This is a genomic window from Rhodococcus sp. NPDC059968 (genome assembly GCF_042738615.1).
Classification (GTDB): Bacteria; Actinomycetota; Actinomycetes; order Mycobacteriales; family Mycobacteriaceae; genus Rhodococcus_F.
In genome coordinates this window covers 1-110,336 of record NZ_JBHWUE010000025.1, presented here as the reverse complement: position 1 = coordinate 110,336, position 110,336 = coordinate 1, and the positions used below count along the sequence as shown (strand labels likewise).

Here is a 110,336-nt window from a genome sequence, read left to right as displayed (position 1 = left end):
CTCGGCGAGAACAGCGTCACCGGCCTCGTGATCCGCGACACCGTCACCGGTGAGACGTCCACGCTGGACGTCACCGGCATGTTCGTCGCCATCGGCCACGACCCGCGCAGCGACCTCGTCAAGGGTCAGGTCGACCTCGACGACGCCGGCTACGTGCTCGTCAAGAACCCGTCCACCGCCACCTCCGTGGACGGAGTCTTCGCAGCCGGCGACCTGGTGGATCACACCTATCAGCAGGCGATCACCGCCGCCGGCACCGGATGTTCCGCGGCGATGGATGCCGAGCGCTGGCTGGCCGAGCGCGGCGACATCACCGCCAACACCGTCGACACCGCGGCCGCCGTCGCGGCGGCCGGGAACTAGAGAGAGCGCGTGATGAGTACACCGTCGGTGTTGTTCGTGTGTGTGAAGAACGGCGGCAAGTCCCAGATGGCCGCCGGGCTGATGCGCCAGGCCGCCGGGGATGCGGTCGAGGTGTATTCGGCGGGAACGAAACCCGGCACCGCCGTCAACGCGTTGTCCGCCGAATCCTTGCTGGAGGTGGGGGTCGACATCACCGGACAGACCCCGACGCTGATCGACCCGCAGCTGGTCCGGGATGTCGATCTGGTGGTCACCCTCGGCCGTGAGGCGCACGTCGACCCGGTGGAGGGCACCCGGTTCGAGAACTGGGACACCGATGAGCCGTCCGAGCGCGGCATCGACGGGATCGAGCGCATGCGCCTGGTCCGCGACGACATCGCCGCCCGGGTCCGCCTACTCGCCGACCAGCTGACCACCACCGAATCCTGACCAGCCTGAGGAGAAACCACTCATGCCCACTATCGAAATTTTCGAACCCGCCCTGTGCTGCAACACCGGCGTCTGCGGCGACGACGTCGACCAGGGACTGGTCACCTTCTCCGCCGACATGGACTGGGTTCGCTCCAAGGGCGGGAACATCGCCCGGTTCAACCTGGCCAGCGAGCCGCTCGCCTTCGCCGAGCGCGAACCGGTCACCGCGTTCCTGCAGGTGTCCGGATCCGAGGGCCTGCCGCTGGTGTTGGTGGATGGGGTGACCGCGCAGACCGGCCGCTACCCCGACCGCAGCCAGCTCGCCAAGTGGGCCGGCATCATCACCGACACCCCGGACACCGTCGCACCGGCCGGGATCACGATGCTCGGGCTCACCGACACCACCGACGCCGGATCCTGCTGTGCCCCCACCGACGACACCGGCACCAGCTGCTGCTGAAAGGCTTTGCCCGCAATGAAGTTTCTTCACACCCCGCCCCGCTTCCTGTTCTTCACCGGTAAGGGCGGGGTCGGGAAGACCTCGATCGCCTGCGCCGCAGCCATTCACCTGGCGCGGGCGGGCAAGCGAGTGCTGCTGGTGAGCACCGACCCCGCCTCGAACGTCGGGCAGGTCTTCGGGATCACCATCGGCAACACCATCACCGACGTCCTCACCGTGCCCGGGCTCTCGGCACTCGAAATCGATCCCGAGCAGGCCGCCGACGCCTACCGGGAACGGATCGTCGGACCGGTGCGGGGGTTGTTGCCGGAGAAGGAATTGGCGGCGATCACCGAGCAGCTGTCCGGGTCGTGCACCACCGAGATCGCCTCGTTCAACGAGTTCACCGCCCTGCTCACCGACCACGACACCGTCACCGACTTCGACCACGTGCTCTTCGACACCGCCCCGACCGGGCACACCATCCGGCTGCTGCAGCTGCCCGGGTCGTGGACCGACTTCCTCAGCGAGGGCAAGGGCGACGCCTCCTGCCTGGGCCCGCTGTCGGGGCTCGAGAAGCAGCGCAGCATCTACGCCGACGCGGTCGCCGCCCTCGCCGATCCGCAGCGCACCCGCCTGGTCCTGGTCACCCGGGCGCAGCGGGCCCCGCTCGCCGAGATCGACCGCACCCACACCGAACTCGCCGACATCGGCCTGAGCCACCAGCACGTCGTGATCAACGGTGTCCTCCCCGAACCGGAGGCCGGGGACGAGCTCGCCGCCGCGATCCATGACCGGGAACAGGCCGTCCTCGCCGCGCTTCCCGCAGCCCTGACCGGTCTGCCGCTCGACCAGGTACAGCTCAAGGCCACCAACATGGTCGGCATCGGCGCACTCGAGACCCTCTTCACCACCGACAGTGATGCGGCAACCGACGCCGTCATCGAGGGTGCGGCACCGTTGCCGGAGGCGCCGCTGTCCGCGCTGGTCGACGAACTCGCCGAAACCGATCACGGGCTGATCATGTGCATGGGCAAGGGCGGCGTCGGCAAGACCACCCTCGCCGCCGCGATCGCCGTCGCCCAGCGCGGCCACCAGGTGCACCTGACCACCACCGACCCGGCCGCCCATCTGACCGACACCCTCGCCGGACACCTCGACGGCCTGCAGGTGTCGCGGATCGACCCCGCCGTCGCCACAGCGCAGTACCGGGACCGGGTGCTGGCCACCAAGGGCGCCGCCCTCGACGAGCAGGGCCGGGCCACCCTCGCCGAGGACCTGGCCTCACCGTGCACCGAGGAAGTCGCTGTCTTCCAGGCGTTCTCCCGGGTCATCCACGAATCCCGGCGTAAGTTCGTCGTCGTCGACACCGCCCCCACCGGACACACCCTGCTGCTGCTCGACGCCACCGGGTCGTATCACCGGGAGATCGCCCGGCAGATGGGTGACAACACGAATTTCACGACTCCGTTGATGCGGTTGCAGAACCCGGAGGAGACGAAGGTTCTGCTGGTCACCCTCGCCGAAACCACCCCCCGGCTCGAGGCCGAAGGCCTGCAGGCCGACCTGCAGCGGGCCGGGATCACGCCGTGGGGATGGGTGGTCAACAACTCCCTCGCCGCCGCCCACCCGAGCTCCGACTTGCTCCGCCGGCGCGCCGCGGTCGAGCTCCCCGAGATCGATGCCGTCACCGCCGCACACCGCCGGGTGGCGATCGTGCCCATGCTGCCGGCCGAACCCGTCGGAGCGCCTGCACTGACCACGTTGACCGCCAGTGGGACCGCCCTCACCCACTGACCTCCACCGGGTTCCCGGCGGCGTTCATCGAACCTTCACTTGCCAGGGTGAATAGATACCCGCCAATGTTGAAGGGTGTCGAAACACACCGGTCCCGAGCACGGGGAACCCGCGTGCACCTCGCTGCTGGTCGGCGAGCCGCTGCAGGCGGCCCCGGCGGCGGAGTTGGCCCGCATGTTCCGCGCCCTCGGCGATCCGGTCCGGCTGCGGATCCTGAGCATCGTCGCCAACCACGCCCATGGTGAGGCGTGTGTGTGCGACATCTCCAGCACCTTCGACCTCACCCAACCCACCATCTCCCACCACCTCAAGGTGCTGCGCGAAGCCGGTCTGCTCGACAGTGAGCGCCGCGGAACCTGGGTGTACTACCGGGTGATTCCCGCTGCCGTGCACACTCTTTCGGCGGCACTCGGAGCGGATGCCGTGACCGGCGTCCTCGCCGATGCCGGGGTGAGCGCAGGCTCGCCGTGACCCGCCCGCCGCAGACAGTGCCGGCAATGCCGGCATTGCCGCCGTTGGCGCGCCGACTGCTCGCCGAATTCCTAGGGACCGCCCTGCTGGTGACGGTGGTCGTCGGGTCCGGGATCGCCGCGCAGCAGCTCTCCTCCACCGATACCGGGCTGCAGCTGCTGGAGAATTCGACGGCGACGGTGTTCGGTCTCGCCGTGCTGATCGTGATGCTCGGGCCGATCTCCGGAGCCCACTTCAATCCGGTGGTCTCGGCCGCGGATTGGCTGCTCGGCCGCCGCCGTGGCACCGGGATGACCGGATCCGCCGTCGGTGCCTATGCGCTTGCGCAGATTGCAGGCGGTATCGCCGGGGCGGTGCTGGCGAACGTGATGTTCGATCTGTCCGCCTTACAGATCTCCAGCAAGGAGCGGATCACGGCGGGGCACGTGGTGGGCGAGGTCGTCGCCACCGCGGGGCTGATCCTGCTGATCTTCGCGCTCGCGCGCACCGGCCGGGCCGCGCTGTCCGCCGCTGCGGTCGGCGCCTACATCGGGGCCGCATACTGGTTCACCAGCTCCACCTCGTTCGCCAACCCGGCGGTGACCATCGGCCGAATCTTCTCCGACACCTTCGCCGGCATCGCACCCTCCTCCGCGCCGCTGTTCGTGGCGGCACAATGCGTCGGGGGCCTGATCGGTCTCGCCCTGGTGGTGGTGCTCTATCCGGACGCCACGGCCACCGCCGACAACGCCGTCGTGCCGCACGGCCACCGCCCCGCCCGGCAGCCCGCGGGCCCGGCCCATCCCGGTGACCCGGACCCCCGCCGGGATCGCCCCGGACCCGGGTAAGCCCGGACCGCCCGGCCGCTCAACACCGAACGGGCACAGGTCAGTTGGTGACCTTCGTGTTCAACTCGTCGAGCTCGGACAACGCTGCCTCGAGCTGATCGTCGGTGAGCGGAATGAAGCCCGCCTCCTCGACGATCTTCGTGTTGGAGCGCAGGTAGAAGTCCGCGAAGGAAACGACCTGGGGCTTGGTGAGGGCGGCGTCGGAGACGTAGATGAACAGCTCCCGGGTGAGCGGGGTGTAGCTGCCGTCCCGGGCGCTCTCGGACGACGGCGCCACGCACCCACCGCCCCCGTCGATCTTCACCGCCTTGACCTTGTCGGGATTGGCCTCGACATCGGAGTAACCGAAGTACCCGAGCGCGCCCTTGGCTCCGGCCACTCCCTCCACGGTGACGTTGTCGTCCTCGGTCGCGGCGTAGTCGGTGCGGCTCGCCCCTTCCTGCCCGTTGACGGCCTGGGTGAAGTAGTCGAAGGTTCCCGAGTCCGTGCCCGCCCCGAACAGCGACAGTGGCTCGTTCGGGAACGACGGATCCACCTGATTCCAGTTGGTCACCGTCGACCCCGGCGCCCACATGGTGTTCAGCTGCGCGACCGTCAAACAGTCGGCCCAGTCGTTGTCGGGGTTGATGACCACGCTGAGTGCGTCGTTGGCGACCGTGAGCTGACTGAACGCGATCCCCTTCGCCTCGCACACGGCGGTCTCGTCGCCCTCGATCGGCCGGGACGCATCGGAGATGTCGGTCTCGCCCGCACAGAACTTCATGAACCCGCCGCCGGTGCCGGAAGTGCCAACCGTGACGTCGGTGTCGGGATGCTCGCCCATGAACAACTGCGCTGCTGCGAGCGCCAGGTGAGGATGCCGAAGGCGCGTTCGGAGGAGATGCCGTAGACGAGCATGAGTGCCCCCTTGGCCTGCTCGATCACCGCCCGCGATTTCTCGAGTTCGGCGACGGCTTCGTCGAGCGCCGCGTTGAATCCGCGGGGGTCGGTCTCCAACGTTTCGGTGACGTCGATGTAATACCCGGATGTCCCGATGACCTGGTCGTTCTCGTCGAGCATTCGGTCGCCGACCACGATGACGTGGTGGATCCGGCGATCGGTGCCGACGATGCGGTGCTTGCTGCTGAACGGCGCACCGGCGTGGATCATCTTGTCGAAGAGCGCAGCGACCTGCGCGTGGTCATCTGAATGCTTGTGCGAGAGCAGAAGCTCGGTGGTGGGGATGATTTCGCCCGGTCGGTAGCCGTGCATCCGCGCGACGGGATCCGACCATTCCCAGCGTTGGCCGGATCCGGGTGTCGGCGCACACCTGCTCGAGATGGGCGGAGGTGAAGTCGGCGCCGTGGTCGCTGTAGAGCACGTCCGGCAGCCCGCACACCGCCCACCGCGGGTCGGTCTTGCGCCAGATCGCCTGCCGCAGCGCCAACGAGGTCTGCAGCGCGGACGGGTCGCCGAGGAACACGGTGTATCCGGCGACCGCACGGCTGCGGTCGTCGAGGATCGTCGTCAGCCACGGCCGGACCGGTGTGCCGGCCGCGTCGAGGATCATCAGATCGAGTTCGGTGTGGTCGGCCTGCCAGACCTCGTTCGGGCGGGCCGCCTCGCGGCGATAGACCAGCTCGAATCGGTCCCGGTAGGCTGCCGCGCCCTGATGGGCCAGGGTGGCCAATCCCGGATCGAGCCCGCCGACGATCGTGCGCACGGTCTCGTAACTCGGTGCGGGCCAGCCCCGCTGGTCCGCGATCGTGGTGACGGTGCGGTGGATGTGCGCGGTCGACGGCTGCGGCCGGCGCAGCGCCAGTCCCTCGACCAGCTCGACGCACTCGCTGGGCAGCGTGCTGGTGCCGCGGTCCGCGCGCGGACGCCGGGCCAGCGCGGCCGGCCCACCCGCCCGGTAGGCGGCGAGCCAGCGGCGGGCGGTTCGGACCGACACCCCACCGGCAGCCGCCGCCCGCGTCAGCGGGACGCCGTGCTCGAGATGCGGGCGCAACACCGTCATCGGATCGGCCCGACCCCGGCCCGAGGTGCTCATCGAGCCGGGCCGGTAACAGCACCGCGCGCGCCGCCGGCGGAGACCGCCGCGCTCAGGTGCCGGTAGATGGTCGGACGGGTCACCCCGAACTCGGCGGCGATCTGCGCCACGGTGTATCTGCGTTTGCCGTCGTCGCCCGTCTCCTCGTACATCGCCCGCGCCAGGGCGACCTGACGGGGCCCGAGCTTCGGCTTCTGGCCACCGGTACGGCCGCGGGCGCGGGCCGCGGCCAACCCCTCGGCCGTTCTTTCCGAGAGCAAGGCATGCTCGAACTCCGAGATAGCCCCCAAGACTGAGAAGAACATCCGCCCCGCCGCCGTCGAGGTGTCGACCCCCTGATCGAGCACCACCAAATCGATCCCGCGCTCCTGAAGCATCGCGGACAACTCGATCAGGTTCGCCAACGACCGCCCCAACCGGTCGAGTCGGGTGATCACCAGTTGGTCGCCACGCCGGGCGACCACCAGTGCCTGGTCCAGGCCCGGGCGATGCGCGAGCACTCCGGAGGCGGTGTCGGTGAAGATTTGCTCGCAGGCGGCCGCGCGAAGCGCGTCCTGCTTCGCTTCGGGGTGTTGATCGCGGGTGGAGACCCGGGACAGGCCGATCCGCACCCGTTCAGCGTAAAACGAACCACCGAGCGCGTGCCATAGCCGCGGACACGGGAAACGTGACACCCGCGACCTGGGGAAACGGTCTCGGGTTCGGGGTGTCTCGCGAACCATCGTTTCCATGACATAGAGCCGGGGGACGGTTGAGTCTGAGGGGGTGCTCGGGTCAGGTCGCTTCGCTGTGGTCGGGTCCGATCACGGCCCGGGCGGTGGCGGCAACGGCGGGGTTCAGGCCGGTGAGCCGGCCGTGGTGAGTCTTTCCGGAGAGAAGTTCGAGGACGTCGAGCGTGGGGCTGGCGACGGCGACTCGGTCGGGGAACGGACTGCCCTGGACGCGCCAGCCAAGGCTCAGCAACAGGTTTCGGATCTCGCGCTTCCATTCCTCGGCCGCGATGCCGCTCCCGACGACGGCGAGTGCCAGCCAGCCCGCCTGTCGGTCGAACTCGGTCCGGCCCACCGGCAGTCGGGAAAGGATGTGCCGCCACAGTGCCAGTGGCTGGTCGCGGCACCGACCGGCGAGCGCGGTCGGCGCCAGTCGGCCTTTCCGCACACTCACCAGGCCGAGCGCTCGCGCGCTGTCGCGGAGCTGCGCGACCGGCCACGTGAGGTCCTCGCGGTTTGCCTTGCCGATCCACCATCCGGTGACGCCGGCCCGCTCGGCGAGCTGCTCGACCAGCGCCGGCGGAAGGTAGCCGGCGTTGGTCAGCCGAACCCCGTCGCCGATCAGGTCAAGCAGTGTGACGTACGGCTCGATCAGGCGTGCGGCGTCTGTCTCGCTCACCTCGACCGCGGTGCGGAACGCCGACCGTGCCAGCACCTGCGTGAGCGCCCGGTTGCCGCCCCGCTCCAGTTGCTCACGCAGTGCGGCCAGCTCCCCGGCCACCGGGGCCGGCGCGGCCACCGCCGCCGCGAGGGCAATGTTGGCCTCGTCGACGTCGAACCGGTCGGGGTGCCAGTCGAGCGGCAGCCAGTCGCGGGCGTGGCCGGCGTCCTCGAACGGGGGCGGGACGGACGACGGGTCGCACCCGCCCCGCACCCACGCCGCCAGCTCCGTGTAGTCCCAGATCCCACCGCAATCCTCGGGTGGGCAGGCCATCCGACCGGCGGTGCAGCGCGCCTCGGTGGGCGGCTCGTCGATGACCGCCTCCACTGCGAGCACGTGGTCCCAGCCGTCCCCGAAGTCGTAGTCGTACCAGAGGCGGTCACCCGTGCCCGTCAGCACCTGATCGAGCCGGACGCTGGCTTCGGGCACGCCGTCCTCGCCCTCCTCGACGTCGAACGGCGTGACGAAGTAGGGCGACCGGTGATCGCTGCCCGTGCGGAACCGGTGCAGGTGGCCGTCGAGCCATCCCATCGCGGCCTGGATCACCAGGTGCAGCTGGTCGAGGGGGAGATCGCCGGGCAGCTCGAGCCGCCGCCACACCGGCGGCTTGGCACCGACCAGGTCGAGCCGGACCCGAAAGCCGCGGATGCGGGTCGGCGCATCACCGACAGTGGGGTCCGGGACTCGCAGCGCACTCTCGACCGACGCCATCGAGCGATCCGCCCCGACCGCGGCCAGGAATGTCTGTTGCTGCTGCGGGGTCAACTCGGCGATGAGCTGCTCGGCGAGCCGTCGTAGGTCGTCGGAGGTCGGCACGACCCCAGTCAACCATCGACCGCGAACGGCCGTGCCCAGCCGATGCATGAACCACCCTGAATTGGAGCCACGACCTGCGCCAGCGAGGCATTGGTTTCCGGAACCTGGCCGACCCGATCCGGATTGGCTCGTCGAATCCGGATGATCCGCTGGGCCAGCTGGCGGTGGTGCTGCCGGCCCTGTTCGGGCAGATGGAACGCACCTACGCGGTCGAGAGGGCCGCGCCCGCACGGCCACCGAATAGGGTCCCCCCGTCGGCCGACCCAGCGTGGTCACCGACGCCCAACTCGCCCACGCCACCGTCGGGACCTCCCCCGCACGTGCCGATCTCCCCCACCCGTCTGGCTATCCGAGATCGCCGAGATGCTCGGCGTCGCATGCTCGGCCGTGTACCGCCGCCTGATGACACCGTGCCAAATAGCGTCGGCAAAAACGAGCCAGACAGCGCTGGGAGTCACATCGTAGCGGTTGTCGGATAACCAACTATTCTCGACAACACCTTCTGGATGAACGGAATGGGGCTGCGCCTGAAGACGGACGTGCACCCGTTCAGCGGCCCCCGCGGCAATGGAATGTCACCGGACGGCGATATCGGGTTCGCGCTGGTCAGCGGGTTTCGATCGCTGGCCTGGTCCGATTCCGGATCAGCAGGAGGGCACGGAGAACTGTACCGAGCTCTTGCCCTGCAGATGGGGTTGGATGAGTTCGGTGATGAGGCGTTGGTGTTCGGGCGAGGTCATGTACGCGGTGAGGGCATCGTGGTCGGTGAAGACACAAGAGACGGCGTAGTCCGCGTTTCCGGATCGAACCCGCAGGTCGGGGCCGTGCCGGTAGGATTCGATGCCGGCGGCCGCCGCCGACAGAGCGTCGAGGGATTCGCCGAGCGCCGTCAGTGTCTCGGCGGAGATGTCCGATGTGAAGGTGAAGGTGACGACATGACCGATGGGCATGGGAGGCTCCTTAGCCGGTTCGCAGTGCAGGGGTGGTCGCGGAATGCGGTTCTTCGGTCGAGTTCGGAGGTTCCGCCCCAGACCCCGTAACCTTCGCGGGTCGAGAGCGCATACTCTCGGCACTGGTCGAGCACCGGGCAGCGGAGACAGATGCGTTTCGCCTCCCGTTCGCGTCGGACCCGAGGGCCTTTCGGTTCGTCCTCGGGGGCGAAGAACAGGTAGGGGTCCATCGAGCGGCAGAGGGCGTGCAGGCGCCACGCCCATGTGTCGTGGACCGGTCGGACGGGATTCGATGCGCGGGTCATCACTATCTCCCAGGTCGTACAACGGCAACGAGCGTGTTGAAAGGTGCGGCCCGGGATTCGACCACCGAATCCCGGGCCGCACCGATTGGTCCGTGCCTGCGGGTGAAGAGGCGCTCCGGTCGCGGCACGGACCCGTTCTCGGTGGGCAGGGCGTATTTCGCACAGATCCCAGCCCCATCTATTTTTCATCGAAGGATCGTGTGTGCCGCTGCCGGAGGGTCACCCTTTCGTGGAGTGTGCTCCGGTCATCAGGGCCGCGAGGTCGTCGGGTTCGAGGAACGACGGCGGCGGCGGTGGTCCCCAGGCGTAGAGCCCTTGCAGGCCGTGGAGCACTTCCGGTGACCAGAGTTCGTCCTCGGGGACGGTGTCCATGTCGGAGTAGTACTCGGAGAAGTTCCCCGCCGGGTCCTTGAGGTACCAGAAGAAGTTCGCGCCCGCATAGTGCCGGCCGAGACCCCAGATGTGGCGTTCAGGGTTGTTTTCGAGCATGGCGTGGGCGCCGCGGCCGACTTCGTCGATGTCGTCGACCTGCCAGCTGGTGTGGTGCATGAAGTTCACCGGCGCCGCCATCACGAGCACGTTGTGGTGCTCGACGGAGCACCGCAGGAATGCGGCCTTGTCGCCCATGTAGTCGCTGACCTTGAAACCGAGACCCTCGGTGAAGAACCTCATGGTGGTCTCGAGGTCGGTGGACCCGATCACCGCGTGCCCGAGCTTACGGGGACGCACCGGTTCGGTGCGGGTGAGGAACGGGGCCCGTCCCCAGCGGTCGATGCGCCCGGGCCCGTTGTAGAGGGTGGCCGCGACCGGAGGGTCGATGATGATGCGGGGGCGGATCGCGACCCGCACCACGGTGCCGGTGACCGGTTCCACCGCCCGGACGGAGGTGCCGTCCTGTTCGACGGCCTGCCCGAGTGCGGACAGCCGCCGTGCGATGGTGGCGATGTCGTCGGGCTCGTCGGCGGCCACCGTCAACTCGACCAGCCGCCGGGTCGGTGCGTGCACGATCTCGAGTTGTTCGCCGCCGTTGCGGGTGGCGAACACCCCGTTCCCGCGGTGCTCGAGTCCGAATTCGGTGTAGTAGGCAATGGTGTCGTCGACGTTGGGAACACCGACGGTGACCTTGCCCAGCCCGTGCAGAGCCATGGTTCCTCCCTTACTTCGCTTCGGGGTCGGCGATGAAGCGCTGGTGCAGCTGACCGATGCCGTCGATCCAGCTGTCGAGCTTCTCGCCGGCCTGCAGGAAACGCTGCGGCTCGCGGCCGACCCCGACGCCGGCGGGGGTGCCGGTGAAGATCACATCGCCGGGGTAGAGGGTGACGGTGCGGGAGAGGGTGGCGATCAGCTTGGAGACCGGGAAGATCAGGTCCCGGGTGCGGCCCTTCTGCACTTGTTCGCCGTCGATGGTGCAGCCGAGTTCGAGGTCGTCGGGATTGGCGAACTCGTCCGGGGTGACCAGCCACGGACCCTGCGGGGAGAACCCTGCGAACGACTTCCCGAGACCGAATTGCGGTGCCGGGCCGCGGGTCTGGGTGATCCGTTCGGAGATGTCCTGGCCCGCGGTCAGACCGGCGACGTGCGCCCAGGCGTCGGCCTCGTCGATGTTGCGGGTCTCGCGTCCGATGACGGCGACGAGTTCGATCTCCCAGTCGACGTTGCCGCCGGCGGGGATGATCACGTCGGTGTCGGGGCCGGTGAAGCTGGAGGCGTACTTGGTGAACACCGGCGGAAGGTGGGTGGGGGATTCGAAGCCGGATTCGGCGGCGTGCGCGTGGTAGTTCAGCCCGACCGCGAACACCTGACGCGGTGTGGGGGACGGCGCGCCGAGGCGACTGCGCTCGATCGCGAAACTGTCGTCGGCCAGTGCCGAGAGGTCCTGGTCTGCGGCCCAGGCGGTGACGGCGCCCCAGGCTTCGTAGACAGCCTGCAGGCCTGGTCCGAAACGGCCACGGGAGCTGTGGGCGAGGTCGACGCCCCGCTCGGAACCCTCGTCTCCGATGACGAGTGCGGCGCGGTTGTCGATATTGGCGATACGCATGAAACGAGTTCTCCTGGAGTGAGTTAAACGGTTGTCGCTGCAGCGGCAGGACTGGCGGGGGACGAGATAATGCGGAGCCGGTCGCGGTAGTCACTGAGCAGAACCGTCAGTTCGGTGGTGTCGGTGACGGCGCCGAAGATGTAACGATCGGGTCGAATGAGCACGGCGCTGATGTCGTTTCCGTCGAACCACCGAACCCACTGCCCGGAGCTGTCATACAGGTCCGGTGCGCCGGCCTTTTCGACAGTCCTCAGCCGGACACCGGCGTGGTCGAGCAGTTGCGCCAGCGCCGGATCCAACCGCCCGGCCGCGGCCTCACTGCGCACCAGCAGAACGCTGCCATAGCCGGTGACCTCGTCGAAGAGCGTGCTGCCGTCGCCGCTCCGCACCGGAAATTGTGGTGCGAGAGTGCCCCGCAGTTCGGCGACGTCACCGGCATGCGCGGTGACCCCCTCGCCGAGGACGGGAAGGGCTGTGACGGGCAGGACCTTCGCGGGGTCGGCGCCGCCGGCGATCATCCGGGCGTCGCGTTCGGCGGCCTTCTCCTCGTCGAGGACGCAGATGACCCGTCCGAGTTCGACCGACATCGTGATCGCATGCTGGAGGTGCTCACCGCGCTCGGTGGTGTAGGAATCGAGCAACGAAAGGTCGGATTCTCCGCGCAGGACCCGATCGAGCTTCCACGACAGGTTCGCCGCATCGCGGATACCCGAGCACATGCCCTGGCCGGCGAAGGGCGGCATCTGGTGCGCGGCGTCACCGGCGATCGCGAGCCTGCCGGAATTCCACCGGTCCGCCCAGCGCGCGGCGAAGGTGTAGACGGCGTGCCGCTCGAGTTCGGTGTTCTCCGGGGTGCGGTCCCACGCTCGAAGTAACTCCCAGGCCTTGTGCGGGGTGTTCAGTTCTTCTCGGGTTTCACCGGGAAGGCGCATGAATTCCCACCGGCGGCGACCCGGCCCACCCGACACGACCGTGGTCGGCCGGGCGGGATCGCACAGTTGCCAGTTCTGCGGCGTCCACTCGCGGTCATCGAGCGGAATGGTGTCAACGATCAACCAGTCGAAGAAAAAGCCCTCGTCGTGCAGGGTCGCGTCCATGCGCTCACGGACGAAGCTGTTCGCGCCGTCGCAGCCGATCACGAAACGTGCTCGCGTCTGCCGCTGTTTGACGACGGTGCTGGTGAAGGTCACCTCGACGTCGTCGGTGCGCTCGTCGATGCCGACGACCTCGGCGCCGCGGAGCAGGGCGACGTTGGGCATCTCCTCGACCGCGTCGGCGAGGACCTTCTCGAGCTGGGGTTGCGAGAAGAAGCTGGCCGTCGGCCACCCGCTCGGACCGGTGCCGGACCAGTCGATCTTCACGAATGAATCCCCGGCGGCATTGCGCCACTCGTAGAAGTCGGGAACCGCCTCGGAGATCGCCGTGACCTCCACGGTCAGGTCCATGGACTGGAAGACGCGGCCGATCTCGTCATCGAAATGGACCGCCCGGGGCAGTGGGTACGGCTCCGGCCAGCGTTCGAGGATCACCACATCGTGACCGCGCAGACCGAGCATCCGTCCCAGCGCCAGACCTACCGGTCCAGCGCCGACAATCACGACGTCGTGGGTGTTGTCCTGCATGTTGGTTGCTCTTCCTCGGGTTCGAGTGCAATAGGAACCATCAATTCAGCCCTATTAAGCATGCTTAATATGTACAGAATGCTGTGACCCACCTCGCATGTCAAGCATTCCGGCCAAATCAATCCCTATCGAACATGCTCAATGGGGTAAAATGTCCTATTGCGCCCTCCGTGCGGCGAGAATGCCGCGGACAACGCGGGCCCGGGTACGACGGAAGAAGGACACGATGACCGATCTCGCGCAGCGGATGATGATGGACGCATCGCTCAGTCGCACCGAGCAGGCCGCGCTTGCCATCGGCCAGCTCGCGGAGCAGGCTCCGCGCGGCGCGCGGCTCGGTACCAAGACGGAACTTCAGGAACAGTGCGGCGTCGCGAAGGGCACCTTCAACGAAGCCCTCCGCATCCTGCAATCCCGCGGTGTCATCACCGTCCGCTCGGGACCGGGTGGGGGACTCTTCGCCGCCTCACCGACACCGATCGCACGGCTCGGGAACTCGATTCTGTCCCTCGACGCCGCCGAAGGCGACGTCGCCGATGCCGTGCGCATCCGCGACACTCTGGATCCTCTCTTGATCGAAGATGCCCTCGAGCACAGCTCCGCAGCAGATATCGCCCGGATGCGGGTGGCTCTGGCCGTGATGCAGGAAGCGGTCGACGCCGGTGACGCGACGGGTTTCGTGCGTGCCAACTGGGACTTACATGCCGCGATCGCGCGGGTCAGTCCCAACGGCATCTTGAAATCGATCTACCTGAGCCTGCTCGACCTGATCGAATCCCACACCGTCTCGGTGGAACCGGACGATCACCAATCGCTTCCGCAGTACATCACCGAACGTCAGAAACTTCATGCCGACCTCGTCGACGCACTCGACACCCGGGACCGCGACCGCGCACTCCGACTCATCCGCGAACACAACACCACCCTGACCTCGGTGCGCTGACAACCGCCGTCTCCTTACCGCACGCGGCCCGGAGCGCAGCGGTAACTGCTCCGCCATGCCGGGCTCAGGGCGTCGATCGATCGCCCAGTGCACGGGAGATGGCCCGAGCGGTGTCATGGCGGCGGGCAGATCGGGGGGCGGCCGGAGCCGGCGGGGACGATCACCGGCATCGCAGCGACCACTTCGCCACCGACGCCGAAGAGCGGCGCCGCCACCGAACCATGTGTTCGGGTTCTTGCGATGCATGATGGTGTACCCCTCCCGCCGGATGCCGACCAGAGCCCGCGGCAGATCGGTCTCCGTGAGCCGGGCTGAGGATTCTGACAAGTTCGTGAGAATTACGCACTGACACGCCATCGAGAACCCGCGTGTCGAAAACTCGGAGAAGTGACACGTGAGGGGGAACCTGACCGGACCCCGCACTTCAATGACAGCCCCGTCGCACAACGATCTCAGCGTGCCGTCGACCCGTATCGAAGGAATCAGCTGAAAGTTGTACGGATGTCCCTATCCAGCGGCTCCCCTATTTACGTGACCGCAGCTTGTTGGCGGCTTTCTCCGTCACGATTCCGGGCAACAGGAAGTTGGTCAGCATCCGTCGGTTCTCCGGGTCCCCCTCGGAGCTGAAGTCCATCCGCCCGACCAAGACGAGCTGAACCAGCGCGATCCACTGGCAGATCTCTTTGTCGCTCAACCCCGCGCGGATCTCATCTCGCTCGCGGGCCTCAGTGAGCAGCGGCTCCCACATCTCCTGCGTCAGACTGGCCGCGAGTCCGGTGCTTCCCACCAGTGCGGTAGCCAGGTCCATGTGCTCAGGGCTCACTATCAAGCGGATGATCGGGTCGTGGCGACCCCGATCGACCAGGAAAACCAAGCCGTCGACGATCTGTTCCGCAAACGTCTCACGCGAACGCAGAAATGCCCGTGCCTTGTCGAACAAACGGCGCGACCGTACCTCGATCAGTGCTGTGATCAGCGTGTCGCGGTCGCCGAAGTACCGGTAGACGGTAGGCCGCGAGACGCCGGCTTCCTTAGCGATGTCGTCCATCGTCGTCTTCGAGAGCCCGTATCGCTGGAACATCGATTCGGCAGCTTTCAAGATTTGACCGCGCGCCACCTCGGTGTCATCACTGAGGACGTTCCCCCGTCGTCGCGCCATGTCGTAACTCCCGAAACTCTCGTCCCTGCCGATCAAGTAGGGGAAATGATACAAGGACTGATATTTGTCAACGACAGGACGCCGAAATGGCCAACCCCGATGCCGCTCTATCGGCAGACGTCGGGGTCTGAAATCGTCGAGAAGCGACTGGAACTACTCGAACAGCACCGGCAATCCCTCCGAAATCCGGTTCGGGAACTTGGGATCACGCTTCTCGAGGAATGCGTCGACACCTTCGCGCACATCGTCGGAGGTCCCCCGAACGTAGATGCCGATCGACTCGGCGCGGTGCGCGACCTCCGGACCAGAGGCGCCGAGCATCCGCCACATCAGCTGCCGGGTCAGCGCCGCCGACACCGGCGACGTGCCGGACACGAGTTCTCGAGCAACTTCGAGAGCCCGATCCAGCACCTGATCAGCGGGTACGAGCTCACGAACGAGGCCGCGTTCGAGAGCTTCCGTAGCCGACACCATCTTGCCGCCGACCGTCCACTCCACGGCGGTCGAGATCCCGACGGCGCGCGGGAGAAACCACGTCGAACATGCCTCGGGCACCAACCCGCGGCGAGTGAACACGAAGCCGAACTTCGCTGTCTCCGACGCAATGCGGACATCGGCCGGGAGCGTCATGGTGACGCCGACACCGGCTGCCGGCCCGTTAATCGCTGCGATCACCGGCTTCAGGGAGCGGTAGATCCGCAGCGTAACCTGTCCGCCCGTATCGGCCGGAGCTCCGCCTGTCACCGGGTCGTCGCCGAGGACGAACGTATCGCCACCGCCGGCGAGATCGGCACCCGCACAGAACGCGCGCCCCGTTCCGGTGAGGACAACCGCGCGCACGTCGTCGTCGGCGTCGGTCTCGTCGAAGATTTCGATGAGGCGATAACACATCTCGTTGGTGAACGCATTGAGCCGATCGGGGCGGTTAAATCGCACGACGGCGATCTCCCCGTTCCGCTCGAGGATCACTGGGTTGCTGGGGTCGGTCTCGGGCACGGTGGCTCCTTCTCAGGTCTCCGCGATGGGCGGATCAGCGGACCTTGTCGAATCGTTCGGACACGTCCCGATACTCGAAGCGGATCGCCGTCTTCGACAGCTTGCCACTGGGGAGCCGCGGCAGCGGCTCGTCCCGGATCACGACGTAGCGCGGGACCTTGTAGTCGGCCACCAGCCGGTCGCAGTGCTCGACGATTGCCGCCGCGTCGACTCCGTCCTTCACGGTGACGATTGCCGCGGGCGTCTCACCGAAACGCTCGTCGGACGCCGCGATGACGGCGACTTCCTCGACGCCCGGGATCTCGCTGATGACACGCTCGATCTCGACGGGAGAGATGTTGATGCCGCCCGTGATGATGAGGTCCTTGAGCCGGTCGACGAACTTGACGCGTCCGTCCTCGTCTAGGGTGCCGAGATCGCCGCTGTACAGCCACCCGTCCCGCAACGCGGAAGCCGTGGACTCGGCGTCGTTCCAGTAGCCGGGGGTCACGCCGGGTCCACGCAACAGGATTTCGCCTTCTTCACCAGGAGCTGCATCGGTGCCGTCTTCGCGGATCACCTTCACCTCCGAAAAAATCGAGCCGGATCCGCACGTGTCCGGATGGTCGAACGATTCGGCGACGAGCGTCGCAGTTGCGACACCGCCGGCTTCGGTCATCCCGTAGATCTGGCGCAGCGCCACTCCCTTGTCGGCCCAGCGCTGCAGCAGTGCCGGAGCAACTGCCGCGCCACCGACGATCGCTGTGCGCAGAGACGACAGGTCTGCATTCTCGAACTCCCGCGACCGCGAGATCGCTTCGAAGATCAGCGGTACACCGAAGAGCGCCTGAACGTTGTGTTCGCCAAGGATCTTGGCCGCGCGTCCCGGATCGAGCTCCTTTTCGATGATCAGGGTGCCGCCGAGCACCGTTGTCATGACAAGGCCCCACACGAGGCCGGGGGTGAACACGAGCGGCAGCACCAACAGCGACGTGGAGCCCGGGCGGAAGCCTTCCTCGGTGAGAGTGGCTTCGAATACGATGTTGAGCAATGTCCGATTGGTGCAGATGACGCCCTTAGACAATCCCGTGGAACCGCTGGTGAACAGCAAGGCCGTCGGATCTTCGGGGGCGATGTCGATCCGGAAATCGTCGCGACCGCCCTCACGCAGCGGCACCACGTCGGTGAACATGAAGGTGTCGAAGGTATCGCCCAGCCCGCGCGCTTCTTCGACCGTCGCAGCGAATTCTTCGGGCGCGATGACCATCGTCACGCCAGCGTCGTCTGCGACCTTACGCAGTTCGGCCGGCTTGAATCGAGGATTGAGCGGGACGAGAACCGCACCCGCTTTGAGCACGCCCAGGGCCACCACGGGCCACGTCAGTGAGTTCGGACCGAGTACGCCGACCCGATCCCCGGGTTCGATGCCCCGCTCGACGATGGTGCGCGCAATACGCCCGGACCAGTCCTGGAGTTCACGATAGGTGAGGGCCTCGCCCGCGACGATGATCGCGTTCTGTTCCCCCTTGGTCCTCGCCCACCAATACAGGGCAGAGCCGACAGTGGCAGCCATGTGTTCCCGACCTTTCGTGAGTCGCACTCGCGCGACGTCTAACAACTGGTAGCGCAATGCGCCCGACACGAAGAATGTTCGAAACAGGTTCGCCAGCAGGAATTTTTCAGCAGGGAATCCACGGGAAAGAAACACCCTTGCGCCGTGTGAAGCACACAGTATCGGTTCAGCTGTGATACGTCAATCAAGATTTGTCATTTGCAAAGCCGTGCGGCTGCGGCCACCAGACCGGCCGCAAAGGCAGCCACTCCTCCGACAACGAACGCAGCGACGAACGCGCGCTCGGCCGGGATGGTGGTACCCGCGATCGCGAAGGTCGCGAGCAGGGCGGCAACCAGCGCACTGGCCAGGGAACTGCCAAACGTTCGTGCGATCGCATTGATGCCGTTCGCGACACCGGTATCGCCCACCGGCACATGCTCCACGAGCATCGACGGCAGCGCACCGTAAGCAACGCTGACGAAGACATTGAGGACCACAACCGCCGCGATCAGTTGCCACGCGTGCTCGTGTGCCGCCACCAACATCGCGAACCCGCACACACCGATGGCGCACGCCACCATCAGCACCCGGTCAGCGCGGAACCGCCGAACAACGAGTCCACTCACTGCTGCCGCAGCCATACCCACTACCTGCCCGGGCAGCAGATAAACCAGACTCGTCTCGAGTACCGACGCACCGAACCCGTACCCCGCTTCCTCACGGGGGACCTGCACGAACATCGCGATGGCCAGGAACTGCACGAACATCGCGACACCTACCAGGAACGCGGCGAGGTGCGCCGGAGCCACCGACCGCGCCGTCAGCAGCGCAGGTGCCACCAACGGCGTGGCGAACCTCCGTTCGTGCCAGTACCAGAGGGCGAGCACCAGCACACCGGTGGCGGCGCAGCCGATCGTCCGCACGGAGACCCAGCCCCACGTTCCACCCTGCGCAAGCGCTAGAAGCAGCACGGAGAGGCCGAACGCGAGCCCGATCGCGCCCCAGAAGTCGAATCCGGATCCGGTACCGGAGCCGGGTGTGCCGGGAACCACGAGCCACGCAACGAGAACAGCGATGACGGCGAGCGCCACCATCATCCAGAACACGCGACGATAGTCGTCACCTTCGCTGTACAACAGTCCAGCGGCGATCATTCCCGCACCGCCGCCGACGCTCATCATCCCCGACATGATGCCGAGTGCCGCCTTGAGCCGATACGGTCCGAGCGCAGTGCGCAGGATCGCGACGCCGATGGGAAACAGCGCGAACGACGCGCCTTGCAGTGCTCGGCCTGCGACCAGTGCCGGTAACGAGTCCCACGAAACACAGAGCAGTGAACCCGCGAGTACGACGACCAGGATTCCGAGCAGCACCCGACGTGGCCCGCACAGATCTGCCAGCCGCCCGAGCAATGGTGTACAGACCGTTGCGGCAAGGAGATTCGCCGTCACGACCCAGCCGGCAGCGTCAGCACTCGCCCCCAGTTGCGTCGCGATGTCGGGCATCAACGGCACCACTGCGGTCTGCATGATCGAGGTGATCATCACGACGGAGCAGAGCGCAGGAATGAGCACACCCGGCGCGACGGAGTTGCGCCCTCCCGCTGTCGGAGCGGCGAGACGTTGGGTCACCATAGGCCGGATCTACAGATCCAGCGTGAGTTTGGGCGTGCAACTGCGGGAGACGCAGATCATCATGCAGTCGTTCTCCGACAGTTCGTCCTCCGTCAGGATTGAATCGCGATGATCTGGAACACCTTCGACCACAGCAGTTTCGCACGTACCGCAGGTTCCCTCGCGGCACGAGAACGGCGCATCGACGCCGAAGCGGAGCACCGCGTCGAGCAGCGTTTCGTTCGTGCCGACGGTGATCGTCTTGCCGGATTGCCGGAGTTCGACCTCGAATGCCCCGTCGACGGCATCGGCCGGCCGCTGCTTCGCGGCGAACCGTTCGACGTGCAAGGTAACGCCGCGGCGGTGACGACACTCGTTCTCGATGGCCTGCAGAAGCGGCTCCGGGCCACAGCAATACACGCCGGTGCCGTCGCCGACGGCGTCGAGCGCTGCCGCCAGGTCGAGGATGCCGCATTCGTCCTGAGGTCGAAGGTCGACCCGATCGGGATGCCGGGCGACGAGGTCATCGGCGAAGGCCATGCTCGCGCGTGTGCGGCCGCCGTACAACAACCGCCAGTCGGCACCGGCCGCGTCGGCGGCACGCAGCATCGGCAGCAGCGGCGTGATGCCGATGCCCCCCGCGACGAAGAGATAGGACCGCACAGGTTCGAGGCTGAAGTTGTTGCGGGGACCGGCGATGCTGACGAGGTCGCCGACTTGCAGCGAGTCGTGAACCCACCGCGATCCACCGCGTCCCCTCTCCTCGCGGAGGACCGCGACGGTCAGACAGGTGTCGTCGGCCGGGTCGCCGCAGAGCGAGTACTGCCGGACCGTCGACTCGTCGATGATGACGTCGATATGCGAGCCGGGGTCCCAGGCGGGGACACGACCTCCGTCGGGATCAGCGAACTGCACCGCCACGACGCCGTCGGCAACCGCATCCTTGCCGATCACCTGCATCTTGCTCTGCTCCACATCGGTGTTTCCGGCCATCAGTGTTCTCACTCCCCTGGGCTTCACCTACAATCAAATCTTAAGTAATTAGGTTTAGGAGATGCAAGCCCACCGACGACATCACGACACGTAACACCAGGAGAAGCCATATGACCTCGACAGATACCGAAAGCAACACCACCTCGATCCTCGACCTCTTCAGGCTCGACGGGTCCGTCGCCGTCGTGACGGGTGCCGGCAGCGGCTTGGGTGCCGGATTCGCACGTGCCCTCGCGGAGGCCGGAGCGGACGTGGTGATCGCCGCGCGCCGACGCGAGCGACTCGAAGCCGTCGCCCCGATCGTCGAAGCCACCGGCCGCCGCTGCCTCATCGTCCCCACCGATGTCACCGACCCCGAGCAGTGCGACGCCCTCGCCCGCGCCGCGATCGCCGAGTTCGGCCAACTCGACATTCTGATCAACAACGCTGGCGTCACCCACTCCGCACCCGCGACGCGCGAACGACCCGAGGACTTTCGTGCCGTGATGGACGTGAACCTGCTCGGCAGCTATTGGGCAGCGCAGGCATGTGGACGCGTGATGAAGCCAGGCTCGAGCATCGTCAACGTCGCCAGCATGCTCGGCCTGGTCAAGTCGGCCCTCCCCCAAGCCGCCTACACGGCGAGCAAGGCCGGTCTCATCGGCCTCACCCGTGACCTGTCCCATCAGTGGTCGAAGCGAAAAGGGATCCGCGTCAACGCGATCGCCCCCGGTTTCGTCGAAACCGATCTGATATCCGAGATGTCGTCGGATACGCTCGGGGAGTTCCTGCGCGGTTGCTCGCTCGGGCGGACCGCTACGCAGCGCGAGATCGATGCCGCCGTCGTGTTTCTCGCCAGCCGTGCTTCCGGCTACATCACCGGATCGACCCTCGCTGTCGACGGTGGCACTTCCGGACACTGACCTCCAGCCGAAGGGCAACGCAACATGAACATCATCAGCAACGTGACCAGACTTCGCGGAGACGGCGTTTCGCTCGCCGCCGACGTGTGGGAACCCGCGTCCGAGCGGAAAGGCACCGTCCTGCTGCTGCACGGCGGTGGACAGACGAGGCACTCGTGGCAGCGCACAGGAATCCGGCTCGGCGAGCAGGGCTGGCGCGCATACACGATCGACGCGCGGGGGCACGGCGACAGCGACTGGGCCGATGACGGTGACTACAGCCACGACGCACACGCCCGGGACCTTCGCGCGGTCGTCGACGAACTCGGTGAGCCACCGGTGCTCGTCGGTGCGTCGATGGGCGGGATGGCCTCACTTGTCGCGCAGGGTGACAACCCGGGACTCGCCCGAGCGTTGGTGCTGGTGGACATCACACCGAAGGTCGAGCCGGAGGGCCTGGACAAGATCACGGGATTCATGCGCGCGGGACTGTCGGGCTTCGACAGCCTGCACGACGCGCTCGACGCGGTGATCGCGTACAACCCGAACCGTCGCCGGCCACCACGGGTAGAGGGATTGCGTAAGAACCTGCGCGAACGTGACGGTCGCTGGTACTGGCACTGGGATCCGCGGTTGGTGTCGGCGCGCACGAACCTGCCGGATGCTGCGGCCGAGCGCGAGGCCCGCGCCCGTGCCGCGGCGCGGGCCGTCACGGTCCCGACCCTGCTCATTCGCGGCGCCCAGTCGGATGTGGTCAGCGCCGAAGGTGCGCGCGAACTCCTGGACCTGATCCCCGGGGCACGGCACATCGATGTGGGCGGTGCGGGGCACATGGTGGGTGGCGACGACAATGACGTGTTGAGTCGGGGCCTGGTGGAGTTCCTCGACGAGGCCGTCCTCACCGCGTGACCACCGGACCGACTGGAACAGATACCATTTCTGTAAACCGCCGGGCAGACCCGCCCGGTGGTCCGAACTAGCCGAAAGCGAATGATGGCCCGACCGTCGAAGCCTCTCATCAGTCGCGCGTCCGCGGTGGCCGCGTCCATCGAGATCATCGACTCCGAGGGACTCGATGCGTTCAGCCTGCCGCGGCTGGCGAAACATCTCGGGGTTCAGGCGCCCTCCCTGTACCACCACTTCGCCGACAAGTCGGAGATCCTCCAAGCTGTAGCGCGGCAGATCGCCGGCGCCGGTGCCCTGCCGCGCCGCAAACCCGGTCCGGACTGGCCCGAGTTCTTCGTGACGCTGAGCATGAACCTTCGCCGGTCGATTCTCAAGCACCGCAACGCCGCACCGATCCTGCTCCAGTATCTGCCGCGCGATCTGCTGATCGGCACCTATGAGGACACTGCCCGATTTCTCGAGGAGTCCGGCGTACCGGCACGCTTGCACGTCCAGATTCTCGACGGTATGGAGCGCTTGACGCTGGGTGCGGTGCTCACCGAAGCAATGCGCAAGCCGAGTACGAAGACCACCATCTTCCCGAACGTCGACCCGGATTCGCAGCCGCTGCTGGCGAGGGCTCTCACCGAGAACGAGATGACCTCCCGGCAGTTGTTCGAGGAGATGATCCGCAGCTTCCTGTACGGCGTGGTGCGCAACGAGCAGATCACGGTCGCGAAAGCACGGCACATCGGCGAGCTGAGCGTGTCGACCCACTGAGCCGAGCGGTCCCTCGACGCGGGCGGTGCCCCACGGATCGGATTCGTGGGGCACCGCCGCCTGATCGTCGCCCCTATTGGGCGGGGGCAGGCAGGTGGACGGTCTTGGTTTCGAAGAATTCCTCGAGCCCCTCGATCCCGCCTTCACGCCCGACACCCGACTGCTTGTAGCCACCGAACGGCAGGGTGAAGTCCATCGTCGCCGTATTGACACTGATGGTGCCGGTGCGGATGCGTCGCGCCACGTCGAACCCGTGGTCGACATCCTCCGTGTACACCGCGCCCGACAGGCCGTACACCGAGTTGTTGGCAATCGCGACGGCGTCGTCCTCGTCTTCGTAGGTGATCACCGAGATGACCGGGCCGAAGACTTCTTCCTGCGCGACCCGGGAGTCGGGGTGCACCTCGTCGAGCAGAGTCGGTGCGACGAAAAAGCCTTGATCGAGGCCGTCGGGGCGTCCGCCGCCGAGCACGACCTTCGCGCCGTCTTCCCTCGCGATGTCGATGTAGCCGAGCACACGGTCCTGCTGACGCTTCGATGCGAGGGGGCCGAGGAAGTTGGTCGGTTCCCACGGGTTGCCCATCGGCAGCGACCCGTATGCCGCCTTCAACGCCTCGAGTACCTCGTCGTGACGCTTGCGCGAGACGAGGACACGAGTCAAGGCGATACATGCCTGACCCGACTGCATGCAGCCGCCCATGGGAAGGGTCTGCAGCACGTGGTTGATGTCGGCATCGTCGAGGATGATCGCGGCGGACTTGCCGCCGAGTTCGAGCGACACGCGTGCGATGCGCTCGCCCGCCAGCGACATGATGCGCCGGCCCGCGGCGGTGCTGCCGGTGAACGTGATGTGGTCGACGTCGGGGTTGGTCACGAGCGTCTCGGACACCTCGCGGTCGGCGCACAGCACGCTCACGACACCCTCGGGGATGCGGCCTTCCGCGACGAGTTCGGCGATGATGTCGGCGAACACCGACGGTGAGATCGGTGCCTCGGGCGCGGTTTTGAGCACCACGGAGCAGCCGGCGGCCAGTGCCGGCGCGAGCTTGAACGCGATCGTGCCGATCGGCCCGTTCCACGGGATGATCGCGGCGACCACGCCGGTCGGCTCCTTGACGATGCGCGAGACGCCGCCGTCGGCGCGGGATCTTTCCTCGCTGATCTCGAACTCGCGGGCTACCGCGGCGACTGCACGGAACAGTCCGCCGACCAACTCCTGGGTCGGCCGGCTGACGCTCACAGGGACGCCGACCTCGATGACTCCGATCGGGGTGAGTTCCTCCACGCGTTGTTCGAGACGGTCGGCGATGGCGTCGAGGACCTCGGCACGCTCGGTCATGGTGCGCGACGCCCACTCCCCCGTGTCGAACGATTCACGTGCTGCGGCAACCGCTTTGGTGACGTCTTCAGCGGTTGCGGTGCGGACCCGCGCGACCGTCTTCTCGCTGAACGAGTCGACGAGGTCGATCCATTCGTCGCCGGTCGAGTCGACCCAGCGGCCGCCGATGAAGACTTGTTCGCGATCGGCTATTGCGGGGGGAGCGCCTGCTGCGGTCTCGGTGGTCGTCATGTTCGAAACTCCTTCGCTCAGCGGATGTTGCAGTCGGTGTCGACCGGAAGGATGACTCGGTGACGTAGTGGGCCTCGCCGGAGTCGAGGAAAGGGAAGCCAACTTCGCCTTCGAGGGGCCTTATGATGAGGATCCCTCTCCGGGTGGATACTTCGGACGTCAGCCGGACAGCCGGGCGACGCACGAAAGGCAATTCACCAGCGGCTGTGAGCTACAGCACAGACCGTAGTCGCCTATAACTATTAGGTCAACAACGAACAAGAATTGTTGTTCGTCTCAACCGAGTGTCCTCAGAAGCTGGGCGCCTCGGCCCACTCGCCGACCTGGTAGCACGAGTGCTCATCTTCCTGCTCGAACGACATCAGCCGGCACATACGCACCGCGGCCGCATCGTCCGGATCGATGCGCATCAGCGCGAGCTGCGCGCCGGCGTCGCGCAAGCCTTCGAGTGCCGCCGCGAGAAGCGCCGTACCCAGGCCCGCGCCCCTCACGCCCTCCGTGAGCACGAGACCCCGAACCGACGCCGCACGCAGGTCGAGATGCGGGGACAGCACCGAATCGAACCAGACGAACCCCGCGCACGCTCCCGAGGAATCGGTGGCAACCAGGACATTGCCGGAACCGAGGCGGATCTCGTCGGACAGACGCTCACGCTGCGCAGGGACGAGAGACGCGGCCCCCAGCACCGCGTCAATCGATCGCAACGCCGCTGGATCGCCGAGTGGACACGGATCGCCGACAGTCAAACCCTCTGGCACCGCGACAGGGTCCAGGGGAACCGCGAACGGGCCCGACAAATGATGGAACAGCGTCCACAACCTGCTTACCGGCGCGATCCCGAACCGGTGCGTGAGACGGTTGGATGCGGGATGCGTGCCATACGCCCAGCAGCGCAGGGCCACCGCACCGGTACCCTTCCAGCCACCGTCCACGGTTGTGTCCAGACCGAGTTCCTCGACGAGCACGGTGGCAACACCGCGCGACCGATAGTCCGGATGGACGACGAACTGCACCGTGCCCAAGTCTTCGCGATCCACCTGCAGGTGCAGGTAGGCCACCGTCACCAGGGGCGCATCCTCGCGCGCGCTCAAATGCCTGCGCGCCTTGATCGGCAGGTGCGAGATCCGAACGCCGTCGCGGCTTGTCGACGTCACGTCCTTCGGATGTATCCGGGAGAACCCCGCCTCCTCGTCGTACTCGGCGGCCACCGCAACAAGGGACAGCACCTCGTCCCGATCGTCGGAATCCAACTTCGAACACCACTGGTACGTGATCATACTGTCGCTCCTCATCTGCCGGTTCACTGCCCTAAATCTAATGTCAATCGGTATTCGCCACAATGACCGCGGGCCGACGGTCGGGCATCCCGAGGCTTTACACTTAAAACTACTTGAGTTAGATTTAGACCTATCGATCCGAACCGCAGCCGGAGAGGTGGCCACCGCGAAGGCGACCCTCCGCATCACTCTGGAGGGCACCCCATGACCGAGGTCGGAATTCCTCGCGAGGAACGCATTCGCCGCGCGCTCGATCACCTGCGCAACGACACCACCGACGAGTTCGAGCACATCACGTGGTTCGAACCCATCGAGTTTACCGATCCGGAGATCGCCAAGAAGGAACGGGACCGAGTCTTCGGCCGGGTTCCGTCGATCATCGCCCACGGCTCGGAGATCCCCCGAGCCGGCGATTTCGTCACCCTCCAACTGCCCCGGAACAACGTCATCGTCGTCCGGCAGCGCGATGGCAGCGTCAAAACCCTCGTGAACCAGTGCCGTCATCGCGGCGCCATGATCGAGAAGGAGGAGAAAGGCCGTTGTCGCCTCTTCTCCTGCCCGTACCACCGCTGGTCGTACGACACCGACGGCACGCTGCGCACCATCACCCGCGACAACACCTTCGGTGATGCCGACCGCTCCGAGCGCAATCTCGTTCAACTACCCACCGAGGAGCGACACGGCTTCATCTGGGTGATCGACGACACCGACGCCACCATCGACGTCGCCGACTGGCTCGGTCCCGACATGGACTCGATCATGCAGTCGTACGGACTCGACAAGATGGTGACCGCTCGGACCCAGGTTTTCGACGAACCCATCAACTGGAAGCTGATGCAGGATGCGTTCCTCGACGGCTACCACATTCAGTACGCGCACCCGAACACCGCGGCCAAGCACATCCACACCAACGTCATGGCCTTCGAAGACTTCGGAAGCCACTGCCGTTTCCTGAGCCTCCGCAAATCGATCGACCGGTGGATCGAGGAGGATCCCGGTGACCGTAGTCTCGCCGAGCACGTCACGGAGAGCCACTTCGTCGGCCCCAACAGCACCCTGCTCAAACAGCCCGACCATTTCCAGCTGCTCACCTTCCGGCCCGACCGCACCGATCCGCAGCGTTGCCACATGGAGATCCGCCTGATCACCCCGACGGTCGAGAACAGCGGGCTCACCGATGAACGCTGGAACCTGATCTGGGACAAGAACGTCGAAATCCTGATCGCCGTCCTCCACAACGAGGACTTCCCGATCCTGCGCGACTCCCAGAATGCAATGGCGAGCGCGAACGCAGGCAACATGCTCCTGGGGCGCAACGAGGTTGCCAACCAGGTCTTCCGCCGCGAAATCCAGAATCTCGTCGGCGACAACTGACCCGAACACCACGGCGGGGCGCATACTATCGCGCCCCGCATCAGGAGGCTTACGTGGAGAGCGATCTCTTCGAACACGACCACGAGCTGTTCCGCGACTCCGTCCGGAGCTTCGTCGACAAGCACGTCGTACCGAATCTCGAGAAATGGGACACCGACCGACTCATCGACCGCGACACCTGGCTCGCCGCCGGTAAACAGGGCCTACTCGGCCTGACCGTCCCGGAACAGTACGGCGGCCCGCATGAACTCGACTACCGGTTCCGCGTCGTGATCCAATCCGAGATCGCACGGGTCGGCGCATCGGCACTGCAGTCTGGATTCTCGACCAACGACGACATCGTCCTCAACTACCTGCTCCGCCACGCCAACGATCAACAGAAGCAGCGCTGGTTACCGGGATTCGTCACGGGCGCGACGATCGGCGCGATCGCGATGAGCGAGCCCGCCGCCGGCAGTGATCTGCGGGGCATCACCACCACCGCGGTACCCGACGGTGATCACTGGATCCTCAACGGTTCCAAAACCTTCATCACCAGTGGCATCCTCGCCGACCTCGTCATCGTGTTCGCCGTGACCGACCCCGACGCCGGATCACGGGGGTTCAGTCTCTTCGTCGTCGAAGAGGGCATGCCCGGCTTCTCCCGGGGCCGCAAGCTCGACAAGATCGGGTTGCACGCCCAGGACACCGCCGAACTGTTCTTCGAGAATGTGCGTGTTCCCAACGAGAACGTCCTCGGAGAGCCCGGCCAGGGCTTCGGATACCTGATGCAGAGCCTGCCGCTCGAACGGCTCGGCATCGGTATCGCCGCGCAGGTGTCCGCCGAAGCCGTCATGGGTTGGACCCTCGACTACGTCAAGGAACGCACCGCGTTCGGCAAGCGCATCGGAGAGTTCCAGGGTCTGGGCTTCACCCTCGCAGAACTGCAGACGGCCGTCGAGGTCTCGCGCACCTATATCGATCGGTGCGTGCGCGAGTACAACAAGGGCACACTCACCGCAGTCGACGCATCCAAGGCGAAGCTGTCGGCCACCGAACTGCAGGGCCGTGTCATCGACGCCGGCGTCCAGTTCCACGGCGGCTACGGGTACATGATGGAGTATCCGGTCGCGAAGGCATTCATCGACGCCCGCATCCAACGTATCTACGGCGGCACCAACGAGATCATGAAGGAAATCATTCATCGTGATCTGCTGAAGGCCTGACCAACTCGGACAACGAGGAAGGGGACCCGATCGAATCGGGTCCCCTTCCTGGGGTCACGTCAGGATTCCGCAGTGAAGACGAGCGGCAGTCGAACGCAGCCACGCACCGACGTGCCGTGCATCAGCGGTCGATCACTCTCGACGAGCGCGTAATCGGGAATCCTCCTGTGGATTTCCTCCATAGCCAGCGTCAGTTCGAGGCGGGCGAGGTGCGATCCGAGGCATCGGTGCGGTCCAGCCCCGAACGACAGATGCCGGTTGGGGCCACGATCGATCACAAATGCGTCCGGGTCCTCGAACTCGGCATCATCTCGATTTGCCGCACAGAGCAGTAGCAGCAGTTGGTCGCCGGCCTTGACGTTCACACCGGCGATCTCGACATCACGGGTGGCCCGGCGCCCCATGCTGACTGCGGCTTCGATACGAAGGATCTCCTCCACGGCTTCCGGCACCATCCCGCTGTCGTCGATGAGCGCTTGCCGTTGGACCGGATTGTTCGTGAGGTGGACCATGGCCCAAGCAAGCGAGCCTCGCACCGTATGCAGTCCCGCAATGAGCAGCAGGAAGAACATGCGGCGCAGTTCCTCATCCGTGAGGTGCCGCTCGGCGCCATCCATCTGGATCGGCGTGTGGACGATCTGCGCCGTAACGCTTTCGGCGTCCTCCTGCCCGGAACGCACGCGATCGACGAACGCCCCGAAATACTCGAACACCTTCGTCGCCGCTTCTGCCCGAGCGTGGGCGGACTCCTCCTCGTCGGCTCCTGGAATGCCTTGGAGCGCTGTGTCAGTCCACTCCGTGAACCGCTCGGCATCGTCGAGCGGCCACCCCATCAGCGTCAGAAATACCCGCGTCGGCAGCGCATGCGCGAACTCGGCGACGAATTCGCACCGGCCGGAGGCCGCGAAGCCGTCGATCAGTTCGTTGATGATCTCGCGGATCTTCGGCTCGAGCTCCTTCATTCGCCCGGGGCTGAACAGCGGCTGGAGTGCCTGGCGGTAGGCCGTATGCTCGGGCGGATCGATCTCGACCGGGATGAACTTGCCCTGACCGGCGTCGACCAGGTTGTTCGGATAACTGGAGAACGTCTCAGCGTCGCGCAGAATTCGGAAAATGTCCTGGTAGCGGGTGACGATCCAGTGCCCACCGTAGTGCGGGGAGTAGACGATCGGGCTGCGGGCGCGGAGCTCGGCGGCCTTCTCCTGGAAGACATCGATCGGAGCGGCGAGGGCAGGGTCGTAGACATCGAAGTCGACGACCAGGTCAGCAGATACGTCGGAAGAAATCACCGTAGAACACCCTTCGAATGCCGTACGGCGCGTCGGTCATCCACGAGGTTCGTGGGGGATCGACGCGCCGCCGGGGTGACATGGATTGGTCCGACGCTCAGGACGTCGGTGTGAACCTGATCGGGAGCCGCAGGCATCCACGGACCTGCGAGGCGTGCAGGACCGGCGGGTCGGATTCGACCAGTTCGTAATCGGGGATGCGCCGGTGCAGTTCCTCGAGCGCGATCGACAGCTCCAGACGCGCAAGGTGCGAACCCAGGCATCGGTGCGGCCCCGCACCGAACGACAGGTGACGATTGGGAGTCCGCTCGAGATCCAGCATGTCGGGATTGTCGAACTCGTCGGCGTCGCGGTTGGCCGAGCACAGCGTGACGATGAGCTGGTCGCCCTCCTTGATCTGCACTCCCCCGAGTTCGACGTCGCGTGTAGCGCGCCGGCCCATGATGACCGCGGCTTCGATCCGCAGGATTTCCTCCACGGCACTGGGAATCAGCCCGTCGTCGGCAATGAGCGCCGCGCGCTGGTCGGGGCGGTTGACCAAATGGATGATCGCCCACGCCAACGAGCCCTGCACGGTATGCAAACCCGCGATGAGCAGGAGGAAGAACATCCGGCTGAGTTCTTCGTCCGTGAGCCGGCGCTTGCCGTCTGCGAGTTCGATCTCGGTGTGAATGAGAGTCGACGTGACGTCGTCGCCCGGGTTGGTGCGGCGTTGGTCGACTATCTTCTGGAAGTACGCGAACATCTGTTGCGCGGCCTCGGCGCGCGCCTGTGCGGACTCTTCTTCACTCGCACCGGGCTTACCCATCAGTGCGATGTCGGTGGCCTCGGTAAGCTTGGGCGCGTCCTCGATCGGCCAGTCCATCAAGGCCAGGAATACGCGCGTCGGCAACTCGTGCGCGAAAGCGGAGATGAATTCCGCCTCACCCTTACCCGCGAAGTCGTCGATGAGTTCGTTGACGGCTCCGCGGATCTGCTCGGTGAGCGCCTTCATCCGATTGGGTGAGAAGAGCGGTTGCAGCGCCACCCGGTAGGCGGTGTGCTCCGGCGGATCCAGTTCGAGCGGTAGGAATTTGCCGTCGCCTGCATTGACGAGATTGTTCGGATAACTCGAGAAGGTCTCCGGGTTGCGAAGCACCTCGTGGACTTCCTTGTACCGGGTGACGATCCAATGACCGCCGTGCGCGGTCGAATAGACGACAGGTCCCTTGGCCGCCAGCTCGGCGACCTTTTCCTGAACGGTGTCGACCGGATAGGCAAGGGCTGGGTCGTAGATGTCGAAGTCGACGACGGGAGTCGATTGGTCTTCGGTAATGGTCATGCTGTCCGCCTCGTTTGCAGGAGCTGTCTATCGAAGGACTCAGGACGATTCGAGAGTCAATGCCCGTTCGGGGCACACCGCGGCGGCCTCTTCAGCCGCCGCGATGTGCTCGGTGCGCTCGAGCACCTCCTCGACGATCACCGGATACCCGGAATCGTCGCAGTCGACGACCTCTGGGGAACGGCTGTAACACAGGCCGTGTCCCGCGCACGCCGACCGATCCACGACGAGTCGGCGCGTTCGGTGCTGGGTTTCCGTGTCGTGGGTGGTCATGAGCGTCAGTCTTCGCCGGTGACCATCGGAGGAGGATTGTTCCCGTCCTCCGGGAACATCATCGCCACACGAGACAACGTCCCACCATCGGTCGTCGGAAGCGTGACACCCGAAATGTACGCCGACTCATCAGACACCAGGAACAACGCAGCACGCGCATTGTCCTGCAATGACGGCGGACGATTGAGCTTCAGAGGAATCGGCGACACCGAAGCATCCCACGGACCCGCCACCTCCTCATACGACTGACCCACCACCGGCGAACCAGCAGGCGCCAGGAAGTTCGGCGACATCCCGTGCGTCGGCGCGATCGCATTCACCCGGATCCCGTACTTACCCAAATCCAAACTCAACCCCCGCACCATGCCGTTCACGCCGGCTTTCGTCGCCGAATACGCCGCGATGCTGTGATACGCCACGAACGACGCCGCCGACGACGTCGCCAGAATGACACCGCCGCCGTTGGCTCGCATATGCGGAACGGCCGCTTTAGCCGTGTAGAACACACCCGACAGGTTCACACCGATGACGTCCTGCCAGTCCGCGTCCGTCAGATCCTGGAACTCGACCTGCTCACCACCGGCAACCGACGGCACCCCACCGCGGGAGACGATGCCCGCATTGGCCCACGCGATATCGAGCTTGCCGAACGCAGCCACCGTCGCCGCCACAGCATCAACCACCTGATGCTCCACCCGCACATCCGCGGTGACCGCGATCGCCGAACCGCCCTGCTTCTCGACCAGCTCGACCGTGCCCTTCGCACGCTCCGGATCGATGTCGACCACCGCAACCGTCGCGCCCTCCGACGCGAACAACTGCGACGCCTCACGACCGAGACCGGACCCGGCACCCGTAATCAGCGCGACCTTACCTTCAAGTTTCATGTGTGCTCCTCTGCTCGAGCATGGGACGGGTGGAAGTTGTTGAACAACAGCGACTCACAGCGCCAACAAATGGAGATCGGCCTCTCGGGCCGGATCTCGAGTCTCGGCTCGCCGCGTGATCTAGATTACATACATGCGACGAGATACGTCAATCGATGTTTGTAAACTGACAACTCTGGTTCAGGGCTTCGTCGACCTCGATCGGCACGGGACCGGGCCACTCCGTCAGACCAGGCCCTGAACGTCGGCGAGCACGGATTGTGCGCGGAGAGCCCGCCGTCCACTGGAATCAGTGATCCGTTGATGTACCGCGATACGGCGCTGGCCAGGAAGGCGACGACGGGCAGCGATAGCCTCAGGACGGCCGAGTTCGGGCACTACAACGTGCCGGGCGTAGATTTTAACGACGTCGTCGGACACGCCGCTGGCGCACTCCGTCAGCACGATTGCGGGTGCCACGGCGTTGCATCGGACTCCTTGACGTCCGTACTGGCCTGCGACCGCCAACGTCGGCCAGGCCAGGCTCGATTCGTCGGTGAACTACTCGGGCCGACGCGCGAAGCTCGATAAGCGGCGCGACTAGTACGCGATGAAAAGGATCTCGTCGCGGGAGTACTCCATTCCCGGATGCGCCTCGCCCAGATGCGCCTGCGTCTTCTCGACCAGATCGTCTTCGTCCGTGCCGGTGATCGCTGTGCCGCACGGGCACGTGAGTCTGCTTTTCGTTCTCATGTCATTCAACCTTCCTGTTGCACCAACATCGGCCATATACCCGAGTTATCGACCAATCCGTGACCGACACCAACCAACCGTCCGAGGCCTTCCAGAGCAGCCATGCGCGGGGGCCTTCCTACGATCACCGTGCCTTCTGCCCGTCGTCGACCTTGATGGTCGTGCCGGTAACGAAATCGGACGAAGGCGAGAGAAGATAGAGCAGGGTGCTGTCGAGTTGAGCGACGTGCCCGATTCGCTTGCGCGGGAGGGCCGGCGTGAAATCGCCCACGCGCTCGATCATTCCGGCGATCATCTCGGTATCGAACGCACCGGGCGCGATTGCATTGACGTTGATGTTGTTCGTGGCCCACTCGACTGCGAGAGTCTCGGTCATCCGGTTGATCGCCGCCTTCGTCGTCGAGTACAAGGCAGCGCCATCCCCGTCGTAGTGGAATGCGCCGATCGACGAGATGTTCACGATGCGTCCCGACTGCTTTGCCGCGATCAGCCTCCGGGCAACCTCGACCGAGAGCACGAATGGCGCACGGAGATTGGTGGCGATAACCGCATCGATCAGGTCCAGGGACATGCGGTGTGCCCGCTGCGCGTCCGGGATACCCGCACTGTTGACCAGCATCGTCACCGTGCCCAACCCCGACTCGGCTTGATCGACTGCGGACACGAGGTCGTCCGCGTCCGTGACATCCGCAACGATCGGCACACATCTGCCACCGGCGGCTTCGATCTCCTCTTGAAGCTCTTTCAGCTTCTCCGCACGTCGACCAGCGATGGCAACATCAGCGCCTGCATCCGCGATCACCCGGGCGAAGCGCCTGCCGAGGCCGGACGTTGCACCTGTCACCAGCGCAACATTGCCGGACAGCTCGGTCGAGAAGTTCGGGAGTCCATATTCCGACATGTGCTGACCCTCCCTATACGAAGCCGGCGGCGACCACGCCACCAGTAGCGATCCGAGTCGCTGTTAGCCACATCACAGAACTTTATCTATGGATCGTAGATTTGGCAACCGAACCGGCGTGCGTCGTTTGCCGTCGATAGAGCCGCCCGGGCCGGGCTCCCGTGTCCTGGTCGTCCCGTCGCGTCACGACTCCCGCGACAACCGTCGCCGCGTAGCCACGAGCTTCCTGAATGAACCGCTCGGCCCCAGAAGGCAGATCCGCGACGAGTCGCGGGAGCGTCAACGACAACTTCTCGACGTCGATGACATTCAGATCCGCACGCTTACCCACGGCCAACGTGCCACGGTCGTCGAATCCGTACAGTTCGGCCGGGTCTTTCGTGAGTCTCCGGACGAGGCTCTCGATCGCGAACCGCGGTCCGCGACGACGGCGATGCCCCCAATGCGACAGCAGGAACGTCGGGAAGCTTGCGTCGCAGATGAAGGCAACGTGCGCACCCCCGTCCCCCAACCCCATCACGTACTGGGAATCGCTGAGAAACTCGCCGATCCGGTTCAGATTGCCGTGGACGAATCCGGTGGCGAACCAGATCAGAATCGCACGCCCCTCATCGGCGATCAGCAGGTCGTAGAGAACGTCGAGTGGGTCCCGCCCTTCGGCCTCGCCGCGCCCGGCCATCGATCTGCTCGGGTCGGGCTCGTAGTCGAGATCGGCAAGGCTGTAGATGTTCGCGAGATTGCGCTGAAACGTCAGGTGAGTGTGTTTGCGTGGGTCGCCGGAATCGACAGGAAGATCCTCTTCAGCCAATATCTGCGCCTTCACCGACGGTTGCGCCATCCTGCGCCTCCGCTCGGCCAACGGTAAATCCGCGACCTCCACGTAGCTGGGACGCCCGACGAACGGGTGGTAGGTCGCCAGGGAGATCAGCCCGCCGATTGCCCGGGGCGCAATCTGCGGGTGGATGCGTTCGCCGGATCTCCCCGCGTCCGCGATGATTGCGCGGGCCTTCGTGAACTCCTCCGCGCCGAGTGTCAGATTCTCGGCGAAGGTGAATGTTATGGGTTGACCGGTTTCCCGATGCAGCCGTCGCATCATCTCGATCTCCGACGACAGCGTGTTGGCGTCGCGCTTACCCAGCCCGGCACGGTATTGCTCGCCAGGCTGTCCCTCTACGCCTCCCGCAACTCCGGAGGGCACCAATTGGAACACACCGCCGCCCGCATCGCGCATTGCACGAGCCATTGCGAGTAATTCCTCCTCCGGGGCCCTTGTGCCCGGAAGCGTTTCACCACCCGACCCGCGATGGGCCGCCACTCGCGAGGTCCCGACACCCACCGCGCCTGCACTGATGCCTTCGCCCACAATGCGAGCGATCTCGGCTACCTCGTCGTCGGTCGCCGGTTCGTCCTTTTCCGCACGGTTTCCCAGCACGTACGCCCGGACTGCACTGTGGGGCACTTGCGTGGCAACGTCCACGGCGAACTCACGTTCGGCGAGGATGTCCAGGTACTGCGGGAAGGTCTCCCACCCCCAGGTGATGCCGTCGTGGAGAGCCGAGCCGGGAATGTCCTCCACGCCTTCGGTCAGAGCCACGAGCCAATCCTCGGTTCCCTCGCGAACCGGCGCGAACCCGATTCCGCAGTTTCCGGTGATCACCGTTGTCACGCCGTGGCCCGAGGACGGCAGCAGTTCGGTGTCCCACGTGAGCTGACCGTCGTAGTGGGTGTGGACGTCGATGAACCCCGGGGTCACCAGTTTCCCTGTGGCATCGATGACTTCACGAGCATCACCGTCGATCGTCGGCTCGATCGCGACGATCTTGCCATCGGTGATCGCCACATCACCAACGACGGCGGGTTCGCCGCTTCCATCGGCAATTCTTCCGTTCGCGATCAGTAGATCGAACATCACGTGCTCCAGAAGTCGTAGGAACGATTGGCGCTCAAGCGGGTTCGGCAGCCTTTTCGACGGCGACGGGCGTTTCGCGTTCGGCTCGCTTCTTGCGAGGAACCAGCGCCACCAGCACCGCGGCGGCCACTCCGGCGAACGCGAAGGCGTAGTAGGCCCAGTTCGCGCCAAGGGCAGAACTCATGATCAGACCGGTCAGAATGGGGCCACACACCCCGCCCAACCGGCCGAGACCCACAGCCAGGCCGAGCGCCGTACCACGCGCCGCAGCCGGGTAGAAGACCCCGACGAATCCGTAGACACCTGTCGTGGACGACGCGCAGAAACCGATCAGCAGAACCAATCCGAATACGAGCGCCTGCGCCGGCTGCAGAGTCAGTGCGGACACCGCGAGCGCACCACCGACGAAGCTCACCGAAATCACCCGGCGCGATCCCAGCCGATCCGCCAGACCCGTGATCACCACCATGCCGAACCCGCTGCCCAGGTTGAAGGCGAGCAGGAACGTCAGAGCAGACCCGAGATCGTAACCTGACGCCCTCAGCATCTGCGGGATCCAGGTATTCATGCCGTACGAGACAAGGAGACCGAAGAAAGTGATGAGTGGGAACATGATCGTCGCAATCCTGTATCCAGGCGCGAACAAGAGCTTCAGTCCCGACTTCGTCTCGGAATCTGTGCTCCTCGTCTGATCGAGGGCCATGCCCGACTCGGCGCCGGCATCGATCGAGTATCGCTGCGCCAGCGCACGGGCCTCCGCGTGCCGCCCCTTGCTCGTGAGGAATGCGATCGATTCGGGCAGGTGCCGGTACGCAATGACCAAAAGGACGATGCCCAGGAGGCCACCCGCAGCGAACATCGACTTCCAGCCGAACGCGGGAATCATGAAGATGGCAGCAATGGAAACCACGACTCCTCCGATGGGGAACCCGGTCTGGATGACGCCGTTGTAGAACTGCCGCCGATCGACCTTGACGTATTCCTGCGTGAGCGCAATGAGGGTGGGGAGAGCTCCACCGAAACCGAGCCCGGCAAGCAACCGGAAGAGGCCGAAAGCCTCCAGGTTGGGCGCCATGGCACACAATCCGGTGAAGAGGCTGAAGCTCACGATGCAGGCGAGTACGACAGGTCGCCGACCGATGCGATCCGTGATGTAGCCGGCCAGCATCGCACCGGCCATCATGCCGAACAGTGACAGACTTCCGATCAGTCCTGCTGTTGCGGTGGTGATTCCCCACTGTTCGGTCTCCAACAACGTCGGGAGGACCGCGCCGAACATGATGAGATCGACACCATCGAGGATCGTGATGGCCAAGCAGGTAAGGACCACGGATCGAGCACCCGAAGTGGTCCTCTCGTTCCCCAGACTGGATCTATTCGACATGTTGGTTCCTTCAGGGTGTGAGTATCTGCGTTCGATGTGCCGGTGACGTGCGAGTGACGACGTGAACGTGCATCAACTGGGGGCAGAGCATTCGGACGCACATTCCTTGCGGTCCGTCCAGATGCCAGCCCGGGACCTATACGTCACATCGCTTCAATCTAATGGGTATAGATACCTCGAGGCAAGCAGCTACAGAGGTTGAATTGTCTCAATATGCTGATATTGAGCATGATTCGGCCGAGACAGCAATCGGCGGCCGACAGAGTCGGCCGCCGATCACCAGAGTGCATCAGAAGCTGGTACTCATCCCCATCTCCGTGGATCCGCGAACGCGCGGGCCATCCACTGATGAAAGTGCTGGTTGGCAATCTCGTTGCGCCCGAAGTAGAGCGGTCCGATGTCCGTATTCGCGACAGCCTTCTGCAAGCCCTCGTTGACGACGAGATCCTCGTCCCGAAGCACGGCCATGAGAATGCTCCAGTTCTTGTCCCACCGCACCTTCTGCTCGTCGGTCACTGCAGGCTCTCGCGTGAGCAGACGCATCTGCATCCGAGTCCCGACGGCCGTGCCGGGAGCGGGTACGAAATTGAGCACCTCCAAATGGTCCGGCTGACGCAGCACCGACATATTGGGCATCAGGAAATGCGCAACGGTGATGTGCCGATCGATCGACGCACCCTCGGGTGCTTCACCACGCACCGCGTCGATGCTCTTGCGTGCCGTCACCATTCGTCCGTGCCTGCCCATCGGCTCCCACGCCTGCGCATTGTTGTAGAAGTACGGGGCCACAGTCCCGGCGTGGGTCGAGGTGATGTGGTAGCCGTCGAGGAAGGCGTCCATCAGGACCTTCCAATTGATGTCCACATCGAAGTTCTCGGTGACGTAGCAGGTGTACTTGTCCATCTCCATGGCGGCGAGGGAGTCGTCGAACTCCGAGCCGAGCCACTGCGCGATGTCGATCTTGCGGTCACCTGCTGCCGAGTCGATGGCCCAGACGAAGCCGTGCCGCTCCTCGACCGGAATCTCCAGCAGGCTCACGCAGCTGCGATCCACCGTTCCGAACGTCGGTTCGTCCGCGATCGACCGCAGGCTGCCATCACTCGCGTACGCCCAGCCGTGGTAGCGGCACGAGAAGATCCGCTTCGAGCCCTTCTCATCGGGAACGAGCCTGGCTCCTCGGTGCCGGCAGGTGTTGACGAAGCCACGAACTCCACCGTCCGCCTGCCGAACGAGAACAACCTCATTGTTGGGTAGCTGAACGGTCAGGAAGTCGTTCTTCCCGGGCAGTTCGGTGCTGTGCGCCGCGATGATCGGAACATATCCGAACAGCTCTCTGCGCTCACGCGCCGCCAGCTCCGGGTCCGTGTAGACGCGCGGATCGATCTCGAGGATCTCCGGCGCCAGATCGGTGGTGTCGTTGTCGAGGTGATTGAACATCGCCCGCGCGAAGCCCGTTTTCGTCGCCTCGTCGTACGGCAGATCGGTATATACCATCGTGCACACTCTCCTTCGCGGGGTCCGCTCGGGTCCCCGCACACATCGCTAAAGCTGCAGACTCTTGATTTCGGTGAATTCGTCGAGGCCGAACGCCCCGCCCTCACGCCCGTGGCCGGACTGCTTGAACCCGCCGAACGGCGCAGCACCGTTGAACTTTCCACCGTTCACCTCGATCTGCGTGGCACGCAGCGTGCGCGCGACCGACTTCGCGCGCTCGGGGTCGCCGGACCACACGGCGCCGGCGATACCGAAGATCGTGCCGTTCGCGATCTCGACCGCCTGCTCGGGCGTGTCGTACGGGATGATCGACAGCACCGGACCGAAGATCTCTTCCTGGGCGATCGTGGCGTCCGGGTCCACGTCCGAGAACACCGTCGGCTCCACGAAGTAACCGGTACGGGCCGGCGCGTTGACCGAGCCGGCAACAAGTTTCGCGCCTTCCTTGACTCCTGCACGGATGTAGCCGAGCACCCGCTCACGCTGCGCTGCGGTGACCATGGGTCCGAGCTTCGTGTCGCCGTCGGTCGGGTCGCCCGGTGCGTAGCCGGCGACCGCCTCCGCGGCAAGCTTCTCTGCGGCCGCGAGGCGCGAGCGCGGCACTACCATGCGGGTCTGCGCATTACAGGACTGTCCGCCGTTCATGAAGCAGGCCCGCACGGTGTGCGGCACGGCCTTCGCGAACTCGTCGTCACTCAGGTCGTCGAGCAGCACCGCCGCGCTCTTTCCGCCCAGTTCGACCGACACCCGCTTCACGGTTCCCGCGGCCAGTTCGAGGACTCTCTTGCCGACCGAGTTCGAGCCCGTGAAGCTGACCATATCGATGTCCGGGTGAACGGCGATGGCCTCGCCGACGATCGGTCCGTACCCGTGGACGAGGTTGAACACGCCGGGTGGGATTCCGACCGCGTCGACCGCCTCCGCCAGAGCGCGGGCGGTGAACGGGGCGACCTCGCTGGCCTTGACGACCACCGTGCACCCGGTCACCAGCGCAGCGCCGATCTTGGCGGTGATCTGGTGCAGCGGGTAGTTCCACGGCGTGATGCAGCCGATCACACCCACCGGCTCACGCACGATCAGCGAATTGCGGAGTGGTTCCTCCCAGGGGAAATCCTTCGCGGCCGTTACCGCCTCCCGCAGGTCGACGATCCCCAATCCGACCTGAGCCCAACGTGCGACCCTGTGCGGGGTGCCGACCTCGGCGACGACGATGTCCGTGATCTCGTCCTGCCGCCGCTCCAACTCGTCCGCCAGGAGCGAGACGATTTCGGCTCGTGCGCTCGGCTCGGTCTGCGACCACGGCTCCAACGCCCGCCTCGCCGCGACCACCGCGAGATCGACATCCACCGCAGCTCCCGCGGGGACGTCCCCGATCCGCTCCTCGGTGGTCGGATTGACGACGTCGATACGCTCCGCGCTCGCAGAGGTAGTCCACTTGCCGTCCACATACAAATCAAGGGTCATGATGGCTCACTCCGCATCATCGGTAGATCGAATTCACCGGGCAGCTCGAAAACAATGTTTCTTTCGAAAACCCGCGACAGGAACACGCCGGCACAGAAGGTGGGCGCACTTCGGTCATGGTCGGCCAGCTCGGATATACCGTAAGGCTGTAGATAAACACTGTCAAGTCAGCACACACCCGGTCGAACGTCCGAATTTCCTGGTACACAGCCTTTTTGACGAACAAGCGAGATCGCCTACTTACGTTGGACCCATGTCCTCGGAAGGCTGCCCGCCGGGTTCCAGCAACCGCATCGCTCAGGAGCCGATGAAATCCCGCAGGCTTTCGCCACTTACCGGTGTAGTGGCCAGTCCCATCACCCCGGCCAGGAAACCGCGGATCGTCACCACGAAGAGCTCCCGCGACGACCACTTGTTGGCCGCCAGCGCGCGGGTCAGCGTGGAATGTCTGTGCTCGTTGACGTTCGGGAAAATCTCCCTGTTGTTGACCGGGTCGCGCATGAGGTCGGTGAGAGTGGTCGCGAGTGAGATTTTTTCCAACCCGTCCAGTATCACCACATGCAGGGGTGTCGGTACGCCCCCGTCGTCGAGGATTCGAGCGCACTTCTCATACGTGCTCGTGAGGACGTCACGCGGAAGGAACTGCACCAGCACGAGCGCGGCATTGGGGTGGCGCAGGATCGCGTCGCGGTAATTGAGACCGAGTTCGACGAACCACTCCGCCCAGTGAGTACCCGGCGAATACTCCGGCACGGTCGCCTCCGTCATGATCTCCTTCGCCACCTCCGTCATGAGCTCACGACGATCAGCGAAATGGTGATACAGCGAGGACGTTTTCACGTTCAGTTGCTTGGCAACACGCGGCAGACTGAACGCATCCATTCCTTCGGTGTCGATGATCTCGATGCTTGCCGCGATCGTCGAACTCCGACTGATCAAGGGCTTCGGTGGCCGTCCCATCACTCACACTTTCACTCGAGGTCTGCGTCAGGACCGGTGGTTCAGATCCACGACCTCGCCGTATCGGCTGCGGTGGAAGACCAACGGTTGCGTGGTGGAGTCGGAAGCGAAGTCGAGCAGGTCGGCGACGGCAATCAGGTGATCGCCACCGTCATGCTCCGCAGCGAGCGTCACCTCGAACCAGGCCGCCACACCGCCCAGGATCGGCGCTCCGCGCCCGGCCGGGCGCCACTGCACCCCCTCGAACTTCGGTCCACCCGATTTCGCAAAGCGGTCACTGAGGTTGTGTTGGCCGGAGGAAAGTACGTTGATACAGAATGTTTCAGTGGTACGGATCGCCGGCCAACTCGTCGAACGTCTGCTCGGACACAGCAATACCTGAGGCGGATCCAGTGACAGCGCCGAAAACGACTGGCAGGTGAACCCCGCCGGTTCCTCGCCCACCATCGCCGTCACCACCGTCACGCCGGAACAGAAATGTCCCAATACATCGCGGAGCTCCCGGGTGTCCACCACCGTGCCCGTGCCACTATTCAATCGTGTCGACATGTGCCGTCCTCTCATTCGCACGGTGCGATGTGCACCCTGATCTCGCCTGCCGGATTGAGCCATCCGCGACTGTTTGCGTAGGCGACCATCGCGTCGAAGCTCGCCGACCACGACTCGTCGGAGGCCTGCGCCCCCGCCAGAGCACGGATCGCGCCCGGATCGACGAAGACGTGCTGTTCGCCGGACGGTCTGCCGAGAACGGCAAGGTCGCCTGCCGAGATACTGTGCTCCCGGTCGGCCGGTTCGATCTGGAGGGAGCCGAACTCATCGGCGTCTTCGAGCCGGATCTGCGGCTCACCGGGGGTCCGGTGGACAACGATTCGCACGGGCTTCTCCGCTCTCGGTGGGTCTGGGCTCAGCTGGCGTGTTGTCGAACCGTCGCGTCCGAGGTCACGTTTCGGGTTTCGAGCATCGTCAGCACTTCACCCATCAACAGCTGCACACACGCATCGCGCGATTCCCCCTCCGCAATGGCCGGTACCACGGTGACGCCGTCGGCCACCTCCGCCGACCGGATGTCGAGGATCAAGCTTGCGAGGCCGCTCGGCGTTCCGACGTAGACGACGGTGTCGTCTCCGTCCGTGTTGGTCGTCGACGGTTGCCACCTGGCTTCGGAGCGGGCGGTGCGAGCATCGGACGCGATGTGGACGACGACGTCGAGCAGCACATCGAGCCCACCGGACGCGCCACCGTTTTCGTGTTCGGCCTGAATCCACGAGCGCTTTCTCTGCGCCGCACGAAGGTCCGCAGCTGTGATCCGTACCGTGTCGACGGCACCCGGTCGTCGTACCAGGATGGTGCTGTCGACCGACGCGGTCGGTGTCGACAGGTCCACGGCGACGGTAACCTGCGCCCCGCTCACGACGCTGCCTGTTCCGAACGTGATGTGGTCCGTCGCCACACCAGCGCCGGGGACAGCGTGGTCGTGCGGAACACGAGAGGATCCGACGACAGAGTCATCATGTCGCCGTCGAACCGCACATTGCGTTTCTGGTTGTCGCCGATCCAGTTCGGGTACAGCGATACTGCCATCTCGTGCCAGACAGCCGAGTTGTCCTCGTCGACGCGGTAGGGGCCCGAATACGCGAGGTATCCGCCCGCAGCCTCACTTCGCTCGCTCACCTCGCCGCTGTGCACGTTGGGCGACCGGTACCGGGTTCGGTCGGGGCGCATGATCTGTGCCGACATGAACCCGCCTGCCGAGTAGATGATCAGTCCGCGAGCGTCGAGGCCCAGCGGGTAGTCGACCGTCCCACTGTCGGTGGTCGTCGAATACTCGACGAGCTCCCAGGCGCCGACGATTCGGTCCGCGATCGACACGCCATCGATGTCGGTGTCGGTGTCGGTGCTCATGTCATGCTTCCTTTCAGCTCACAGCACGTCGCGCGTGCAGAGAAGGACCGAACTCGAGAGTGCCGCCATGGGTCCACCGATGAAGAGGGACACCTTCGCATCGGGAACCTGGTTGGTCGAGATTCCACGCACCTGGCGCACGGCCTCGACCGCCAGCCCCATTCCGTTGACGAACGAATCCGCGAGGTTGCCACCGCTGGTGTTCACCGGAAGCAGTCCGTGTGGAGCGGTCAGATTCTCGACTGTCATGACCTTGCCGGCTTCTGATCCGCGCGGGCACAGTCCGTGATCGATTAGTGCGGCCACACCGGAGCCACTGAAGTTTTCGTAGACCTGGACGACATCGACCTGGTCGGGACCGAGGTCGGCATCCGCCCACAGGGTTTCCGCGACCCCAGCGGCGCCGGAGAATCCGGCCGAGGTGTAATCGAGATCGTTCTCGGTGTCGACGGCGTATCCGCCGACCGCGCCCTGGCAGCCGGCCAGCACATACGCCGGATTCGGATGGAGCTTCTCGGCACGATCGGCGGCCACCAGGATCAGCGCGACGGCTCCGTCGTTCTCCCGAGAGCAGTCGTAGAGCCGGTACGGCTCGACGATCATCCGGGCGGCCTCGTAGGTCGATTCGTCGAGTGGACGACCGAACGCGGCGGCATCCGGATTCTGCTGCGCGTGGAGGTAGTCGGCGAGAACCAGCGACCTCATCGCGGATTCCGGAACACCGTCGTGCTCGAGCATCCGCTGGGTGCGCAGCGCGCACGATTGGGCCGGTGATCCGACGCCGTGCGGAAGCATGTGACCGTCGAAATGGTGCTTGGCGTATCCGAGACGCCCGGAATCCTGTTGTGCCATGGCGCGATACACGACAACACACTGTGCTTGACCGGCCGCGATGGCGACCGCCGCGTTGGTGATCGCCGCAGCGGCGCCGCCCCCGCCACCACCCCAGATCATGTTCGACCATCGGATCCGGTGCGCCATCAGCGACGCACCCACGACCGTCCCGTCGTTCTCACCGCCGCCGTACGAGACGAGGCCGTCGATCTCGCGTGGCGACACACCGGCGTCGCCAGCAGCTTGGACAATCGCCTGCAAGGTCATCCGAAGCTCGCTGTCGGGCGATTCGCCTCGCTTGTAGTGGAATTCGCTGACGCCTACCACTGCTGCCGCACCACGCAGAAATGTATCGGTCATCGTTGTGCTCCCCGCTCGGTCTGGGTTGACGTGCTCACGCGTTGCCATCGGAGCAGCGGCCAGGGTGTCTCGGACGGCTGTTGGATGATGCCCGCAACTGCATCACCGATGGCGATGTCGGTATCGCTGCTCTCCGCCAGCAGACCGAGGACTCGGCGTCCTCCGGCATGCGGCAGTTCGACGAGAACCGTGACGTACGGCAGTTCGCCGGCCAGTTCCGGGATGAAGGGGTGCCAGGTCCGCGACCACGAGAAGACCCGTCCGACCGGTTCCACCGCGACCCACTCCGGGTCGAACGTCTGGCACCGGCCGCACATCCACCGTGGTCCCCAGATCCACAGGTCACACTCGCCGCACCTTTGCAGCCGCAGCTCACCCGCCCGCAGGCCCTCCCAGTACGGCAGGTCGAGGCCGTCCGCGGACGGGCCGACCAGTGACGTGGCCGGGAACTCGCGGGCCAGGTCGGCACTCGGTGTCATCGAGTCGCTCCGCTCTCGTGAATTGACATGTTGCTCCTTGCCCCGCAAGTGGGTGTCGCGGCGAACCTCTTCGGTCAGTGCCTGGTCAGTGCCTGGTCAGTGCTTGGTCAGGTAACCCGCGTCGATCGGCAGGTCGATCCCGGTCACGTATTTCGCGGCGTCGGATACGAGCCACAGCACCGCGTCGGAGATGTCCTGGGGTTCGAGCATTATCACGTCGAGCAGGTTCGTGCGGTCGTTGTGCTTCCACTTGCGCACCACGTGCGGCAGCACCTGCGACAGGCCGGCCGCCATGGGCGAATTGACGCCGGTCGGGTTGACAGTGTTGACCCGGATGTTGTGGTCGGCGAGCTCGAATGCGAGGGTGTCCTTCAGGCCCTGGAGGCCGTGTTTCGCGGCACCGTAGTGCCCCCACGACGGGGAAGCGCCCAGTCCGTCGACGGACGAAGTGATCACGATAGATCCGCCTCGGCCTCCGTCGATCATCACGGGGACGACGGCCTTGCAGGCTTTCCACGCCCCGGTGAGGTTGACGTCGAGCATGGTCTGCCATGCGTCGTCGTCGATCTCGATCGTGGACTCGGCGTGATCGTGGATGCCGGCGTTGGCCAGCAGGATGTCGATCCGCCCGAACTGCGATACGGCCAGGTCCGCGACCGCCTTCATATCCGCACTGCTCCGGACATCGGCCTGGATGCCGGCAATCTCGCCCCCGGCTTCCTTCACCAGCTGGATCGTCTCCTCGAGGTCGTCCGGTGTCGCGAGTGCGTACTGCACTTCCTTGATCGGTGCCGCGACGTCGCACACCACGATCTTCGCGCCGGCAGCGGCAAGGGAGAGTGCGTGAGAACGTCCCTGTCCTCGTGCGCCGCCGGTGATCACAGCTACTTTTCCGTCGAGTGAAGTCATCAATGCTCCTGAGTACAAATGAGAGGTGTCGATTTGAGAATTGCTGTACTACCGAGCATTTTTCACACGCTCGTAGTCCATCGTCGCCTGGCTGATCCCGGTCGCGAACCGCTCGCTGAAGCCTTCCTTGCGTGCCTGCGTCCAGTGGTAGGAGTTCAGGAGCGGTTCGCATGCACTCGTGAAGCGGGGCATGACGTCGCGCATGAGAATTCGGTACATGCGCGAGGTGGCCTCGGTGTCGGCCCAGTCGTGCGCCGTCGCGAGGAAGGTGCCGAAGCCGCCGGTGCGGTCGATGATCTTCTGGATGTAGGCGATGGCGTCGTTCGAGTCGCCGATGCAGCCGTATCCGGATTCGTTGACACGCCGGACGAGCTCCTCGTGCGCGACCTGCTCGCCGGGCTCGATCATCTTCATCGGGGTGACCACGTGGCGGTAGTCCATGAAGTCACGCAGGCCGTACCTGGTGTCCTCCACGGCCTGCTCGACGGTGTCGGCGATATGGATGTTGCCGACGATCGCCCAGTCGCCGCGGTCCACGCTCTGCCCGTGCTCGTTCGCCTCATGGGTGGTGATGCCCCACGTCTGCTCGAGGAGTTCGATCGACTTGTCGCCGGTGCCGCCGATGGATAGCAGGCCAAGTCCGTATTTCCCGGCCAGCTTCGGGCCGGACGGCGACATCGCGGCCGCGACCGTGATCGGGAGGCCCGGGTACGAGTAGGGGCCCAGCTGGACGCGAGCGTCCTCGAGGGTGAACCATTCCGTCTTCCGGTCGACCGGACCCGGCGTGCCCAGCAGTTCCAGGATGGCGTCGAGGGATTCTTCCATCCGCGGCCGCAACAGGCTGTAGTCCATGCCCATCATCTGCGAATCGGCCACGAGCGCACCCGGCCCGACACCGATGCGGATACGTCCACGAGTCATGTGATCCAAGAAGGTGATTCGATCGGCGACCATCAGCGGATGGTGGTAGGGCAACGAGATGACCCCACTGCACAGCTCGATGCGTGACGTCCGCTGCGCAGCCGCAGCGATCATCAGTTCCGGCGACGGCCCGACCTCGTATCCACCACTGTGATGCTCCCCGAACCACACCTGATGGAATCCGAGCCGATCGAGGTCCTCGACGTGGCGGAGATCCTGCTCGATCGCCATCGTGGGATTGCGTCGAGGGTTGTGGTACGGCGGAAGGAACACACCGCACCGAAGTGGCGCTTTCCTCGCAGCCGGCGCAGCACTCTCGGACGACCCGTTGTTCGCAACTGTCGGTTCCATGTCAGATCTCCTGTCGGTCATTGCGTGAGGCGCCGCAGATGGTGACGATGGCGCGGGCTGTCTCGCCTCCACGGTTGTGCCATCGGTGCTTGTTGCCGTTGACCACAACCGTGTCGCCGGCGCACAGTTCGATCTCCACGCCGTCGTCGAGCTCGAGCACGAGCGAGCCCTCGAGAAGGACGTGCACGTCCACGGAATCGGTGCGGTGAAATCCCGGTGCGGCGTCGTCCATATCGACAATTCCGTTGTCGTTGTCCCCGATTCGTCCGGGCGCGAGCACCCAGCCGATTACCCAGACTCCTCCGGGGTCCGGAAATCCGACGACGTCCGGCACGACACCGGAATTAGGTACCTCCGGAACCGAATCGGTTCGCCAAATGGGGTCGATACCGGCCGCGTCCAGCCTTTCGACGTTCTCGTCGACAGCGAGTACGGCTGCGCCGTTGCGTTCGACAGCGATCACGCGACGAAAGCTCATTGATGCCCTTTCGGGAGATGATCGGGAAACGGCCACCCTTCGAAAAGGGCTCGTGCGGAAGGAATTCGTTTACTGCCCATTCGGAGGTGCCCCTGAACGACCCACCCGCAGGCCGTTCCGTGGATCACCTCATTAATCTAATGTCTATCGATTCTTTGGACAAGCCCGGGAGGGGAATCCGTCAGCCCGATACGCGATCACCGGGCCGAGACGGCTCGATGGCGGCCGACACTCCCGACGCGGTAGCGCGACGCAGAGTACGTGCACACCACCCCACCAGAATTCCGGCGATCGCCGCCGGTATCGCCGACAACAGCAGAACCATCGAACTCGCCATGTTCGCAGCCAGCAAGGCTCCACCCAGCGCCGGCGCGAACAGCCCACCCATCCGGCTCACTCCGAACGCCCAGCCGATCCCTGTCGCACGCACCGACGTGGGGTGCGCCTGCGCCGCGACCGAGGTCAGGGCCGCTGCAAGCCCGATCGCGCCGAACCCCAGGGTGAAGCAGAGTGCGCCCACCGCGATCGAGGAAGCGCCGACCATAAGGTTCCACGCGAGCAGGGAAACCGACGCAATGGTGGCAATCGGCCCGAGGACTGCGGCGGCGACACCGAACCTGCTTCGATCCATCGCCACACTGGGCGCCAGCGCCCCGACGATGCCACCGAGCGTGGCGAGCGATGTCGCGAGCAGCGCGGTGCCTTCTTCCACCCCGTTGCCTGTGAGGATGGTCGCCAGCCAGCTGAGCACGAAGTAGCTCCCGAAGAGCGCAAAGAACATCATCGACCAGATAGGCACCGTCAAGGCTGCTCCTCCGTTGGCGAAGAGCGCAGCGACGCGTGCACCGGCCGGCTGAAAAGGCAAGAGATACTCGGTGTCCGCGCTGTGGGTCGTGCCGACCTCGATCCTGTCGAGGATGGCCGCGACCTTCGCCGAGTGGCCGGACTTGGCGAGGTACTCGATCGACTCGGGGAGCCACCGCACGTTGCAACCAGGATGACGAGAGGAATGACACCGGCGACCAGGAGCAGCGTTTCGCCGCCGTGCAGGGGTACCAGTCGGGATGCAATGAGTCCGACAACGAGGCCACCGACAGCAGTTCCCGAACTGAGCACGGTGACCGTGGTCGCCTTCAGGCGCGTCGGCGGATACTCGTTGCCCAGGGCGAATCCGTTGGGTACCGCGGCACCGATTCCGATTCCCGCGACGAAGCGACACGCCGCGAGTGCCAGGATCGAGGACGCGAAGAAGGAAGGAATGGCGGCGAGCCCGAACACGACAATCCCGAGACCCATGATTCGCTTGCGCCCGTAGCGGTCCGCCAGCGGTGCGATCAGGAAGTTCGACAGAATCTCGCCGATCAGCGCCGCCATGACCACGATCGAGAAGTCGGCCGCCGCGACGCCATAGGAATCCGCGAGGCTCGGAATCGCGTAACCGATCGACAGGACGTTGATTCCGTCGGCAAACGCCAATGCCAAGCAGATGGCGATTGCTCGCCGCTGGAAATTCGACACAGGAACCTTGTCGACGATCTCCGTGATCCTGACCGATGAACTCAAGGGAGTGATCCTTCTGGGCAGCATGGGCCTCGACCTACCGCCCGAGGCAGTTGGGAAACATGATCTCCTGTGCTGAACGGAGATTCGGCGTTCACAAGCAAGTCGCGATCCGCCACACGTCACGCGAGAACCCTTCCGCCTCGGCGTGTCGAGGATCACATCCGGTTAATCTAAACCCCATCGGTTAATCGGTCAAGGGAACCGCCCCTGCCCCGTCATTTTGTAGACCGAAACGGACATATAACCCAGATCCGGTTGACCGCGAGGAATCCGCTGATCTACCTTCATTCCCAGGCAATCGCCCTCTCACCATGTCAGCCCGCGCGCGTACACCACGCGCGAATTCACCTGACGCACCCGGAAGACCGCCTCGACTACCGAGGTGATTCTTCCGGATCACTCTCCTCGCGAAGGATCGCCATGACCACGACACAGATCGACCTTCCCGCGCACCTGGTCACCGATTTCGATGTGTACGATCCGTCCCTGGCCGTGCCGACCGATGTGTTTCAAGATCGGGTCGCCGCGCTACGCAAGCAAGGACCGATCCTGCACTCCCCGCACCACGGCGGGCACTGGGTTGTCACGGGATACAAGGAAGCTCTCCAGGTTCTCCAGGACCCTGCGACGTTCTCGAGCTTTCCCAACAATCTGTTGAATGCCGCGCAGGGCAAGTTCCTCCCGCTCGAACTCGACCCGCCGGAGCACAGTTACTACCGGCAGGCCTTGCAGCCGCTGTTCAGCCCCAAGCAGATGAAGGCGCTCGAACCTGAGATCCGGGCAATCATCACCGAACTGCTCGACCAGTTCGCGCACAGGGGCGAAGCCGAGTTCATTTCCGACTTCGCGCACGAGCTGCCGACGCGAATCTTCCTTGCACTCATGGGATGGCCGCTGAGCGACGCACCGCGGTTCACGGAGTGGACCGACATCACGCTCCAGGGCATTCCCGGGGCGAGCGAGGAAGAATCCGCCGAGGCACGCGCGAAGGCTGCCGCCGACATCTACGAATACTTCGGTCAAGTCGTCGCGCGGGTCCGTTCCGGCGAGGACACCACCGACTCGCTCACGACGCAGATCATCAACACACCACTCGACGTCGCCGGAACACCTCGGCAGCTCACCGACGAGGAACTCAGTCGGATGTTCTTCTTGCTTCTGGTCGCGGGACTGCACACGGTCCAGGGTGCTCTCGCCTGGGGGCTGATCCACCTGTCGAACAACCCCGAGCAGCGCTCGGCGATCATCGATGATCCGACGTTGATTCCGTCGGCGGTCGAGGAGATTCTGCGCATCGAGACCGCCACCAGCGCAGGGCGGCGGGCCACCCGCGACATCGAGATCGGCGGGGTCTCTGTCAAGGCCGGCGACCAACTATTGGTGGTGATGACCGGTGCCAATCGCGACGAGAATGAGTTTGACAACCCTGATGACCTCGAGATCGAGCGGCATCCCAACCGTCACATCGGGTTCGGTGCCGGCCCGCATCGTTGCCTCGGCTCCCACCTCGCACGGCTCGAGCTGAGACTGGCCATGGAGGAAATCCACACGAGGATTCCCGACTATGCCCTCGTCCCGGGCGATTCTCCGGTGTTCCATTCGTCTCAGGTCCGTGGGTGCGCGAAGCTGCCGATCACGTTCACACCGTCGACACGCTGATATCGGCGCGAGACAGGCTGATCACGCCCCGCAGACGCCAAGGTCCCCGGAGGAATTCCGGGGACCTTGGCGTCTGCATCTGAACGCCGCAGTCATGCAGGTGAGGCGGTCACACACCTGACGGTACTGCCGACAGCGCCGGATCGTCAGCGGGCGGCTGCAGCACCCCGTCCCGGACGTGCGAGTCGATCTCGGCCCTGCCCATGCCGAGCAGACTTTCGCAGATCTCGCGTGTCTGCTCACCGGCGAGCGGCGCCTGGCGCAACGGCCAGTCCGGCAACGTGGCGAAGTGTGCCACCTGCTTCGCCGTCGGAAGCATCGCCGGCAGCAGTTCGTGCGCGAGCTCGGTGTAGGCGCCGCGCGCCACCAACTGGGAGTTGGTGAGCAATTCCGGCAATCGGATCATCGCGCCGCTCGGGACACCGGCGGTCTGCAGCGTCTCCATTGCCTCGGTCGGCGTGTGCAGCGTCAGCCACTGTGTCAGCACCTCATCCACCTCGGCGCGGTGTGCTGTCCGGAGCTCGGTGGTCGCGAATCGTGGGTCGTCGATGAGGTCGAATCGTCCTAGCACCTCGCACAACCGGACCCAGTCCTCGTCGTCCCGAACCGTGACGACACACCACTCGTCGTCACCCGCACACGGGTACACCCCGGATGGTGCCGAGTACGGATCCGCATTGCCCGGTGCTTTGATCGAGCCCGGTTCGAGGTGTTCCGCGACGAGCTGGTTGCCCAGTTGCACGACCGCCGTGTCGGCCTGGGCCACTTCGACCGCGGCACCGCGCCCGGTCCGCAGCCGGTTGATCAGCGTGGCGAGAATCGTGGTCGCGGTGACCTGCCCCGCGATGTGATCGGGATAGACGGTGGAACCGTCGCACAGTCCGTCGGAGGTGTCCGCGTATCGCCAGAGCGCCGAGACGCCGCAGGCCGCACGCACCAGCGGTCCGTAGCCGAGCCGCTTGTTCCACCGACCGACGCTCCCGAAGGCGCTGCTCTCGGACACGACGATGCGCGGGTTGATCGCGGCGAGCTCGTCGTAGGACAGGCCCATCGAGGTGAGTGTGCCGGGTTTGAAGTTGGCGAGCACGATGTCTGCGTCGGCGACCAGCTGCTTGAAGATGCGGATGCCCTCGGGGCTGCGCAGGTTCAGCCCGAGGCTGCGACGGTTGCGGTGCCCCCACGCCACCGATGCGGCCAGCGTATCGCCGCGCCGCGACTGCCGCAGTCCGTCGGGGAAGTTCGAGTTCTCGATCTTGATGACATCGGCACCGTTGTCCGCAAACTGACGCCCGAGTTCCGCGCCGAAGACGACGACGCCCATATCGAGGACTCGAAGCCCCTCGAACGGATGCGAACCCGGTTCACGCTGCGGCGCGGCAAACGGATCCCGGGGCTCGCCGACGGCCGATCCGAAAACCACGTCGTTGTGTTCACCGAGTTCTGGTGCACGGGTGTGTAATCCAGCACGTTGCCCATCGATCTTCACGTATCCGGACGGGACGCGCGCGGTGAGACCGGAGGCGATCTCGGTGTCGACGAACGTACCGGACGCGTCGAAGTGCTCAGTCGTGAGAACCTCCGAGACAGTGTTGAGGCCGCCGATCGGGATGCCCCGGGCAGCGCCTTCGGTGACGAGTTGATCGCGGGTGTAGGTACTGAACAAGGTGTCGATCAGCGGGTTGAGTCGGGCGGACGCTCCGAAACGTGCGGGGATGGTGTCGTACTTCGGGTCTGCGAATTCCTCGGGTTCGCCGAGCCATTCGAACATCGCTCGCCACTGCCGTTTCGCAAGCAGACAGATACGCACCTGCCCGTCGGCACAACGATAGACCGGATAGAAGTTGGCGGCGTCGGGCCGGCCACGCGGGTAGTCCTCGGAGCGACCGGCGGCAGCGGAGCCCTGCACCCCGAAGCCGGGGTCGAAGCCGTGCACGATGACCTCGAACGCCGAGATGTCGACGGTCTGCCCGCACCCGGTGTGCAACCGGTCGAAGTAGGCGAGCAGTGCCGACCACGCCGTGTGCACGCCTACCGACTCGTCGATCAGGCCGTTGGGTGGCAGCAGCGGCCGCTGCGCCGGCTCGCCGGACCGCGACAGCACACCGCTGAGCGCGTAGAGCACCTGTTCCGTCGCCACCCAGTCGCGATACGGACCGTCCTGGCCGAAGCCGGTGATCGACACGGCCACGAGCGCGGGATTGATCCGGACCAGGTCCGCGGCACCCACGCCGCGCGCGGCGAGGTAGCCCGGTGCAAACGACTCCAGGAGAATGTCCGAGCGCCGCGCGAGGGCGCGCAGCCGTTCCCGGCCGTCGTCCTCGTCGAGATCGAGGGTAACGCCGAACTTGTTCGCATTGCGCAGCGCGAACGGAATGCTCACACCGTTCCGGACCGGTTGCGCCGAACGCGAGCCTGAGCCTCCGGGAAGTTCGACCCGAATGACCTCGGCCCCGAGGTCGGCGAGGAACCGGCCTGCGGTGTCGCCGAATCCGTCCGTCAGTTCCAGTACCCGGACACCCTGCAGTGGTAGTGCCATCATGTGCTCCAAAGTGTGTGCTTGTCGCGAAACCTGGGTCCTGGTCAGCGTGTTCCGAAGTACACCGACTTCGCGGTGAAGTACGGTGCCAGACCTTCCGGGCCGAGCTCGCGGCCCAGCCCCGACGACTTGACGCCGCCGAACGGTGCGTCCAGGTCCAGGGCGTAGTAGTTCACGCCGACCGTGCCGCTGTGGATTCTCGCGGCCAGGTCGAGTCCGTGCTGTTCGTCGGTGGTCCATACCGTGCCGCCGAGGCCGTATTCGGAGTCGTTGGCGATGGCGACTGCCTCGTCCTCCCCGTCGTACGCGGTGAGGGTCAGCACCGGACCGAATATTTCTTCCTGCGCGATGCGCGCGGAGTTGTCGACACCGGTGAACACGGTCGGTTCGACGAACCAGCCCTGCGGCTGCGCTGCGGGAACGCCACCTCCGGTGGTGATGCGGTAGCCGGCGGCGCGGCCGGCCTCGATGTAGCCGAGGACGCGGTCGCGCTGCGCAGCCGAGACGAGCGGACCGATATCGGTGGCCTTGTCGAGCGGATCACCGACGGTCAGCGCCCGCACGGCCTCGGTGACCGCGTCGACCACCTCGTCGTATCGCGAGCGGGGGGCGAGGATCCGGGTACTCGCGTGGCAGGTCTGACCGTTGTTCACCAGCGACACATCGAGCAGGTTCTTCGCGAACACGTCGAGATCGGCGCGCTCGGTGACGATCGCCGCGGACTTGCCTCCGAGCTCGAGGGTGACCGGGCGCAGCAGCCGACCGCACACTTCGCCGATCGCGCGGCCTGCGGCGGTGGACCCGGTGAACGCCACCTTGTCGACGCCCGGGTGCCCGACCAGGTATGCGCTCGCCGCTCGGTCGGCAGGGACGATGTTGATCACGCCGTCGGGCAGACCCGACTCGACCGCAGCCTCGGCGAAGGCGAACGCATCGAGCGCCGTCTCGGGGGCGGGCTTGAGCACCACCGTGCACCCGGCCGCCAGGGCGGGAGCGAGTTTCATCGCCGCGAGCGGCTGCGGATAGTTCCACGGCGTGATGGCCGCGACCACACCCACCGGGTCGCGGCGCACGACGGTGCGACCACCGAATGCACTCGGCCGCACATCCTCGTTGGCGGCATCGCGGATCAGCGCTGCGTAGTACGAGAGCATCGCCGCGGGGCCGAAACCGTTGACACCACCCGACAGCGCGATCGGCATCCCGTTCTCGCGGCTCACCAGCCGGGAGGTGTCACGGCCACGGGATTTGAGGGCAGCGGCGAACGTGTCGAGCAGGTCGGCGCGCTCAGCGTTGGTCAGTGCGCTCCACGGCCCGGACAATGCAGTGCGCGCGGCCGCGACAGCCTCATCGATGTCGGCGTTGGATGCCATCGCGGAGGTGCCCAGCACCTTCTCGGTGGCTGCCTCGATGACATCGACGGTGCCTCCGGACTTCGGTGCCACCCACCGGCCACCGATAAACAGTTCGTTCCTGTCCTGATCGTTCATGTCGTGCCTTTCGGAGGTGACGGTCAGAGGGTGTCTTCGTGGCCGAACAGCACCGAACTCACCAGTGGAGCCATCGGGCCACCGATGAACAGGGAGGTCTTTGCGCTGGACACCTGGTTGGTCGAAGTGCCGCGGATCTGCCGGACGGCTTCTACCGCCAGGTTCAGACCGTTGATGAACGAATCGGCGATGTTGCCGCCACTGGTGTTGACGGGCAGCTTGCCGGTCGGCGCGGTGAGGTTCTCGACGGTCATGAAGGCGCCGGCAGCTTCCCCGGGCGGGCACAGGCCGTGGTCGATCAACGCTGCGACGGCGGGGCCACTGAAGTTTTCGTAGACCTGCACCACGTCGACGTCGTCAGGTCCGAGACCCGCTGCAGACCACAGTCGTTCGGCGACACCGGGCTTGCCGTTGTTGGCTGGGCCGAATCCGGCGCTCATGTACTGCTCGCCGAGGTCGTTGTCGATTAGTTCCGAATAGCCACCCGGGGCGCCCTGTGCGCCCGCGAGCAGATATGCCGGATCGCGGCGCAAGGTCGTGGCGCGCTCGGCCGAGACGAGCACCAGCGCAACCGCGCCGTCGCTTTCGCGGGAGCAGTCGAACAGGTGGAACGGTTCGGCGATCAATCGCGAGTCGTCGTAGGCTTTTTCGTCGAGGGGACGGCCGTAGCCCTGCGCGGTCGGGTTGTTCTGCGCGTGCTGGTACGCCGCGAGGACGAGGGAACGCATGGCCGAGCGCGGCACTCCGCCGTGTTCGAGCATCCGTTGGGTGCGCATCGCGCAGATCTGTGCGGGTGAGCCGATGCCGTGCGCGAGGAAGTGACTGCCGTAGTGGTACTTCGCGTATCCGAGCCGGCCCGTATCTGCCTGCGTCATCGCGCGATACACCACGACGCAGTCGGCTTGACCGGTGGCGATCGCCGTGGCGGCATTCGTGATGGCGGCTGCGACGCTGCCGCCGCCGCCGCCCCACATCATGTTCGACCAGCGCAGCTCGTCGATCAGCAGCGCGCCGCCGATGATGGCGCCGTCGTTGGCGCCGCCTGCATAGGAAACGAAGCCGTCGATATCGCGGGGGTTGATACCTGCGTCGGCGCACGCATCGAGGATGACCTCGAGGGTCATGCGCTTCTCGCTGTGCGGCGCTTCTCCGCGCTTGAAGTGCTGTTCTGCGACGCCGACGACTGCGGCGGCGCCGCGCATGATGTTGGCGCTCATCGCTGTTCTCCTTCTGCGGTCGCGTCGGCTCGGCGCCAGCGCAGCAACGGCCGGGTGGCGCCCTCGGGCTGTTCGAAGACTCCGACGACCCGGTCGCCGATCTCGGGGTTCGCGTCGATGTCGTCGGTGAGGATGCCCAGGACCCGACGGCCGTCGGCGTGGGGCAGCTCGACGAGCACCGTCACGTACGGCAGGTTGTCGGCGTATTCGTCCATGTACGGGTACCAGCTGCGATTCCAGCTGTAGACGGTGCCGACGGGTTCAACGTCATTCCACTCGAGATCGAAGCTGTGGCAGTGACCGCAGATGGCCTGCGGACCCCAGATCCAGGTGCGGCATGCAGTGCAGCGCTGCAGGCGTAGCTCGCCGGCAAGGAGTCCGTCCCAGTGCGGCTGGTCGAGGCCATCGGGGGCGGGACCCCACGGTTCTGCTGTAGGTTCTGTCGTCGTCATGCGTTCGTGTCCGTTCCAGCGGTGAAGTTCTCGAGCTTCGCGGCCAGCCAGCGTCCGTCGTGGAGTTCCCAGATCGAACGCAAGCCGATCAGACGGTCACCCATGTCATAGACGGTCTCGCCCACCATAAGGTGGCCCTCGGCGCGAACGTCCTTGATCTCGAAGCCCTTGGTGGCCTCGCGCGGGGTGTCGATTCCATCGAAGACCGCCGGGATGTTCTCTCGTACCATGTCGCGGAGACATGCCTTCATGTTCCCGACGTGGACGTAGCCGACGTGCTGCTCGTACAAGACACGGAAGTCTTCGACAGACATGTGAACTCCTCGGTTTCGTGACACGAATCCGTCGTGCCCGTACAGTGCAATAACCTTATGTCTTTAGATAAAAGTCGTCAACGTCACGCGAAGCGGAACTGCCCGCTCCCCGAGATCGCGACCTTTTGACCTGCGAGATCGTCGTCGACGAGGCGAGCGAGGTCGTCGTGCTCTGTGGTCACCGCGAGCGTCCGCTCGCCGGTCGCCGTGCGTGCCGCCAGGAAACCCTGCGCGGGGTTTCCGTCGCGGCCGTACATCACCGTCCACGATTCGGCCGAAGCCGTGCCAGCGTAGGATTCGAGCGCTCTCGTCGTGGGCTGCGCGTCGACCTCGGTCTGCACATCCAGACGCGTGAATCCTCCAACAGGAGGCTCGGTCCGGTACACACCCATGGCGTGCTTGGTGAGGTAGCCACTGTTGGCGGTCACCAGACCGTACGAGCCCGGGGACTCACGCAGCCGCGTCACCATCGTCGCGATCGAGTGGCTCACGTAGTTGTTCCACGGTCCTCCGCCGAACGTCAGGCCACCGGTGATGGTGAGAGGCCGACCTGGATCATCCAGCGCGAGTCCCAGTTCGTTCGCCGCAACCTGCACCGCCGACGGAAAACACGAGTAGACGTCGACGTGCGCGACGTCGTCCAGCCCGATACCCGCGAGCTCGAGAGCTCGCGCCCCGGCAATGCGGATCGCCGGCGACCCGTCGAGTGCACCCCGTTCCGCAATCGCATACGTATCGTGCGATTCGGTGCCGGACTGCGGAAACACCCAGTGCTCCCGAGGAATTCCGAGTCGGGTCGCGATCTCAACCGAGCACATCAACAACGCCGCACTCTGATCGACCATGTTGTTCGAGTTCAGCAGCTTGGTGTAGGGCGTGGAGATCATCCGGTTGTCGGGCGACGGGGTCGCGATCTCGGCTGCGGTGTATTCGCGCTGCACCCACGCGTTCGGATTCGTCGCGGCGATCTTGCTGAATCGCGACCACAGGCCGCCGAGAAACTCCTCGTGCTCTTCGCGCGAGCGACCCGCCGCCAGCCGCAACGCCTGCTCGAACAGCGGGTACACGTACGAGGGCCGGTCCAGACCGATCCGGCGTTCGCTCTCGTCCGCCATCGGCACGTCGGTGACCATGATCTCGGCGGCCGGCACCGACTCGTCCTGCACGGTCCACTCGGGGCGCAGCTGCTGCGCCCGCAGCTTCGTGCGGGTCCGCCAGGATTCCGCGCCGCCGATGAGCACGACGTCGGCGCGACCGGCGGCAATGTCCTCGGCAGCACCGTTGACCAGTACCTGCGGCGTGCTGCCACCGTTCCCGGTGTAGCCGGTGTGCCGGACGGTCGCCCCGATCCGCGCGCCAACGAGCGCACCCGGATCGCGGTAACGCCACGACAGCAAACCCACAACTCGCACGGAGTCGACCAGCTCGAGCAGTCGTGCGGACCCGGCGTCGGTAGCAGCCGCACGCGCCGCGCGCACCATCAGATCCACGGGCTCCACGCCGCCATCACGTTCGCTGGTCTGGCCGGTACCGACCAGGATCGGGGTTCTCGGGTCCAAGGTTGTTCTCGAGCGCAGGCTCACGACTGCACCGCCTCGAGGATGCGCTCGCGGTTCTCCGGCTTCGGCCACCCGCCGAGGATGAGGGTGGTGAGGCACGTGGACTTCCACTTGGTTTCGATCTCTTCGATGATCTTGTCCGCCGGGCCGACCAGCGCCACGTCCTCCACCATTTCGGTGGGTACGGCCTGGGCAGCGAGCTCAGGCCGCCCGCTCAGGTACAGCTCCTGGATCTCGGCGCAGACCTCGCCCCAACCCATGCGCGCGAACACGTCGTTGTGGAAATTGGCGCCTTTGGCCCCCATTCCGCCGGCGTATAACCCGACGGTGGGCTTGAGCCGGGAGGCGGCCTTCTCTACGTCGTCGTTCTCGACGAGCCAGCACACGTTCGCGACCTCGAAGTCGTCCTCGGTGCGGCGCGCTCCCTCGCGCGCGAAGCCTTCGGCGAGTGCCTTGCGGTAGAACTCGTCGCTCTTGGGTGAGAACCACAGCGGGGTCCAGCCATCTGCGATTTCGGCGGCCAGGGCCACATTCTTCGGGCCTTCGGCACCCATGTAGACGGGGATGTCGCTGCGAAGGGGGTGGACGATCGACTTGAGCGGCTTCCCGAGGCCGGAACCACCCTGAAGCGGAAGCTGGTAATGACGCCCCGAGTGGGTCACCGGCTCCTCGCGTGCCCACACCTGTCGCATGATCTCGATGTACTCGCGGGTGCGCTCGAGAGGTCGCGGGTAGGGCTGCCCGTACCACCCCTCGACGACCTGAGGACCGGACGCACCGATCCCGAGGATCACGCGACCACCGCTGAGATGGTCGAGGGTCTGCGCGGCCATCGCCAGCGCCGTCGGGGTGCGCGCCGACATCTGGCACACCGAAGTACCGAGTTTGATCGTCGACGTCTGCGCCCCCCACCAGGCCAGGGGTGTCAGCGCATCCGACCCGTACGTCTCGGCGGTCCAGAAGCTGTCGACCCCGAGGGCTTCGGCCTCGGCGAGCATCCTTTCGACATTGCGGGGCGGGCCCGAACCCCAATACCCTGCGGCGATTCCAACTCTCATGCTCTCTCACTGCTTCCTTGTGTGCCGTCGAACGGGCCGGATGTGGTCAGTGGTTCTGAAATTCGGGTGGACGCTTTTCGAGGAAGGAGACGACCGCCTCGCGATGATCCCGCGTCAGCGAGCTGAGGATCTGGGTGCGGTTTTCGAGGTCGATCGCGGCCCGCATGCCGGGTACTTCGAGGTTCGACCACATGACCTCCTTCGTCATCCACACGCCGAACGGGCTGTTCTGTGCGATGGCCTCCGCGGTGTCCAGTGCGACATCGAGCAGCTTGTCGGCGGGCTCGACGGACGAGACGAGACCGATCCGTTCGGCCTCGGTGGCATCGATGGACCGGCCGGTGAGCATGATCTGCGCAGCTCTCGAGAAGCCGATCATGCGGGGCAGAAGCCAGCTCATGCCGATGTCACAGTTGGAGAGGCCGCGACGGATGAACGCCGCGTGGAATACCGCGGATTCGGACATGATGCGAATGTCGGACATGAGGGCGAGCGACATGCCGCCGCCCGCTGCGGCACCGTTGACGGCCGCGATGATCGGTGGCCGCGCGCTACGGAATGCCTCGACGAGGCCCGCGATGTGTTGCTGCACCCGCAGTCCGAGTTGCGCCCGCCCCTCCCCCTCGGTGGCGCCCTGCGGTGTTCCGTAGCCGCGAAGATCCAGTCCTGCGCAGAAGGCTCGTCCTTCGCCGGTGAGGACGATCGCGCGGGTGGTCGAATCGTCGCGCACCTCGGCGAGCACCTCGTGCAACGCGTCGATGAGGTCGACGTTCATGGCGTTCAGTTCGTCCGGACGGTTCAGCCGAATCAGCAGAATGCCCGGCCGCGGCCGTTCGGTCAGGATCAGTTTCGAATCGGACACAATGCGCTCCCCAAGGGTGAAGTACTCGACATCCGGAGGCTAATGCCTTTAGATTAAAAGCTCAAGGACCCCGGGTCGAAGAGCGCGACGGTAAGGAAGGTCAACATGACCGATCTCGACGGCAAGGTGGCTGTAGTCACCGGAGCCGCAAGCGGCATCGGCGCGGCCACGGCCCGGACGTTCGTCCGGCGCGGAGCGCGAGTGGTTATCGCCGACATCGACGATCCACGCGGCGCTGCGGTCACCGAGAGTCTCGGTGACCGCAGCGTCTACCTGCACACCGATGTGCGCAACGAATCCGAGGTGGCGGCCGCCGTTGCGCTGGCGGTCGATCGCTTCGGCCGGCTGGACTGCATGGTCAACAACGCCGGCCGGGTGGGTGCGTGGACGTTCCTCGAGGACACCTCTCTCGAGGAATGGGAGGCCGGGTTCGCGATGCTCGCACGCAGCGCCTTTCTCGGTACCAAGCACGCCGCACGCGTGATGCGTGACCAGGGCTCGGGCAGCATCGTCAACGTCTCGAGCGTGGCCGGCGTGCGCACCGGATTCGGGCCACACCCCTACAGCGCCGCAAAGGCCGCCGTGCTGCAGCTGACCCGGACCGCTGCCGTGGAACTGGCCGAATTCCGAATCCGAGTGAACGCACTGATCCCCGGCGGTGTCGCCACCCGGATCGTCGGCCACGGCGCGGGACTCGAAGACGACGCTCTCGACCGCAGCGTCGACGCCGTACGCCGCAGTCTGGGAAAGTTCCAGCCCATCCCCCGCGCCGGCGAACCCGAAGACCTCGCGCACGCCGCCGCCTACCTCGCGTCCGACGATTCGACGTTCGTCACCGGCCAGTCCCTCGGCGTCGACGGCGGACTGACGCTGGGCAAGAAGTGGCCGTCCAACTACCACGAAGAGGCGAAAGCGGCATCGAGTCGCGTAGCAACACACTAAATTTCGCGTACACCTAGGGTCACCGATCAATTCCGTGTGCAACACCGCAGGAGAGGACGGCTCGTGACCGCCGTGGATTTGGGGATGCCGAAAACGCGCCCTACTAGTGCGACCACGGACCGCCCCGAGACGCCGGACCTCCTCGACCGATTCGGCCGCATCGCACGGGACCTACGCGTGTCGATCACCGAGAAATGCTCGTTGCGCTGCACCTATTGCATGCCCGAGGAAGGCCTGCCCGCGATCCCACGCGAGCAGCTGCTCACCGCCGACGAGATCGCGCGCATGGTCGGTGTGGCCACCCGGCTGCTCGGTGTCCGCGAGGTGCGCTTCACCGGCGGCGAACCGTTGATGCGGCGCGACCTCGAAGAGATCATCGCGGGGTGCCGCCGCGTGGCGCCCGCGGTGCCGTTGGCGCTGACCAGCAACGCCGTCGGCCTCGCGCATCGCGCGCAGGGCCTGCGCGACGCCGGTTTGTCGCGTGTGAACATCTCCCTCGACACGATCGACCGTGCCCAATTCGCCAGGCTGACCCGCCGCGACCGGCTCGATTCGGTCCTCGCCGGGATCCGCGCGGCCAAGACCGCCGGCCTCCCGCGGGTGAAGATCAACGCGGTGCTCATGCCGGAAACCCTCGACGGCGCCGTGGACCTGCTGCAGTGGTGCCTCGACGAGGAAGTAGAACTGCGGTTCATCGAAGAGATGCCACTCGACGCCGACCACGAGTGGGCCCGCGCCAACATGGTGCCGGCGCAGCGGCTGCTCGCCGTACTCGGCACCAGGTTCGCGCTCACCGAAACGGAGCGGGAGGATCCGTCGACCCCGGCCGAACGCTGGCTCGTCGACGGCGGACCCGCGACCGTCGGCATCATCGCGTCGGTCACCCGGTCGTTCTGCTCCGACTGCGACCGCACCCGGCTCACGGCAGAGGGCACCGTCCGGTCGTGTCTGTTCAGCGACCACGAAACCGATCTGCGGGCCGCGCTGCGCGGCGGTGCGTCCGACGACGACCTCGCCGCGTTGTGGCGCGGCGCGATGTGGAACAAATGGTCCGGACACGGAATCGACGCCGCGGATTTCGTTCCGCCGCAACGCAGCATGGGAGCTATCGGTGGCTGAACAGATGACGACACGCCAGGTCCACACGTTCTGCCGGATCTGCGAGCCGGCCTGCGGCCTGCTCGCCCATGTCCGGGACGATGAGGTGATCGGCCTGCAGCCGGACAAGGACCACCCGGTCCACAAGGGATTCTCCTGCCACAAGGGTGTGCACTTTCTCCAGGTCCACAACGACCCCGACCGGCTCGATCGCCCGCTGAAGCGGACGAACCCTCGCAGCGAGGAAGTCGGCGACTTCGTGACCGTCGAGTGGGACGACGCGGTACGCGAGATCGCGGCCAAGCTCGGCGACATCCGGCAGCGGTACGGGCGCAATGCGCTGGCCGTCTACCAGGGCAACCCGTCGGCGTTCAACGGCACCTACTACGCCAACGCCGGCGCCCTCGCGCGCGGTTTCGACACCCGGATGCGCTTCAGCGCCGGCACCCAGGACACCTCCGCCAAATATGCGGCGAGCGAGGCGATCTACGGGGCGTCGATGGCTCACCCGATCCCGGACCTGCTGCACACCGACTACTTCCTGTGCCTGGGAAGCAACCCGCTCGTCTCGCACATGACCCTCATGCACATCTCGGACCCGATGGCCAAGATCAAGGCGGTGAAGAAGCGGGGAGGGACCGTGCTCTTCGTCAACCCGCGACGGATCGAGTCGTCGGGGCCCGAGACCGGCGAGGTACTGCTGATCACACCAGATACCGACTTCTACTTTCTGGCAGCGATCCTGCACGAGATCATCTTCCGGATCGGATACGACCGAACCGCGGCGCAGAGGCACGCACGCAACATCGACGAATTGCTCGACTTCGTGCGCGGCTACCCCGCCGAGAGAGTGGCCGCGGTGACCGGCATCGACGCCGATGCCATCAGACAGGTCGCCGACGACTTCTGCGCCGCCCCGAGCGCGAGCATCTATATGGCGACCGGCGTGAACCAGGGACGGCAGGGAGCACTGGCGTACTGGATGCTCAACATGATCAGTCTGTTCTCCGGCAACCTGGGCGGGCGCGGCGGAAACATCTACTCCCGCGGCATGACCGACGTCGTGCAGAACTCGAAACGCAAGCGCGAGGATCCGTTCTTCCAGAGCGGTGTTGGCGAGATCCGCACTGTCAGTGGAGACCTCCCCGCCGCGAGGTTGGCGGAGTTCATCGAGAATCCGGACGATCCTATTCGCGCGTTGATCGTCATCTCCGGAAACCCGCTGTTGTCGGTGAGCGGGGAGGAGCGCCTTCGCCGCGCCCTGGAAGACGTGGAACTGATCGTGACGATCGACCTGTACCGCACGGTGACCGGCGAGATCGCGGATTACGTACTGCCCGCGACGGACTGGCTCGAGCACGAGGACGTCAACTTCCTCAACACCATGGGCGTGGCGATGGAACCCTACGTGCAGTACACCCCTGCGGTGGTACCGCCCAAGGGTGAGCGCCGCGACGACTGGTGGATCCTGTCGCGGATCCAACAGGAGATGGGGGTCGAAACTTTGCTCGACAGACCCGATCCCGACCCACTCGCCAACGCGGATGCCGCCATGCGTGACGCGGGCCTGAGCATCGATCTCCTCAAGACGATGCCCTGCCAGACGGCGGTGCTGCCCGAGGCCGTTCCCTCGCACGTGTTCAGCATCGCGGTACAGCACGACGACGGCCTGATCGACTGCTGCCCGAACATATTCCGGCGCGCATACCGGACGGCGGAGGACATCTTCGAAGAATTGGCCGCCGAGGCCCCTGATCAGCTCAAACTCGTCACGCGCCGCACCCTGTACATGGTCAACAGCTGGCTCCACAACCTTCCCGTACTCAAACAGGGTGTACACCAGGATAATCCTCTGTGGATGAACCCGGTTGACGCGGATCGTCGTGGACTGGTCGGCGGCGACGATGTCACCGTCCACAATCGCCACGGCTCGGTCGACGCGGTGCTGGCGTACGACGAGGCTCTGAAGCCAGGTGTGGTCGCGATGACGCACGGCTGGGGTCAGAGAACCGCACGGAGTCTCGACGTGGCGCGACGTCATCCGGGCGCGAATGTGAACAGGCTCTCCCCAACCGGAAAGGCGGGATACGACATGCTCAGCAACCAGTCGCATCTCACCGGAATCAACGTCGACATCGTGCGACGCGGAACCACGGGTTCAGATAGACAAACCTAATGCCTATAGCTTAGTGTGGTCCGCGTCACCACATCATTCGGGCTTTTCTGCCCACCGCTCACAAATCTGAGGTTTCGCATGACCGAACGTACAACCGCGGCAACGAGCGCCCCGGCAGTCGCGCCCGCCGGGCACTCCCGTGCGGACTCGCGCAAGGCAAGCCGCGCCGCCTTCGTAGGAACCCTGCTCGAGTACTACGACTTCAGCCTCTACGCCTCCGCGGCGTCGGTAGTTTTCGCCAGCGTCTTCTTCTCCGGCTCGAGCCCGTTCCTCGGCACCCTGCAGGCGGTCGGCACCTTCGCGGTCGGTTTCCTCGTCCGTCCACTGGGTGGAGTGATCCTCGGCAGCCTCGGCGACCGTATCGGGCGTAAGAAGATCCTGGTCTTCACCTTGGTTCTGATGGGTGTCGCCACCCTGCTCGTGGGCGTTCTGCCGAGCTACGCGCAGATCGGCTGGGTCGCACCGGCCCTGCTGGTGTTCCTGCGCATTCTGCAGGGGATCGGCGCGAGCGGCGAGTACGGCGGTGCCGCTCTGGTCGCGGTCGAGTTCGCACCCCAGAAGAAGAAGGGCTTGATGGGCTCGTTGCCCGGCATGGGCGCAGCACTCGGTGGGGTGCTCGGCACGCTGTCCCTCCTGACGGTGTCGACCCTGATGCCCCAGGAAAGTTTCCTCGCGTGGGGCTGGCGCATTCCGTTCCTGTGCAGCGTCGTGATCCTCGCCTACGGCCTGTGGCTGCGCCGCAGCCTGCCCGAGACACCCGCGTTCCGTGCGATCGAGGAGAGCAACACGGTCTCGAAAACGCCTATCCTCGATGTGATCCGGCAGCAGCCGCGCGCACTTCTGACCGTCCTCCTGATGACCGTCGGTCAGACCGGCATCGGCTACTTCTACATCGTGTTCATGGGCACCTTCGGCAAAAACCAGCTGGGCTTCGGCGGCACCGAGGTCCTGATCGGCCTGATCGCCGCGCAGCTCGCGAACGGCATTCTGATCCCGCTCTTCGGATCATTGTCGGACCGCGTCGGACGAGCGCCCGTGATCATGTTCGGATTCCTCTACAGCGCCGTGTTCGCGTGGGTGGGTATCTCACTGCTGTCCGGTGTCGGCACACCCCCGTTGCTGTACTGGGTGGTCATGGCACTCGGCAACGGTGTCGGAGTGGCAGCCATCTTCGGCCCGATGGGCGCGTACGTCATCGAACTGTTCCACACCCAGCACGCGTACAGCGGCCTCGGCCTCGGTCGTGAGGCCGGTAACGCACTCGGTGCTGCCGCCATCCCGGTCATCGCAGTCGCCTTGGCATTCGACGACACCACGGTGTGGCTCAGCGTCTTGATTTGCGTCGTGTCGCTGCTCGGCTTCGCGGCGACCGTCCTGTCGCGCACCCGTACGCCCTCGGTGACTACGCCGGAGGACGACACGGCGCCGGTGTCGGTGTAGTTCACACAGAGTCCGAGATGGGTCCCGGTCGTTACGACCGGGACCCATCTTCTCGTTTCGAATACCGTCGAGATCCCGCCGGCCTCCCTGTGCTCGTGCAGGGGGTGCACGCCACAAGAATGCGACCCATGCCGATCGGATCGGCATGGGTCGCGTTCTTGTCGGGTCTCAGATTCCTACGGGACCGCCCCGCCACACGCCGATCTCCTCACCGGAGACGTCGGCGGCGTTGTCACTCACCAGGAACGACACGGTCGACGCGATCGATTCGGGGGGGATGGACGGCCAGTGCTTGGTCAGCGCCTCCACGCCGGCGTCGCCTCCCGACGACACGATGTCGGTTGCGACGAATCCCGGCATCACGGCATTGACCGTGATGCCGCGACGGGCCACTTCCAGTGCCATCGACTTGGTCATGCCGATCAGCCCCGCCTTCGCCGCAGCATAGGCGCTCATGCCCGGCGAAGGGCGCCGGCCACCGGACGAGCTGTTGACGAAAATCACTCGACCCCACCCCCCTTCGTACATCGCGGGGAGCGCGAAGTGAGTGCAGTAGAAGGCGCCGTTCAGGTTGACCGAGACGACTTCGTCGAAGACTTCGGGACTCTGCTTACGAGCGGCGCCGGCCTTGTTCATGCCCGCATTATTGACGAGCACGGTCGGCGCACCGAGCTGAGCTGTGGTATCGGCGATGAGCCGTTCGGCGTCGACGGCCTTGGAGATGTCGGCCTGGATCGCCACCGCACGTCCGCCGTCCGCCACGATCTTGGCGACCACCTCTTCGGCATCGCGCGCGCTACGCGAATAGTTCACCGCCACAGCCAATCCGTCGGAAGCGAGCCGCTGCGAGATGGCCGCGCCGATACCACGTCCTCCGCCGGTGACGACGGCAACTTTCTGCGGGTTCACCACTGGGTCACCGAACCTTGTCGTAGTTGTCGGGGACATCCGCGAAGGAGTCGCGCAGCTGACGCTTCGCGATCTTCCCGCTGGGCATCCGGGGCAGCGGTTCGTCCATGAACACGACGTAGCGCGGCACCTTGTAATCGGCGAGGCGTTCGTTGCAGAAGGCGACGACCTCGGATTCCTTCATCTCGGCTGTGCTCCGCACCAGCGCGGCCGGGGTCTCCCCGAATTTGGCGTCGGGGACACTGATCACAGCCACCTCCTCGATCCCGGGGATCTGGTTGATGACGGTCTCGATCTCGGCCGGCGAGATATTCAGGCCACCGGAGATGATCATGTCCTTGAGACGATCCACGAAGGTGAGGTAGCCGCACTCGTCGAGCTTGCCGAGGTCACCGGTCTGAAGCCAGCCGTCGATGAGAGCTGCACGGGTGGCTTCCTCGTTGCGCCAGTAGCCGGGCATCATTCCCGGTCCGCGCAACAGAATCTGTCCGGTTTCGTTGGGTGGCAGATCGTTACCCTCCGGGTCGACGACCCGGATCTTGGTGAAGATGCCACCCCACCCACATTTGTCCGGGTTCTCAGCGGCTTCCTCGCGGGGCATCGCGGTAGCGGAACCACCGATTTCGGTCTGCCCGTAGATCTGCCTCAACGACACACCCTGAGCCTGCCACTTGTGCAGCACGTCGACGGGAACACGGGCGCCGCCGACGTGTGCCGTGACCATGTGGCTCAGATCCGCCTCGGTGAACCCGGGCGCCTTCGCGATCTGCTCGAAGAGGATCGGCGGTCCCGTGAACGTATTGGCCTTGTTCTCGGTGAGGACGCGCAGTGTCGCCGACGGGTCGAAACGCGGCTGCAGAAAGAGGGTGCCGCCGTAGAGGACGACCCGTGCGATTCCCCAGATGATTCCGGCGGCACTGAAGAGCGGCAACACGAGGACCGGGCGCAACCCATTGGGTTGGAGCGGTTCCATCAGTGCCCATTCGTGCATCTCACCCGCAATCGTGGCATGGGTGAAGATGACGCCCTTCGGCTTACCGGTGGTACCACTGGTGAACACGATGGCGGCGGGATCGACGAGGTCGACGATCGGCGTCCGGAACGGCGCGTGCTCACTGCCGCGCAGCGGGCGCACATCCTTCTCGAACACCGCGATCGTGACAGTGTTGCGAGCCTGCTGGACTTCTTCGAGTCGAGGCAGCAGGGACTCTTCGCAGTACACGACGGTGGGCTCGCAGTCCTCGACGAGGGTGGCGAGTTCCCCGGCGAGCATGCGCTGGTTGAAGCCGACCGCGATCGCACCGACCTTCATCGCTCCGAGCGCAGCGACGACCCACTCGAGGCTGTTGGCACCGACGAAGCTCACCCGGTCACCGGGCGTGACTCCTCGTGACGCGAGGTCATGGGCGACACCGTCGGCCCAGCGGGACAGCTCTGCGTAGGTGACGACATCGCCGTCGAAGTCGATCGCCGGCAGATCCGGCTTCGACCGGGACCAGTAGGTCAACGCATCTACCACGGTGCCGCTCATGTAAGCCTCCAAGAATATTGTGTCGTCGATCGCGGGGTGCTCGGCGGCGAGCTCAGCCGACCGGGTGGTTTCTTCGGGTTCACCCGAAGATCCATACATCACATCCGGGTTAAATCTAAAGGTCGTTGTTTATTGAGGCAAGTGCTGATCGGCCGCTCCGCCACGGGCGACCGCGAGCATCGCATCGACCGCGACCAGCTTCTGGCGAGCCCGCCCACTGCGACGCCCCTCGGTACGTTCGTGCCGGTCGATCCGCCGCCAGCCGTCGAATCCGAAGGAGTCAGGGCAACGTGATTCGACGATCGCCGCCAGCTCGTCTCCCGTGTGGGGTGGCTGCGGCAGGAGCGCGCGTTCATGGTCGGAGACGATCGCGTCGACGGTCTCGGCGGCGCAGTATCGATTGGTACCGATCACGCCGGTCGGCCCCCGCTTGATCCAGCCGGCGACGTAGACACCGGGTACCGCACGGTCCTCGGCGGGATCGACCACGCGGCCTGCCACGTTGGGTACGGTTCCCCGTTCGGCGTCGAACGGCAGGCCCGGTATCGGGCGTCCGCGGTAGCCCACCGATCTCAGTATCAGCGAGGCCTCGAGGTCTTCTTCTGCCCCGACCTTGCCGTATGGCGCGATCCGCAGCCCCTCGACGTGGCTGCCGCCGAGCACCTCAACCGGCGCCCCGTGGAACCGCAGCGTGATCCTCCGCCGGCCCGGTCGAGGAATCCGTCGCGCGTACTCCGCGATCGTCTGCAGCTTGATCGAGGCAGCATCGGGAGCGTCGTATCCGCCGTGCACGGTTACATCCACTTCGGGCAACGAGCCCAGTGCGAGGAGCTCCGGTGTGGTGAACGCTCCGTGCTCGGGCCCACGCCGCCCGAGCACCACGACCTCCTCGATCGCACTGTGTCGCAGCGCGGCCAGGGCATGCTCGGCGATGTCGCCCGGCACGAGGCGCTCGGGATCGCGGGCCAGGATCCGTGCCACGTCCAACGCGACGTTGCCGTTGCCGATCACCACGGCACGACGCCCCGACAGATCGAAGGTGCGATCGGCATAGTCCGGATGCCCGTTGTACCAGGCTACGAATTCGCGTGCGGCAACGCTGCCGGGCAGATCTTCCCCCGGAACACCGAGCTTCCGGTCGTCGGAAGCTCCGCTGGCGTGAATCACCGCGTGGTGATACTCGAGCAGCTCGTCGACGGTGATGTCGCGCCCGACGTCCACACCGAGGAAGGCGCGGAAACCGTCGCGGCCGGCGGTGCGGGCGAAGACGCGGTCGACAGCCTTCGTGGTCTGATGGTCCGGGGCCACTCCGAAACGAACGAGCCCGCCGGCAACGGGGAGTCGCTCGAACATGGAGACCTCGACGTCGACGTCACGTCGGCTGAGCAACTCCTCGGCGGCGTAGAACGCGGAGGGACCGGAACCTACGATTGCTACCCGCAGCGGGCCGGGTCGGTCACCGGTGACAACCGGTTCCGGCGGCACCTCACTCGGGCGGGACACGGTCGGATTTCCCAGGAAGTAGGCGGCATTGAGATCTTGGTAGATTTCGGTTTCGGGTGTGAGATCGCTGTCGGGAACGATCGCGTCCACCGGGCACACGTCGGCGCACGCGCCGCAGTCGATGCAGGCGTCGGGATCGATGTAGAGCATCTCGGTGCGCGCGTAGTGTGCTTCGTCGGGAGTCGGGTGAATGCAGTTGACGGGACACACCGCGACACACGTCGCGTCGTTGCAGCAGGCTTGGGTCACTACGTACGTCATGAGTACTCCGGTGGGTCGTTGGGTTCCGGATTCTCCTCCGGTGGGAGGAAGCGGTCGCCGTAGCGGTCGGCGAGTTCGTGGGCACGGGCTGTGAACCGCGCCGCGCCCCCGGGATAGGTGCGTCTGAACGAGATGACGCCACCGGTGTGCGCGGGGAACCCGATGCCGAGAATGGATCCGGTGTCGGCGTCGGCCTCGGAGCCGACGACACCCTCGTCGAGACAGCGCAACGCCTCGGCGACTTCGATGAACAGCAACCGGTCGCACATGTCGTCGATCGGAATTCGCTGCCCCGGGCCGAACACGTCGCGAAGGCCCGGCCACAATCCGATGCGTGCGCCGTCGGCGTCGTAGTCGTAGAACCCGCGGCCTACTGACCTACCGCCGCGGTCGGAGTCGTCGATCATCCGGTCGCGCACCATATCTGCGTACTTCCCGCGCCACATTCCGCCGACTGCTTCGACCGCGATGCGGTTCTCGCGATGCACCGCACGGTTGAGGGTCAACGTGATCTCGTCGAGCAATTGCAGCGGTGGCACCGGGTATCCGGCGACGGTCGCTGCGCGCTCGACGATGTTCGGATCGATTCCCTCTCCGACCGCGGCCAAGGCCTCGTCGAGATAGCGCTCCATCACCCGGCTGGTGAAGAATCCTCGACTGTCCCGCACCACGATGGGCACCTTGCCGAGCCTCCGCGTGTAGGTCAGGGATTCGGCGAGGGTGGACTGCGACGTGTGCGTTCCGACGATCATCTCCACCAACGACATCCGGTCGACGGGGGAGAAGAAGTGCATTCCGAGGAAGTTCTCCGGATGCGCCAGCTTGGATGCAAGGGTGGTGATCGGCAGGGTCGACGTCGTCGACGCAAGCACCGTAGGGGGCTCGGTGACTGCCTCCACCGTCTGCAGGACCTGTTGTTTGACGGCGATGTTCTCCGGAACCGCCTCGATCACCAGCGCGGACGCCGCCAGGTCTCTGATGGACTCGGTGGGCGTAATGCGCTTGAGCAACGCCTGCGAGCTCGACGGATCCGTGCTCTTCGCAGCAAGGGCGCGTGCTTCACGCCGCTCCGCATATGCCCGACCTCGGCGCGCGCCCTCGAGGGTCCGCGCGACCAGCACGACGTCGGCTCCGGCCCGCGCGCACGTGTAGGCGATGGCCGCACCCATCATCCCGGCGCCGACGACGCCGATCGTAGTGCCCGCCAGGGTCGCCGATTTCTCGATCATGACTGCACGTTCTCGGCACGGACGACGTCGACGGGGAAGCCGTTGAAGATCGGGGTACCGGTGAGGGGTTCGACCACGATGTCGTCGACCAGGGCGTTGACGTTGGCACCGGGTGCAGATGCCGACCGGGTGGTGCGCAGACTGTGACCGTGGTGGCCCCACCCGTGAGGCAGACTCACCACGCCCTGTCGCATCTCGTCGGTGATGTGTAGTTCTGCGACAACTGAACTGGTCTTCGATGCGATCCGCACTGTGTCGCCGTCGACGAGGCTGCGTCCCGCAGCGTCGAACGGGTTCATGAACAGCGCGCACTGGCCCGCGTCGGGCTGCGGCAGGGCGTTGTGCAGCCAGGAGTTCATGCCGCGCCGCTGCCGACGGTTGATGAGGACGAGGTCCGGTACCGGCTGCTCGAGAGCCGCGCGCAGGCGTGACAGATCAGCCGTCAGCGCGTCGGGGACCAGGTTGATCCGCTTGTCCGGCGTCCGCAGCACGTCGGGGACGCGCGGTTCCAGGGGTCCGTAGTCGATACCGTTCGGGCTGTGTTCGAGCAGTTCGAGGGTGAGTCCTCCCGGAACAGCACCGAACCGGTCGCCATACGGGCCACTGCGCAGACGCAGATCCAACAGCCGTTCGGGGCCGGTGCGTCCCTCCGTCGCGCGGAGCACGTCCTCGACTTCGCGGCCGGCGAGCTTCGCCGCTCGGCGCGTGGCAGTGGCGGCCACCTCGTCGTCGAGTTCGGTGATCGGTCGATCCGGCACGCCACGAACGATGGCCGTGAGCCGCATCAGAATCCGCCACTCGGGCATCTCACCAGGGCCCGGCTCGAGCAACGGCGCCGAATACCTGGCCACGTTGCGCACCTGGAAATGGGTGAGTGCGAGGTCGTGATGTCCCCGAGTCGTCAAGGGCGGTGGCGGCAGGATGACATCGGCGTAGCGAGTGGTTTCGTTGAGATAGCCGTCGATGCACACCATGAACTCGAGGTCGGCCAGTGCGGCCTCGACTGCGTGGCTGTTCGGCAACGAGCGGGCCAGGTTGCCGGAGATTGTGATCAAGCCCCGAACCTGGCCCGGACCCGGGGTCAGAATTTCCTCGGAGAAACACACCGCGGGGATCTCCCCCATCGCCTCGGGCATGTCGCGCACGCGTGACCGCCATCGGTCGAACACCAGCGGAGCCTTCGGGTTGCCGGGCCAGGTGGTGGGGCCGCCTGCGGGTGGAGTGGGGAACATCGCGCCGCCGGGACGGTCGAGGTTGCCGGTGATGATGTTGAGGACCTCGACCATCCAGTTGGCGACGGAGCCGAACTCTTGTGTACACGAGCCCATCCGGGAATGGGCGACGGCGGAATCGGCGGCCGCGAATTCGCGGGCGACCTGCCGGATCACATCGGCGTCGATGCCGCAGATTTTCGCGACCGCGTCGGGTGTGAACCGTTCCGTGAGTCGGAGGACGTCGTCCACGCCGTCGATGTACTCGGTCAGGCGGCCGGGCGCGGCGAGCCCCTCGGTGGCGATCACCGAGACGAGTGCCAGGAGCAGGAATGCGTCGGTGCCGGGCCGGATGGCGAGGTGCCGGTCGGCGACCTCCGCGGTACGGGTGCGGGCGGGGTCGACCACTACCAGTGTGCCGCCCCGCTCTCGCAGCGCCTCCAACCGTTTCCCGATGCCCGGGGCGGTGACGGTGCTGCCGTTCGATACGAGCGGATTCGACCCCAATATCAACAGGTAGGAGGTGCGGTCGATGTCGGGGACCGCCATCCCCAGCCCGGTTCCGTAGAGCAGGGCATTGGCGAAGTTCTTCGGGAGTGTGTCGATACTCGCCGGCGAGTAGACGTTGCGGGTGCCGATCGCCGCGATCAGCGGCAGCGTGTAGAACGACGGGTCGAGGTGGTGCGCGGCAGGATTGCCGGAGTACACAGCGCAGCTGTTGGGGTCGGCAGCGATGAGCGGAGGCAGACGGCGGTCGATCTCGGCGAACGCCTCGTCCCAGGTCGCTTCACGAAAGCTGTTCCCGTCGCGGATCAATGGGGTTCGGATGACGTCGGGGTCGTTCTCCAACCGCTCCAGGCCGATTCCCTTCGCACAACTGTGCCCCGCGCTGAACACGTCGTCGGGGTTGGGCTTCACCGCCGTCACGGTGCGTCCGTCCAGTTCGAAAAGCAGGCCGCACGTCGCCTCGCACAGCGGGCAGATACGTGCCCCTACGGTCCTGACCGAAGTGTCAGTGAGCACCGGCAGGTACCTCCCGTTCGATAGCGACCGGCACGCCGGTCATCGTCGGCATCGCGTTGATGGACTGGAGTCGGTCGTAGCCGGTCAGGTCGTTGACGTTGCTGCCGACACGTCGCGGGTCGGCCTCCGGGTCGGACGCTCCCCAGCAGTGGGTCATGGACACCGTGCCCGGACTGACGGTGTGGTCGGTGTGGGCGACAGCTCTAATATGCCCGTGGGCCGATCGGATCCGCACGATCTCGCCGTGTTCGATGCCGAGCCGCTGCAGATCCTGCGGATGCACATGGGCAGGGTTGTAACCGGATCGCGGCAGCCCGCTGATATTCCGGCCCAGCGAGTTCATCAGTTCCCGCATCCGGCGCACCGTCAACCGCATCGGCAGCTCGCGCGCGCTCGTCGCTTCGCCGAGTGCGGTGGCGATTTCGTCTGCCACATCATCCAGGCAGAGGGCGAGTCGACGGTCGGCCGCTCCCTCGGCCGGCGGACCGACCACCTTTTCCCCGGGAGGTGCGAGCACGCCCCGTTGTGCGGTGATCAGGTCGTCCATCGGGATGCGTCCGCGTTCGGCGAACATCGCGAGCAGTTCCTCAGACGTCGGGGGTGCAGCCGGATCGAGCATTCGTCCCGCGAACTTCACCGAGCACCCGGACGCAGCGGCAAGCCGGAAGAAGAACTCCCAGTCCTCGATGACCCCTTCGGGCGGCGCCACGAGCCGCGGTGTGTACTGCGCGAATGGCTGCTCGAAGAAGAACTCCGCCAGCAAAGTGTGATCCGGCCGTTCGTACAGCATGGTCGGAGCGATGATGTAGTCGGCGAGGCGCGCGGTGTCGGACATACGCGTGTCGACACACACCAACAGATCCAGCTCACGCAGTGCGCGTTCTGCCTTCTCCCGGTCGGGCAGAGCCCGTGCCGGATTTCCGCCCGAGACCACCAGTGCGCGCACCCGATCAGGACCGGGCTCGAGGATCTCGTCGGCGAGAATCCCGGACGGCAGTTCGCCGTTCATCGTGCCGATCCCGCCGATGCGGCTTTTGAACCCGGACTCCCAGCTCCGGTACGGCGGTCGCACCTCCGCTTTCAACGGCATGGTCCGTGCGAGAACGTTACGGTCGGGTGTCACGTCGCCCTCGCGTAAGTATCTGCCACACACGATGTTCAGGCAGGCAACAAGATGTTCGGCGACATTGGAATGCGGGCCCATGCACACGCCGGTGCCCGTGGTCGCCATACCCCGAAGCCGACCTGTAGCCTTCCCCGTCGCTCCGCTCGCCCCTGCAAACATTCGGGCGGCTCGGATCACGTCACCGGCCGGCACACCCGTGATCGATTGGGTTAGCTCCGGGGTAGCGGGCGCGACTGCCGCGGTGAGCGCGCGGAGACCATCGGCGAACCTGTCGCAGAACTGCCGATCGTGGCGCTCTTCGGTCAGGATCACGTGCAGCATCCCGGTGAACAGCGCCGCGTCGGTGCCCGGTTTCGGGCGCAGGTGCAGGTCGGCGCGGGTGGCGGTTTCGGTGAGCCGCGGATCGACCACGATGAGCTTCAGACCCCGTTCGCGAGCCTTGCGGATCGTCACGGACGGGTTCTGAGTGACCGCGCCGTCGCCGTCGCCGCCGTTGAGCGACACCATGGGGTTCGTGCCCGCGAGCAGCCACACGTCCGCGGTGTCGAAGCGCTGCCGCCCACCGAGGTACTCCCCCATCCGCGACTGCACGATCCACTTCGCGGACTGGTCGATGGTCATGGTCGAAAACAGTTTGTGTGACCCGGTAGTCCGGAACCATGCCCGCACCATCGGAGTCGTCAGCGCCGCAAAGTTCTGCTGAGTACCCATGAACAGGCCGAGTGCATCCGGACCGTGCTCACCTGCGATTGCCTCGAGCCGCTCTGCAATCTCCGCGATCGCGACGTCGATCGGGATCGGCACGTAGCTTCCGTCGGCTGTGCGGCGCATCGAGGTGGTGAGCCGATCGGGTCCCTGGACGAACTCACCACCGCGACGACCCTTCGGGCACGAGTACCCACCCGACAACGGATGCAGCCCGTCACCGACGATGCTGACGATCCGATCACCGTCGACCTTCACCCGCACCCCGCACGAGGCGGGGCACAGGCGACAATAGGACAACTTCACCGGCACTGTTTTTAGCTCCATCCGCTATTCGACTGCCGCCACGGTGGGGGGGTAGTGGTTTCCGCGAGGCCGTGCCCTGCGCTCGGCGACTCCGGAGGCAACTGACACCGAGGGTCACCGCCGCAGCAGCGTCGGCACGATCGTGAGTGGAGGCGAGCTGACCGTTGCACCACCTGCGTCGCGAACGTGAACTGCGCGATCTTGTGCCTGCCGAAAAGCCTGGGCAGTGGTTCCGCAGACTTGCCTGTTGGCGTGGGCGGTCGCGCCCCGGTAACGGGCGAGGTCGGCCAGATTCATATCGCTCTCCTCGTTCATCGTTTCCGCACTGCGTCGCACCCGAGCACACTCGCCGCAGTTGGCAATAATCTAATTGCAATAGGTTCGCGATGCAATACCCGTTTCGGACTCCGACGCTCGGCCGTCCGCTTACCAGCAGGAGGAATACACCCCTCGCGCGGGTCTCAGGCCGCGAGGAGCCCGCTGGAGCTTGCAGTACGAAGACGCCAGAATTGCCGCATGCGCCAGGTGGCGGAAATACACGAACGAGCCCGCGTTCCCCCGCCGAGCTCACCCCAGTGGATGCGGTGCAGCCCCAGGGGCGACGAGCACCTGCTTCTCGGTGTAGCCCGCTATCCGACGCAGCAGGGCGTCGGTGTCGGCACCCAGGGGCGGAGGCAACACCAGAGCGAGCGGCAATCAGGCTCGCCAGGCCAGTGGTTGATCGGACACATCGACAACAACAGCACCATCCGCGACACGCTGAGAAAATTTCTTCGTTCCCACACTCCTGCGCCACCGGTTTGTCCGACCGCCACCGTGAGACGGCACGCGGAGCAGTCCCTGCAGGTTCGCGCACGTCCCCGAGCCGGAGCCCGCCGGGTGCGTGGCTTGATCGGAGCCTCTCCTCCTGCCTGTTACTGCGCCGGTGAATGTTTTCGAATAGATCCCCGCGCCAGGTCTTCCCTTTTCCATCCCTGCCAGACGAACTCGACGATGGGTAGGCCACGTCGACCATTGACCGAATAAACCTAATTATGATAGATATTTAGCGCTAGCTAAGCAGAAGTTCGAGCTCGACAAGGGAGTACACATGGCCGACGCACCGGCGACCGCAGAGCCCGCCGCACTGTACGAGCGCCGCGGCGGAGTTGCGATCATCACGCTCAACCGCCCGCGCTCGCTCAACGCCGTCAACGCGGCGCTGTCCACCGCTGTCGGCACCCTGCTCGAGCAGGCGGAGAACGACAATGAGGTACGCGTGGTAGTGCTCACCGGTGCAGGCCGCGCATTCTGCGCAGGCGCCGACCTCAAAGCCCTCGCCGCCGGGGAGTACAGCGCCGCGGACGGGCACCCCGAATGGGGATTCGCCGGCTACGTCCAGCACTGGATCAGCAAGCCGACCATCGCGGCCGTCAACGGGTTCGCGCTCGGCGGCGGCACCGAACTGGTTCTCGCCAGTGACCTTGCGGTGGTCGATGAAGAGGCCAGGCTGGGGCTTCCCGAGGTCAAGCGTGGCCTGTTCGCCGCCGCGGGCGGGGTGATCCGCCTGCAGCAGCAGATCCCGAAGAAGGTAGCGCTGGAGATCGCGCTCACCGGCGAACCGATCACCGCGGCGCAGGGCAAAGCGCTGGGCCTGGTCAACCGGGTCGCCCCGGCCGGCACCGCACTCGACGTGGCGCTCGAACTCGCCGAGACGATCGCCGCGAATGCGCCGCTGTCGGTGCGCGAAACGAAGTCGATGATCCACGGCACCGCGACCGGCGCCGACTGGGAGCCCGGCGTGTGGGAAGCCAACACCGCCGCCATGAAGGTCGTCTTCACCAGCGACGACGCCAAGGAAGGCCCCACTGCGTTCGCCGAGAAGCGACAGCCGGTCTGGCAGGGTCGCTGACCCTACCCACGATCACGGCCCGGCGTTCTGCGACTCCACCAGGACGCCGGGCCGCACCAACATCTCTCACGAAGGAACTCATCATGACCAACGCTGTCATCGTCGACGTCGTCCGCCTCGCCTCCGGTAAGGGCAAGCCCGGCGGCGCGCTGTCGGGCACGCACCCGGTGGAACTGCTGGCGCACGTGCTGCGCAGCATCGTCGAACGCAACGGCATCGACCCCGCACAGGTCGACGACGTCATCGGCGGCTGTGTCGGTCAGGCCGGCGAGCAGGCCCTCAACATCTCCCGCACGGCGGTGCTGTCGGCCGGATTCCCGGATTCGGTTCCGGCCACCACCGTCGACCGCCAGTGCGGCTCGAGCCAGCAGGCGGCGCACTTCGCGGCGCAGGGCGTGATCGCCGGCGCCTACGACATGGTGATCGCCTGCGGTGTGGAGTCGATGTCCCGCGTCCCGATGGGCACGACGACCATCGGGCAGGACGCGTCCGGCCCGGGCATCGCCGCCCGCTACCCCGAGGGACTCGTCAACCAGGGCATCTCCGCCGAACTGATCGCCGCCAAGTGGAAGTTCGACCGCGACACCCTCGACACGTTCTCCGCGCAGTCACATCAGCGTGCCGCCGACGCCCTGTCGAAGGGGCTGTTCGACAAGGAGATCGTCCCGATCTCGGTCACCAACGCCGCCGGTGAGACGGTGACGCACACCGTCGACGAGACCGTGCGCGCCTCCACCACCGCCGAGGGACTGTCCGGGCTGAGGTCGTCGTTCTACTCCGAGAAGTACGCGGCCCGGTTCCCCGAGGCGCAGTGGCACATCACGCCGGGCAACTCGTCGCCGCTGACCGACGGCGCGTCCGCGGCGCTGATCATGAGCGAGGAGATGGCGTCCAAGCTGGGGCTGACCCCGCGGGCCCGGTTCCACTCGTTCGCCGTCGCCGGCGACGATCCGGTCTTCATGCTCACCGCGCCGATCCCGGCGACCAAGAAGATCCTCGCGAGGTCGGGACTGAGCATCGACGACATCGACGCCTACGAGGTCAACGAGGCGTTCGCGCCGGTGCCGTTGGCGTGGGCGCACGAGTTCGGCGCAGACCCGGCCAAGCTCAACCCCTGGGGCGGCGCCATCGCGCTCGGGCACGCCCTCGGTTCCTCGGGCACCCGCCTGCTGAGCACCCTGGTCAACAACCTCGAGGCCACCGGCGGACGCTACGGCCTGCAGACCATGTGCGAGGGCGCGGGCATGGCCAACGCCACCATCATCGAACGCATCTGACCCACCCTCTCGAATAACCCTGCCTCCGAAAGGTATAGACATGATCGTCAACGACAGCGTCGCACTCGTCACCGGCGGTGCCTCGGGCCTCGGCCTGGCCACCACCAAGGCCCTGCTCGCCGACGGCGCCAGCGTCGTCATCATCGACCTGCCCTCGTCCGACGGTGAGACCGTCGCCAAGGAACTCGGCGACCGCGTGCGCTTCGCCGCAGGCGACGTCACCAGCGAGGCCGACGTGTCCGCCGCCCTCGATGTCGCGGAATCGCTCGGACCGCTGCGTGTCGCCGTGAACTGCGCCGGCATCGGCAACGCCATCAAGACCGTGAGCAAGAACGGCGCGTTCCCGCTGGCCGACTTCACCAAGATCGTCACCGTCAACCTGATCGGCACGTTCAACGTGATCCGTCTTGCCGCCGAGCGCATCTCGAAGAACGAACCGATCGACGGCGAGCGCGGCGTCATCATCAACACCGCGTCCGTCGCCGCGTACGAGGGCCAGATCGGTCAGGCCGCGTACTCCGCGTCCAAGGGCGGCGTCGTCGGCATGACCCTGCCGATCGCCCGCGACCTCGCCTCGCTGCTGATCCGCGTCAACACGATCGCTCCCGGCCTGTTCAAGACGCCGCTGCTCGGATCCCTGCCGGAGGCTGCGCAGCAGTCGCTCGGCGCTCAGGTGCCGCACCCCTCGCGTCTCGGCGACCCGTCCGAGTACGGCGCGCTCGCCGCGCACATCGTGTCGAACCCGATGCTCAACGGCGAGACCATCCGTCTCGACGGCGCCATCCGCATGGCACCGCGCTGATCGGCGACCTGTGACTCTGCGCGAGGACGGGCCGACCATGACGGACTCGGCGTACGCCGACTGGCGGAGGTTCGAGGCCCTGCCGCTGACGCCCATCCTCGAGCAGGCACTGGACCTGTTCAACGAGAACGGTTACCACGGCACGACGGTGCGGCAGATCGCCCGCCGTGTCGGGGTGACCGTCCCCGCCCTGTACTACCACCACGAGAACAAGGAAGCCGTCCTCGTCACGCTGATGGACACCGCGGTGCGGGATCTCATCGACCGGTCACTCGCTGCAGTCGCGGACGGCGGCGGCGATCCCGTCATCCGCTTCACCAATTTCGTCGAGGCCGTGGTGTTGAACATGACCCACCGTGCTCGGCAGTCCGCACTCGACTCCGAACTGCGGCACGTCTCGCCGCAGAATCGGCGCAACTATGCGACTACCCGCAAGCGCCTCGAGCTCATGGCATCCGAACTGGTTCGCGACGGCGTCGAGAACGGCGTGTTCGTGGTAGAGGACATCGAGGAGAGCGTGCGCGCGCTCCTCGGCATGGGTCAGTCCATCGCCCGGTGGTACCAGATCGACGGACCGCTGTCCCCCGACCAGGTCGCCTCCCGGTACACAACCATCGCGCTACGGATCGTCGGATACCGACCCACTGACTGAAACACCAACTGCGAGGAGACTTTCGTGCTGTCCACCGCCTTCACCCAGACGTTCGGCGTCCGCCACCCCATCGTGCAGGGCGGCATGCAGTGGGTCGGCCGCGCCGAACTCGTCGCCGCCGTCGCCAACGCCGGAGCGCTCGGCCTGATCACCGCACTGACCCAGCCCACCCCGGAGGACCTCGCCAAGGAGATAGCCCGCACCCGCGAGCTCACCGACCAGCCGTTCGGCGTGAACCTGACGATCCTCCCCGCGATCACGCCGCCGCCGTACGAGGAGTACCGACAGGTCATCATCGAATCCGGAGTCACGATCGTCGAGACCGCCGGCTCCAACCCCGCCCCGCACCTGCCGGACTTCCACGCCGCCGGTGTGAAGGTGCTGCACAAGTGCACCAGCGTGCGGCACGCGATCAAGGCCCAGGATGCGGGCGTCGACGGCATCAGCATCGACGGCTTCGAATGCGCCGGCCACCCCGGCGAGGACGACATCCCCGGTCTGGTGCTGATCGCGGCCGCCGCCGAACAGATCACCATCCCGATGGTCGCGTCGGGCGGCTTCGGCGACGGGCGCGGTCTGGTCGCGGCGCTCGCCCTCGGCGCGGACGGGATCAACATGGGCACCCGCTTCATGTGCACCGCCGAATCACCAATCCACCAGAACATCAAGGAAGCGATCGTCGCAGCCAAGGAAACCGACACCGAGCTGATCTTCCGGCCGCTGCGCAACACCGCACGCGTCGCCAGCAACACCGTCAGCCGGGACGTCATCGAGATTCTGAACCGCGGCGGTCAGTTCCCGGACATCCAAGAACTCGTCGCCGGCGCCCGCGGGCGTCTCGTCTACGAGAACGGCGACCCCGAGGCCGGCATCTGGACCGTCGGCACCGTCCAGGGCATCATCCACGACATCCCCACCGCAGGCGACCTCGTCGAGCGCATCGTCACCGAGGCCGAGGCCCTCATCTCCGAACGGCTCACGGGCATGATGTCACGCGTGACCGTCTGATACACAACCTCTTTCCAGGAGAAGTCATGAAGCGCACGCATTTCGACAGCGACCACGAGGCGTACCGGGAGACCGTACGCGCGTTCCTCGCCCGCGAGATCGAACCGCATTACGAACGGTGGGAGGCCGAACGGCTCATCGACCGATCGGCGTGGCTCGCGGCCGGCAAGTCCGGCATCATCGGACTCGGGGTACCGAAGGAGTTCGGCGGATCCGGGGTGACCGACTACCGGTTCCGGCACATCGTTGCCGAGGAGATCGCTCGCACCGGCACCACGTCGTACGGCGCCGGCCTGAGCATCCAGGACGACATCACGATCCCGTACATCACGCATCTGGGCACCGACAAGCAGAAGTCGCGGTGGCTGCCGAGGATGGTCACCGGCGAGCTGATCGGCGCGATCGCCATGACCGAGCCGGGTGCCGGGTCCGACCTGCAGGGTGTCAGGGCCACCGCGGTCCGCGACGGCAACGAGTGGGTCCTCAACGGCCAGAAGACGTTCATCACCAACGGAATCCTGTCAGACCTCGTCATCGTCGTCGTACGCACCGACCCGAACGCCGGTTCCAAGGGCTTCTCGCTGATTGTCGTCGAGCGCGACACCCCGGGCTTCAGCCGCGGCCGCAAGCTGCACAAGGTCGGCCTCGCCGCCCAGGACACCGCGGAGCTGGTGTTCGAGGATGCGCGGGTCCCGGCGGAGAACCTGCTTGGCACCGAGGGACGCGGGTTCATCCACCTCATGGAGAACCTGCCACTCGAGCGGATCGGAATCGCCGTCAACGCGATCACGTCGGCCCGTGCCGCCTACGAATGGACGAAGAACTACGTGTTCGAGCGGAAAGCGTTCGGCAAGCCGATCGGCGATCTACAGAACACCCGCTTCGTGCTCGCGGAGATGCTCACCGAGATCGAAATCACCGAGTCCCACCTCGATCGCTGTGTGCTCGCGCTCAATACCGGCGAGCTGACAGCGGTCGACGCATCCAAGGCCAAGTGGTGGGCGAGCGAGCTGCAGAAACGCGTGGTCGATCGTGGTGTGCAGTTGCACGGCGGCTACGGCTACATGATGGAGTACCCGATCGGCCGCGCCTACGTGGACTCGCGCATCCAGACCATCTACGGGGGCACCACCGAGGTCATGAAGGAGATCATCGGCCGCGACATCGCCGCTGAGTTCAAGTAAGAAGTAGCTCGCCTCCACGGTGCCGGAAACCTGCGAACGGTCTGATCAGCTGGAGGTTCCCCACACCTGTTTCTAGAGTCCGGCGGCGGCCGCCGCCCCCGGTGTGACGATGCCCGGCAGCAGGAACTGAATGCGTGCCTCGTCGGGGTCCTCACTGAGGACACTGCCGGTCCGCCGTCTAGTGCGCCGTTGCACAAGCATCTTACTAATTAGTTCGTAAGTATGTCGACTATTTGGCCGTGTGTCTGATTGAATCATGGTGTGCGAGATAACGATGGCCGCAAACTCGACCATGCAACCCTTGCTGTGCTGAGAAGGCGTGCGGTGGAGCAGGTTCAGGCCGGGGCGCACCCCGAACAGGTCGCCGAGACGTTGGGGCTGCACCGCAAGACCGTCTACGGGTGGGTCGCGAAGTTCCGCGCCGGGGGCTGGGAGGCGCTCGAAGCGAAACCGGTGCCCGGCCGACCTCCCACCCTCACCGGCGATCAGCTGGCGAGGCTGTATTCGATCATCGTCGGCACCGATCCGCGTCAGCTCGAGTTCGAGTTCGCCTTGTGGACGCGGAACATGATTCGCGAGGTGATAGGCCGCGAGTTCGGGGTCACCATGTCCGAGGTCACCGTCGGCCGGTGGCTCAAAGCGATGGGATTGTCCCCGCAGAAACCCCTCTACCGGGCGTATCAGGCCGACCCCGAGGCCGTCGAGCAGTGGAAGAGCGCGACGTTCCCGAAGATCCAGAAACAGGCGAAGAAGGCGAAAGCGACGATCTACTTCACCGACGAGGCATCCGTGCGCAGCGACTACCACACCGGCACCACCTGGGCGCCGGTCGGGCACACCCCGGTCGTTGCGGTGACCGGGGCCCGGTTCTCGGTGAACATGATCTCCGCGATCAGCGCCAAAGGTGCTCTGCGGTTCTCGATCATCGATGGCACCCTCACCGCAGCGAAGTTCATCGACTTCTGCAAACGCCTGCTCCGCGACAACGACGGGCCGGTGTTCCTGATCCTCGACGGGCATCCCGTCCACCGGTCCAAGGCCGTCACCGCCTTCGCCGACTCCACAGGCGGCCAACTGACCCTGTTCCGCATCCCCGCCTACTCGCCGCAACTCAACCCGGACGAATGGGTATGGAAGAACATCAAACACGACCGCATCGGCCGATCCGGCATCACCGGGCCCGACCAGTTCAAGACCCTGTGCACCCGGGCTCTGCGGCGGCTGCAACGCATGCCGCACCTCGTCCGCGGCTTCTTCGCCGACCCCCACCTCGCCTACATCCGCGCAGCCGCATAACCAGTCGACATACTTACGCTCGCCTTAGTAACAGTCAGCGCGAGAGCGACTGGCGCTCCACGCATTTCCCTCGCCGCGGCGAGGCCCCCAAACTTCCAAGGCTTCCGCCATCCCCGATTAGATATGTGAATTTCCATGAACTCTCGTCAGTACCGCCAATGGCGCCAGCGGCGTCACGCCGCTTGGATCGAAGCCAACCGCAAACGCAACCATCCCGACACCGAGGTCGAGCGCCTCATCGAGTTCGCCATCATGTGGGCACCATTCGGTGGCGCTACCGAGGAGGAAATCCTTGTACGCTTCGGAATGACAACGCACCGGTTCATCGAGCGATTGTGGCAGGTCATCCCTCAATCGAACTGTACCCAAGACGAGATACGTATTTTGGCGAGCGCATACCGCACCATCGCCGAATCGGCGACCCAGGCCGCTGACGTGCCGAGTCCCAACAGCTTGCGAAAGAAATCAGCGTGAGCAGATTTCGGCAGGGAATGAAGTGGAACAGTCATAACGAGACTGACATTCTCGACTTTGCGCTTCTCCGGGAGCCGCGCGAAGGGCCTGCGCCGGAAACGCTGCCGCCTTCTCAATCGATATCAGGGGGTACCAGCACCGGCTCCGAGGCGCTGTGAGGTTCCAGTCGGCCCGACTTCAGGAAGGCATCATCGCTCCCGAACGCACCTACGGGCTGTGTGCAATTTCTGCGCTTGATTGAGATCCCCGCAGAAATCCGGGATATTGGGGTGGCCGATTTCCGAGCCTGTGACCTGCCCAACCCGATTCGGCTCGATCATTGGGATGTCTTCGGGCTCGAATGCGCCGGACGGCGATAGAAGACTGCAAGGTGTGCTGCGGCACCGGCGAGCCCCAGGCCAGCCGCCACCCCGGCGGCCTTCACGCCGGTCAGTTTGCGATCGACACCTAGTAGGCGGTCGACACTGCATGGTCCTGCCCCAAGAGCGGCGAGTGCGACTGTCGCGACAGAGAGATTCATTACGTACTCCCAACCCTCGGACGTAATGAAAAAGCCATTGGGGAGATGAACGGATCGAGCTGCCACTCCCATCGTGCCGACTACTGCGGCGGCACCGACTGGCATGACTGCGCCGGCGGCGATCGCGACGCCGGAGCCAATTTCGATTAGCGAGCTTGTTCTTGCCTGTAGTTTGGGAGACTGGAAGCCGATAGCGCGGAACCAATTTCCTGTTCCCTCAAGTGTGCGGCCGTGTTTGATGCCGTGGGCAACAAGCGTTCCGCCAAGTGCTGTGCGCAACAGCAGTTGCGCGATCGTCAGGCCTGCCGTTCCCTTGCCTTTGCTTGCCATTGTGGCTTTCCTTTGCAGTCGAATTGGACGGCCAGACTAACTAAACTGGATTCAGGGAAGCAGTGGAATCGTGAACGAACCCCAAGCCGCTGTGAATCGATCAGATCGAGCGCAGCGCCGACCGGGACCGACGGTGACGCGGGCACGTGGCACTTCCGAGTGATCTAGAGGTCGACGGTGAGACAGGGTCCCTTTGCCCTGGAAACGCAGGGGAAGAAGACCTCGCCTTCTGCCCGCTCCTCCTCGGTGAGGAGAGCATCGCGGTGTTCAGGTTCTCCTTCGAGAACGACCGTCTCGCAGGTTCCGCACACCCCTTCTCGGCAGGACGTTGGGACCTCGATACCAGCCCCGGCTAACGCGTCTACCGCACTCGTTGCGGCCGGTACCGAGACTGTGCGACCGGATCGGGCGAGCCGGAGCTCAAACGGTCTGTCCTCACCCACCCACGACCGGCCCGCGAATCGTTCCACGTGAAGTGATGAGGCTGGCCATAACTCAGCGTGCTTTTCGAACGCCGCGATGAGCGGTTCGGGTCCGCAGCAGTAGATTGCGGCGGACTCATCGGGCCCAGCGAACAGCCCAGGAAGGTCCAACAGTCCTGACTCGTCTTGAGGTCGGATCTCTACATGCCCCGGGTACCGTGCCGCCAGGTCATGGCTGAAGGCCATCGATGCTCGCTTCCGGCCACCGTGCAGAAGCCGCCAGTCAGCGCCCTTCTCTGCTGCCCGGACAACCATCGGGACGATTGGGGTGATCCCGATTCCGCCGGCGATGAAGAGATAGCGTTCGGATCCCACCATTGGAAAGGCATTCCGTGGCCCTCTTACCGGGATCACGTCACCTTCGCGCAGTCTGTCGTGGACGAACGCCGACCCACCGCGGCTACGGGGCTCACGAAGCACGGCGACGACGAGCTCTGACCTGTCCGCCGGGTCACCGCACAGTGAGTACTGACGGATCAAGTCGCCGGGTAGTACGAGGTCGATGTGCGCGCCGGGCGACCACTCGGGAACCCGGCCGCCTCGGGGGTCGGTCAGTGTCAGCTGAACGACCCCCGAGGCCACCCTGTCCTTGCGGCTCAGCACCATGGGCAGGAGATCCGTTTTTCCCGAGGACACCGCCAAGGTGGTCGCTTTCACGCCGGCCGCCATTCGATGTGGTCGTGAAAGTGTCGGCCAGAGCGGGTGCGTTGCGACGTCGTGCGGAGAACCAGCCGGTCATCGACCCAGGAGATGGACCGCACTAGATCGGTTCCTACATGGTCTGGGTAGAGCGACACCTGGACGTGATGGGTGACAACCGATCCGTTGACATCGTAGGTGCCGCCGTAGCCAGTGAAGCCCAGGGCTGCGGCACTGCGGTCACGATCACTCGCCTCGAAGAACGTGTGGGATTGGTGCCAGGGGCGTTTGGCTCGCATCAGCAGCGCAGACATTCGACCATTCGGTTGGTATGTCAACTGACCTGTGGGGCGGTGTCCGAGTGGGCGTGTGACCACCTCCCGGTCAACGATCCTGGCGAAATCCACCAGAAGCCACGTCCCGACCATGCGCGTGATGTTCGCCTGCCCGATGCAGTCGGCGGCTACAGTCACAGCTGCATACTCTTGATCTCGAGGAACTCCGCAATACCGAAGACGCCACCTTCGCGGCCATGCCCGGATTGGGCGTAGCCGCCGAAAGGAGCTGCGGAATTGAACTTTCCGCCATTCACCTCGACCTGGGCAGTTCGCAGGCGGCGGGCAACTGACAACGCACGATCTTGATCGGCCGACCAGGCCGCCCCCGCGATCCCGTAGTTCGTGCCGTTCGCGATCATGATGGCTTCGTCCTCGGTGTCATACGGAATGATCGACAGGACGGGACCGAAGATCTCTTCCTGCGCAATCCGTGCTGTCGGTGCAACATCGGAAAACACTGTCGGTTCGACGTAGAACCCCTTCAAGAACCCAGCCGCCGGCTCGGCGGACCCGGCAACCAACCGGGCGCCTTCCTCGAGACCAACCCGGATATAGAACAACACCCGGTCACGCTGTGCCGCAGTCACCATCGGGCCGAGCTTGGTCGCCGCGTCGCTTGGGTCTCCCAGACGGTAGTCGGCAACTGCCGCTGCTGCGACAACTTCTGCGTCGGCCAACATTGATCGGGGAACCAACATCCGGCTCTGGGCGTTGCAGCTCTGGCCGCCGTTCAGATAACACGCCCGAACGGTTGATGCGACCGCACGCTCGAACCCCTCGCCCGTAAGATCGTCGAGCAGCACACTGGCCGATTTCCCGCCGAGCTCGAGCGATACCCCCTTGACCGTTTGCGCCGCCAACTCCAGCACTCGCCTCCCGACCCCCGTTGAGCCGGTGAAGCTGATCATGTCGACGCCGGGATGTGCGGCCAGGGCCTCCCCGACGACCGGACCGTAACCGTGAACGAGGTTGAGTACACCCGCCGGAACGCCGACCGAGTCAGCGGCCTCCAGCAGGGCGATCGCAGTCAGCGGCGCCACCTCACTGGCCTTCACGACGATGGGACAGCCGGCGACGAGCGCCGCACCGATCTTGGCCGTGATCTGGTGCAGCGGGTAGTTCCACGGTGTGATGGCGCCGACCACTCCGACAGGCTCGCGCCGAATCAGCGAGTTGCGCAGGGGCTCCTCCCAAGCGATCTGGGACGACGCTGCGGCGGCCTCCCGCAGGTCGACGATGCCGAGCCCGACCTGGGCCCAGCGGGCCACCCGGCGGGGGGTACCGACCTCCGCGACGACAATGTCGGTGATCTCGTCCTGACGCCGTTCGAGCTCATCAGCCAGGGCATTGACCAGTCGGGCTCGTTCCTCCGGCGCAGTGGCGGCCCAGTCCAGGGCAGCCGCTCGGGCAGCGACGACAGCCGCGTCAACGTCGGCTGCTGAGCCGGCGGGCACGATGCCGATGCGCTCCTCCGTCGCCGGGTTCAACACCTCGACCCACTCGTCGACTGCTGGTAGACACCAGGACCCCCCTATGTAGAGGCACTGCTGAACGGATCGCTGCGAGCTGGTTCCCGCGCTGGTCGCGGTCGCGCCGGTCACAGTGCAACTCCGCTGCACAACCGATTCCCGGTGGCGAGGGAACGTGCCATGGACTCGGCCGTTGCTCGCAGGTGCCAGAGCGGAACCACGGCTGTGATCAGGCCTGCGGCGAGAGCGGCGACTGTATCTGGCACGTCCGAGAACGGCGAACCGGGGGGCGGGTCGACAAACCGCACGTGGGTGGCGCAGACAACGGCTGCGGCGCTGGACAGCATATGAAATCCTTCCTGTCGAACCAACCCGTTGACAGCGACGACGAGCGGTACACCGAGATCGACACAGACCGTCGCCGTCCGGTTTTGGTAGTCGGCGTCGGGTTCGTGGTCCATTCCTACGCAGAACGCTTCGGTGCCCGTGCCGATGAGTAAAACGGCGCGGATCTCCGAGTTCGTCCGAACCTCGGTCCACAGTTCTCCCAGTTCTGCCAGGAGGATGTCGTCAAGGGCATTGAGATGGTGGCTGTGGTTGAGCTGGACTACCAGCAGACCGTCGTCCTGCTCGTGCAGCAGACGCGGTTGCGAATGTACGTGGGACATCGGGGCTCTCTCAGGGTCGCTGGGATTGGCCACGGCGTCGGGGTTGTGTCATCCCTGGCCGCGGGAAGCCAGGAACGCAGCGAACAGTTCCGAGGTGCGCTTGGGGGCGAGTGCATGGTGCATCACTGAGTTTTCGGCTTCGGCGCCTTCTGCGAGAGAGCGTCCGGCGTTGTCATGGATGAGCCGTTTGAGCTCGCTGACAGCCGGCGCCGGGTGCTCGGCGATCTGCGCAGCGATCTCTACCGCCTTATCCACGACCTGCGACCGCGGCACGAGGTGGTTGAGCAATCCGGACGCCAGCCCCTCCTGGGCTTCGACCGGTCGTGCGGTCATCAGCCATTCCTTTGCTCGTCCCATCCCCACCAGCGGCGCCAGGTTCCAGGTCGCCATCACTCCCGCGTAGGGGACGGCCGTGACCCTGAAGACCGTTTCGTCGCAGCCGACTCGTATGTCGGCGCAGAGGGCCAGCATGGCACCGCCCCCGAACGTGATGCCGTTGAGTGCGGCCACAATCGGCTTGGGGTAGTCGAAGATCCGCGTCCAGTAGGGTTCGCGACGCAGGTTGCTGAGCAGGGTTTCGGTCTCGTTGAGCGGTTCGAGTTCGCGAACGTCGTATCCGGCGGAGAAGGCTCGTTCGCCTGCGCCCGTCAGCACCACGGCTCCGACCGAGTCGTCCTCGGCCAGCTCGCCGAGCGTGTCGTAGAGCGCGCGATGCAGATCCTGGCTGAGCGCGTTGAGCTTCTCCGGTCGGTTCAGCGTGAGGAGAGCGACATTCTTCCCGAGCCGTTCGACGGTGAGTAGATCCGATTTCGTCATCCGATTTCTCCAGCTTTCTTGTCAGTGTTCGATGTCATGTCGTTGAGGGCGTTTGCATACCGGCCACCGATGTCGGCCATCAGCCGACGGTGTAGGTGCTGGCAGGAGGCCTCGCCGCGGCCGTAGAGGAATGTTCCGTCCGGATTCGACTCGGCGTTCTCCTGGATCGAACGCGCCATGGGCCAGTCCTCGTCGAGCGCGGCGTCACGGAGGATCTCCCAGCTCCGGGTAACCCGCCCCTTCATCCGCTCGTCGAGAATTCCGGGGCGTACGAGGAACCGGATGTGCACCGTAGATCGCGCAGGATTCGTCATGTCCGGCCAGACCACCCAGTGCTCGACGTGATCCGGGGACGCGATGAACATCGAGTTCGGGTAGATCACGAGGTTGCTACCGACGTACTTCCACCCATTTTCGATGGGCTCACCCGACTTGGCGAGTTCGGTCATCTTCATTCGGGGGCTGAAGAGCTGGCCGTGCGGCCCGTAGTTGCGCCACACGCTTGTACCGGTCTCGAGGATCTTGCCCACGGTGTTGGGGTGCAGATACTTCAGATGCAGAATGTCATAGGCCCCGTCCATCAGAATTTTCCAGTTGATGTCGAGAGTGAACTGGTTTTCGATGAAGGTCACAGCGTCGTCGAGTCCGAACGCGGCCACCTGCGCGTCGGCGGGTCCGAGCCAGTCGACGATCGACCGTCCCTGACTCGAAAAGTCGACCCAGACAAACCCGTGCCGTTCCTCGGCATGAGCCTGGGTGAGTCCGTTGCACTTCTTGTCTATCGGCTCGAATGCCTTCTCGTACGGCACATTACGAAGACCGCCATCTGAACCGTAGGCCCAACCGTGGTAGGAACACATGAACACCCGTTTGTTGCCCGATTCGGCTTGCTCGACGCGGCCTCCGCGGTGCCGACACATGTTGAGCGAGACCCGCACCGAACCGTCACGCTGCCGGGCGATGATCACCGAGCGGCCGAGGATCGTCCGTGTGATGAAGTCGCCGGGCGCAGGCAGCTCCGAACTGCGCGCCGCAATGAGCGGTGTGCGTAGCAGCAGGTCGCGCTCGGCGGCGGCGAACTCCTCACTCACGTAGTGCGTGATCGGTACTCGCAGGTCTGCGTCAGCGAGATCCGTTGTGCTATTTCGTAGATGTTCGGTCAGACGTTCGACGACGTCCTCGTTCAGCAAGCTCATGTCGACCCCTTCTCCAGATAACCAATCGGTATTTGATTAATTGCGAGCGCGCAACGACCCGCAGGTCGTCCGCCACTCACCGCGGGACGGCGACCCCGGCAACCTCGCGGTCCCAGGTGCCGTCAGTGACCGGCGTCCGGCGCAACTCGCCCTTCCGAATCTTCGCGGTGGGCGTCCGCGGCAGATCATCGACGAACTCGATGTAACGCGGGACCATGAAGCGCGGCATCCGCTCGACGAGGTGGTCGAATAGTTCCCGCTCGGTCAGTGTGGAGCCGTCGGTCCGGATCACCACGATCTTCACGTCGTCGTCGACGAGGGGACCGGGGCCGGACTCTCCTTCTTCGCTGGCAGTGCCACCATCAGCATTCGCCCGTGCTATGTCCGACGGCACGCCGATACAGGCACACGCGGCCACCTCGGGATGCGCCGTGACGGTGGCCTCGACCTCGAGGGACGAGATGTTTTGCCCCTTGCTACGCAGATAGTCCGCCGCGCGGTCGATGAAGTAGTACGTTCCGTCCGGGTCCCGGCGCAGGATGTCCCCGGTGTGTAGCCAGCCGTTCCGCCAGGCTCGGGCGGTCGCCTCCGGTCGGCCGAGGTACTCCGTCATGAGCAACCAGGGCCGGCGGGAACGGATCACGAACTCCCCAGGTGAACCGTCGGGCACGTCGTAGTCGTTCTCGTCGACGATCCGAGCCTCGAACTCCGGCAGGAGCCGTCCACACGCCGCAGGATCGATCGGGTCGCCCGACGAAATCGGCAAGCCGATCTCGGTCATCCCCCACGCCGTCGACACCTTCACGCCGAAGCGCCGCTCGAACTCCGGGAACCGCACCGGCAACGGGAGCATAATCGCCCGGCAGAGCGGATTGTCGGCATCGTCGGCCTGCATCGGCCGGTTGAGCAGCAGCGACCCGAAACCCATCAGGTGGACGTGGGTACAGCCGTGGCTGCGGATGTCGTCCCAGAACGCGGAGACCGAGAACCGGCTGCGCAACACCACTCGGATGCCCAATTCGACAGCCACGACCAGCGCATACTTGCCCACACCGTGGAACGTGGGCCATGGCGAGTAGATCGCGCCACCCGGGTACTGTCCCGCGCGATCACCGGGAAAGGTGGCCTCCACCGTCATGTACAGCGAGGCCCACGGGGTCAAGACTCCCTTCGAGGGACCGGTAGTTCCCGACGTGTAGACGACCGCGTACGGGTCGCGCTCCTGCGGAGCGGGCCTCTCAGTGGGCTGGGCGGCGCGCAGGAGCTTCTCGAGCAGCGCGATCCGGCCCGGCCAGAACGACGTCTTCGGCGGCTCGTCGACCAGCACCACAGTCTGCAGTTCGGTCAGCTCGCCGGCGATGAGGGAGAGCCGCTCGGCATAGGACGCAGTCGTGACAAGGACCCTGGCGCGGGAGTCGTGTAGGGCATGTGCCAGCGATGAGCCGCGATAATCGGTGTTCAGCGGTGCCTCGACCGCCCCGGTCCAGCAAGTTCCGATCCAGATGGTGTGCGCTCGTACGCTCGGATCCAGCATGGTCGCAACCCGGTCGCCGGGCCCTACCCCGAGCGCGGCCAGCGCGTCGCCAACCCGCAAGGTTTCGAGGTAGAAGTCTCGGTTGCTCCAAGTCTTGTCGTTGCTGACATCTTCGATGAAGGTCTCATCAGGATGGTCGTTTGCCCGGCGGCGGAGCATTTCGGGCATCGTTGGTTTCGGGCCCATCGGGTCCCTCCTTAACTTTGATGAAACAGGCGAGTAGCAGCCCACCCTCAACCGGCACGAGGACCCCCTTGAGGTATCAGACGCCGGTGAGGCGAGGCGGGTGACAACGTTGTCCACGTCCTCGGCTGTGGCCAAACGCCCAACCGGGTCGTGTCGATCACTAGTTGAGCGCGAGTGAACGGACGAACCCGGCCAGGCCTGCCCTATTCGGCGTATATGCACTCACGGTGCTCCCGGTCAGTGCGCCGGACACCCGATGCGGAAAAGACGACGGAGCCACGCCGGACCAGTAGGTGCGGCATCACGTACTTGGTGCAGAGGAAGGCTCCGGTCAGGGTCACGTCGAGGGGTGCGCCGCCAGGTCGCCCGGTCCAGGTCCTCCAGCAGGCCGTCGCTGCCGTCCTCGACCCCAAGAAGAACCTCCGTATTCTTGTGCAGCAAGGCGATCCGGCCGTGATACTCGACTACGGCGGCGATCGCGAACCGCACCGAGTCCTTCTCGGCGACATTGCAATACATCGCAATGGCCGCGGATCCGGTCGCTCCTATGAGCTCGGGCCGGTTTCCCATCAGAATCCCGATTCCATCCCCTGAGCGCACACCCGAGCGGACGAAGCCATCTGCTAGTGCAGTGGAGCGGGCGTCGAGCTCGCGCCAAGGGGTGTCGCGGCCCTCGAAATGCACAGCGACGTGGTCCGGCCGATACGCGGCCCAATAGCGGACTAGACCCGCGAGATTTTGCTGCACGTCAAGTTGCCAGCCTTTCGGACGAGGAGTGGAAAGCGGATTCCGTCGGCCCCGCGGGCCGAGTCAGAGCCGGGCGGGCCGAGCGAGCCGACCCGGGCGCTCTCCGGTGTCTACATCGGCCATTCGGGTCGGAATCCCGCGGACGATCGTGGCGATGTAGCCCTCGGCAGGCTGAATGAACCTACTTCCGCCTGCGGGGAGGTCGTGCAGCATCACCGGGGGGCGGACGGTGAGCCGGTCCAGGTCGATCACGTTGAGATCGGCCCTCAGCCCGATTTTCAACGCACCGCGGTCGTTCAGTCCGAAGGTTTGCGCCGGCTTCGAGGTGAGCTTCGAGACGACCAGTTCGATCGGCAGCCGCTCGCCGCGGTTGCGATCGCGGACCCAGTGAGTGAGGTGGAACGTCGGCACCGACATGTCGGAGATGAAGTTCACGTGCGCACCGGCATCGGACAGACCCGTTACCGTGTTCGGATCGGACAGCATCTCCCGCGCCGCATCAAGATTGCCGTCGACGTAGTTCACCGCGAGGTACATGCCCACGACCGTGCCGCCGTCTTCCAGCAGGAAGTCGTACAGGAAATCCTCCTCGTTCCGGCCTGCGGCAGCGGCCAAGGCCGCCAGGGATTGGTCGAGCGGCGGTTCGTAATCGACCGGATCGGTCATCCGGAATGTGCGCGGTAATGCCTTGCTGAAGAAGCGCGGCATGCTGTTCTCCATCGAGCCCGGGCTCTCGTGGGGGTGGTCCTGCTCGGACAGGATCGCGGCCTTGACCGCGGGATCACGCAGCGCGTCCACCAGCTCGGCGTGCGGCAGCGATTCCGCGAGACGCAGATAGGTGGGCCGACGCATGAAGAGGTGGTAGGCGGTCAGCGTCGTGAGCACCGTGGCCGCACGAGGGATGATCATCGGTGTCAGCCGAGCACCCGCCTCGTTCTCCGCGCGGGTCGTGGCGAGTACTTCGCGGAACAGATTCGGATGCGCCGAGTGCTGCGAGGTCGTGAAAGTGCACCGCACGTCTGCCTTGCGGGAGATCCGTGCGAGCATACGAACCTCCTCGAGGAGCCTATTCGGATCGCCGCCAACGTTGGGCACCTCGGACTCGCCGTTCGCCGGGATGGCCTGCACGATGCCGACCCCACCGGCACGCATCGCCTCGGCGATCGCGAGCAACTCCGCCTCGGGCGCATGGGTGCCAGGCACCGATCTCCCGGACATCGAGCGGTGAAAGAGGATTCGCGACGTGCTGAAGCCCGTCGCGCCCGCCTCGGCGGATTCACGGGCGATCCGGGTCATCTCTGCGATGTCGGCTTCGGTCGCGAGCCCTTCACCGGGCGCTTCCGCGTAGGCCCGCTCACCCATCACATAGTGCCGCAGCGCGGCATGGGGAAGCTGCGCGGCGATGTCTAGCGACCACGAACGGCCGCCCAGGAAACCAAGGTATTCCGTGAATGACTCCCAGTTTCCCCACGGGATGCCCTCGTACAGCGCGGTACCGGGAATGTCCTCGACGCCCTCCATGAGGTCGATGAGCTCCGCTTCCCCACCGGGCCGCACAGGGGCGAAGCCCACTCCGCAATTGCCGATCACAGCCGTGGTCACACCATTGGACGCCGAACCGACAAGCTCGTCATCCCATGTCACCTGACCGTCGTAATGGGTATGCGCATCAATGAATCCCGGTGTCACAACGGCACCGGTCGCATCGATCATGCGGGTGGCCCGTTCGTCGACTCGGCCGAGCGCGACGATCACGCCGTCCCGAATTCCGACGTCGCCCTCGTGGGCCGGAGTACCGAGCCCATCGACAATCGTGCCGCCCTTGATGATCAGATCGAGCATCCTCATACCTCTTTCAGCACTCCGAGATCCGATGTCCAACACTGTTAGATTATGTGTGATGTGTATCGCAGTCAACATCCGCCGGAAACGCAACGTTCCCGCTGTCGTCGCCAACCGGCCAGCCAAAGCGATTTTCATTACTGTTCATTCACGCCACGGCGTCGGAAGTAGGGCCTCCGAAACGCCTCGACCAGCCGTCGGTAAACCTACTAGAGATAGCTTTGCTTGATCAACGTATTGACACGCTTTATCTAATGGTGTTGGCTAATTCTCCAGGCCCGGATGTGATGTGTACCACTGCCGGAAGATCCTCTTACAGCCTGTTGAAGCCACCCACAATTCCGAGGTGACGTCCAATGAACTTCAGACCCTTTCGCCGGGTGCCCGTGCTCGTGCTCCTCGTCACAGCGCTGACGGCCTTGGTTGCCGGCTGTGCGGGGCCAGGGGCCGGCCGCACCGTCTCGTCCGCTGGAGGAGATGCGCGGGAAGCCAGCCTCGACGCCGAGCTCTCCGTCGGTCAGATCGGCGCTCCAACGTCGCTCGATCCCCACCTGATCCGCAACCCGAGCACCGATCTCGCATACATCTTCCCGCTGTACGACATGCTTCTCCAGCTCGATACGGAGCAGGTGGTCGCACCGATGCTCGCCACGTCGTGGGAGGTGGCACCGGACGGACGGGCCCTGACACTGCAGCTCCGCGGCGACGCCACCTTCCAGGACGGATCCGGATTCGACTCAGCGGTGGTCAAGGCGAACCTCGATCGAGCGAAGACGCTGCCCGGCTCGACCAGCGCACCGCTGCTTTCCACCGTGACCTCGGTGGATACCGACGGCCCGCAAACGGTGCGGATCAGCTTCTCCGAGCCCGCGTTCAACTTCCCGGTCACCCTCGCGACCCAGCCCGGCATCAGCGCGATGATCAGTGGTCAGGCCATCGCCGAGGGAACCGATATCAGTCGCAACCCGGCGGGCAGCGGCCCGTTCCGGCTCGTTCAGCTCGGTCAAGACCGGCTCAGCCTCGAGCGGAACGACGACTACTGGGATCCCGAAAACATGGCGAAGGTCAAGCGTGCCACTGTGATCTCGCTGAGTGACGACACCGCACGAATCGCCGCGTTGCAGAGCGGCCAGATCTCGCTAGCCCCGCTGCCCGGTCACCTCGCGAATACCTACCAGTCGCTGCTCGACTCGGGGCGCTTCACCAAAACCGAGTTCGCCCCGGGGTCGGTGTACGGGTCGTACGTCAATATCAGCAGACCCGAGCTGAACGATGTTCGCGTGCGCAAGGCACTCTCGATGGCCATCGACCGCAACGAGATGAACCAGGCTGTCCTCGGCGGCGCAGGCCAGCCCGCATTCCAGTTCTATCCCCCCGGCACCGCAGGCCATGTGGACGCGCTCGAACAGGATCCATACGACCCGGCAGGCGCAAAGCGGCTGCTGGAGGAGGCAGGCGTCCCGAACCTGACCTTCAACATGATCATCACCGGCAGTGAGCCATCACAAACCCTCGCGACGATCGCGCAGGCCCAGCTCGCCCGGGTCGGCGTCACCGTCAACCTGCAGCGGGTCACCGGTGTCGAAGCTCGCTCCACCTTCCGCCGGGGCGCCTCGGACGGCTATACCAGCGGATTCGTGGCCACCGGCGACCCGAGCATCTGGGCGGCGGACACCGTTCTCGGTGCGGACAGCCCGGGCGGTGTTCCCCCGGAGGTCGAGAAAGCCACCGCAGCTGCGCTGCAGCTGCAGCTCGACGATCCGGCGCGGCCCGCAGCGTTCGAACGGATGTCGGCAGCCCTCGCCGATGATCCCGTGCATCTGCTCTTTCTGCGGATCCCGGTGAACTTCGTCGGCTCCAGCCAGCTCATGGGTGTCGACTCGATGACCTACGGTCAGTGGGGCTCGGTCATCAATCTGCGGTCGTTGTCCGTGGCCGAGGCCGTGGCCGGCTGATGCTCACTCTTGTCGGCAAGCGCCTCCTTGTGGCCGTACCCATCCTGTTTGTGGTCACTTTGGTGACCTTCCTGCTGGTCGACCTGTCCCCCGGTGACCCGGCGGCCCTGCTCGCGGGCGACAATGCCAGCCCCGAGCGTGTCGACGAGGTACGAGTGCAACTCGGGTTGGACCAATCCCTTTGGGAGAGGTTGGTGAGCTACTACAGCGGTCTCTTCCAGGGCGACCTCGGCGTATCACTGTTCTCCGGTCAGAGCGTCGGCGACGCCATCGCCGAGTCTCTTCCGGCGACGCTGTCACTGACCCTCGTCGCGTTCGCTCTGATCTTCCTCATCGCGATTCCCCTCGGTACCTTGGCCGCTGCCCGCCGGGACGGCATCGCCGACCGGATCGTCTCGGCGTTCTCGTCGTTCTTCATCGGCGTACCCCCCTTCGTTGCCGGACTGCTGCTGGTGATCGTCTTCGCGCTCACCCTCCGGGCCTTCCCTGCAACCGCATACGTACCACTGTCCGAGGCAGGCCCGAACGTATGGCTGAGCCATCTGGTGTTGCCGGGACTCGCGCTTGCGCTCCCCTCGGCAGCGGAGGTCGCCCGACAATTGCGCGGCGCGTTGGTGGACGTGCTCGAGCAGGACTACATCCGAACGCAGCGGGCCAAGGGTCTGGCGCCACTGCTCGTCCTGAGCAAGCACGGACTCAAGAATGCAGCGCCCCCCGTGCTCACCGTGGTGGGCCTTCAATTGGGTCGGATGCTCGGCGGCACGGTGATCGTCGAGCAGGTCTTCGCCATGCCCGGGTTCGGGATGCTTACCTACAACTCGGTGGTCCAGCACGACTTCCCCATCATCCAAGGCATCGTCCTCGTGTCGGCCCTGGCCGTGATCGTGGCAAACATCTGCACCGATGTTCTCGAATTCGTGATCAATCCCCGTCTGAGGAGTGCGGTATGACCGTTGTCGACGCGCCCACACCAGCGACCGACCAGCAGAACGTTCGCGAACCCCGTGTCCGTAGCCGTGTACTGCGCCGCCTGCTCCGCAACCGTGGCGCCATGATCGCGCTCGGATTCATCGTTCTGCTGGGATTGGTAGCAGTGTTCGGCCCGCTTCTCCCACTGGCGGATCCGAATGCGCAGGTCCTGGCAACCAAGAACTCCGGTCCGTCGGCGGCCAACTGGCTCGGGACGGACTCGTTCGGCCGGGACATTCTGTCCCGGCTCGTGGCAGCCACCCGTGTCACAATGCTCGCGTCCCTCCAAGGACTCACCGTCGCCATCGTGCTGGGCGTGCCATTGGGCTTGCTCGCCGGCTACCTCGGACGGATCACCGACTCCGTGCTCAGCAGAATCGCCGACGGACTCCTGAGCCTACCGCCGCTGATCCTCGCGTTGGCGATCCTCGGTGTGGCCGGCCCAGGCCTTACCAACGCCATGATCGCGATCGGAATCGTGTTCGCTCCCCGCTTCTACCGGGTAGCCCGCAGTGCAGCACAGACCGTTGCCAGCGAGACCTACATCGAAGCAGTCCGAGCAGATGGCTGCCCCACCAGCCGCATCCTCGGTCGGCACGTGCTGCCCAACGCGAGTAGCCCGCTGCTCGTCCAAATTTCGTTCACGATCGGATTCATCATCACTGCCGAGGCCAGCCTGAGCTTCCTCGGTCTTGGCGTCCAGTTACCCACCGCGAGTTGGGGTTCCATGCTGCGTGACGCTTTCGCACACATCCACGAGAGCTGGTTTCCGATCATCCCACCGGCCGTGCTGATCACCGTGACGGTCTTCGCCTTCTCGGTGCTCGGCGACGGGCTCCGCGACGCGTTCGGACGCGATTCCAGGGTGTCCTGACAATCCAGGGTGACTTGACAACCGAACCAATCAGAGAGCAAGAGGAGCGATGACTTCCACGAACGTGAGCCTGGCTTCAGCCGGCAGGACCCCGGATCCCGGGGCAGAGGTCGCGGCGAGCGCGCTCGCCGTAGACGGCCTTTCGGTCGAGTTCGACACCGAACGCGGTCCGGTCCGAGTGTTGCACGAGGTGAGCTTCCGAGTCGAGCGTGGGATGACGCTCGGACTCGTCGGCGAATCCGGTTCAGGCAAAACAGTGTCGTCCCTGGCGGTGATGGGTCTACTCGACCCGCGGATCAGCCGAATCACTTCGGGCAGCGTGCATGTCGAGGGTGTCGACATGCGCGCCCTCGCTGCTGCCGAGCGACGCGAGTTCCAGGGCGGCAGGATCTCGATGATATTCCAGGAGGCGCGGCGTAGCCTCGACCCCGTCTTCACAGTTGGCGAGCAGATCGCCGAATCGGCACGGGCACATACGAAGATGAGCCGGAAACAGGCCTGGGCACGAGCCGTGGAAATGCTCGACCTCGTCGGGATCCCCAACGCGGCGCGACGTGCCCACGAGTATCCCCACATGTTCAGCGGCGGTATGTGCCAGCGAGTCATGCTCGCCGCGGCGCTCGCCCCGCGCCCGTCCGTGCTCCTCGCCGACGAGCCGACGACTGCCCTCGACGTCACCGTACAGGCGCAGATGTTGCAGTTGCTGCGCGACCTGCAGAAAGAAATGGGCCTGGCCATTCTGTTCATCACCCACGATCTGGGTGTTGTCGCCGAGATGTGCGATCGGGTGGCCGTGATGTATGCGGGGCAGATCATCGAAGCGGGCGATGCCGAGCAGATCTTCGACCGTCCCCGGCATCCTTACACCGAGGGCCTGATCCGTTCGCTGCCGGACACCGCCGCCCACAAAGGGCGACTGGTTGCCATTCCCGGCAGCGTTCCCCCGGCGCATCGTTGGCCGGTGGGCTGCCACTTCGGGCCGCGCTGCGATTACGCGACGCCCGACTGCCACCTCGCGCCGGTCCCACTGACGCGGCAATCCGACGGCGGCGCCGTGCGCTGCCTGCGTTCCGATGAATTGGTCCTGGAGGGAGTGCGATGACCACCGAGACGTCCCCCCTGTCCCCTGCCGCCGGCCGCGGTCTCGACAGCCACGGGCACATCGGAGCCCAGACCGACGAGGTCCTGCGGCTCACGGACCTCACCAAAACCTTCGTCACGAGCCGCAACCTGCTCGGCCGTACCACCGGAATCCACCACGCGGTCAACAAGGTCTCACTGTCCGTCGGCCGCGGCGAGACGGTGGCGGTCGTCGGCGAGTCGGGGGCGGGCAAATCGACTGTCGGGCGGATGGCGCTGCGCCTGGTCGAACCGGATTCGGGCAGCATCGAATTCGACGGTCGCGACCTGCGTGCGATGCCGAAAGGCGAGTTACGCCGGATGCGCAGCCGGATGCGGATGATCTTCCAGGACCCGTACTCGTCGCTCGACCCGACCATGGTGGTCGGCGATATCGTCGGGGAACCGCTCCTGATCCACCGCAACCTCGATGCCCGGGCACGGGCCGAGAAGGTGCTCGACCTGTTCCGCCGCGTCGGAATGGACAGTCACCACCTCGATCGCTACCCGTACGAGTTCTCCGGTGGGCAACTCCAACGCATCGCGATCGCACGGGCAATCGCCACCGACCCGGAGCTCATCGTGTGCGACGAACCAGTGGCCGCGCTCGACATGTCCATCCGCGCCCAAGTAATCAACCTATTGAGCGATCTGCAAGCCGAGCGGAACATGGCATACCTGTTCATCACGCACGACCTGTCGCTGGTCCGCCTGATCGCCGACCGGGTCGTGGTCATGTACCGCGGCGAGATCGTCGAGTCGGCGCCCACCGCGGAGCTGTTCGAAGCCCCTCAACACGAGTACACCCGCACACTGCTCGACGCTGTGCCGGTACCGGACCCCCGACGCCGCAGAGCACCAGCAGGGAAACCCGGCACGCGAAGGGTCGCGCCGTGAGTCACCTGCCTGCGCGCATCACCAGCCGACTGAAGGTGCCTCTGATCGTCGCACCAATGCTGCGAGTGTCCGGACCCGAGCTGGTGTCGGCGGTCTGCGCCGCGGGTGCCATCGGTGCCTTCCCGACTGCGAACGCCAGCTCCGCAGAGGAGCTCGGCCACTGGCTCGACCGAATCGAGGAGGCAGCCCGGTTGCATACCGCCGCCTGCCGGTCCACCCCGGCACCGTACGCGGCCAACCTGATCATGCGCGGACCACGCACCGTCGAGCACCTGCCTGTTCTCGTCGAGCACGGGGTCGAAGTGGTGATCACCAGTGTCGGATCGCCCGCACCAGTGGTCGGGCCTCTGCACGACATCGGTGCAATCGTGCTGTCCGACGTCGCGACCCTGGCCCACGCACGCAAGGCCGTGGCCGCGGGCGCCGACGGCCTCGTACTACTCACCGCCGGCGCTGGAGGTCAGACCGGCTGGATGAACCCGCTGGCGTTCACCCGAGCCGTGCGGGAATTCTTCGACGGGCCTGTAGTGCTGGCCGGAGGTATCGCCGACGGTCACGCGCTGCGCGCCGCAGTGACACTCGGCGCCGATCTCGGCTATATGGGAACCCGGTTCATCGCGACACCGGAAAGCATGGCAACACCCGCCTACCGGGATATGTTGGTCACCTCGACGCTCGACGACGTCGTATTGACCAGCGCGTTCACCGGCCTTCCCAGCAGCATGCTCGCACCGTCGATACGGGCGGCCGGCCTGGACCCGCAAGCCCTGGACGAGACGGTGACCGCGGCGACCGCAGCGGAACTCTACGGCGGCGGATCCGACGGCAGCCATCCCCGCCGCTGGACTGACGTGGTGAGCGCGGGCCACTCCGTGTCCGGTGTCGACGCCGTGCGCCCCGCCAGGGAGATCGTCGTCCGTACCCTCGCCGAGTACGGCGAGGGTCCGATCGCGCCCGACGAGGTGCTCGATGCGCTCTGAACACGCAATCTCAGGCGCCCTCAACCTCGTATGCCTCGGGAATGAACCGCTCGGTCAGCTCCACGATCATCAGACGCAGCATCACAGCGAAGGATTCGTCGGCGAGGGTTTCTGCTCGCCGGCGACGCGCCGGCGAGGTTTGAACCACCCGGGCCGATTCGGAGCGGCCGTGGTGCATGAGCGCCGATCCGATCACGAACGCCTCCATCGTGTCGAGGATGATTATCTGGACATCCGCCGGTATGCCTGCCTCGGTCATCCTCGCCATCCCGGTGGCCTCGGCCGGCAAGGCTGCGCGGGAGACGTAGCCGCGTGCCCGAAGCTCTGTCATGTAGGGCCGCTCGATCAGGAACGCCCGATACTCGATGCCGACGTCGGCGAACCAGTGCCGCCAATCTTCGCCCTCCTTGATCGCCGGCACCGGCATCTCTGCCAGCGCTGCTCGCGTGATCGCGGTGAGAATGTCCTCCTTCGAGGCGAAGTAGTGATACAGCGAGGCCGCGTTGACGTCGAGCTCCTTCGCGATGCGCCGGACGGTCAGCGCGTCGACTCCATCGGCCTCGACGATGTCGAGGCCTACCCTGATGACGGAGCGTCGAGAGATCAGCGGGACCTTGGGGCGCGCCATGGCCGGATGTCCTTCCTGGTCGTGCGAGGTCCAGACCCTCGACGCGCCTAAGAACTGGGTGGGTCTCTCCCCGATGCGCGTCGAATCTCTGGGCAATCGCCGTTTGATTGAAATCCGTACGTCACCGCGGGTGGCGCACTTGTCAAAACTAACATCATGTCGCCGTGGTCGTAGCTAAATAGGTGCGCCGGGCAGTCGAAAGGAGCGGTGATGCTCGGGCGATCGGTCGTCTTTCCGAGCCAAGACCTGCCCGCGGACCCAGGCGTCGTCATCGCCTTCGGTCAGGCTGCCGAGGACCTCGGTTACTCCCGGGTCATCGTCTACGACCACGTCCTCGGTGCTGTGCAGGAAGGACGGACACCCGCCCTGACAGCCGGGTACGACGAGATGGTTCCGTTTCACGAGCCGCTCACGCTGCTCGCTTTCCTGAGCGCCGTTACCTCGACGATCGAGCTGGCGACCGGTGTCCTCGTTGCTCCACAACGGCAGACCGCCTTGCTCGCGAAGCAGGCGGCCGAGATTGCTGGACTGTCCGGCGGCCGATTCGCACTCGGCATCGGGATCGGGTGGAACCATGTGGAATTCGAAGCGCTCGGCATCAGCTTTCGTGACCGTGCCGCTCGAATGGAGGAGCAGATCGAGGTTCTGCGTCAGCTGTGGCGAAATCCAACAGTGGACTTCCGCGGACGCTTCCATCGGATCGATCGGGCGGGTGTGGTTCCGCGTCCAGCGCAGGACATCCCCATCCTCATGGGTGGTCGCACCACTGCATCTCTGCGCCGTGCCGCCCGGCTGGCGGATGGATTCCTCTTCGCCTTCGGCGGCGATGAGACATTCCGACAACTGGTTGAGTTGAATCAGGCTGTCCGGCAGGTTGGCCGCGATCCCGCTGATGTGCCGGCCGAGATGTATCTCTCGTACGGCGTCGGCCCCGAGTCGTGGGCAGCTGATCAGCAACGTTGGACGGAACTGGGGGGCGCCCGCATGGCGATCCGCACGTCGACCTCCAGTGCTTCCGCACTCGGGCTGGATGTCCGCCCCCTGAGGACGGTCGACGACCATATCGCCGCGATAGACGAATTCGCACAGTGGTGGAGTTCGGGCGATTCACCCGTATCCCCCGATCGGCAAAATGACGATCACGAACGCTCAATCGATCACGCGCATGCACCACGAAGCACGTTGACTTCCCTTCGTGGATCGACGGAGCGAAATCGACTATCGACTAGTTAATTTCGGTTCAACAGGCCGATCGAGCGGCAGTAGAACTGCTGCCGAGGAGGAATCATGGAAAGCAATCTCTTCGATAAGGACCACGAACTGTTTCGGGATACAGTCCGCGGCTTCGTCAACAAGAACGTCGTACCGAACCTGGAGAAGTGGGACGTCGATCGGCTCATCGACCGCGAAACCTGGCTTGCCGCGGGTCGGCAGGGGTTGCTGGGCCTCACAGTTCCCGAGGAATTCGGCGGTCCCAACGAATCTGACTACCGATTCCGGGTGATCATCCAGGAGGAGATCGCGCGTGTCGGCGCATCGGCTCTGCAGTCGGGGTTTTCCACCAACGACGACCTCGTGCTGAACTACTTGCTACGGCTTGCAACGGAAGAACAGCGGCACCGCTGGCTGCCCGGGTTCGTCACAGGCGAGACGATCGGTGCGATCGCCATGAGTGAACCGATCGCAGGAAGCGACCTACGGGCAATCCAGACAACTGCGGTCACGGACGGCAACAGCTGGGTTTTGAACGGGTCGAAGACATTCATCACCAGCGGGATCCTTGCGGACTTGGTGATCGTCTTCGCAAAGACCGAGCAGGATGCCGGCTCGAAGGCATTCAGCTTGTTCGTTGTTGAAGATGGCACCGCTGGATTCACTCGCGGTCGCAAACTCGACAAGGTGGGGTTGCACGCGCAGGACACCGCCGAGTTGTTCTTCAACAACGTCCGCATCTCGAAGGAGAATCTGCTCGGAGAACCCGGTTCCGGATTCGCGTACCTGATGCAGTCGCTTCCACTCGAGCGACTCGGCATCGGTATCGCGGCCCAGGTGTCTGCGGAGGCAGTCTTCGGCTGGACGATGGATTACGTCCGCGAGCGCACCGCATTCGGCAAACGGATTGGTGAGTTTCAGGGGATGGGTTTCGACCTCGCGAAGCTGCGCACCGCGATCGAGGTTTCCCGTGCTTACATCGACAGGTGCATTCTCGAGCACAACAAGGGCACGCTCACACCTGTCGATGCGGCCAAAGCGAAGCTGTGGGCGACCGAACTACAGGGCCAGGTCGTCGACGCCGGGGTCCAGTACCACGGCGGCTACGGCTACATGATGGAGTACCCCGTTGCCAAGGCCTACATTGACCACCGAATCCAACGGATATACGGCGGAACGAACGAGATCATGAAGGAGGTCATCCACCGTGACCTGATGCGCCGTGATCGACCTGTGCCTTGGGACGACCAGCCTCGAACCAATTCGAGGCGTGCGGAATATCGCTTCCGCGGATCGCGCACAACCGACATGACGAATCCACCAGATATAAAAACCTCAGGAGCAAGACGTGAATCGAGCATTCCTCGCGGAAGGGGGAACTGCGGGGATGAAGCCTCGATCTGAATGGGCAGGCCGAGGTGTCTGGTAGCGCATCTGAAAACTCGGGTACGGGCTACGACCCCGGCCAGCTACGCCCGGTGGACGGGCGGACGGAACGTGACCGCGTGGCAGGCTAGCCGCGTCACCCCTCCGGTTTCGACCGCATCAACCTCGCGTTGCTCCGTGCCGACGGACACGTCAGACTCCTTGTAGGCGGTCAGTTCGCTCCGGTTGGGCGGACACGATTTCTCCGGGGTGGTGGACACGAGAATTCCGGGTCGACGGTCACGACTCCTTGACCTCGGCCGATGCTGGTGCTGGTGCTCTGCGTCAACCACACGGTCCCCGATTGTGGCCAGCCTGTTGTACGTCGTGTTGATCGGGATCGCCGGACGATTCGAGTCGTGGACCGAGGTGCCGCCGCAACGGTGGGTTGCGGTTTCCGGTTTGAATATTCTGGCACCCATCTTGATACTGCACGACTCCGTGTGGAACAGATGGCCTTTCCGTCCTCTCTCGCCGACAGCGCTGAACTGCACACGACCTGACGGTGGCGTTACCGGCGTCCTTGCGGAAGGGACCGATCATGGATGCTCGACGGCGGCTCGACTCCGCAAGCCCGCAGCGCGGCGGCCTGGGAGTGTCGGTTGCACGCCGGATGCCGACACTCCGTCGAACATCTCTTCTTCTCTCCGGAAACGAGCGTCACGGGCGCAGTTGAGGGGTGTGGCTGCCGCCAGGGAGATCTGTGCAGACTGTCCCGTCATCATCCTGCCGGGACGATGCCTCGACTCACACCGAGGTGCTCGGGTCTGGGGAGGGCTGCCCGAACGTGACCACAGATCCCACGACGATATGCAACCGCTGCTGCGTCATGAACCCTGTCGACATAGTTGCATCGTGTCCTGCCCGGACTCGAACACTCACGACGCCCGGACCGCCTCCACCGTTGCCATCCCGGTAGGAGGACGACAGGTCACACGCGAAGATTCTTCCGATAGGTGACCACGACACAGGGGACCTTCAACAGCGGTGTCAGCGCCGGATACACCGTCTCGGATGCGTCGGTACGCACGGCGCGATAACCCATTCGGGTGTACCACCCGGTCAGAAATTCCTTCGACGGGAGCGAAAAATCGCGCGGCTGAATCACTTCCAGCGCCATGATGTCGCTGCCGGTCTCGGCGGCGTGGTTCTCGGCGAAGTGCACCAGGGCCCGGCCGATCCCCACACCCCGCAGCTGCGGGTCGGCGGCGAGCATGCCGAACTCGGCGACGCGGTCGGCGAGTGGGACGAGGCGAACACACCCGACGATCCGACCCTCCAGACGGGCGACGAATATCTGGTCCGCTTCTGCCAATTCGGTGATCTCCGCCGTCGTGGTCCGGGTGGCCCCGTGCTTCCACATCCCGTCTTCCGCCACGGCATAGACCCCGTTGATCAGTTCCGCGACGCGCCCGGGCGCAGCGGGGCATCGGCCCATCGCCGGGGCCACGGGCGTGATGTGGAGTTCTCCGGTGCTCTCGATCATTGCTCTCCCCATTTCGCGCAGGCGGTTCGTGTCGCATCCACGGGTAACACCAGGACATCCTCAGGCCCCGAGGGTCTGCGACGGCGCGAACGCCGGAAGCAGAGTGCGTATCACCCGATCGATCCAGTCCGACTCGACCGTGCCGCTGCGGGCCCGTTCGGCGACGTACGCCCCCACGATGCAATCGAGGAACGTCTCCGCATCGAGGTCCCCGCGGATCTGCCCGGCGGTGATGTGCCGGTGCAGAACGTGCGCCAACGTGCTCCGGTGCTGCACCAACAACGACCGCATCAGTTCGGTGAACCATGGTTCGTCCTCCGTGACCAGCGCCGCCATCCCGCCGAAGCCGATCCCGTCCTCGATCGAACCCAGAGACTGCTCGACCACCCATCGCAGTACCTGAGACGGCGGCACGTCCGGGCCGGGAGGTGTGGGCTGGGTGATCGGCGCCATCGCCGCGGTCAGCATCTCGTTCCGATCGCGGTAGCGACGGTAAATCGTCGTGCGGGCCATGCCGGTGCGAGCGGCCACGGCCTCGATCGTCACCGCCTTGGGGCCCCGGCTGCGGAGCAGCTCCAGGACGGCGCTCGCGATGCGCTGCTCCGGTGAAGCCTGCTGAGTGCTCCGCGGCATCGTCGCTCCCCCTCCTTTTCGTCGTCGGCCCTTACCGGGCTCCGCCGATAACGCTACACTGTCTGTAGCGCTACACTACATGTAGCGTATCGAGCAAAGGAGTGCGAATGAACACGTCAACTCGATGGACCGGCGCAGCGGCGCTGATCCTGGGCCTTGTCACGATGTCGGCCTCGTTCTGGTCCGACACCACCACCGCCGGCACAGGATTCACCCTCGGCTTCGGAGCGATCGCATCGCTCTACGCCCTGTGGTCGCTTCTCGCCCGCGATCCCACCAAAGACCACTGGTCCCTCACCGTGGTGGGACTGGTGTTGTTCATCGCGCCGTGGGTCGGCCAGTTCGCCGGTGACGGCGCCGCATGGACTTCGTGGATCGCTGGTGCGTTGATCATGGGACTCGCCGCTTACGCGTACACCCACGACGAGTCGGCCAACGTCACCGAGATCACGAAAGAACAGAACCGGTCGACCTACGAAATGCGCGCCAGGAAGATCCGGGCCCACTGAGCTCGCATCGAGACGGCAGGTATTTGCCCCGATATAGCTGCGGAGAATATCCACATCGGCCCGCCCGCCGGCCGCGGACGTCGGCGAGGGAGCTGGCGAGGGAGCTGGCGAGGGAGCTTGCGAGGTTGCGGCGTCGCCAGTGATACTCGGCGCGGTTCATGGCGTTGGTACCCATACGCATGTGCGCGGGGTTGGCGCAGCCGGCGAAGGCACACTGGTAGCACACCACGGGTCGTCGGCACCGGACCATTCCAGTCGCACAATGATCCCGTGTTCGAGCTGAAATACGAACAGGTGCGCCGGGAACGGTGACCCACGGTGGGACGGGCCGGGCAGGCTGGCGGTCCGGAAGACTGGCACACGGCCGATGGCCCCGCCGCGACCTGGTCGCCCGCATCATCGCCGACCACACCGCCATCCTCTCCCTCATCTGAGCCGCAACAAGCGGGCCACCAGCCCGGAACGAGCGTGCGCGCAGACCACGAAGGGGTTCCCTCACCTACCCAAAGATGGCGCGCAACACTGCCAGCTGCTTCTTACAGGGACGTCAGCCCGCCGTCGGAAGCGCATAAGCATCGATGAAACGATGTCCGACTGGCTAAGCAAGATCACGGAATACCTGAATCTCACAATCCATTTCGAAGGCTCGCGGAGGCAGTCGGTCGGACGACGACCGGAATCGAATCCCGTTCGAGGGCCTCGATGGCGTCAGTGACGCGATGCGACAACGTCGTCGTCGAGAAATCCCTTCAATCCGCCACTGAAGACATCGTTGTCGTCGCCGGCGACCATATGGCCGGCCCCGGTGACATCGATCAGTGTGGCGGTCGGGATCAGCTCCAGCAATTCCTTGGCGCCTTCCGCGCTGACCACGTGGGATTGCGTGCCACGCACGAGCATCGTGGGAACGGTGATCGCCGCGGCGGCGGCACGGGCGCGTTCGTATCGCACGATCGACTCCGCTTGGCGGGTGGGTTCGTCGCCGTGGCGAAGGAACGCCGGATCCCAATGCCAGAACCAGCGGCCATCACGCAGGCGGAGGTTCTTGTGCAACCCCTGCGGGTTGGGCTTGCGGACCCGGTTCGGGGTATACGCCGCGATCGCCGCTGCAGCGTCGTCGAGACTCTCGAAACCCTCGAGGCCACTACGCATGAAAGCCATGATCTCCGCGGTGCCGCTGGTTTCGACTTTCGGTGCGATATCGACCAAGACCAGACCGCGAGCGAGCTCCGGATTCTCCCCCTGCCCAATCAACGACGTCATACCGCCCATCGAGGCACCGACGAGTACCGGCTTCTCCCCCAGCTCGGCGATGATCGATGCCAGGTCGGCGACCAACGCATCGATGCCGTAGTCCCCGTCCGGTGCCCACTGACTGTCCCCATGCCCACGTGCGTCCACAGCGATGGCGGACCAGCCATCCGACGCGAGGCTGCGACCGTATTTCGCCAGGAATGCCGAGTCTGCCCGCCGCCGTGCAGCAACAGAACCAAACCTTTCCTGTCGACACTCGGTCCGCCGGCACCCTGGGACGGCGGATCCCACCGGTCGGCGACAAGGGTGACACCGTCACCACGGAATTCAGGCTGTGTGACTACGAGATCCATCAAAGTTCCTCACCAACATTATCGAATTTGAGCATTTACCATCATGTTGCACCACGAGGTGAACACTGATTCACCCCGCACTCGGTGCCTGACGTATCAACGTAGGTCCGACACGTTTTCGGCCGCCCGTCCGGCGCGACGGTCTCGTCTTCAAGGGCGGCTGCACGGCGCAGGGTCGCCGACCTCGACGTCCTACGGGCCGTGGCAGAGGCGAAGGCTGCCAAGACCACACAACGGGTGATCCATGAGCACATCGAACCGCCTCTCGCCGACATGGTGGATGGGCAACCGGCGGCACCATCGTCGATGGCCGCACGCTGGATGTGGGGGGCCGAAACTATCGAGTCTGTAGTAGTTCCTTGATGTGCGCGACGTGCTCGGCGTTCATCGGCGGCGCATCGAGTGTCTCCGCGCCGGGCCGCAATCCCGCGATCATCACGGCCAGGATTCTCCGCCAGCCGGTGTCGGTGACGCCGCGGGTCGTCGCGACGACGCCGCGCAGGGACCAGAGGATCAGCTCCAGGTCGGCGCCGGTGGCATCGTCGCGGATGCGGCCGTGCCGCTTGGCCCCCGCCAGCAATTCGTCAAGGATCTGTCGATATTGATGCTTCAGCACTGCGGTCTCGTCGTCGTTCCACATGCGAGACAAACATCCACGGTGCGACGCCAGGATGGCACCGGTGCCGTAGAGGACCTGTTCCAGACCCTCGCCGTTCGGCGTGGAAAGTGCCTCATGGGCCAGGGCCACGAAGTCCTCGAGTACCTGGCGAACGAGCTCACTGATCAGTGCATCCTTGGTGGGGAACCGGCGGTAGAGAGTGCCGATGCCCACGCCGGCGACCCGGGCGATCTCGTCGACACCCACGTCCAGGCCACGCGCACTGAACACGGTCGCTGCCGCATCGAGTAACCGTTGCCGATTCTCCGCGGCGTCGCGGCGCAGCGCCTTCTCGCTCCCCTG

At 65.3% G+C, this 110,336-nt stretch carries 102 protein-coding genes and 4 pseudogenes; 36 read left to right on the top strand and 70 right to left on the bottom strand.

Annotation, left to right across the window (positions count from 1 at the left end):
- From ACFWAY_RS21375 to ACFWAY_RS21350, 6 genes are all read left to right on the top strand, one after another.
- Positions 1-363: NAD(P)/FAD-dependent oxidoreductase (locus tag ACFWAY_RS21375; protein WP_378512031.1), on the top strand; the 363-nt coding region annotated here is incomplete at its 5' end.
- A gap of 12 nt (positions 364-375) precedes the next feature.
- Positions 376-792, top strand: a complete 417-nt coding sequence (locus ACFWAY_RS21370; protein WP_378512030.1) for a low molecular weight phosphatase family protein — start codon at positions 376-378, stop codon at positions 790-792.
- 22 nt (positions 793-814) lie between these two features.
- A complete protein-coding gene (gene arsD / locus ACFWAY_RS21365; RefSeq protein WP_378512029.1) occupies positions 815-1,234 on the top strand; it encodes an arsenite efflux transporter metallochaperone ArsD in 420 nt (139 codons plus the stop codon).
- A gap of 15 nt (positions 1,235-1,249) precedes the next feature.
- Entirely contained in the window at positions 1,250-3,010 is a 1,761-nt protein-coding gene (arsA, locus tag ACFWAY_RS21360; protein WP_378512028.1) for an arsenical pump-driving ATPase, read from the top strand.
- Positions 3,011-3,085: 75 nt separating this feature from the next.
- A complete protein-coding gene (locus tag ACFWAY_RS21355) occupies positions 3,086-3,481 on the top strand; it encodes an ArsR/SmtB family transcription factor (protein ID WP_378512027.1) in 396 nt (131 codons plus the stop codon).
- A gap of 26 nt (positions 3,482-3,507) precedes the next feature.
- Positions 3,508-4,308 (top strand): aquaporin, encoded by an 801-nt coding sequence (locus tag ACFWAY_RS21350; RefSeq protein WP_378512026.1) that lies wholly within the window; start codon positions 3,508-3,510, stop codon positions 4,306-4,308.
- 40 nt (positions 4,309-4,348) lie between these two features.
- Here the strand turns inward: ACFWAY_RS21350 and ACFWAY_RS21345 are convergent, their stop codons facing one another.
- The 5 genes and pseudogenes from ACFWAY_RS21345 to ACFWAY_RS21325 form a co-directional block, all read right to left on the bottom strand.
- Positions 4,349-5,131, bottom strand: coding sequence for a PstS family phosphate ABC transporter substrate-binding protein (locus tag ACFWAY_RS21345; RefSeq protein WP_378512025.1), 783 nt, complete (start codon positions 5,129-5,131; stop codon positions 4,349-4,351).
- A gap of 11 nt (positions 5,132-5,142) precedes the next feature.
- A pseudogene (locus ACFWAY_RS21340) lies at positions 5,143-5,595 on the bottom strand (PAS and ANTAR domain-containing protein); the annotation flags it as partial.
- Complete coding sequence (locus ACFWAY_RS21335; RefSeq protein ID WP_378512036.1) at positions 5,489-6,307, bottom strand: DDE-type integrase/transposase/recombinase; 819 nt, start codon at positions 6,305-6,307, stop codon at positions 5,489-5,491. The gene ACFWAY_RS21335 and the pseudogene ACFWAY_RS21340, both read right to left, overlap by 107 nt.
- 29 nt (positions 6,308-6,336) lie before the next feature.
- Complete coding sequence (locus ACFWAY_RS21330) at positions 6,337-6,951, bottom strand: recombinase family protein (protein WP_378512024.1); 615 nt, start codon at positions 6,949-6,951, stop codon at positions 6,337-6,339.
- A 163-nt stretch (positions 6,952-7,114) separates the two neighbouring features.
- Entirely contained in the window at positions 7,115-8,587 is a 1,473-nt protein-coding gene (locus ACFWAY_RS21325) for a plasmid pRiA4b ORF-3 family protein (RefSeq protein WP_378512023.1), read from the bottom strand.
- Positions 8,588-8,640: 53 nt separating this feature from the next.
- Here ACFWAY_RS21325 and ACFWAY_RS21320 point away from each other — a divergent pair.
- Positions 8,641-8,888 (top strand): annotated as a pseudogene (locus ACFWAY_RS21320) (recombinase family protein); the annotation flags it as partial.
- A gap of 343 nt (positions 8,889-9,231) precedes the next feature.
- Here ACFWAY_RS21320 and ACFWAY_RS21315 read toward each other — a convergent pair.
- The 5 genes from ACFWAY_RS21315 to ACFWAY_RS21295 form a co-directional block, all read right to left on the bottom strand.
- Positions 9,232-9,537: a Dabb family protein gene (locus ACFWAY_RS21315; protein WP_378512022.1), complete on the bottom strand. Its 306-nt coding sequence runs from the start codon at positions 9,535-9,537 to the stop codon at positions 9,232-9,234.
- Positions 9,477-9,842, bottom strand: coding sequence for a WhiB family transcriptional regulator (locus ACFWAY_RS21310; protein WP_378512021.1), 366 nt, complete (start codon positions 9,840-9,842; stop codon positions 9,477-9,479). Before ACFWAY_RS21310 ends, ACFWAY_RS21315 begins: the two co-directional genes overlap by 61 nt.
- Positions 9,843-10,061: 219 nt before the next feature.
- Positions 10,062-10,988, bottom strand: coding sequence for a VOC family protein (locus ACFWAY_RS21305; RefSeq protein WP_378512020.1), 927 nt, complete (start codon positions 10,986-10,988; stop codon positions 10,062-10,064).
- 10 nt (positions 10,989-10,998) lie between these two features.
- Positions 10,999-11,880 carry a fumarylacetoacetate hydrolase family protein gene (locus ACFWAY_RS21300; protein WP_378512019.1) on the bottom strand — a complete coding sequence of 294 codons (882 nt, stop codon included), beginning with the start codon at positions 11,878-11,880 and terminating at the stop codon, positions 10,999-11,001.
- A 23-nt stretch (positions 11,881-11,903) separates the two neighbouring features.
- A complete protein-coding gene (locus ACFWAY_RS21295; protein WP_378512018.1) occupies positions 11,904-13,502 on the bottom strand; it encodes a bifunctional 3-(3-hydroxy-phenyl)propionate/3-hydroxycinnamic acid hydroxylase in 1,599 nt (532 codons plus the stop codon).
- A 226-nt stretch (positions 13,503-13,728) separates the two neighbouring features.
- On the opposite strand from ACFWAY_RS21295, the gene ACFWAY_RS21290 reads away from it, so the two are divergent.
- Positions 13,729-14,445, top strand: a complete 717-nt coding sequence (locus tag ACFWAY_RS21290; RefSeq protein ID WP_378512017.1) for a FadR/GntR family transcriptional regulator — start codon at positions 13,729-13,731, stop codon at positions 14,443-14,445.
- A gap of 523 nt (positions 14,446-14,968) precedes the next feature.
- On the opposite strand, the gene ACFWAY_RS21285 is transcribed toward ACFWAY_RS21290, so the two are convergent.
- The 5 genes from ACFWAY_RS21285 to ACFWAY_RS21265 all read right to left on the bottom strand — a co-directional run bounded on the left by ACFWAY_RS21285 (position 14,969) and on the right by ACFWAY_RS21265 (position 20,740).
- Positions 14,969-15,604, bottom strand: a complete 636-nt coding sequence (locus tag ACFWAY_RS21285; protein ID WP_378512016.1) for a TetR/AcrR family transcriptional regulator — start codon at positions 15,602-15,604, stop codon at positions 14,969-14,971.
- A gap of 153 nt (positions 15,605-15,757) precedes the next feature.
- Entirely contained in the window at positions 15,758-16,600 is an 843-nt protein-coding gene (locus tag ACFWAY_RS21280) for an enoyl-CoA hydratase-related protein (protein WP_378512015.1), read from the bottom strand.
- A 34-nt stretch (positions 16,601-16,634) separates the two neighbouring features.
- Complete coding sequence (locus ACFWAY_RS21275) at positions 16,635-18,152, bottom strand: class I adenylate-forming enzyme family protein (protein ID WP_378512014.1); 1,518 nt, start codon at positions 18,150-18,152, stop codon at positions 16,635-16,637.
- 194 nt (positions 18,153-18,346) lie between these two features.
- The gene (locus tag ACFWAY_RS21270; RefSeq protein ID WP_378512013.1) at positions 18,347-19,768 is read right to left on the bottom strand and encodes an MFS transporter; all 1,422 of its coding nucleotides are present in this window, start codon (positions 19,766-19,768) and stop codon (positions 18,347-18,349) included.
- Between the two features lie 9 nt (positions 19,769-19,777).
- Positions 19,778-20,740, bottom strand: a complete 963-nt coding sequence (locus ACFWAY_RS21265; RefSeq protein ID WP_378512012.1) for a PDR/VanB family oxidoreductase — start codon at positions 20,738-20,740, stop codon at positions 19,778-19,780.
- A 110-nt stretch (positions 20,741-20,850) separates the two neighbouring features.
- On the opposite strand from ACFWAY_RS21265, the gene ACFWAY_RS21260 reads away from it, so the two are divergent.
- The 3 genes from ACFWAY_RS21260 to ACFWAY_RS21250 all read left to right on the top strand — a co-directional run bounded on the left by ACFWAY_RS21260 (position 20,851) and on the right by ACFWAY_RS21250 (position 23,286).
- Positions 20,851-21,642, top strand: coding sequence for an SDR family NAD(P)-dependent oxidoreductase (locus tag ACFWAY_RS21260; protein WP_378512011.1), 792 nt, complete (start codon positions 20,851-20,853; stop codon positions 21,640-21,642).
- Positions 21,643-21,666: 24 nt separating this feature from the next.
- Positions 21,667-22,530, top strand: coding sequence for an alpha/beta fold hydrolase (locus ACFWAY_RS21255; protein WP_378512010.1), 864 nt, complete (start codon positions 21,667-21,669; stop codon positions 22,528-22,530).
- 84 nt (positions 22,531-22,614) lie between these two features.
- Positions 22,615-23,286, top strand: a complete 672-nt coding sequence (locus ACFWAY_RS21250) for a TetR family transcriptional regulator (protein WP_378512035.1) — start codon at positions 22,615-22,617, stop codon at positions 23,284-23,286.
- 73 nt (positions 23,287-23,359) lie between these two features.
- Here the strand turns inward: ACFWAY_RS21250 and ACFWAY_RS21245 are convergent, their stop codons facing one another.
- Positions 23,360-24,856, bottom strand: coding sequence for an aldehyde dehydrogenase (locus tag ACFWAY_RS21245; protein WP_378512009.1), 1,497 nt, complete (start codon positions 24,854-24,856; stop codon positions 23,360-23,362).
- A 290-nt stretch (positions 24,857-25,146) separates the two neighbouring features.
- The gene (locus tag ACFWAY_RS21240; protein ID WP_378512008.1) at positions 25,147-26,133 is read right to left on the bottom strand and encodes a GNAT family N-acetyltransferase; all 987 of its coding nucleotides are present in this window, start codon (positions 26,131-26,133) and stop codon (positions 25,147-25,149) included.
- A 204-nt stretch (positions 26,134-26,337) separates the two neighbouring features.
- Between ACFWAY_RS21240 and ACFWAY_RS21235 the strand changes: the two genes are divergently transcribed.
- Together ACFWAY_RS21235 and ACFWAY_RS21230 are read left to right on the top strand one after the other, a co-directional pair.
- Positions 26,338-27,507, top strand: coding sequence for an aromatic ring-hydroxylating dioxygenase subunit alpha (locus ACFWAY_RS21235; protein WP_378512007.1), 1,170 nt, complete (start codon positions 26,338-26,340; stop codon positions 27,505-27,507).
- Positions 27,508-27,560: 53 nt separating this feature from the next.
- Entirely contained in the window at positions 27,561-28,712 is a 1,152-nt protein-coding gene (locus tag ACFWAY_RS21230; protein WP_378512006.1) for an acyl-CoA dehydrogenase family protein, read from the top strand.
- 59 nt (positions 28,713-28,771) lie between these two features.
- Here ACFWAY_RS21230 and ACFWAY_RS21225 read toward each other — a convergent pair whose 3' ends face one another.
- From ACFWAY_RS21225 to ACFWAY_RS21115, 23 genes are all read right to left on the bottom strand, one after another.
- Positions 28,772-30,001: a cytochrome P450 gene (locus ACFWAY_RS21225; RefSeq protein WP_378512005.1), complete on the bottom strand. Its 1,230-nt coding sequence runs from the start codon at positions 29,999-30,001 to the stop codon at positions 28,772-28,774.
- A 97-nt stretch (positions 30,002-30,098) separates the two neighbouring features.
- Positions 30,099-31,322 carry a cytochrome P450 gene (locus ACFWAY_RS21220; protein ID WP_378512004.1) on the bottom strand — a complete coding sequence of 408 codons (1,224 nt, stop codon included), beginning with the start codon at positions 31,320-31,322 and terminating at the stop codon, positions 30,099-30,101.
- Between the two features lie 39 nt (positions 31,323-31,361).
- Entirely contained in the window at positions 31,362-31,595 is a 234-nt protein-coding gene (locus ACFWAY_RS21215) for a ferredoxin (protein WP_378512003.1), read from the bottom strand.
- A gap of 5 nt (positions 31,596-31,600) precedes the next feature.
- Positions 31,601-32,482 carry an SDR family NAD(P)-dependent oxidoreductase gene (locus ACFWAY_RS21210; RefSeq protein WP_378512002.1) on the bottom strand — a complete coding sequence of 294 codons (882 nt, stop codon included), beginning with the start codon at positions 32,480-32,482 and terminating at the stop codon, positions 31,601-31,603.
- 225 nt (positions 32,483-32,707) lie between these two features.
- A complete protein-coding gene (locus ACFWAY_RS21205) occupies positions 32,708-32,989 on the bottom strand; it encodes an SDR family oxidoreductase (RefSeq protein ID WP_378512001.1) in 282 nt (93 codons plus the stop codon).
- A gap of 72 nt (positions 32,990-33,061) precedes the next feature.
- The gene (locus tag ACFWAY_RS21200) at positions 33,062-33,214 is read right to left on the bottom strand and encodes a DUF1059 domain-containing protein (protein WP_378512000.1); all 153 of its coding nucleotides are present in this window, start codon (positions 33,212-33,214) and stop codon (positions 33,062-33,064) included.
- Between the two features lie 124 nt (positions 33,215-33,338).
- Positions 33,339-34,115: an SDR family NAD(P)-dependent oxidoreductase gene (locus tag ACFWAY_RS21195; protein ID WP_378511999.1), complete on the bottom strand. Its 777-nt coding sequence runs from the start codon at positions 34,113-34,115 to the stop codon at positions 33,339-33,341.
- Between the two features lie 82 nt (positions 34,116-34,197).
- The gene (locus tag ACFWAY_RS21190; protein WP_378511998.1) at positions 34,198-36,024 is read right to left on the bottom strand and encodes an amidohydrolase family protein; all 1,827 of its coding nucleotides are present in this window, start codon (positions 36,022-36,024) and stop codon (positions 34,198-34,200) included.
- 34 nt (positions 36,025-36,058) lie between these two features.
- Positions 36,059-37,408, bottom strand: a complete 1,350-nt coding sequence (locus ACFWAY_RS21185) for an MFS transporter (RefSeq protein ID WP_378511997.1) — start codon at positions 37,406-37,408, stop codon at positions 36,059-36,061.
- A 303-nt stretch (positions 37,409-37,711) separates the two neighbouring features.
- The gene (locus ACFWAY_RS21180; protein WP_378511996.1) at positions 37,712-38,902 is read right to left on the bottom strand and encodes an SRPBCC family protein; all 1,191 of its coding nucleotides are present in this window, start codon (positions 38,900-38,902) and stop codon (positions 37,712-37,714) included.
- A gap of 48 nt (positions 38,903-38,950) precedes the next feature.
- On the bottom strand, positions 38,951-40,366 hold the full coding sequence (locus ACFWAY_RS21175; RefSeq protein ID WP_378511995.1) for an aldehyde dehydrogenase family protein: 1,416 nt from the start codon (positions 40,364-40,366) through the stop codon (positions 38,951-38,953).
- A gap of 297 nt (positions 40,367-40,663) precedes the next feature.
- On the bottom strand, positions 40,664-41,326 hold the full coding sequence (locus ACFWAY_RS21170) for a TetR/AcrR family transcriptional regulator (protein ID WP_378511994.1): 663 nt from the start codon (positions 41,324-41,326) through the stop codon (positions 40,664-40,666).
- A gap of 27 nt (positions 41,327-41,353) precedes the next feature.
- Positions 41,354-41,875, bottom strand: a complete 522-nt coding sequence (locus ACFWAY_RS21165) for a flavin reductase family protein (protein WP_378511993.1) — start codon at positions 41,873-41,875, stop codon at positions 41,354-41,356.
- 11 nt (positions 41,876-41,886) lie between these two features.
- Positions 41,887-42,201, bottom strand: coding sequence for a hypothetical protein (locus ACFWAY_RS21160; protein WP_378511992.1), 315 nt, complete (start codon positions 42,199-42,201; stop codon positions 41,887-41,889).
- Between the two features lie 29 nt (positions 42,202-42,230).
- A complete protein-coding gene (locus ACFWAY_RS21155) occupies positions 42,231-42,737 on the bottom strand; it encodes a hypothetical protein (protein WP_378511991.1) in 507 nt (168 codons plus the stop codon).
- On the bottom strand, positions 42,734-43,228 hold the full coding sequence (locus ACFWAY_RS21150) for a lipocalin-like domain-containing protein (protein WP_378511990.1): 495 nt from the start codon (positions 43,226-43,228) through the stop codon (positions 42,734-42,736). Before ACFWAY_RS21150 ends, ACFWAY_RS21155 begins: the two co-directional genes overlap by 4 nt.
- An 18-nt stretch (positions 43,229-43,246) precedes the next feature.
- The gene (locus ACFWAY_RS21145; RefSeq protein ID WP_378511989.1) at positions 43,247-44,422 is read right to left on the bottom strand and encodes a transporter; all 1,176 of its coding nucleotides are present in this window, start codon (positions 44,420-44,422) and stop codon (positions 43,247-43,249) included.
- On the bottom strand, positions 44,419-44,901 hold the full coding sequence (locus ACFWAY_RS21140) for a Zn-ribbon domain-containing OB-fold protein (protein WP_378511988.1): 483 nt from the start codon (positions 44,899-44,901) through the stop codon (positions 44,419-44,421). Before ACFWAY_RS21140 ends, ACFWAY_RS21145 begins: the two co-directional genes overlap by 4 nt.
- A gap of 96 nt (positions 44,902-44,997) precedes the next feature.
- Positions 44,998-45,810, bottom strand: coding sequence for a mycofactocin-coupled SDR family oxidoreductase (locus ACFWAY_RS21135; protein WP_378511987.1), 813 nt, complete (start codon positions 45,808-45,810; stop codon positions 44,998-45,000).
- Between the two features lie 48 nt (positions 45,811-45,858).
- Positions 45,859-47,082: an LLM class flavin-dependent oxidoreductase gene (locus ACFWAY_RS21130; protein WP_378511986.1), complete on the bottom strand. Its 1,224-nt coding sequence runs from the start codon at positions 47,080-47,082 to the stop codon at positions 45,859-45,861.
- Between the two features lies 1 nt (position 47,083).
- Positions 47,084-47,545 carry a cupin domain-containing protein gene (locus tag ACFWAY_RS21125; RefSeq protein ID WP_378511985.1) on the bottom strand — a complete coding sequence of 154 codons (462 nt, stop codon included), beginning with the start codon at positions 47,543-47,545 and terminating at the stop codon, positions 47,084-47,086.
- Between the two features lie 196 nt (positions 47,546-47,741).
- Positions 47,742-48,365 carry a hypothetical protein gene (locus ACFWAY_RS21120; protein ID WP_378511984.1) on the bottom strand — a complete coding sequence of 208 codons (624 nt, stop codon included), beginning with the start codon at positions 48,363-48,365 and terminating at the stop codon, positions 47,742-47,744.
- A complete protein-coding gene (locus tag ACFWAY_RS21115) occupies positions 48,362-49,123 on the bottom strand; it encodes an MFS transporter (RefSeq protein ID WP_378511983.1) in 762 nt (253 codons plus the stop codon). The genes ACFWAY_RS21120 and ACFWAY_RS21115 overlap by 4 nt, the downstream gene beginning before the upstream one ends.
- A gap of 420 nt (positions 49,124-49,543) precedes the next feature.
- Here ACFWAY_RS21115 and ACFWAY_RS21110 point away from each other — a divergent pair, with 420 nt between their 5' ends.
- The gene (locus tag ACFWAY_RS21110) at positions 49,544-50,782 is read left to right on the top strand and encodes a cytochrome P450 (RefSeq protein ID WP_378511982.1); all 1,239 of its coding nucleotides are present in this window, start codon (positions 49,544-49,546) and stop codon (positions 50,780-50,782) included.
- A gap of 109 nt (positions 50,783-50,891) precedes the next feature.
- Here the strand turns inward: ACFWAY_RS21110 and ACFWAY_RS21105 are convergent, their stop codons facing one another.
- From ACFWAY_RS21105 to ACFWAY_RS21070, 8 genes are all read right to left on the bottom strand, one after another.
- On the bottom strand, positions 50,892-53,321 hold the full coding sequence (locus ACFWAY_RS21105) for a CaiB/BaiF CoA transferase family protein (protein ID WP_378511981.1): 2,430 nt from the start codon (positions 53,319-53,321) through the stop codon (positions 50,892-50,894).
- Positions 53,322-53,362: 41 nt separating this feature from the next.
- The gene (locus ACFWAY_RS21100; RefSeq protein WP_378511980.1) at positions 53,363-54,808 is read right to left on the bottom strand and encodes an aldehyde dehydrogenase; all 1,446 of its coding nucleotides are present in this window, start codon (positions 54,806-54,808) and stop codon (positions 53,363-53,365) included.
- A gap of 23 nt (positions 54,809-54,831) precedes the next feature.
- Positions 54,832-56,025, bottom strand: a complete 1,194-nt coding sequence (locus tag ACFWAY_RS21095) for a transporter (RefSeq protein ID WP_378511979.1) — start codon at positions 56,023-56,025, stop codon at positions 54,832-54,834.
- Positions 56,022-56,477, bottom strand: coding sequence for a Zn-ribbon domain-containing OB-fold protein (locus ACFWAY_RS21090; RefSeq protein WP_378511978.1), 456 nt, complete (start codon positions 56,475-56,477; stop codon positions 56,022-56,024). The genes ACFWAY_RS21095 and ACFWAY_RS21090 overlap by 4 nt, the downstream gene beginning before the upstream one ends.
- Positions 56,474-56,791: a hypothetical protein gene (locus tag ACFWAY_RS21085; RefSeq protein WP_378511977.1), complete on the bottom strand. Its 318-nt coding sequence runs from the start codon at positions 56,789-56,791 to the stop codon at positions 56,474-56,476. Before ACFWAY_RS21085 ends, ACFWAY_RS21090 begins: the two co-directional genes overlap by 4 nt.
- A gap of 83 nt (positions 56,792-56,874) precedes the next feature.
- Entirely contained in the window at positions 56,875-58,374 is a 1,500-nt protein-coding gene (locus ACFWAY_RS21080) for an acetyl-CoA acetyltransferase (protein WP_378511976.1), read from the bottom strand.
- Entirely contained in the window at positions 58,371-59,408 is a 1,038-nt protein-coding gene (locus ACFWAY_RS21075) for an LLM class F420-dependent oxidoreductase (protein ID WP_378511975.1), read from the bottom strand. Before ACFWAY_RS21075 ends, ACFWAY_RS21080 begins: the two co-directional genes overlap by 4 nt.
- 46 nt (positions 59,409-59,454) lie before the next feature.
- Entirely contained in the window at positions 59,455-60,270 is an 816-nt protein-coding gene (locus tag ACFWAY_RS21070) for an enoyl-CoA hydratase/isomerase family protein (protein ID WP_095860405.1), read from the bottom strand.
- A 105-nt stretch (positions 60,271-60,375) separates the two neighbouring features.
- On the opposite strand from ACFWAY_RS21070, the gene ACFWAY_RS21065 reads away from it, so the two are divergent.
- The 4 genes from ACFWAY_RS21065 (at position 60,376) to ACFWAY_RS21050 (ending at position 65,926) form a co-directional block, all read left to right on the top strand.
- The gene (locus ACFWAY_RS21065; protein WP_378511974.1) at positions 60,376-61,212 is read left to right on the top strand and encodes a glucose 1-dehydrogenase; all 837 of its coding nucleotides are present in this window, start codon (positions 60,376-60,378) and stop codon (positions 61,210-61,212) included.
- A 63-nt stretch (positions 61,213-61,275) separates the two neighbouring features.
- Positions 61,276-62,331, top strand: a complete 1,056-nt coding sequence (moaA, locus tag ACFWAY_RS21060; RefSeq protein ID WP_378511973.1) for a GTP 3',8-cyclase MoaA — start codon at positions 61,276-61,278, stop codon at positions 62,329-62,331.
- Between the two features lie 4 nt (positions 62,332-62,335).
- Positions 62,336-64,486 (top strand): molybdopterin-dependent oxidoreductase, encoded by a 2,151-nt coding sequence (locus ACFWAY_RS21055; RefSeq protein WP_378512034.1) that lies wholly within the window; start codon positions 62,336-62,338, stop codon positions 64,484-64,486.
- Positions 64,487-64,564: 78 nt separating this feature from the next.
- Positions 64,565-65,926, top strand: a complete 1,362-nt coding sequence (locus tag ACFWAY_RS21050) for an MFS transporter (protein ID WP_378511972.1) — start codon at positions 64,565-64,567, stop codon at positions 65,924-65,926.
- A 168-nt stretch (positions 65,927-66,094) separates the two neighbouring features.
- Here the strand turns inward: ACFWAY_RS21050 and ACFWAY_RS21045 are convergent, their stop codons facing one another.
- The 6 genes from ACFWAY_RS21045 to ACFWAY_RS21020 form a co-directional block, all read right to left on the bottom strand.
- The gene (locus ACFWAY_RS21045) at positions 66,095-66,835 is read right to left on the bottom strand and encodes an SDR family oxidoreductase (protein ID WP_378512033.1); all 741 of its coding nucleotides are present in this window, start codon (positions 66,833-66,835) and stop codon (positions 66,095-66,097) included.
- Between the two features lie 7 nt (positions 66,836-66,842).
- Positions 66,843-68,366, bottom strand: a complete 1,524-nt coding sequence (locus ACFWAY_RS21040) for a class I adenylate-forming enzyme family protein (RefSeq protein ID WP_378511971.1) — start codon at positions 68,364-68,366, stop codon at positions 66,843-66,845.
- A 129-nt stretch (positions 68,367-68,495) separates the two neighbouring features.
- Positions 68,496-70,130 carry a 4Fe-4S binding protein gene (locus ACFWAY_RS21035; RefSeq protein WP_378511970.1) on the bottom strand — a complete coding sequence of 545 codons (1,635 nt, stop codon included), beginning with the start codon at positions 70,128-70,130 and terminating at the stop codon, positions 68,496-68,498.
- Entirely contained in the window at positions 70,127-71,359 is a 1,233-nt protein-coding gene (locus ACFWAY_RS21030) for a 3-hydroxyacyl-CoA dehydrogenase family protein (protein ID WP_378511969.1), read from the bottom strand. The genes ACFWAY_RS21035 and ACFWAY_RS21030 overlap by 4 nt, the downstream gene beginning before the upstream one ends.
- On the bottom strand, positions 71,356-73,593 hold the full coding sequence (locus tag ACFWAY_RS21025; RefSeq protein ID WP_378511968.1) for a molybdopterin-dependent oxidoreductase: 2,238 nt from the start codon (positions 73,591-73,593) through the stop codon (positions 71,356-71,358). The genes ACFWAY_RS21030 and ACFWAY_RS21025 overlap by 4 nt, the downstream gene beginning before the upstream one ends.
- Positions 73,583-75,730 (bottom strand): molybdopterin-dependent oxidoreductase, encoded by a 2,148-nt coding sequence (locus ACFWAY_RS21020; protein ID WP_378511967.1) that lies wholly within the window; start codon positions 75,728-75,730, stop codon positions 73,583-73,585. Before ACFWAY_RS21020 ends, ACFWAY_RS21025 begins: the two co-directional genes overlap by 11 nt.
- Before the next feature lie 1,090 nt (positions 75,731-76,820).
- Here ACFWAY_RS21020 and ACFWAY_RS21015 point away from each other — a divergent pair.
- From ACFWAY_RS21015 to ACFWAY_RS20990, 6 genes are all read left to right on the top strand, one after another.
- On the top strand, positions 76,821-77,621 hold the full coding sequence (locus ACFWAY_RS21015; protein ID WP_378511966.1) for a crotonase/enoyl-CoA hydratase family protein: 801 nt from the start codon (positions 76,821-76,823) through the stop codon (positions 77,619-77,621).
- Between the two features lie 83 nt (positions 77,622-77,704).
- Positions 77,705-78,898 carry a thiolase family protein gene (locus ACFWAY_RS21010; RefSeq protein ID WP_378511965.1) on the top strand — a complete coding sequence of 398 codons (1,194 nt, stop codon included), beginning with the start codon at positions 77,705-77,707 and terminating at the stop codon, positions 78,896-78,898.
- A 40-nt stretch (positions 78,899-78,938) separates the two neighbouring features.
- Complete coding sequence (locus ACFWAY_RS21005; RefSeq protein ID WP_378511964.1) at positions 78,939-79,700, top strand: 3-hydroxyacyl-CoA dehydrogenase; 762 nt, start codon at positions 78,939-78,941, stop codon at positions 79,698-79,700.
- Positions 79,701-79,737: 37 nt separating this feature from the next.
- Entirely contained in the window at positions 79,738-80,352 is a 615-nt protein-coding gene (locus ACFWAY_RS21000; RefSeq protein WP_378511963.1) for a TetR/AcrR family transcriptional regulator, read from the top strand.
- A 24-nt stretch (positions 80,353-80,376) separates the two neighbouring features.
- Complete coding sequence (locus ACFWAY_RS20995) at positions 80,377-81,360, top strand: NAD(P)H-dependent flavin oxidoreductase (RefSeq protein ID WP_378511962.1); 984 nt, start codon at positions 80,377-80,379, stop codon at positions 81,358-81,360.
- A gap of 26 nt (positions 81,361-81,386) precedes the next feature.
- Complete coding sequence (locus tag ACFWAY_RS20990; RefSeq protein WP_378511961.1) at positions 81,387-82,544, top strand: acyl-CoA dehydrogenase family protein; 1,158 nt, start codon at positions 81,387-81,389, stop codon at positions 82,542-82,544.
- Positions 82,545-82,616: 72 nt separating this feature from the next.
- On the opposite strand, the gene ACFWAY_RS20985 is transcribed toward ACFWAY_RS20990, so the two are convergent.
- The gene (locus ACFWAY_RS20985; protein ID WP_378511960.1) at positions 82,617-82,745 is read right to left on the bottom strand and encodes a hypothetical protein; all 129 of its coding nucleotides are present in this window, start codon (positions 82,743-82,745) and stop codon (positions 82,617-82,619) included.
- Between the two features lie 60 nt (positions 82,746-82,805).
- On the opposite strand from ACFWAY_RS20985, the gene ACFWAY_RS20980 reads away from it, so the two are divergent.
- Together ACFWAY_RS20980 and ACFWAY_RS20975 are read left to right on the top strand one after the other, a co-directional pair.
- Positions 82,806-83,840 carry an IS630 family transposase gene (locus tag ACFWAY_RS20980; RefSeq protein WP_378511959.1) on the top strand — a complete coding sequence of 345 codons (1,035 nt, stop codon included), beginning with the start codon at positions 82,806-82,808 and terminating at the stop codon, positions 83,838-83,840.
- A 135-nt stretch (positions 83,841-83,975) separates the two neighbouring features.
- Positions 83,976-84,314, top strand: a complete 339-nt coding sequence (locus tag ACFWAY_RS20975; protein WP_378511958.1) for a hypothetical protein — start codon at positions 83,976-83,978, stop codon at positions 84,312-84,314.
- Positions 84,315-84,630: 316 nt separating this feature from the next.
- On the opposite strand, the gene ACFWAY_RS20970 is transcribed toward ACFWAY_RS20975, so the two are convergent.
- From ACFWAY_RS20970 to ACFWAY_RS20925, 10 genes are all read right to left on the bottom strand, one after another.
- Entirely contained in the window at positions 84,631-85,164 is a 534-nt protein-coding gene (locus tag ACFWAY_RS20970) for a DoxX family protein (protein ID WP_378511957.1), read from the bottom strand.
- A gap of 164 nt (positions 85,165-85,328) precedes the next feature.
- Complete coding sequence (locus ACFWAY_RS20965) at positions 85,329-86,303, bottom strand: PDR/VanB family oxidoreductase (protein WP_378511956.1); 975 nt, start codon at positions 86,301-86,303, stop codon at positions 85,329-85,331.
- The gene (locus tag ACFWAY_RS20960) at positions 86,300-86,713 is read right to left on the bottom strand and encodes a lipocalin-like domain-containing protein (protein WP_378512032.1); all 414 of its coding nucleotides are present in this window, start codon (positions 86,711-86,713) and stop codon (positions 86,300-86,302) included. Before ACFWAY_RS20960 ends, ACFWAY_RS20965 begins: the two co-directional genes overlap by 4 nt.
- 41 nt (positions 86,714-86,754) lie before the next feature.
- Positions 86,755-88,224, bottom strand: a complete 1,470-nt coding sequence (locus ACFWAY_RS20955; protein WP_378511955.1) for an aldehyde dehydrogenase family protein — start codon at positions 88,222-88,224, stop codon at positions 86,755-86,757.
- Positions 88,221-88,760, bottom strand: a complete 540-nt coding sequence (locus tag ACFWAY_RS20950) for an enoyl-CoA hydratase/isomerase family protein (protein WP_378511954.1) — start codon at positions 88,758-88,760, stop codon at positions 88,221-88,223. The genes ACFWAY_RS20955 and ACFWAY_RS20950 overlap by 4 nt, the downstream gene beginning before the upstream one ends.
- Before the next feature lie 48 nt (positions 88,761-88,808).
- The gene (locus tag ACFWAY_RS20945; RefSeq protein ID WP_378511953.1) at positions 88,809-89,576 is read right to left on the bottom strand and encodes an enoyl-CoA hydratase/isomerase family protein; all 768 of its coding nucleotides are present in this window, start codon (positions 89,574-89,576) and stop codon (positions 88,809-88,811) included.
- A complete protein-coding gene (locus tag ACFWAY_RS20940; RefSeq protein WP_378511952.1) occupies positions 89,573-90,772 on the bottom strand; it encodes an aromatic ring-hydroxylating dioxygenase subunit alpha in 1,200 nt (399 codons plus the stop codon). Before ACFWAY_RS20940 ends, ACFWAY_RS20945 begins: the two co-directional genes overlap by 4 nt.
- 76 nt (positions 90,773-90,848) lie before the next feature.
- Positions 90,849-92,492, bottom strand: coding sequence for an AMP-binding protein (locus ACFWAY_RS20935; RefSeq protein ID WP_378511951.1), 1,644 nt, complete (start codon positions 92,490-92,492; stop codon positions 90,849-90,851).
- A 237-nt stretch (positions 92,493-92,729) separates the two neighbouring features.
- Positions 92,730-93,239, bottom strand: a complete 510-nt coding sequence (locus ACFWAY_RS20930) for an AMP-binding protein (protein WP_378511950.1) — start codon at positions 93,237-93,239, stop codon at positions 92,730-92,732.
- Positions 93,240-93,302: 63 nt separating this feature from the next.
- Positions 93,303-95,081, bottom strand: coding sequence for an amidohydrolase family protein (locus ACFWAY_RS20925; protein ID WP_378511949.1), 1,779 nt, complete (start codon positions 95,079-95,081; stop codon positions 93,303-93,305).
- Between the two features lie 356 nt (positions 95,082-95,437).
- On the opposite strand from ACFWAY_RS20925, the gene ACFWAY_RS20920 reads away from it, so the two are divergent.
- From ACFWAY_RS20920 to ACFWAY_RS20895, 6 genes are read left to right on the top strand one after another with little or no spacing between them, the layout of a single operon-like run.
- Entirely contained in the window at positions 95,438-97,036 is a 1,599-nt protein-coding gene (locus ACFWAY_RS20920) for an ABC transporter substrate-binding protein (protein WP_378511948.1), read from the top strand.
- Positions 97,036-97,986: an ABC transporter permease gene (locus ACFWAY_RS20915; protein ID WP_378511947.1), complete on the top strand. Its 951-nt coding sequence runs from the start codon at positions 97,036-97,038 to the stop codon at positions 97,984-97,986. Before ACFWAY_RS20920 ends, ACFWAY_RS20915 begins: the two co-directional genes overlap by 1 nt.
- On the top strand, positions 97,983-98,879 hold the full coding sequence (locus tag ACFWAY_RS20910) for an ABC transporter permease (RefSeq protein ID WP_378511946.1): 897 nt from the start codon (positions 97,983-97,985) through the stop codon (positions 98,877-98,879). The genes ACFWAY_RS20915 and ACFWAY_RS20910 overlap by 4 nt, the downstream gene beginning before the upstream one ends.
- A 49-nt stretch (positions 98,880-98,928) precedes the next feature.
- On the top strand, positions 98,929-99,981 hold the full coding sequence (locus ACFWAY_RS20905) for an ABC transporter ATP-binding protein (RefSeq protein ID WP_378511945.1): 1,053 nt from the start codon (positions 98,929-98,931) through the stop codon (positions 99,979-99,981).
- On the top strand, positions 99,978-100,895 hold the full coding sequence (locus ACFWAY_RS20900; protein ID WP_378511944.1) for an ATP-binding cassette domain-containing protein: 918 nt from the start codon (positions 99,978-99,980) through the stop codon (positions 100,893-100,895). Before ACFWAY_RS20905 ends, ACFWAY_RS20900 begins: the two co-directional genes overlap by 4 nt.
- On the top strand, positions 100,892-101,875 hold the full coding sequence (locus tag ACFWAY_RS20895) for an NAD(P)H-dependent flavin oxidoreductase (RefSeq protein ID WP_378511943.1): 984 nt from the start codon (positions 100,892-100,894) through the stop codon (positions 101,873-101,875). The genes ACFWAY_RS20900 and ACFWAY_RS20895 overlap by 4 nt, the downstream gene beginning before the upstream one ends.
- Before the next feature lie 10 nt (positions 101,876-101,885).
- Here the strand turns inward: ACFWAY_RS20895 and ACFWAY_RS20890 are convergent, their stop codons facing one another.
- Entirely contained in the window at positions 101,886-102,503 is a 618-nt protein-coding gene (locus ACFWAY_RS20890) for a TetR/AcrR family transcriptional regulator (RefSeq protein WP_378511942.1), read from the bottom strand.
- Positions 102,504-102,713: 210 nt separating this feature from the next.
- On the opposite strand from ACFWAY_RS20890, the gene ACFWAY_RS20885 reads away from it, so the two are divergent.
- Positions 102,714-103,736 (top strand): LLM class F420-dependent oxidoreductase, encoded by a 1,023-nt coding sequence (locus tag ACFWAY_RS20885; RefSeq protein WP_378511941.1) that lies wholly within the window; start codon positions 102,714-102,716, stop codon positions 103,734-103,736.
- Positions 103,737-103,790: 54 nt separating this feature from the next.
- A pseudogene (locus tag ACFWAY_RS20880) lies at positions 103,791-104,936 on the top strand (acyl-CoA dehydrogenase family protein); the annotation flags it as partial.
- Between the two features lie 1,135 nt (positions 104,937-106,071).
- Here ACFWAY_RS20880 and ACFWAY_RS20875 read toward each other — a convergent pair.
- Positions 106,072-106,626 carry a GNAT family N-acetyltransferase gene (locus ACFWAY_RS20875; RefSeq protein ID WP_378511940.1) on the bottom strand — a complete coding sequence of 185 codons (555 nt, stop codon included), beginning with the start codon at positions 106,624-106,626 and terminating at the stop codon, positions 106,072-106,074.
- A 60-nt stretch (positions 106,627-106,686) separates the two neighbouring features.
- Entirely contained in the window at positions 106,687-107,259 is a 573-nt protein-coding gene (locus tag ACFWAY_RS20870; RefSeq protein ID WP_378511939.1) for a TetR/AcrR family transcriptional regulator, read from the bottom strand.
- A gap of 107 nt (positions 107,260-107,366) precedes the next feature.
- Here ACFWAY_RS20870 and ACFWAY_RS20865 point away from each other — a divergent pair, with 107 nt between their 5' ends.
- On the top strand, positions 107,367-107,768 hold the full coding sequence (locus ACFWAY_RS20865) for an SPW repeat protein (protein ID WP_378511938.1): 402 nt from the start codon (positions 107,367-107,369) through the stop codon (positions 107,766-107,768).
- Positions 107,769-108,076: 308 nt separating this feature from the next.
- A complete protein-coding gene (locus ACFWAY_RS20860; protein WP_378511937.1) occupies positions 108,077-108,202 on the top strand; it encodes a hypothetical protein in 126 nt (41 codons plus the stop codon).
- 274 nt (positions 108,203-108,476) lie between these two features.
- Here the strand turns inward: ACFWAY_RS20860 and ACFWAY_RS20855 are convergent.
- Positions 108,477-109,375, bottom strand: a pseudogene (locus tag ACFWAY_RS20855) (alpha/beta fold hydrolase).
- A 337-nt stretch (positions 109,376-109,712) separates the two neighbouring features.
- Positions 109,713-110,336 (bottom strand): TetR/AcrR family transcriptional regulator (locus ACFWAY_RS20850; protein ID WP_378511936.1); only part of this gene is annotated, 624 nt, incomplete at its 5' end.

Excerpts from the sequence above, each read along its gene's own strand:
- ACFWAY_RS21370 (WP_378512030.1), top strand. The coding sequence starts at position 376 with ATGAGTACACCGTCGGTGTTGTTCGTGTGTGTGAAGAACGGCGGCAAG.
- arsD (WP_378512029.1), top strand. The coding sequence starts at position 815 with ATGCCCACTATCGAAATTTTCGAACCCGCCCTGTGCTGCAACACCGGC.
- arsA (WP_378512028.1), top strand. The coding sequence starts at position 1,250 with ATGAAGTTTCTTCACACCCCGCCCCGCTTCCTGTTCTTCACCGGTAAG.
- ACFWAY_RS21350 (WP_378512026.1), top strand. The coding sequence starts at position 3,508 with ATGCCGGCATTGCCGCCGTTGGCGCGCCGACTGCTCGCCGAATTCCTA.
- ACFWAY_RS21345 (WP_378512025.1), bottom strand. The coding sequence starts at position 5,131 with ATGGGCGAGCATCCCGACACCGACGTCACGGTTGGCACTTCCGGCACC.
- ACFWAY_RS21335 (WP_378512036.1), bottom strand. The coding sequence starts at position 6,307 with ATGACGGTGTTGCGCCCGCATCTCGAGCACGGCGTCCCGCTGACGCGG.
- ACFWAY_RS21315 (WP_378512022.1), bottom strand. The coding sequence starts at position 9,537 with ATGCCCATCGGTCATGTCGTCACCTTCACCTTCACATCGGACATCTCC.
- ACFWAY_RS21310 (WP_378512021.1), bottom strand. The coding sequence starts at position 9,842 with ATGACCCGCGCATCGAATCCCGTCCGACCGGTCCACGACACATGGGCG.
- ACFWAY_RS21305 (WP_378512020.1), bottom strand. The coding sequence starts at position 10,988 with ATGGCTCTGCACGGGCTGGGCAAGGTCACCGTCGGTGTTCCCAACGTC.
- ACFWAY_RS21300 (WP_378512019.1), bottom strand. The coding sequence starts at position 11,880 with ATGCGTATCGCCAATATCGACAACCGCGCCGCACTCGTCATCGGAGAC.
- ACFWAY_RS21295 (WP_378512018.1), bottom strand. The coding sequence starts at position 13,502 with ATGCAGGACAACACCCACGACGTCGTGATTGTCGGCGCTGGACCGGTA.
- ACFWAY_RS21290 (WP_378512017.1), top strand. The coding sequence starts at position 13,729 with ATGACCGATCTCGCGCAGCGGATGATGATGGACGCATCGCTCAGTCGC.
- ACFWAY_RS21285 (WP_378512016.1), bottom strand. The coding sequence starts at position 15,604 with ATGGCGCGACGACGGGGGAACGTCCTCAGTGATGACACCGAGGTGGCG.
- ACFWAY_RS21275 (WP_378512014.1), bottom strand. The coding sequence starts at position 18,152 with ATGGCTGCCACTGTCGGCTCTGCCCTGTATTGGTGGGCGAGGACCAAG.
- ACFWAY_RS21270 (WP_378512013.1), bottom strand. The coding sequence starts at position 19,768 with ATGGTGACCCAACGTCTCGCCGCTCCGACAGCGGGAGGGCGCAACTCC.
- ACFWAY_RS21265 (WP_378512012.1), bottom strand. The coding sequence starts at position 20,740 with ATGGCCGGAAACACCGATGTGGAGCAGAGCAAGATGCAGGTGATCGGC.
- ACFWAY_RS21260 (WP_378512011.1), top strand. The coding sequence starts at position 20,851 with ATGACCTCGACAGATACCGAAAGCAACACCACCTCGATCCTCGACCTC.
- ACFWAY_RS21255 (WP_378512010.1), top strand. The coding sequence starts at position 21,667 with ATGAACATCATCAGCAACGTGACCAGACTTCGCGGAGACGGCGTTTCG.
- ACFWAY_RS21250 (WP_378512035.1), top strand. The coding sequence starts at position 22,615 with ATGGCCCGACCGTCGAAGCCTCTCATCAGTCGCGCGTCCGCGGTGGCC.
- ACFWAY_RS21245 (WP_378512009.1), bottom strand. The coding sequence starts at position 24,856 with ATGACGACCACCGAGACCGCAGCAGGCGCTCCCCCCGCAATAGCCGAT.
- ACFWAY_RS21240 (WP_378512008.1), bottom strand. The coding sequence starts at position 26,133 with ATGATCACGTACCAGTGGTGTTCGAAGTTGGATTCCGACGATCGGGAC.
- ACFWAY_RS21235 (WP_378512007.1), top strand. The coding sequence starts at position 26,338 with ATGACCGAGGTCGGAATTCCTCGCGAGGAACGCATTCGCCGCGCGCTC.
- ACFWAY_RS21220 (WP_378512004.1), bottom strand. The coding sequence starts at position 31,322 with ATGACCATTACCGAAGACCAATCGACTCCCGTCGTCGACTTCGACATC.
- ACFWAY_RS21215 (WP_378512003.1), bottom strand. The coding sequence starts at position 31,595 with ATGACCACCCACGACACGGAAACCCAGCACCGAACGCGCCGACTCGTC.
- ACFWAY_RS21210 (WP_378512002.1), bottom strand. The coding sequence starts at position 32,482 with ATGAAACTTGAAGGTAAGGTCGCGCTGATTACGGGTGCCGGGTCCGGT.
- ACFWAY_RS21200 (WP_378512000.1), bottom strand. The coding sequence starts at position 33,214 with ATGAGAACGAAAAGCAGACTCACGTGCCCGTGCGGCACAGCGATCACC.
- ACFWAY_RS21195 (WP_378511999.1), bottom strand. The coding sequence starts at position 34,115 with ATGTCGGAATATGGACTCCCGAACTTCTCGACCGAGCTGTCCGGCAAT.
- ACFWAY_RS21190 (WP_378511998.1), bottom strand. The coding sequence starts at position 36,024 with ATGTTCGATCTACTGATCGCGAACGGAAGAATTGCCGATGGAAGCGGC.
- ACFWAY_RS21185 (WP_378511997.1), bottom strand. The coding sequence starts at position 37,408 with ATGTCGAATAGATCCAGTCTGGGGAACGAGAGGACCACTTCGGGTGCT.
- ACFWAY_RS21180 (WP_378511996.1), bottom strand. The coding sequence starts at position 38,902 with ATGGTATATACCGATCTGCCGTACGACGAGGCGACGAAAACGGGCTTC.
- ACFWAY_RS21175 (WP_378511995.1), bottom strand. The coding sequence starts at position 40,366 with ATGACCCTTGATTTGTATGTGGACGGCAAGTGGACTACCTCTGCGAGC.
- ACFWAY_RS21170 (WP_378511994.1), bottom strand. The coding sequence starts at position 41,326 with ATGGGACGGCCACCGAAGCCCTTGATCAGTCGGAGTTCGACGATCGCG.
- ACFWAY_RS21165 (WP_378511993.1), bottom strand. The coding sequence starts at position 41,875 with ATGTCGACACGATTGAATAGTGGCACGGGCACGGTGGTGGACACCCGG.
- ACFWAY_RS21150 (WP_378511990.1), bottom strand. The coding sequence starts at position 43,228 with ATGAGCACCGACACCGACACCGACATCGATGGCGTGTCGATCGCGGAC.
- ACFWAY_RS21145 (WP_378511989.1), bottom strand. The coding sequence starts at position 44,422 with ATGACCGATACATTTCTGCGTGGTGCGGCAGCAGTGGTAGGCGTCAGC.
- ACFWAY_RS21140 (WP_378511988.1), bottom strand. The coding sequence starts at position 44,901 with ATGACACCGAGTGCCGACCTGGCCCGCGAGTTCCCGGCCACGTCACTG.
- ACFWAY_RS21135 (WP_378511987.1), bottom strand. The coding sequence starts at position 45,810 with ATGACTTCACTCGACGGAAAAGTAGCTGTGATCACCGGCGGCGCACGA.
- ACFWAY_RS21130 (WP_378511986.1), bottom strand. The coding sequence starts at position 47,082 with ATGGAACCGACAGTTGCGAACAACGGGTCGTCCGAGAGTGCTGCGCCG.
- ACFWAY_RS21110 (WP_378511982.1), top strand. The coding sequence starts at position 49,544 with ATGACCACGACACAGATCGACCTTCCCGCGCACCTGGTCACCGATTTC.
- ACFWAY_RS21105 (WP_378511981.1), bottom strand. The coding sequence starts at position 53,321 with ATGATGGCACTACCACTGCAGGGTGTCCGGGTACTGGAACTGACGGAC.
- ACFWAY_RS21100 (WP_378511980.1), bottom strand. The coding sequence starts at position 54,808 with ATGAACGATCAGGACAGGAACGAACTGTTTATCGGTGGCCGGTGGGTG.
- ACFWAY_RS21095 (WP_378511979.1), bottom strand. The coding sequence starts at position 56,025 with ATGAGCGCCAACATCATGCGCGGCGCCGCCGCAGTCGTCGGCGTCGCA.
- ACFWAY_RS21090 (WP_378511978.1), bottom strand. The coding sequence starts at position 56,477 with ATGACGACGACAGAACCTACAGCAGAACCGTGGGGTCCCGCCCCCGAT.
- ACFWAY_RS21085 (WP_378511977.1), bottom strand. The coding sequence starts at position 56,791 with ATGTCTGTCGAAGACTTCCGTGTCTTGTACGAGCAGCACGTCGGCTAC.
- ACFWAY_RS21075 (WP_378511975.1), bottom strand. The coding sequence starts at position 59,408 with ATGAGAGTTGGAATCGCCGCAGGGTATTGGGGTTCGGGCCCGCCCCGC.
- ACFWAY_RS21065 (WP_378511974.1), top strand. The coding sequence starts at position 60,376 with ATGACCGATCTCGACGGCAAGGTGGCTGTAGTCACCGGAGCCGCAAGC.
- ACFWAY_RS21055 (WP_378512034.1), top strand. The coding sequence starts at position 62,336 with ATGACGACACGCCAGGTCCACACGTTCTGCCGGATCTGCGAGCCGGCC.
- ACFWAY_RS21050 (WP_378511972.1), top strand. The coding sequence starts at position 64,565 with ATGACCGAACGTACAACCGCGGCAACGAGCGCCCCGGCAGTCGCGCCC.
- ACFWAY_RS21040 (WP_378511971.1), bottom strand. The coding sequence starts at position 68,366 with ATGAGCGGCACCGTGGTAGATGCGTTGACCTACTGGTCCCGGTCGAAG.
- ACFWAY_RS21035 (WP_378511970.1), bottom strand. The coding sequence starts at position 70,130 with ATGACGTACGTAGTGACCCAAGCCTGCTGCAACGACGCGACGTGTGTC.
- ACFWAY_RS21030 (WP_378511969.1), bottom strand. The coding sequence starts at position 71,359 with ATGATCGAGAAATCGGCGACCCTGGCGGGCACTACGATCGGCGTCGTC.
- ACFWAY_RS21015 (WP_378511966.1), top strand. The coding sequence starts at position 76,821 with ATGGCCGACGCACCGGCGACCGCAGAGCCCGCCGCACTGTACGAGCGC.
- ACFWAY_RS21010 (WP_378511965.1), top strand. The coding sequence starts at position 77,705 with ATGACCAACGCTGTCATCGTCGACGTCGTCCGCCTCGCCTCCGGTAAG.
- ACFWAY_RS21005 (WP_378511964.1), top strand. The coding sequence starts at position 78,939 with ATGATCGTCAACGACAGCGTCGCACTCGTCACCGGCGGTGCCTCGGGC.
- ACFWAY_RS21000 (WP_378511963.1), top strand. The coding sequence starts at position 79,738 with ATGACGGACTCGGCGTACGCCGACTGGCGGAGGTTCGAGGCCCTGCCG.
- ACFWAY_RS20990 (WP_378511961.1), top strand. The coding sequence starts at position 81,387 with ATGAAGCGCACGCATTTCGACAGCGACCACGAGGCGTACCGGGAGACC.
- ACFWAY_RS20985 (WP_378511960.1), bottom strand. The coding sequence starts at position 82,745 with ATGCTTGTGCAACGGCGCACTAGACGGCGGACCGGCAGTGTCCTCAGT.
- ACFWAY_RS20975 (WP_378511958.1), top strand. The coding sequence starts at position 83,976 with ATGAACTCTCGTCAGTACCGCCAATGGCGCCAGCGGCGTCACGCCGCT.
- ACFWAY_RS20970 (WP_378511957.1), bottom strand. The coding sequence starts at position 85,164 with ATGGCAAGCAAAGGCAAGGGAACGGCAGGCCTGACGATCGCGCAACTG.
- ACFWAY_RS20960 (WP_378512032.1), bottom strand. The coding sequence starts at position 86,713 with ATGGTCGGGACGTGGCTTCTGGTGGATTTCGCCAGGATCGTTGACCGG.
- ACFWAY_RS20950 (WP_378511954.1), bottom strand. The coding sequence starts at position 88,760 with ATGTCCCACGTACATTCGCAACCGCGTCTGCTGCACGAGCAGGACGAC.
- ACFWAY_RS20945 (WP_378511953.1), bottom strand. The coding sequence starts at position 89,576 with ATGACGAAATCGGATCTACTCACCGTCGAACGGCTCGGGAAGAATGTC.
- ACFWAY_RS20940 (WP_378511952.1), bottom strand. The coding sequence starts at position 90,772 with ATGAGCTTGCTGAACGAGGACGTCGTCGAACGTCTGACCGAACATCTA.
- ACFWAY_RS20935 (WP_378511951.1), bottom strand. The coding sequence starts at position 92,492 with ATGGGCCCGAAACCAACGATGCCCGAAATGCTCCGCCGCCGGGCAAAC.
- ACFWAY_RS20925 (WP_378511949.1), bottom strand. The coding sequence starts at position 95,081 with ATGCTCGATCTGATCATCAAGGGCGGCACGATTGTCGATGGGCTCGGT.
- ACFWAY_RS20920 (WP_378511948.1), top strand. The coding sequence starts at position 95,438 with ATGAACTTCAGACCCTTTCGCCGGGTGCCCGTGCTCGTGCTCCTCGTC.
- ACFWAY_RS20915 (WP_378511947.1), top strand. The coding sequence starts at position 97,036 with ATGCTCACTCTTGTCGGCAAGCGCCTCCTTGTGGCCGTACCCATCCTG.
- ACFWAY_RS20910 (WP_378511946.1), top strand. The coding sequence starts at position 97,983 with ATGACCGTTGTCGACGCGCCCACACCAGCGACCGACCAGCAGAACGTT.
- ACFWAY_RS20905 (WP_378511945.1), top strand. The coding sequence starts at position 98,929 with ATGACTTCCACGAACGTGAGCCTGGCTTCAGCCGGCAGGACCCCGGAT.
- ACFWAY_RS20900 (WP_378511944.1), top strand. The coding sequence starts at position 99,978 with ATGACCACCGAGACGTCCCCCCTGTCCCCTGCCGCCGGCCGCGGTCTC.
- ACFWAY_RS20890 (WP_378511942.1), bottom strand. The coding sequence starts at position 102,503 with ATGGCGCGCCCCAAGGTCCCGCTGATCTCTCGACGCTCCGTCATCAGG.
- ACFWAY_RS20885 (WP_378511941.1), top strand. The coding sequence starts at position 102,714 with ATGCTCGGGCGATCGGTCGTCTTTCCGAGCCAAGACCTGCCCGCGGAC.
- ACFWAY_RS20875 (WP_378511940.1), bottom strand. The coding sequence starts at position 106,626 with ATGATCGAGAGCACCGGAGAACTCCACATCACGCCCGTGGCCCCGGCG.
- ACFWAY_RS20870 (WP_378511939.1), bottom strand. The coding sequence starts at position 107,259 with ATGCCGCGGAGCACTCAGCAGGCTTCACCGGAGCAGCGCATCGCGAGC.
- ACFWAY_RS20865 (WP_378511938.1), top strand. The coding sequence starts at position 107,367 with ATGAACACGTCAACTCGATGGACCGGCGCAGCGGCGCTGATCCTGGGC.